The organism is Sorangium sp. So ce131 (genome assembly GCF_051519095.1).
Taxonomy (GTDB): Bacteria; Myxococcota_A; Polyangia; order Polyangiales; family Polyangiaceae; genus Sorangium.
In genome coordinates, this window is sequence record NZ_CP150455.1 from 3,618,186 (window position 1) to 3,733,528 (window position 115,343).

Consider the following 115,343-nt stretch of genomic DNA (forward strand, 5'->3'; position numbering starts at 1 on the left):
GCCAGCAGCTGCCCCACGAACACGAACGACGTCAGCGCGCCCAGGATCTTGGTCGCGAGCAGGCTCCGCCCGTCGAGGATCCCTCTCACCTGCGCCGCGTAGGGGGCGGGCGCCGAGAACTGGGCGCCGCAGCGGATGCAGCGGTCGAAGTCGCTCCCGTTGAGGGCGCCGCAGCGCGGGCAGTGCAGCGCGCGCCCCCGCGCGCCGGGCGGTCTCGCGGTCACAGGAGGGTCCCGAGGCGGTGCCCGTCGCCGACGTGTGCGCGGGACATGGACGTTGTATCGAGGATCACGAGGCTCCTTGTCACGGCGGATGCGCGCCGTCGAGTCCAGCTCAATGTGGCGGCTTTTGTCCGTAAGGTCCAAGGCTTTGGCCCGTTGTCAGGGTGTGGATTCGGCAGCCCTCCCGCGCTCGACCCTGGCGACCCCGTGGCGCGCTCTGCCGTTCCACGCGCTCCTCGGCGTCGGCGCGCGCGCCCCTCGCGCCCGCGGCGCGCGCGCCCACGCCGCGCGCGCCGCGGGCGCGCGGTGGACATCGGTGCGATCCGCGCCTCGTCCAGGTATCGTCGCCGGCGTGACGGCGGTGGCGGCGGCGAGGCCCGATCTCGAGGCGGAGCGTCTGCAGTGCGAGCGCGCTGCCCAGGGCGATCGCGCCGCGCTCGGGCAGCTGCTCCGGAAGTACGGGCCCGCGCTGTACCGGTCGGTGCTGCTGCCGCGCCTCGGCTCCGACGCGGTCGCGCAGGACGCGCTGGCCGAGACGTACGCGCGCGTCGTCGAGCGGTTCTCGCAGTTCCAGTGGCAGAGCTGCGGCCTCTACCCGTGGCTGCGGGTGATCGCGCTGCGCATCGCGCTCGACATGCTCCGCGCGCGCCGCCGCGAGGCGCTCTTCGACCCCGACGATCTGCAGCGCGAGATCGACGCCGCGGAGACCGACCTCACCGCCCGCGGCGAGGTCGAGCTGTGCGAGAAGCGCGACCTCGCGGACGCGCGGGCGCGCGTCGAGGACGCGCTCGGCCGCCTCAACCCGCGTTACGCGGAGGCGATCCGGCTCCGGGTGCTCGAGGAGCGGCCCCGCGACGAGGTGGCCCACGCGCTCGGGGTCAGCGTGGCGACGTTCGACGTCGTCCTGCACCGCGCCATGACCGCGCTGAAGAAGGTGCTCGCCGCGGGGGTTGCCGGCCCGCGGGCCGAGCCCAAGGAAGGGGCGCGATGAAGCCGCGGCAGCCAGCGGATCCGCGCTCCTCGCCGGCCGGAGATGGGGCCGCGCCGCGCCGCGCCGGACCGGATCGCGATCGTCGGCTCGCGCTCGTCGCGCCCGGGTCGGAGCCCGCTGCGTCCGAGGCGGGGCCTGCCGCGCCCGAGGTGGATCCGTTCGCGCCCGCGTCGGACGACGAGCTCCGCGCCGCGCGCGCGCTCGCCGAGGCGCTGGAGCACGGCGAGGTCCCGCTCGCGGCCGCGCTCCGGGCCGCGGCCCGGCCGGCCGGGATCGACAAGGCGGATCACGAGGCGCTGCTCGCGCGCGCCCTCGGCGATGTGCGCGACGAGGACGCGCCGCCCACGAAGGCGGAGCGGCGCGCCGCGGATCGGCTGCGGGAGGCGCTCGAGCGCGGCGCCGCGGGTGAGGGCGCTCCGGGGCGGGGCGCCGGCGCGGGCGGCGAGGAGGACCTCGGCGCGCGCGACGAGCTCGCGGAGCTCGCCGGCGCGCTCCGGGCCGCGTGGCGCCCGGCGCCGCTCGCGGAGCTCCGGAGCCGCGCCCTCGTCGAGCGCGCCCTCCGCGCGCCGTCCGCGCAGCGCAGCCGGCGCATCGCGCCGATCACGATGGCGGCGCTCTCGACGCTCGCGGCCGCGGCCGCGGCCGCGGCGCTGATGTTCGGCGAGGTCGGAGACGAGCGCGCGTCCGTCGCGCGCGCGCCCGCCGCGCCTGCCGCGGCGCTCGCGCCGCTGCCCTCGCTCATCGAGGCGCGCTCGACCGCCGCGCTCTTCGATCCTGCGGCGCCGTTCCCCAGGGAGGGCGGGCAGACGGCGCGGATCGATCGCATCACCGCCGCGCGCGCGGCCGACCTGCGCCAGAACCGGTACGCGGCCTGGGGGGTGCGCTGATGCTGCGCGCGCGCTTCGCGGTCGTGTGCCTCGGGCTCATCGCGGCGGCGCACCTCGGGTGCTCCCGAAGCGAGGCGCCGGCGCCCGGCGCCGGGGCTCCTGCAGAGCCGGCGTGCGCGTGCGCGCCGGCGCAGGTCGTCGATCCGACGCTGCTCGCCTTCCTCTCGCGGGCGCGCGCCGCCCACCACGCCGCCGACGTGGCGCTCGACGCCGGCGACCGCGCCGCGGCGATCCGCGCGCTGGAGGGGATCATCGCCGCGCCGCGGCCGCCGGGGACGCCGCCGGAGGTCGCGGAGGTAACGGCGGACACCTACGCCCGGCTGGCGGAGCTCCGGGGCGAGGCCGGCGAGTTCGACGCCGCGGCGCGCGACGTCGAGGCGGGCCTCAAGCTGGCGCCTTCGCCCTCTCATTACGAGGGTCACCTCTACGAGGTGGCGGGCGTCGTCGAGGAGCGCCGCGCCAAGTCGCTGGAGGAGCGGGGCGATCGCGATGGGGCGGCCGGCGCCCGGAGGCGCGCGGTCGCGCTGCTGGAGCGGGCGATCTCGATCCAGGACCGGGTCATCACCGAGGCGCTGAAGGGCGCCCCGGAAACGCCGCGCTGAGGCGCGCGCCGTGGTCTCTCCGTCTCTCCTTGAGACGGGAATTGCGACGGGCGCGCGTTCCTCGTTAGACTCGGCCGGAGGGGGCCGCTGCCCGACCCGATGACGTTGCGCGTTCCAAGGCCGAAACCCGGGTGTGATCTCCGATCGCTCCCGCTGAAACCCGCCGAGGCGTTCCTCCTCTCTCGGATCGATGGCGTCCTGACCGATCGGGATCTGTCCTTGATCACCGGCATGTCGCAGGGCGACACGGTCCAGGCGCTGCGCCGGCTGCGCGAGCTCGGCGCGATCGTGCTGGACGGCGAGTCTTCGATCCCTCCGCCGCCGCGGGGCGCTCCCGACGGTGCGCGGCGCGCGGCCGCGCCGGACGCAGAACGGACGCTCTCGTCCGGGGGCGAGTCCATCCCGCTCGGGCGGGACGCACTGCAGCACGTGGAGTCCCCGCCGCTCTACGATCCTGCCGAGCTCGACGAGCCGGTCGAGCTCGCGCCCGACCGGAAGCGGCGGATCCTCGACCTCTACTACCGGCTCGAGGATCTCACGTACTACGAGCTGCTCGGGGTCCCGGACCAGGCTGACAAGAAGCAGATCAAGAGCGCCTACTACCTGCTCGCGCCGGAGTTCCACCCGGACACCTACTTCCGCAAGCAGCTCGGCTCGTACAAGCAGAAGATCGAGGCCGTCTTCACGCGCATCACGCTGGCGCACGACACGCTGACGTCGAAGCAGCGGCGCGCCGAGTACGACGCGTACCTCGAGCAGACGCACAAGAACCGGGCGATGGCGGCGCTGATCGAGCAGACGCCCCGCGACATCGCCATGATCGCCTCCGCCGTCGACGCCACGGTGCGCGCCGCCTTCGCCGAGCCGCGCGACTCCGTCCCGTCTCCGGGGCGTTACTCCGAGCGCGCGCTCGTCGCGCCCGCGGACGCGCGCCCGCCTGCGGAGACAACCGCGGCGGTCGCGCCCGCGCCGGCGGCCGCGCCCGCGCCGGCTGTCGCGCCAGCGGTTGCGCCCGCGCCCGCGCCGGCGGTCGCGCCAGCGCAGCCGTCGTACGAGCGCGGCGCGCCCGGAAACGGGATCTCGTCGCCGCGTCCCGCGCGGCCCGAGGCCCCCGCGGTCATCTATGCGCCGAGCGCGCCGAGCGCGCCGAGCGCTCGAGACCGGCGCGAGACGTTCGCGCGCAAGCTCACCGGGGGGCTCAAGCGCCCGCCCCCGGCGAGCGCGGCGACCGTCGCGAGCGCGCCTGCCGCGCCGCCCCCCACGCCCGTGCCCGTGGCAGCGGCGGCGCCGCCGCCGCCGCCGCCGCGAGCCCCGATCGGCACCCGCTCGCCCGAGTCGGCGAGGGCCGTCGAGGTGCTCAAGGCGCGGTACGACTCGGCGCGCAGCGAGGCGCTCCGGGGCCAGATCGCCCGGTACACCGACGCGGCCCGGGTCGCGCTGGAGCGCAAGGACTACGCCGGCGCGACCAACGCCTACCGGATCGCCGCGTCGCTCGCCCCGCAGGACGTCGAGCTCCAGAAGGCGTCGGCCGAGGTGCAGCGCCTCGCAGCGGCGGCGCTGGCCGACGGCTACCTCAAGCAGGCCCAGTACGAGGCGCAGAACGGGCGCTGGGTCGAGGCGGCGCTGAGCTATGCGAAGGTGTGCAACGGCCGGCCCGACGACGCCGCCGCGCACGAGCGGGTCGCCTACGCGGTGCTGCAGACCGGCGAGAACACCCGGCGGGCGGTGGAGTTCGCGCGGCGGGCGGTGGAGCTCACGCCGGCGTCGGTGGAGTACCGGCTGACGCTCGCGCTCGCGTACACCGCCGCGGGGCTCACGAAGAGCGCGGTCGGCGAGCTCGACCGCGCCGCCGAGCTCGCGGGGAATGATGCTCGGATGCGCAGCCTCGTCGCCCAGGCGCGCGAGCAGGCCAAGAAGACCGGGAAGCAAGTCTAGCGCCGCGCGGCCGCGGAGGTCCACTGCGGGCGGGGGGCGGCGCCTTCCGCAGGGGCTCCGCACGATTGCGCCGCTCGGATCCGCGAAACGTTCTAGCATCGTGACCTCGGCGGCCCTCGGGGCCGGAGACCACAAGAGGAGCAGCGGCATCGATGGAGCGTGTCATCGGCATTGACCTTGGCACCACGAACTCGTGCGTTGCCATCGTCGAGGAGGGCGTCCCGACCGTCATCCCGAATCGCGGTGGGTACAAGACGACGCCGTCCATGGTGGCGATCACCGAGGCCGGCAAGCGGCTCTGCGGGCACATCGCGAAGCGGCAGGCGATCACGAACGCCGAGAACACGGTCTACGCCGCGAAGCGGCTGATCGGCCGCAAGTGGTCGTCCCCCCAGGTGAAGAACGCGATCCTGACCGCCTCGTACAAGATCGTCGAGGGGCCGCACGGCGACGTCCGCATCCAGCTGCGGGACAAGACGTACTCGGTCCCCGAGATCAGCGCGATGGTCCTCCAGGAGATGAAGCTGTTCGCGGAGGACTACCTCAACGAGCCGATCACCAAGGCGGTGATCACCGTCCCCGCGTACTTCAACGACAACCAGCGGCAGGCGACGAAGGACGCGGGCCAGATCGCGGGGCTCGACGTGATCCGCATCGTCAACGAGCCGACGGCGGCGGCGCTCGCGTACGGGTTCGGCAAGAACGTCGAGAAGACGATCGCCGTCTTCGACCTCGGCGGCGGCACGTTCGACATCTCGGTGCTCGAGATCGGCGCGGGCGGCGTCTTCAAGGTCATCGCCACCGCGGGCGACACGTTCCTCGGCGGCGAGGACTTCGACGCGCGGGTCATCGACTGGCTGGTGCAGGGCTTCAAGGAGCAGCACGACGTCGACCTGCGGCAGGACCGGATGGCGCTCCAGCGGCTCAAGGACGCGGCCGAGAAGGCGAAGTGCGAGCTGTCGAGCGTGATCGAGACCGAGATCAACCTGCCGTTCATCATCTCCAGCGCGCGGAACGAGGCGCTCCACCTCCAGCGCACGCTCTCGCGGGCGACGCTCGAGGAGCTCTGCGAGGACCTCGTGGAGCGGTGCATCGAGATCTGCAGCCAGACGCTCGAGGACGCGCGGCTCGATCGCGACGAGATCGAGGACGTCGTGCTCGTCGGCGGCATGACGCGCATGCCGAGGGTGCAGGAGGCCGTGCGCGACTTCTTCGAGCGCGAGCCGTGCAAGGGGGTGCACCCCGACGAGGTCGTCGCGCTCGGCGCGGCGGTGCAGGGCGCGGCGCTCGTCGACGAGACGAAGCAGATGATCCTGCTCGACGTCACGCCGCACGCGCTCGGCATCATGACCTTCGGGTCGAATTTCGAGGAGCTCATCCCCCAGAACACGACCGTGCCCACGAGCCGGTCGAAGATCTTCACCACGAGCCGCGACAACCAGACCGCGGTGAAGATCCTGGTCATGCAGGGCGAGCACCAGAAGGCGACGGACAACGAGCTGCTCGGCGAGTTCATCCTCACAGGCCTGCGCCGCGCCCCGAAGGGGCAGGTCGAGATCGAGGTCACGTTCGAGATCAACAGCGACGGCATCGTCTCGGTCAGCGCGAAGGACCTGGAGACGGGCCAGCAGCAGTCGATCCAGGTCACCGCGTCGAGCGGCCTCACGAAGGAGGAGGTCGGCGAGATGATGGAGGCCGCGAAGGAGTACCTCGTCGATCGCCGCGCGAGCGATCAGTTCGAGGGCGTCCGGCAGGAGGCCGAGAAGCTCATCGCCGAGATCGAGCGGATGTTCCCGCAGGTCGAGCAGATCGTGGCGTCGAGCGACTTCGGCCGCGACGCGATCGGGAAGGCGCGCGGGATCGTGGATCGCTCGCGCCAGGCCATCGGCCGCCGCGACGCCGCGGCGGTCAAGGAGCAGATGGAGGCGCTCTCGCGCACCCACCGGATGTTCAAGGGTGTCGTAGCCAGGCCGCAGGGGTGACGTGTGGCCGCGATGAGGGAAGACAATGCGGTCCGTGCCGCCTGACTCCAAGACCCTGGACGCCTCCTGGGGGCTCGATGAGGCCGGCGAGCTCGACGACACGCAGCCGATCGTGTCGCAGGAGCTGCTCGGGCACCCTGGCTTCCCCCGCGAGGAGCCGAGCTCGCGCCGCGTCGACCGCGCGGACACGCCGCCTTCCGGCGCGCCCTATCCGCCGGACGACGAGGGCAAGATCACGCTCCCGCCGCCCATCCCCGTCAGCGACTACGTGGCCAAGATGATGACCCGCCGTCCTCACTCGAGCTCCGAGATGACCGCCCAGCGGGGTCGCCCGCCCGAGGGGCCCTCGGAGGTCTACCCGCCCGTGCCGCCGCGCAAGACGATCCCGTGGGAGCCGCCGCCCGGCGGATCCTTCCCGGGCAAACACGGCGCGTCCACCCGCGAGCCCCCGCAGCTCGGCCTGGAGTGCGACGAGCCGGGGGTCCCGTCGCGGCCCGGCGGGCGGCTGGGCTTCGGGGCGTTCGCCGAGCCGGAGTTCGACCTCGGCCCGGAGCTCGACGACGAGCTGATGCGCGACTCGAGCCCGACGTTCCCGCACCGCTTCGGCGAGCTCGACATCATGGACGGCCCGCCGGTCGAGCCGCGGGGCGCCCGCATCCCGCCGGCCCCGCGGGGGCGCGCCGGCGGCGCGGACGACGTCGAGGGGCCGGGCATCGACTTCCGGCTCGACCTCGGGCTGGGCTTCGAGGAGCCGGCGCTGCCCCCGGAGGACCAGCCGGTCACGCCGCCGCCGGGCACGCTTCGTTACGGCCTGATCGTCGAGGACGACGAGCCCGCCTTCCGCGGCGGGACGGGCGCGCTCGCCGGCTCGACCTCGTACCGGGTCTCGGGCGACGCGCAGGGCGCGCCGCGCGCGCCGCGGCCGCGCGACTCGGAGCGCGCCCCGGCGGCGTCCTACCGGGGAGAGCGGGGGATCCACGCCCGCGCGACCGAGCCTCAGCTGAGCGCCCAGGGGCCGCGGGAGCAGATGCAGCACCGGTTCGATCAGGGCGACTTCGGCGGTGCGCTCGTCCTCGCGGAGGGCCTGCTCGAGGAGAACCCGAAGGACTGGATGGCGCGGCAGTACGCCGACAGCTGCGTCGAGATGCTCCGCCAGATGTACCAGGCGCGCCTCGGCGACGGCTCGCGCGTGCTCCGCCTCGCGGTGCCTCCGGACCAGCTCCGCTCGCTGAACCTCGATCACCGCACCGGCTTCCTGCTCTCGTGCATCGACGGCTACAGCTCGATCGACGAGATCCTCGACGTGTCGGGCATGCAGATGCTCGAGGCCCTGCGCATCCTGTACGAGCTCGTGCAGGAGGGGATCGTCTGCAGCGCCTAGCCGCGGGTCGCTGAGAGGGGCGCTGTGGTCGCCCGCTGCGCCATCGCCGCGCCGGCGCTCCGCGCGCGGCTTTGCGCGGCGGCTCGGGCTCGCTAGGGTGCACGGGTGCGCACGGCTCTCCAGGCCGCTGTCGGTCTCCTGCTCGCGCTGCTCGCCGGCCGCGCCGGGGCGTCGCTCTTCGCGGCGATCGAGCTCGGCGCTCCGGCGCCGCCGCCCGCGCGGGTGGACGCGGGCGACGCCGCGAGCGCTGCGTTGATGCCCGCGAAGGCTCTGGACGCCGAGCTCGCGGCGCACGCCGACCCGGTCGCGAGCTACACCCTCCGGGCGCGCCTCGATCCGGCGCAGCACGCGCTGCGCGGGGAGGGGACGCTGGTCTTTCGGAACACGTCGCGCGCGCCGCAGCAGGAGCTCTTCGTCCACCTCTACCTGAACGCCTTCAAGAACGAGCGCACCGTGTTCCTCCGCTCGGGCGTCAGCGGCTTCCGCGGCGGAGAAATCCTCTATGATTTCGGTCACATCCAGGTGACGCGCTTCGCGGTGCGCGAGATGGGGGGCGAGGACGTGTGGCCCGAGGGGAAGCCCACGACGCCCGGCGATCCCGAGGACGAGACCGACATCCGCGTGGCGCTGCCGCGGCCGGTCGCGCCCGGCGACACGATCACCATCGAGCTCGCGTGGGAGGCGCACCTGCCGTCGCTCGCGCTCAGGACGGGCCACCACGGGAGCTTTCACATGGTGGGGCAGTGGTTCCCGAAGATCGCGCGCCTCGAGCCCGACGGGACCTGGGCGCATTTCCCCTTTCACCGGCTCTCGGAGTTCTACGCCGACTTCGGGGCGTACGACGTGACCGTCGACGTGCCCGACGGCTTCGAGGTCGGAGCGACCGGCCGGCTCGTGCAGGAGGAGCGGCGCGACGGGCGCGCGGTCCGCCGGTTCGTGCAGGAGGACGTGCACGACTTCGCGTTCGCCGCGTGGGATCACTTCCGCGAGACGCGCGCGACCACCGAGGACGGCGTCGCGATCCGGTGCCTCTTCCCCGCGGGGAGCGAGCGCGAGGCGGCGCTGGAGATCGACCTCGTCCGGTTCGGCCTCGCGCGCTTCGGCGCGGCGTTCGGCCGTTACCCGTACGGCACGCTGACGATCGTGCACCCGCCGGAGGGCGCCGAGGAGGCCGGCGGCATGGAGTACCCGACGCTCATCACGACCGGCGGCAGCTGGCTCTGGCAGGCGGCGGGCATGCGCTACGTCGAGGCGGTCACGCTGCACGAGCTGGCGCACCAGTGGTTCTACGGCCTGGTCGCGACGAACGAGCACCGCCACCCGTTCCTCGACGAGGGCCTCACCACGTACGCCGAGGCCGACGCGCTGCGCGCGCGTTACGGCCCGAGCTCGGCCGCGCGGCTGCTCGGCCTCGAGATCGGCATCCACACGCAGTACCGCGCCATGGCGATCGCGTCGGGCCACGACGGCGCCGTCGCGCAGCCGGCCCCGGAGTTCGTCGACGGGGCGGACTACGCCGGGCTCGCGTACGCGCGGCCCGCGGTGCTGCTCGAGACGCTCGCCCGCGTCTACGGCGAAGACCTCGTGCGCCGCGCCGTCGGCCGCTACGCGCGCGAGCACCGGTTCCGGCACCCCGGCCCCGAGGCGCTGATCGAGGCGATGCGGCGCGAGGTCGGCGAGGAGGCGGCCGAGGCGCTCCGCGCCGGGATCTTCGAGCGGGCGTGGGTCGACTACGCCGTCGCGTCGTTCCACGCGTGGCCCGCGGGCGGCCCCGCGCCCGGCCGCGCCGCGGGCGAGGAGGCGGCGGCCTACCGCGGGCAGGCCCTGGTCCGGCGCCGCGGCCCGCTGGCGCTCCCCGTCGACGTCGCGCTGCACGGCGCCGACGGCAGCGTGCAGCGGGCGCGGTGGCCGGCGCGCGAGGGCGCCGCCAGCATCCCCTACACCGGCGCCTCGCCGCTCGTCGCGGTGGTGATCGACCCCGAGCACCGGGTGCTGCTCGACGAGGACCTCACGAACAACGCGCGCCGGCAGGACCGGGGCGTGCTCGCGCCCGGCGTGCTCGCGCGCGCGAGCCTCGCCGCGGGGGCAGCGCTCACGCTCCTCGGCCCGTGAGCGCACCGGTGGAGGGCGGCGCGACACAGCCAGGCGCGACGGACGGCGCGGAGGTGGATCCGCCGCGCGCCGGGCCGGCTGCGCGCCGCCCCGCCGTCCACGAGCGGCCCGGCGCCGTCGCCGCCTACTTCGGCTACCGGGCGCTCGCCGCGCTGCTCCTCGCGACCCCGCTGTCCGTGCTCGCGGCGGAGGTCGCCGGCGGGTACCCGGACGGCGAGGCGGTCCTGTTCGCGCCCGGCGGGCTGATGCTGGTCGAGGTCCAGCGCCTCGCCGAGGTCGCCGCCGCGGCCATCGCGGCGCAGCTCGGCGTGGGCGCCCTGCTCGCCGCCGCGCTCGGGTTGATCCCGCTCGCCGCGCTCCTCGTCGCGCTGTCCAGGGGAGGGCCGCTCTCCGCGCCGGACGTGGGCGCCCGCGTCGCGCGCGCGCTCGGTCCGCTCGCGCTCCTCTGGGGCGTCGCGCTCGCGGCGGAGGTCGCGGCCGCCGCGCTCGTCCTGATGCCCGGGGTGTCGGTGTGCGCGCAGCTCGCGGTCGCGCCCCGCACCCGCGACCTCGCGGCGGCCGGCGTCGCCGCCGCCGCGCTGGTGCCGGTCGCGGCCATCGGCCTGCTCCACGACGTCGCGCGGGCCGCGGTCGTCGGCGAGCAGCGGGGCTTCTACGACGCCGTGGCGCGGGCCCTCGCCGCGCTCCGGGCCGCGCCCCTCGCCGCGGCCTGGGCTTACGCCTGGCGCGGGACCCTCACGCTCGCCGCGTTCGCCGGCGCGGCGTGGGGCGTGCACGTCGCCGGCGTCACCTCGGGGCCGCGCGTGGCCGCCGCGTTCGGCGCGCACCTCGCGGCGCTCGCCGTCGCGGCCGCGCTGCGTGCGTCGTGGCTCGCGGCCGCCCTGCGGCTGCTCGATCGCGCGCCGCCGTGTGTCGCCCAGGAGGGCGAGCCACCCGCCGACGCAACGTCGTCCGGCCGCGCCGACGCGGGCGCCTGAGCACCGAGGCCGCTGCGGCTCCCCGTTGTTTTTCGGGCGGACACACGTCGCGGTGAAGAAGTGCTTGACATGGGGCCAGGGCCGCGTAACGTAGCCCGCCCGTACCGAGCCCCGGCGCGAGTGCGGGGCAAGCAGCAGGCCCAGGTAGCTCAGTTGGTAGAGCAGAGGATTGAAAATCCTCGTGTGGGCGGTTCGATTCCGTCCCTGGGCACTACCGTCCTCTTTCGTTCCGGCGAGCAGGCGCCGCCGAGCTCTCCCCATGTCCTTGCGTGAGCGCTCCACCCATCGAGCGCTCCCCTGTGTTGCGGGATTGATGCCTATCCTGGCTCGCGGTCAAGTGACCGAGCGACCTCGCGACCGAACGGCCTCATCCGGTGTTTCAGCCGTCGCGTCGGATGTGCCCGTGATCCAGCGGGCGCGCGGCCCCCTGCCAAGGGTGCTTTCGCTGGTTTGCTTACATCTGGTGACAGTGGAACTTGGTTCCGGTGCGGTAGCGATCCTGGTAAGGTGACGGGGGGACTACTCGTTGAAACCTGACTACTCCGGAGGCGCTCCACGGAACTGCGCTTCCTCATGGAGGCTCCCTCATGGCCGATCGTCGTGTCGACTCCTCGCGAAAGAGCTCTCCGGGAACGGCCTCCGCTTCCGACTCGGCGCCGCGGAGCCGGCCGACCGCGCCAAGTACGTCGACCAGCGAGGCCACGCGGAAGAAGAAGATCCTGGTCGTGGACGACTCGTTGACTTCGCTGCTGTCCCAGCAGCTGACGCTCGGCGCCGACGACTATGACATCGTCATCGCGCGCAACGGCAAGGAGGCCATCGCGAAGGCGGTGGCGGAGCGCCCCGATCTCATCCTGATGGACGTCGTGATGCCCGCCATGGACGGCTTCCAGGCCTGCCGGTGGCTTCGCGCGTTCGACGCCACGAAGACCGTCCCGATCATCATGATGACGACGAGGAGCGATCAGACGAGCATCAAGGTCGGCTTCGCCAACGGGTGCACCGACTACCTCATCAAGCCGTTCGACAGCGATACGCTGCTCAAGGTCGTCCGCACCCACATCGGCGAATAGGCGCTCTCGCCCGTCTGGACGGGCCTCGGCTGCGCCGGCGAGCTCGGCCGACGAGCAACACCCCCGCGAGGGGCGACGTTCCGTGTCGCGGTAGGCGCCGCGTCACGTGGGGCGCGGGGGAGCCGCGCGGCACGCCGGAGCGCCGCGCGGCGCGCGCCCGGCGCTCAGAAGGCGGCCCAGAACATGATTCTGACGTCGAGGCCCGCGCAGCTGGCCAAGTTCTCCCCCTCTCGGCTGCACCCGTCGATGTCGACGTCGCCGCCGCGGCACTCGAACTCGCTCTCGACGCAGGCGATGGCCTCGTCGAACTGGTCCTCGCAGCCCTCTTCCACCGCGGCCCTCTCGGCATCTTCGAGGTTGTCGATGCAGTCATCCTCGTCGTCCGGGCTGCAGTCTCCAGTGCAATCGCACTTGTCCTCGCACAACCCCGAGATCGAGCTTCCACAGCCGGGAATTGCCGCGAGCGCGACGGCGAGCGTGAACGAATAGGCAAGCTTCAAGGGTGTCTCCTCCAGCCTTGTCGCGCAGCGCGCGAGTGCGATGACGCCGACCCTCCTATCGCGTCCGCGAAGGAGGTACAAGCCGCACGTGCGCTGCCCGGGGCGCCCTGCGCCGCCGGGCAGGCGCTCGCCGCCTCCGCCGCGCGAGCCGCGCGCGCGGCCCCGCGCCGCTTCCGGCCGCCTGCCTCAGTTCTGCTCGGCGTCGCCGCTCTGCGCAGGCCAGAGACGGCGGAAACCGACGCCGAGCAGGGTGCCGTCGTCGCGCTGGACCAGGCCGCCGAAGCGGCACTTCTCGACCAGCGTACCCTCGGAGAGAGCGCCGCCGTGCTGAAACCGGATGCGTTGACCCTCGATGAGCGCGCCGAAGACGCGCGCATCGGCAGCGACGGCGGCGAGCGACTCCGAGGTGGCCGTGCGCAGCGGCGCGACGTCATCGCGGTGCGCGCGGCGAACCACGCCCTGAGACGCGACAGAAAAAGGGGGTATATTTACGTTATGAACGGATGATGTTGTGTCAGGGGTGTCAACCCACACGTCGACCGCATCGCCCTTCCTGAACAGGACCACCCCGGCCAGCTCTGCTCCCCTCGCGGTCGTCAGCGTGACCAGCTCGCCTGCGCCGGGCTCGGTCGACGCGCGCCCGCCGAGGCGCTCTCGCACGACGTCCACGGTGGGCTTCGCCGGGCGGCGCGCTGCGGCGGGGATCAGCTGTTCCAGGTTGAGCAGGGGGAGCGAGAGCTTGCGCCGCATAGGTCCCCGCCATTCTACGCGAACCCGTGTCGGTACGCCGGCGCACGTTGGACCGGGACCGAGGATGACGCCGTGCGCAGCGGCGCCGAGGTCCGCCTGCCCGGCGCCATCAGCCCGGGTAACGCCGAGTCCCCGGGGGCGCCGCGCGGCCCGTCAGGGCAGAGCGTCAGTCGCTACAGCCCGATGGAGCCGCGGTACATCCACCCTGTCTTCCCTCGGTGCTCGACCTTGTACCAGTCGTTCTGCCGGCCAACGAGCTTGATGCGTGTCCCGCGGACGAGGCGCATGACCACCTCGCCTTCCTTGGGCTCCGCACGGACGAGCGCGGTATCCCAGCTGACAGTGGCCAGGCCGCTCGCCGCGGTCTCGCTCGTGGTCGTGCCTGCGCCGGGCTCCTGCTCTTCCTTGCCCGCCTCGCCCTTCGCGGCCGCCTCGGCGTCCGCGCCAGGGGGATAGAACGTCGCCGTGTAAACGAGGGAGTAACGGCGGTATTTGTGAGGGACCTCCTCGAGGGAGACGTTCGAGAACTCGCGCGCCGCGCACTGCAGGATGCCGCTGACCGTCGAGGAGGGCAGGCTGGTCTTCTTCGATTTGACCACCTGAACCTCCTTTTTCTCGAAGTTCAGCTCGAAGCCGATCGGGAGCTTGCCGTCGAGGCCGGCCGCTGCTGGGCAGCGGGCGAGCTCCTTCAGCCGAGGGAGCGCGACCGGATCGAACTGGAGCTCTCCGCAGTCCTCGACCTTCTTGCCCTTCTGGTCGGAGCAGCGCGTGATCCTGCCGGGGCCGACCACGACCCGCTGCTCGTTCTTCGCCGGGGCGTCCGGCGGCCTGGCCTCGGGCGCCGCGCTCCCAGGGGCCGCTGGCGCGGCGGGGGCCGCCGGCGCGGCGGAGGCCGCCGCGGTCTCGGCGGTGGCCTTGAGATCGCCAGGGACACTCGGGCCGATGCGCACGCCGGCGATCCGCGGCCACGCGATGCCGACGACGAACCCCACGAGCGCGATGACCCCGACCCGCGACCACACCGGCTGCTCCTCGCCGGGACGGGGGATCTCGACCGCCAGCGGGCGCTGCCGCTTCGCCATGTCCGCCTTCGCCATGTCCAGCACGTCGCCTAGCACAGGTGGGACGCCAGAACGAAATAGTCCGTCGCGCGGAGCCACTCCGTCAGTCATCAGTCGGCGGTCGGGAGGCCCGCCGCGGCGAGGAGCGGCCGCACCCGGGACTGCGCGATGGCGTAGACCGCGTCCACGCCGTCGCGCCGGGCATAGACGACGTTCGTGCCGCGGAAGGAGTCGCCCGCGCCGATCGCGATCGTGAAGGACCCGGATCGCGGGCCCGGTGGGCTCGCTCCCTCGGCGCCCGGCGCCGCCTCGGGCCGGGCAAGATCGACGGTGATCCGGAGCCGCGGCGGGCTCAGGCCGTGATGCTTCGCCGGCTTGCCCAGCGCGACGGCGCCCTCGGCGCGCAGGTCGGCGAGCGCGTCCCGGACGCTCGCCGCCGTCGCGGTCGCGGTCGCCTCGTCGGCCGCGCCGGGGACCGTGAAGCCGCCGGGCGAGGCCTCGATCACGAGCGGCGGCGCGCGCCCGTCGCCCCGCGCCAGCGCGACCCGCGCGATCTCCTGCGGCGGCACGAGGAACACGTCGCGGCGGAGGAGCAGGCGCCCCGCCGCGGCCTCGAGCGCCGGCGGCGCGATGAAGACGGCGGCGCCGTCGCCGCCCGCGCGCGGGAAGGCACCGTCGCCGGCGCGCGCGAAGGAGCCGTCGCCATCGCCGGCGCGCGCGCCGAGCTCGACCCGGACCGTGCGGGAGGCCGCCTCGCTCGCGGCGCCGCTCGACGCCGGCGCCGCGGCCAGCTCGGCCTGGATCACGAGCCGCGGCGCGCCGAGCCCGTAGCCCGCGCCGGGATCCGCCTCGACCCAGCGCTCGGCCTTGAGGCTGCCCAGCAGCTCGGCGAGCTCCTCCGCGAGGCCGCTGTCCGCCGCGAGGCCCTCGCCCCGCGGCTCGACGAGCTGCCAGGCGCCGCCCGCGGCGCGGCGGAGCCGCTGGACCAGGCCCGCGCGCTCGATGCGCAGCGCGTCCACCTGATCCGGCGCGAAATCCAGCACCTGCACGGGGCGCAGCGACACCTCGGTGGGGAGGAGCGCTCCGGCGCTCGCCGCGGGGAGCGCGGCGACGGCGCCGTCCTCGAGCCGGCGGACGTGCACCACGCCGCCCTGCTCGGCGCCGATCTCGAGGGTCTCGACGCGCTCCCGGGGCTCGCCCTCCCCGACCGCCGCCGGCGTCGAGAGGACGCGGAGCGTGGCCCGCGGCGGGGCGAGGCCGAGCGCCCCGAGGTCGCTCGCCGCCGGCAGGAGGCGCGCCGCGCGGACGTCGAGGATCGCCTGCACGAGGGCGCGGCCCGCCTCGGTCGGGACGGGCCGGTCCTCCGGGGCGCGCAGGTGCCACTCGCTGCCGGCGCGCGCGAGCTCCAGCGCGCGCGCGCCGGCGGAGAGCTTCACCTCGGCGACCTCGTCGAGCGGCGCGCCGACGAGGGCCAGGTCGACGAAGCGCGACGCCTCCTCGGTGAGCGGATCGAGCGCGCTCGCGGGCACACACGCGGCCGCGCGCGTGGGCTTACGCCGCACGGCGACCACGTGATCGGGCCTGCCCGGGCAGGGCCCGCCGAGGTCGATCACGCCGCGCTCCGCCGACGGGTCGCTCGGCAGGAGCGTCAGCGTGACGCGAGGGCCGCCGCCGGCCGCGGCCCGCTGCGCCTCGTCCTCGGAGAGGAACGCCTCGGCCTGCATGCGGCCGAGCGCCGAGAGCACGCGCTCGAGCGCCGGCGCGCTGACCCGGACGCCGCCCTCGGGGGAGCCCTCGGCGAAGCGGAAGCCGGCGCCGCGGCCGCCGCCCCAGGGGGCGCGCACGAACCGCCGCGGGCCGCCGTCGCCGGCGAGCTCGAGCCCGGAGAGCTCCGCCGCGGCGTAGGGGACGAAGCTCCGGGAACGGAAGCGATCGGGCGGCACCTCGAGCGCCGCGGCGAGCTGCTGCGTGATGACGAAGACGCCCCGGCCCGCGACCTCGGCGTAGACGGCGCCCGGCGGCGTCGGCGCGCCGCCGCCGAGCAGCAGCCGCTCGCGGCGCGCGCCCATCGCGATCGCGACCGTGAGCCGGGGCGCCGTCAGGCCGAGGGCCGCCGGGTCGCTCGCCTCCGCGGAGACGCGGCGCTCCGCCTTCGCGAACTCGAGCGTGCCGAGGTACTGGTCGACCGTGGGCTCGTCCGCGGGATGGCGCTGCCCGTCGATCTCGACGACCCAGGGGCGCTGGCCCGCGTCGTCGACCTCCCCGCGGGTGACGCGCGCCGTCTGCCGCGCGCCCGGCGGGGCGCCGGGCGGGGACATCGTCACGGTGAGCTCGGTGATCTCGTCGGGCCGCCAGGCCTCGAACAGGTTCTTCTTGCGGCGCTCGGCCTCGTCGGTGGGCACCGCGCGCCGGTCGAGCACGAGCAGCGCGATGGCCGCCGCGGCGGCGAGCACGACCAGGATCAGCGTCGTCGCGTGCCGGCGGAGCGCCCTCGTCACGGCGACCCTTCGCGATCGGGCCCGGCCGGCGCGCCCCGCCCGGCCGCCGCGCCGGGGCCGCCCTTCGCGCCGGGGCGGCGCTCCGAGCTGCGCCGCGAGAGGTGCACGGCCAGGCCGAAGAAGGCGGCGGCGAGCGGCATGTACACGACGACGTAGCGGAAGATCGACGCGAGCGAGTCCTCGCTGATCCGGAGGCCCGCCGTGAACGCCGGCTTGTCGGGGATGTCGAGCATGGCCGGGCTCGCGGCGAGCCACGAGAGCGCGCTCTCGACGAACACGGCGGTGCCCCGGAGCTCGGCGCTCTGCCAGTTCGCGCCGTAGAGCGCGCTCGGCGAGCTGATCACCACGACGCGCGGCCCGTGCGCGGCCGTGGCGCCCGGGGGCCTCGGCAGCTCCGCGGCGTAGGCGATCGTGAGCGGCCCCGGGTGATCGCCGTCCCGCGGCTTCGGCTCGGACGGGTCCCTCGCCCAGCCGAAGAAATCGACCATCCCGAACGCCTGGTCGCTCGTGACGAGCAGCGGCGACGGGGCCACCGGCCCGCTCGTCGTGGGCGAGAGCGAGCTCGCCACCGTGAGCACCGGGCCGAGGCCCTGATCGGCGGCCTTGAGGAGGCCCTCGGTGATCGGGTGCGGCCGCACGATCGGCGAGAACGTCTCGCCGAAGCCCTGCGTCGAGCGGAGCTTCGGATCGCGCTCGAACACGAAGTCGGACCGGATCTCGACGCCGGCCACGGCGAGCAGGCCCGAGAGCCCGAGGTCCACGTAGCGCTGATCGCCCTCGTCCGGCACCGGCCCGAGCGCGACGAGCGCGCTGCCGCCCCGCTCGACGAAGGCGCGGTAGCGGGCCACGTCGCCGGGCGGCACCGGCTGGCTCGGCTCGGCGAGCACGAGCACCCGGCACCCGGCGAGATCGACCACGGGCGCGGGCTCCTTCGGCGCGGCGCCGGCCCCCTCGTCGTCGCCGTGGTCGCCGTGGTCGCCGTGATCGTCGTGCTCGCCGCGGTCGCCGCCGAGCTGCACGACGTCGTAGTTGTTCTTGTTCAGCCGGTCCTTGAGCGCCGCGAGGCCGCTCTGGCCGCCGACGTCGATCGACTTCTCGCCGTGTCCGCCCGCGAAGCAGACCCGGGGCCGCTCGCCGCGGATCACGCTCCGGATCGCGCCCGTCAGCGCCTGCTCGAGCCGCGGGCGCGCCTGCATGTCGTCCTCGACCTCGACGAGATCGCTCGCGGTCAGGAAATGCGGCCGGTCCCCGCGCGCGACGATGATCGCCGCGTCGGTGACGATGCGCCCGTCCTCGGTCTTGCCCGCGACGACGCCGTAGCGCTGCTGCACGGCCAGGAACTCCGCGGGGCGACGGTCGGGATCGGTCACCTCGACCTCGATCCGCCCGGTCTCGGCCCGGTACGCGTCGAGCAGGTGCCGCACCGAGAGCGTCAGCGGGTCGTCCGCGGAGAGCAGGACGTAGACGCGGATCGGCTCCTCGAGCGAGCGCAGCGTGGCGAGCGTCGCGTCGCTCAGCGTGTACAGCCCGCCCTGCGTCCAGTCCCAGCGCCGGTAGTGGCGGGCCACGAGCAGGTTGACGAGCACCGCGAGCACCATGGCCGCGATGATCCCGACGCTGGCCGAGAGCTTCTCGCCGAGCGACGTCCCCGGCGGGGCCTCCGCCCGCGGCGGCTCGCCGCCGGTCATCAGCCCCACCTCCACGCCTCGACGGCGCGCACGGTCACGAACAGCGGCAGCGCGATCACCGTGCCGTCGAACACGAGCCGGCGCAGGTCGACGATGCCGCGGGAGAAGTCGTTCATCTGCGTCCACACCGAGACATAGGCGCAGAGGTCGTGCGCCGGGCCGTCCGGGAAGATGAACTCCCCGATGCCGAGGATGAACAGGCCGATCAGCGCCATCGCGCTGAGGATCGCGGCCATGAGCTGGCTCTTCGTGAGCGCGCTCGTCATGGTCCCGATCGCGAGGTACCCGGCGCCGACCGCGAAGATCGCGAGGTAGCTCGAGCCCACGACCCGCCAGTCGAGCTCCCCCGTCCTGCCGATGAGCACCATGTAGAGCACCGTCGGCGCCCACATGGCGGCGTACGTCACGAGCGCCGCCGCGTACTTCGCCAGCACGACGCCGGCGGCCCCGACGGGCGCCGTGAGCAGCGCCTCGATGGTGCCGCTCCTGCGCTCCTCCGCGAAGAGCCGCATCGTGAGCAGCGGGCACACGAAGAGCAGCGGCAGGTAGATCAGGATCGTCTGGCCGAAGAACATCTGCACCGGGCCCGCGTCGGCGGAGAGCTCCACCTCGCCGGCGAGCTGGGTCGCGATCAGGAAGAAATGCACGCCCTGCACCACGAGGAACGTGGTGATCAGCACCCACGCGAGCGGCGTCACGAAGAGCGAGAAGAGCTCGCGCTTGAAGATCGGCCAGAAGCCCCTCACCGCCGCTCCTTCGCCGCGCCCCGGCGCTCCGACCTGCTCTTCTTCCGCGAAGCCGGCGCGGGCGCGCCGCCGCCGTCGCCGCCGCCGCCGCCCTCCTCGCCCTCGCCGCCGGTCAGCTCGGAGAAGACCTGCTCCAGCGAGGGGGCGTGGGGGACGACCTCGCGCACCCCGAGGCCCGCCTCGACCAGGGCGCGCACGAGCCGCTCGGCGGCCTCGCCGGCGTCGGCGCCGGCGTCGAACTCGACCGTGAGCTGCGCCGCGTCGCCGGCCGCCTCCGCCTCGGCCGAGCGGACCGAGGCCGCGCCGCGCGCCGCGGCGAGCGCCGCGTCCGCCGCCCCGCGCACGGCGACGCGCACGCCGGACGAGCGGCGCATCGCGCGGATCTCGTCGATCGAGCCCTCCGCCACGAGCCTCCCGCGGGTGATCACGAGCGCGCGCGTGCAGGTCGCCTCGACCTCGGAGAGGATGTGCGTCGAGAGGAGCACGGTGCGGTCGCGCCCGAGCCGGCGCACGAGCGCGCGCACCTCGCGGATCTGGTTCGGGTCGAGCCCCGCCGTCGGCTCGTCGAGGATCAAGAGCGGCGGGTCGCCGACGAGCGCGTCCGCGAGGCCGACCCGCTGCCGGTAGCCCTTCGAGAGGTGGCCGATCATGACGCTCGCCACGTCCTCGACGCGCGCGTCGCGGAGGGCGCGCGCGACCGCCTCGCCCCGCGCGCGCCGCGGCACGAGCTTCAGCTCGGCGCGGAACGCGAGGTACTCCGCGACCCGCATCTCCGGGTAGAGGGGCGAGGTCTCGGGCATGTACCCGAGCGAGGCCCGCGCGCGCATCGGGTCCTCGGCGAGGTCGTACCCCGCGACGCGCACGCGGCCGGAGGTCGCGCCGAGGAACCCCGCGAGGATGCGGAGCGTCGTGCTCTTGCCCGCCCCGTTGGGCCCGAGGAAGCCGACGATCTCGCCCTGGCTCACCCGGAACGAGAGGTCGCTCACCGCCTGGTGGGGACCGTAGGACTTGGAGAGGTGCTCGACCTCGATCATCGTGGCATCGGCGACGCGGGGGGCCCTGGCGCCGGCGCGCCACACGCGCGCAGGCAGGACGCTCGCGCGGAACGCTTAGCGCACCGGGCGGGGCAGGGAAAGCGCGCACCTGGCATTCATCCACGCGGCGCGCGGCGCCCCCGCCCGCGGCGCGCCGCCGTTGAGTAGCCAGAGCCGCGCGTCTCTGGTAACCCTGCGCCGTAACCTTGCGCCGTCGCGCCCGGCGGCCGGGCGTGCAGGCTACAGGCCAGCTCTACCGAAGCGACCCGGTCGGTGCGCCGAGCACCGCTGCCCACACCACCGCTCCACGATGGACCAGACGCTCCTCCGGTCGTATTTCTCGACCATCTACGAGTTTCCCACGGCGGCGGGGACGCTGCGCGTCTCCCTGGACGGCGAGATCGTCCAGGATCAAGCCGGGCTCCCCGAGCTCCTGACGCGCAGGTTCGCCGTGCTCACCGCCTACAACCCGCGCTCGATGCTCATCCCCCGCCGGGTCAACGACCAGCGCCACCACGTCCTCCGCGATCTCCTGGTCCTCGGGTGTTACCGGGTGGAGCCGTGCGTCGGATCCGAGGCGGAGCCCGAGGGCATCTGGCGCGAGCCTGCGTGGCTCGTCCACGGGATGGATCGGGACGAGGCGATCGCGTTCGGCCGCGTCTTCCGTCAGAACACGATCGTCTTCGCGCAAGGCGGCCGGCCGGAGCTCATCATTACCGATCCCACAGCGGACGACATCGGCCGAACTTTCCAGGGCAACTGGCGGGTTCGGTCGTGACCACGGCGGCGCCCGCGGGCTGCCGATTCCATGTTGAAACATACCCGCAAAATGTGGGTTGATGCCTCGGCGATAGGGATGGGCGTACCGGCCTCGCTCCCCACACCAGGAGACACAGCAGAATGCGCATTCAGTTCACCCTCGCGGCGGCCCTTGTCGCTCTCGGGCTCGGCGCTGGCGGCTGCGGCCAGAACAAGATCGCGGAGTGCAATGCGCTCATCGAGGTCATCAACAAGGGCGTGCAGAGCATCGACAAGGGCTCGAAGGCCGGCGCCGACCAGGGTGGCTCCAGCGAGCTGAAGGCGATGGCCGACGCGATGGACAAGGTCGCGGCCGACGCGGCGCAGGTGAAGCTGACCACCCCGGAGCTGCAGAAGTTCTCGGGCGAGTACCAGGCCATGGCGAAGGACGTGGCCAAGGCGGCGCGCGATCTCGCGGCCGCGGCCGACGCGAACGATGCGGAGAAGACCAACACCGCCCAGGCCGCGATCGAGAAGGCGATCAAGCAGGAAGACCCCCTCGTCGACAACATCAACCAGTTCTGTCAGGGGAACTGAGCGCGCCGGCGAGCGGGCGAGGGGCCGCCCGCCGCTGGGCCGCCGGGACCGGCGGACCGCTCGCGCGGGGCCGAAGGTGGCAAGAGGGCCGGCGCAGCCCCGCGATGGACCGGCGTACGACCACGCTCGGTTGCGTATGCTTGATTGCGTATGCCCGGTTACGGGATGAGGCGGTAGCCGACCCCGCGGACCGTCAGGAGGTGGCGCGGTGAGGTCGGGTCGTCCTCCAGCTTGGTGCGGAGCTGGAGGATGAAGTTGTCGATGGTGCGCGGGGTGCCGTGGTGCGCCGGTCCCCACACCTTCGCCTGGATCTGCTCCCTGGAGAGGACCCGCCCCCCCGCCTCGGCCAGGCAGAGCAGCACGTCGAACTCGGTCGCCGTGAGATCGATGAGCGCCTCGCCGCGGCGGACCTCGCGTGTCGCCGCGTTGATCTCGATGTCGCCGGCGCGCAGCTGCGCCCCGTCCGCGCGCGCGATCGCGTCCCGCCGGAGCACCGCCTTCACGCGGGCGAGCAGCTCGGCCAGGCCGAACGGCTTCGTGATGTAGTCCTCGGCGCCGAGCTCGAGGCCCATCACCTTGTCCATCTCGGCGCCGCGCGCGGACAGCATGATCACCGGCAAGGTGCGGCGCTCGCTCCGGAGGATGCGCAGCAGCTCGAAGCCGTTCAGCCTGGGGAGCATCACGTCGATGATGATGAGGTCGAGCCCGCCGGCGCGCGCGAGCGAGAGGCCGCGCTCGCCGTCCTCGGCCACGAGGACGCGGTAGCCCTCGGCGGTCAGGTTCATCTCGAGACCCATCGCGATGCTGGGATCGTCCTCCACGAGGAGGACCGTCCGCGCCGGTGCTTGAGGGTTCCGGGTCATGCTGAGGACGTCCTCTACCATGTCCAAGTCCGGACCGGAGGGAGCCGCGCGCACGCCGCCACGGGCCGAACCGCGCGTGCGCGGGTCGCCCATGCGCGCCCACGTGCGCCCGCGCGCAGCGCGGCGATCACGTCCGCGCGCCCGCGCCGGCGTCGCGCTCCTCCGCCCGGGGCTCGTCCGCGCCGGCGTGCGGGGCGTGCGGGGCGTCGGCGCGCGGGGGCCGCGCGGGCCGCGGGGATGTGGCGCGCTGCTCGGCGGTCGTCCTGGACGCGCTCCGGAGCGGGACGACGAGCGTGAACGTGCTGCCCTTCCCGGGCTCGCTGTCGACGAGGATCTTGCCCCGGTGCGCCCGGATGACATGTTTGACGATCGACAGCCCGAGCCCGGAGCCGTCCTGCTGCCGGGCCAGGAGATCGTCGACCCGGTAGAACTTCTCGAAGATGCGCTTGTGCTCCTTGCGGGCGATGCCCTTGCCGTTGTCGCGGACCGTGATCAGCGCCGAGCGGCTCTGCGCGCAGGCGGAGACGCGGATCTTCCTCGGCTGGCCGCCGTACTTGTAGGCGTTCGAGAGGAGGTTCACGATCGCGTCGACGAGCGCGCTGCGGTCGCAGAGCACGGGCGGGAGCCCCGCGTCGACGGAGACCTCGAGCTCGACGTTGCGCTTCTCGCGGGTCGGCTCGAAGGCGTGGATCGCCTCCTCGACGACCTCGCCGAGGTGGTGCTCCGCGAGCTCGTAGACGCGCCGCCCGCTCTCCATGCGCCCCCAGTCGAGCAGCCGATCGATGAGCTGCTGGAGGCGGGCGCTCTCCTTGGTGAGCGCATCGATGCAGCGATCCTCGCTGACCCCGTCGCCGCGCCGGAGCTTGAGCGTCTCGGTGAACATGCGGATCGACGTGAGCGGCGTGCGGAGCTCGTGCGAGACCTTGGACACGAAATCGGCCTGCAGCTCGGAGAGGTTACGCTCGCGCCGGAGGAAGACCCACACGAGGATGACCCCGGTCGCGAGCGTCCCGCAGAACGTGAGCACCAGGATCCCCATGATGAGGTTGTACTGGGCCTCGCCGAGCACGAGCAGGAGGAAGCCGACGCCCGAGAGGAGCACGCCGGGCACGATGACCAGGTAGACGAGGAGCTGGATGATCCGCCGGTAGCCGAGCGTGGTGAGGTCGCGCCTCGGGGTCCGCATGGTGCGAGGAAGTCTAGTGGGGCGGCGCGCCGCCCGCGAGCGGCCTCGGGGGCGCCGCCCTTCAGAGGGCGATCCGCTCCAGCACGAGCGGGGGCGCGGCGGCCGGCTGCGGGCCGAGCTGGAAGGCGGCGCGGACGCGGCCGGCCGCGGCGCGCGCGTCCTCCGGCCGGCGCGCGTGGATGCGGGCGAGGGGCGCCCCGCGGCCGACGCGATCGCCGCGCGCGGCGGCGAGCTCGATGCCCACGGCGGGGTCCACGCGCTGGTCGGCGCGCGTGCGCCCGGCGCCGAGCGCGACGGCCGTGAGGCCGATCTCGAGCGGATCCACGGCGACGACGGCGCCCTCGTCCTCGGCCGCGACGTCGACGACGACGGGGGCGCGGGGGAGCCGGCCCGCGTCCTCGACCACGGCCGGATCGCCCTTCTGCGCGGCGATCATCCGCGCGAGGACCTCGGCCGCCGCGCCGCTCGCGATCGCGGCCTCGAGCTTCGCCCGCGCCGCCTCGGCGGTGTCGGCGGCGCCGCCGGCGATCAGCATCTCCTCCCCGAGGGCGAGCGTGCACGCGACGAGGTCCGCGGGGCCCCCGCCGCGCAGCACCTCGATCGCCTCGCGGGTCTCGAGGGCGTTGCCCACGGTGCGCCCGAGCGGGGCGCTCATGTCGGTGAGCAGGGCGGTGACGCGCTTGCCGGCCGCGGTGCCGACGCGCACGAGCGCGGTCGCGAGCGCGCGGGCGTCCTCGAGGGTCTTCATGAACGCGCCCCGCCCGACCTTGACGTCGAGCACGAGGGCGTCGATGCCCTCCGCGAGCTTCTTCGAGAGGATGCTGGCGACGATGAGCGGGATCGACTCGACCGTGGCGGTCACGTCGCGCAGCGCGTAGATGCGCTTGTCGGCGGGCGCGATCCGCTCGGTCTGCCCGATCATGCACGTCCCCACCTCGCGCACGATGCGCGCGAAGGCGCCGGCGTCGAGGGAGACGTCGAACCCCGGGATCGCCTCGAGCTTGTCGAGCGTGCCGCCCGTGTGGCCGAGGCCGCGGCCGGAGACCATCGGCACGGGGACGCCGCAGGCGGCGACGAGGGGGGCTAGGCAGAGCGAGACCTTGTCGCCGACGCCGCCGGTCGAGTGTTTGTCGACCTTGCGCCCGGGCACGCTCGACAGGTCGAGGACGTCGCCGGAGTGGAGCATCGCCCGGGTGAGGGCGACGGTCTCGGCGTCGTCCATGCCGCGGAAGAAGATCGCCATGAGCAGCGCGCTCATCTGGTAGTCGGCGAGCTCGCCGTCGCTGTGGGCGCGGACGAGCCGCGCGATCTCGTCGTCGGAGAGCCGCCCGCCGTCGCGCTTCCTGGCGACGAGCTCGACAAGGGTCTTCATCGCCGCGGAGCTTAGCCGGGTTCGACCCTATTTGTCCCGGGCCGGGGCATCCCTATGGTGTGCGTCGCGAGCGCGCGGGCCGGCCCGCTCGAGGGCGTCGAGAGCGGGCGCGGCGCGGGCGCTCCGAAAGGAGCCGCACGGGGCCTCATGAACAGCCTCCTTTATGCGAGGGCCCAGATGGGCCTATCGCTGGCGTTTCACATGATCTTCGCCGCCGCCGGGGTGGCGCTCCCGGTGATCATGGTTATCGCGGACGCGCTCTGGCAGCGCACGGGCGATCGCGACTACCTCGAGTTCTCGAAGCGGATGGCGAAGGGGACGGCGATCCTGTTCGCGGTGGGCGCCGTCTCGGGCACGGTGCTCTCCTTCGAGCTCGGCCTGCTCTGGCCGAGCTTCATGGGGACGTTCGGCGAGGTGGTCGGGCTCCCGTTCGCGCTCGAGGGGTTCGCGTTCTTCACCGAGGCGATCTTCCTCGGCATCTATCTCTACGGGCGCGACAAGCTCCCGCCGCGTCTGCACCTCGCGTCCGGCGCGCTGGTCGCGCTGAGCGGCGGCCTGTCGGCGTTCTTCGTGATCCTGGTGAACGCGTGCATGAACGATCCCGCCGGGTTCACGATGGTCGGGGGCCGCCCCGCGGACGTCGACCCGGTGGCGGCGATGTTCAGCCCGCCGTGGAAGCACGAGACCCTGCACGGCATCCTCGCGTGTTATCAGGCGACGGCGTTCGTGATGACGGGGATCCACGCGCTGGTCCTGCTCCGGCACCCGAGGAGCACGCTGTTCCGCAAGGCGTTCGCGGTGACGCTCGCCGTCGCCGGGGTGACGGCGGTGGCGCAGCCGTTCGTCGGGCATTTCGCGGCGGTGGAGGTCGGGGCCGGGCAGCCCGCGAAGCTCGCGGCGATGGAGGCGCATTTCGAGACGTCCGCCCGGGCGCCGTTGCTCGTCGGCGGGCTCCCCGACGTGGAGCGGGGCGAGGTCGACTACGCGATCGAGATCCCCGGAGGGCTGTCGATGCTCCTGCATTTCGATCCGGACGCGGTGGTGCCGGGCCTCGATCAGGTCCCGCGGGACGAGTGGCCGCCGGTCGCGGCGACGCACTTCTCGTTCCAGGTGATGGTCGGCGCGGGGGCGGCGATGGCGCTGCTCGCGGTGGTCGCGGCGGCGCTGGCGTGGCGCCGCCGGGGGATCCCGGATCAGCGGCCGTTCCTCTGGGCGACGATCCTGGCGAGCCCGCTCGGCATCGTGGCGATGGAGGCGGGCTGGCTGGTGACCGAGTTCGGCCGCCAGCCCTGGATCGTGCGGGGCGCGATGCGCACGCGCGACGCGGTGACGCCGTTCCCGCACCTCGCGGCGCCGTTCTGGATGTTCACGGCCGTCTATGTCTTCCTCGGCGTGGTGGTGACGTACCTGCTGGTCCGGCAGCTGCGCGCGGCGCCGCTCGGGGTGACGGGCGCGCGCGGCGAGCCCGGCGTGCTGGGGGGAGGCGCGGCCGATGCATCCTGAGTGGATCCTGGGCGGGGTGATGGTCGCGGCGCTCGTGCTGTACGCGCTGCTCGGCGGCGCTGATTTCGGCGGCGGCGTCTGGGACCTGCTCGCGTCCGGCCCGCGCAAGAAGGAGCAGCGGGAGCTCATCGAGAAGGTGATCGGCCCGATCTGGGAGGCCAACCACGTGTGGCTGATCCTGGTCGTGGTGCTGCTCTTCACCGCGTTCCCTCCGGCGTTCGCGGCGATCTCGATCGCGCTGCACGTCCCGATCACGCTGTTCTTGCTCGGGGTGGTGTTCCGCGGCTCCGCGTTCAGCTTCCGGAGCTACGACTCGCGCAAGGATCGGCGGCAGAAGCGCTGGGGGTTCGTGTTCTCGCTGGCGAGCGTGGTCGCGCCGGTGCTGCTCGGCATGATCGTGGGGGCGGTGGCGTCGGGCCGGATCCGGGTGGCGTCGGGGGTGGTCACGAGCGGCTTCTTCGCGCCGTGGCTCTCGCTCTTTCCGCTGATGCTGGGGCTGTTCGCGCTGGCGCTGTTCGCGTTCCTGGCGGCGGTCTATTTGACGAACGAGGCGACGGAGCCGGCGCTGGTGGACGATTTCCGTCGGCGCGCGCTCGTGTCGGGTGGTGTGGTGGCGGCGCTCGCGCTGGCGTCGTTTGCGGCGTCGTTCGAGGGCGCGCCGCTCATCCGGGAAGGCCTGACGGATCACCCGATCACGTGGCCGCTCCACCTCACGACGGGCGTCTCCGCGACGGCGGCGTTCTTCGGGCTGTGGACGCGCCGCTTCCGTCTGGCGCGCTTCGCGGCGGCCGCGCAGGTCACGTTGATCCTGATCGGCTGGGCGGCGTCGCAGTACCCGTTTCTGGTGGTTCCTGACGTGACGCTCGCGGGCGCGGCGGCGAACCCGAGGACGCTGCGATTGCTTGTCTGGATCCTCGGCGTCGGTTTCGTGCTGCTCTTTCCGTCGCTCTACGTGCTGTTCCGCGTCTTCGGCAGCGGCCGGGCGGGGGCGGCGTCGGACGGCGCCGGCGCTCATGAGCAGGAGTAGCGTGGAGGTGTGTGAACGTCGCAATCAGTCGTAAGCGGTCGCAAGCGGTCGTAAGCGGTCGCAATCGGCCGCGGTCGGTCGCAATGGGTCACAACCGCCCGCGACCGGCCGAACCAAGCGACCACCTCTTCCCACCCACCGGAGAGGCGTGAGGACGGCGCGGTGACAAGGACTCTGCGCGTCCGTCCGGGCGCTAGGCGGAGGCGGGGCGAAGTCCGGCGCGCATTGCATTCCTGAAATCCAGAAGCCTCTCTCATGAGGCCGCTGAAAAAACGCGAGCGCTTTCGCTGGCCTCCCCAGGGCGGGCGAACCGTGTTAGGCTCGCTGTCCAGGAGTTTCAGGATGCTGTGGGGGAAGGAGTCCTGTAGAGATGGCGAACATGGCTAGATACCGTAGGCACGCGACGGTCGTGCTTCTTGCAGCGACGGCCGGAGTGGCGGGCTCGTTCGTCGCGTGCTCGGATTCGTACCGCAACGACACGTCCGGCAGCGGCACGGGGCCTGGCGGGCCGGGCGGCGGCGGCGACGGCGGCGCCGGCGGCACCGGTTCGACCGGGGCCCTCGGCGAGGGGGGGCTCTGCGAATACACGTGCTCGAATGACCTGAAGCGCGTCATCAGCTGCAATGGCGCGACGATCGAGGAGTGCGGGCCGGAAGAGGGGTGCCTCAACGCGGCGTGCGAGCCGGGGCCGTGCAACGCGGCGGAACAATCGAAGAGCTCGTACGGGTGCGATTACTGGGCGCTCAAGCCGGCTCTCCTCACGGAGTCGAGCGGTGCCTGTTTTGCTGCGTTCGTCGCCAATACGTGGGAGAAGCCTGTTCACATCAAGGTGGAGAGGAACGGCGTCGAGCTCCCGGTCGAGACCTTCGCAGGCATTCCGTCCGGCCAGGGAGAGGTACAATTCGAGCCGTACAATGCGGAAGAGGGGCTTGGCGTCGGACAAATCGCCATGCTGTTCCTCTCGCGGCGCAACATCGCCGGTGCAGGCCTGCCCGCCTGTCCGCTGCCTCCCGCGTTCTCGGGGGTGACCGGAGAGACCGGCGTCAACGGAACAGGAATAGGCTCGGCGTTCCACATCACGACGGATTACCCGGTGGTCGCCTATCAGATCGTGCCCTACGGCGGCTCGGAGTCTGCCGTCACGTCCGCCTCGCTGCTCCTGCCGACGAGCGCCTGGGACAAGAATTACATCGCGGTGAATGCGTACAAGAGCTCGGAGCCGATCGTGCCGGGCGGGAACCCGTCGCTCGAGATTCTCGCGAATGAAGATGGTACCGAGGTCACGATCCTGCCCAAGGTCAACATCGTCGGGGGGAACGGCGTCGCGCAGGCTGCCGCCGACACGCCGGTGACCTACACGCTGGATGCGGGGCAGTTCCTTCAGATCGTGCAGCCGGAAGAGCTGACCGGGAGCCCGATCCTGTCCAACAAGCCAATCGGAGTATTCGGCGGCTCGCCGTGCATGACGGTGCCGAGCGATGAGCTGGACTGCGATTCCGCGCACCAGCAGCTCGCGCCCGTGAAGGCCCTAGGCAACGAGTACGCCGCGGTGCGGTACCGCAACAGGAGCGACGCCGAGGAGTCTCCCCCCTGGCGCCTCGTCGGCGCCGTGGATGACACCGCACTTGAATGGACTCCTGAGAAGCCCGAAGGCGCTCCGGACAAGATCAACCTTGGCGAGGTGATCGAGTTCAACAGCGCGGGCCCGTTCGTCGTCCGTAGCCAAGATGCGAATCATCCGTTCTACCTCGGCTCTTACATGACGGGCGGCTTCTCCTACGACAGGATCGGCGACCCCGACTGGGTCAACGTGATCCCGCCTTCGCAGTTCCTGAACTACTACGTGCTGTTTACCGATCCTACGTACCCCGAGACGAGCTTGGTCGTCATCCGCACGAAGTCGGGCGTCGATCAGAGCTTCGCCGACGTGACGCTCGACTGCCTCGGCGACTCTCCGGAAGGTGGACCGATCACCGGCTGGGAGCCGTTCGGTGACTACGAGTACGCTCGTGTCGATCTCGTGAAGGGCAGGTTCGAGAACCAGGGAAATTGCGCCAACGGCAGGCATGTCATGTCGAGCGCGCTGCCGTTCGGGGTGACCGTGTGGGGCTGGGGCGCGTATGATCCCCACCTCCAGGTCTCCTACGCGTATCCTGCCGGCGCCGGGTTCCAGCCGATCAACGAGGTGGTCGTGCCCCCCACGCCCCGCTGATTCGCTCCTGGTGGCGCTCCTCCCCCTGCGCTCGTGGGTCGCCGTGACCCGCGAGCGCCCCCCTGCCGGCGCCGGCGTCCAGCCGGTCAACGAGGCCGGCGCTCCGTACCCGCTTGGCTGAGCGCGACGTCCCGCGCGCAACGAAACCCGACGAAGACGTTCCTGTTGCGGGGATTCTCTGCCGACTGGGCGTCGGTCGTCACGTAGTGCTCGCTGGTCCAGGCAGTTCCCCCACGAACGACGCGGTTCTCCGTATTCCCTTGAAGTCGAGCGCAGTCATTGCATGGGAGCGGGAACCCCAGCTGATAAACATCCAGGACCAGCTCTCCTGCGTTGCCTGACATGTCGGCCATGTCCCATTTGGCATCCCCGTCCGGCGACTTCGAGCCCACCGGTAAGAAGTCGTTCATGCTGCATTCCTCCGCATCCTCGTCATCAGCGAGGCAGCCGTAGGCTGCTCTTGAGGGGGCGATAGACGACCCCCACGGGTACTCTCGCTGCTCTTCACCTCCAGCGGCCGCGTAGTTCCATTCCGCCTCGGTGGGTAGACGCCCGCCGTCCCATATACAGAACGCAAACGCCTCCAGCCATGTTACGCAGGTGATGGGGTAATCCTCTTGGAGCTCTGGGTAGTCAGTCCAGAATGCATCGGGGCACCTGAGCGCGACCTTGAAGGCCTCCTTGCTGGGCGTAAGATCACCGTTCCAGCCCGGTTCCCACCCGCTTCCCGGAAGCTTCGGGTGCGCGCCCGCTCCTTCCGGGGGTGGATCCGCTTGAGTGCCTTTCCCCGCCTCTACAAACGCGCGGAAGCGTCCCACCGTGACTTCGTAGATGTCTATCTCGAATTCGCTGATGCGTGCCGGATACGAAGGGTCGTTCGCTCGGTTGAACATCCCTCCCGTGATGCGGGCTGTGCCGCAGCAGTCCGCACCCGAGCTGAGGCCGCAGTTCAATCCCGCTCCTGGGCCAGCCTCCTGGCAGCTCGGAGCGACGCACGAGCCAGCCCGGCAGCCAGGAAGTGGATCTTTGCACGGCGCTTCGGCCGCCCAGACGCCGCTGACGCAAGCTCGCGGCGTCCGCCCCTCGCAGCTTCGCTCTCCCTCGACGCACTCCGTGCAGTATCCTTGTGAACATACCGGCTTATCTTCGCTGCACAATCTCTGCGTGACCCACTCTCCGGAGGCGCACTGTCGCGGCGCGTCGCCGACGCAGTCGCGGTCGCCGTCGTGGCAGGGGGCCTCCCCGGTTGACGAACTCGCCTCGCTCCCGGCGCCACCGGCGCCCGGAGCATCAACGAACTCGTCGAGCCCAAGAGCGAGCCCACATCCAACGGTGCCGAGAGTCAATCCAAGGGAGAGCAGCAACGGACGCATCGGCAGGTAGTGTACATTGAAACTGGACTGTGTCTGCCTGGTCCCATCCTGGAGACGTCCGGCTGGCGCAGGAGCCTACGCCGCTAGCGTATCCTCGGCAGCCTCTGCGAACGCAGCGGCCTTCTGCCGTCACGGCCCCACGCGTACTCCGCTAGCTCCTTCAGTTCTTCAGGCCGCGCTGCGGTTGTCGCTTACCCCCACGGCGTCACGGTGTACGTGACGCCGCCCCGTCCTTATCTCCTCCGATCTCCGCTCCGCGCGCGACCAGCCACGCCCGCCCCACCCCCGGGTAACCCCCCCGGCCCGCTCGCCCCGGACGCAGCGCCCGCGCCGGCGCCGCCCCTCCCGCGACGGCGGCGCTCGGCGCCCCTCATGTGCCCGCGGCGGTCCTCGCACCTCCTGGCTCGACCCAGGAGACTTCCTCCCCCGGGCCGAGTAGTCTCCCGCCCGGACGCCGGCCCGCATGCGGCGGAACGCTCGCGTCCACCTCGTTTTTCGAGCGTTGCTTGGAGGACAGCTCACCGTGATGGATCGAAGACACCTGCCGGGCGGGAAGACGCGACGCTGGTCGCGCCTTCGCGGCCCGCTGGCCGCCGCGGCCCCGCTGGCCGTAGCAGCCCTCGCCGGGCTTGCGCCCTCCGCCGCCCACGCGCAGGACCGGACCTTCTACCTCGACCGCCTCAGGATGGCCGGCGCACCCGAAGACGGCATCGGGGTCTGGCGCCCGCAACTCGGCGAGAAGACGCGCTTCTTCGGGCAGCTCGGGCTCGGCGTGTCGATCCACCCGCTCCGCAACGACAACTACGTTGACAACCTCGCGATCGAGGAGAAGCTCGAGGGGCAGGGGCCCGTCACCTCGCAGCTCATCACCTACCTGGACGCCGGCGTCGAGATCCTCGGGCGCGGCGCCCTCCAGGTCTCGTTCCCCATCATCCTCTTCCAGGACGGCAACCAGACCTACCACCGCGAGCTCGGCATCGAGGAGAGCGTCGACCTCAAGACCGCCGCCCCGATGGACCTCCGCCTCGACGCGCGCCTCGTCGCGCTCGAGCTCGACGAGCGGCGCTTCAAGCTCGGGGTCACCGGCGCCGTCTTCGTGCCCATCGGCAACAAGTACTCCTTCGGCGGCGACCGGAAGGTGAGCAGCTCGTTCGGCCTCGGCGCCGAGTACGACTTCCAGAAGTTCTTCGTCACCCTCAACGCCGGCGTCGCGATCCGGCCGCCGGTCCAGCTCCACGAGCTCCGCGTCGGCTCCGAGCTCACCTACGGCGTCGGCGGCTACGTCCCGCTGCGCGACGACACGATCCGCGTCGGGGCCGAGATCTTCGGATCCTTCGGCCTGCTCGACGAGACGCGCGGCGAGCTCGACGCCTCGCCGATCGAGTGGATGGCGAACGGGAAGATGTTCCTCACCAAGGACAAGGCGCTCTACGCCGGCGCCGGCGTCGGCACCCGGCTGAGCGGCGGCTACGCCCCCGATTTCCGCGGGGTCGCCGTCTTCGGCGGCTCGTTCCGCATCACCGACACCGACGCCCGCTCGCCCGGCTTCGACTACGTCATCGAGCAGGAGAAGGACGCCGACGGCGACGGCTACCCCGACGTCATCGACCTCTGCCCGGAGGACCCGGAGGACGGCAAGCAGCCCAAGCCGAGCGACGGCTGCCCGGACATGCCCGATCGCGACGGCGACGGCATCCCCGACGTCGTCGACAAGTGCCCGGACGACCCGGAGGACAAGGACGGCATCGACGACCGCGACGGCTGCCCCGAGGAGGACGCCGACCAGGACGGCATCCCCGATGCGGTCGACAAGTGCCCGAAGGAGCCGGGGCAGGTCGTCGTGGACGATCCGGAGAAGAACGGCTGCCCGTACTACATCCGCAGGATCACCGGCTCGGCCGAGATCGAGATCATGAAGCAGGTCGAGTTCGAGTTCGACAGCTCCAGGATCCTCCCGCAGAGCTATCCGATCCTCGACGAGGTCGTGCGGCTGCTCAAGGCGAACCCCGAGATCAAGCTCCTCAGCATCGAAGGGCACACCGACAACCAGGGCACCGCCGACTACAACGACAGGCTCGCCCAGGCCCGCGCCACCGCGGTGAGGTTCTACCTCATCAACAACGGCATTCAGAGCGAGCGGCTCACCTCCGCCGGCTTCGGCGCCCGCCGGCCGCTCGTCTCGAACGACACGCCGGAAGGCCGGCAGCGCAACCGTCGCGTCGAGTTCCACATCAAGCAGCAGACCATCGAAGGCCGGTAGGCCCCGGGCGGGGCTGCCCCCGCAGCCCCGCCGAGATCCAGCGACGTTTGCGCGCACGCCCCTCGCCGGCGTGCGCGCAAACGTCAGCCCTGCACACACCTGGACGGCGCGCGCGCAAACGTCACCCCGCACGCCGGCGAGCGCTCCCTGCGCGGCCGCCGGAGGGCAGGGGAGGGGCCGAGTGGCCCGCGCGCGACACCGCGCTTCTGCCGATCTGCCATCCTCCGCGTCGCGGGCGGGTTATCTTGTGATCTTGGCGATCGGGCACCTCCCCGGGTGCGCCGCCTCGCAGAGGGGAGCAGCTCGCCCATGTCGACCAGAATCTGCGCTGTCCGTCGCCGTCCGCCGGCCTGGACCGGAGGGTTGGTCGCCCTGGCCGGCCTCGCGCTCGCGACCGGGGCGGCCCCGTCGTGCGCCGGCGACGAGCCCCCGGGTGACGCCCACGGCGGAGGAGGGGAGGACGTCGCCGACTGCCCTACCGACTGCTCCACGGATCCGCGCGCTCCGCTGTGTGATCGCGCGACGGGCCGCTGCGTCGCGTGCCTGCCCGGCGCCGGCGCGTGCCCTGTCGGTCACACCTGCGCGCCCGACGTGATGGCCTGCGTGCCCGGATGTGAATCCCAGTCCGATTGCCCTGCTCCGCTCGTCTGTGATCTCGAGAAGCGCGCCTGCGTCGGCTGCACCACGGACACCGAGTGCCTCGCTGGGACCGTGTGCACGCCGGAGGGCGAGTGTGTTCAGGGCTGCTCGGCGGCGCGCCCGTGTCCGGGCGGCGCCGCGTGTTGCGAGGACCTCTGTCGGGATCTCCAGACAGACGTGTTGAGCTGCGGCGTCTGCGGTCGAGCCTGCCCGGAGCTGCCCCACGGCGAGAGCGCCTGTATCTCGGGCGCCTGCTTGCTCGGCGCCTGCGAGAGCGGGTTCGTCGACTGCAACAGGGACCCGGCGGACGGGTGCGAGCACGACGTCGCGGAGCGCGGGCCCTGCTCGTGTACGCCCGGCGAGACCAGGGAATGTTACCAGGGTGCGCCGGGCACGGAGGGGGTGGCCCCCTGCGCGCCGGGGGTCTCCACCTGCAGGCCGAGCGGCCTCGCGTGGGGGCCGTGCCTCGGCCAGGTGCTGCCGGAGCGGGACGCGTGTGACGACGGCATCGACAACGACTGTGACGGCGTGGTCGACAACGCCCCCGATCAGGACGAGGACGGGTGGACGATCTGCGAGGGCGACTGCTGCGACGCCACGTCGGACGGGTGCCCCACCCCGCTGCTCGTGAACCCCGGCGCCTTCGAGGTGCCGGGCAACAGGGTCGACGACGACTGCGACGGCGCGGTCGACAACGCCTCGACCTGCGACGCGGGGCTCGCGAGCAACTCGGCCGCTGCGCTCGATTACGCCAGGGCGATCGACCTCTGCGCCACCACGGCGGCGAGCCCGGCGTCGCCCGCGCAGCGCACGTGGGGGGTCATCTCCGCGAGCTTCCGCCGCGCCGACGGCTCCGGCGTGCCGGCGGCGGACCAGCGGTCGATCCGCCGGGGCTTCGGCTCGGGCATCGCGCCGCTCCGGGGCGTGCGCCTCGCCGCGCTCTCGACCGGCGTGGCCGCCGCGCAGGCGGCGCCGAACAACACGAGCCCGAGCTTCGCCGCGTTCCAGGGCGGCCGGGACATGGGGACGTCGAGCGGCGTGCCCGCGGACTGGCTCGACGCGAACGGCGGCGACTTCCCGAACGCGCCCGGGTGTCTGGAGCCGCTCGACGGCGCGACCGCCCACGATCCCGTGATGCTGCGGCTGCGCGTCCGGGTGCCGACGAACGCGAGCTCGTTCAGCGTCTCGGCGTTCTTCCTCGCGTCCGAGTACCCGGAGTGGGTGTGCAGCCGGTACAACGACTTCTTCCTGACGCTCCTCGACTCGGCGTTCGAGCCCGTCCCGGGCGAGACGCCGAATCCCGCGGACAAGAACCTCGCCTTCTACGATCCTCCGCCCGCCGGCGGGCCCGTCTACCCCGTCGGCGTGAACCTCGCTTTCGGCAACACGGGGCTCTTCACCCAGTGCGTGAACGGCCCGACGGGCTGCGGCACCGGCGCCCAGCCCGGCGCAACAAACACCTGCACTGGAATTGAACAGCTCCTCGGTACGGGCTTCGACATCGTGAGGCCGCCGGCCCAGTTCGACGGCGAGCCGGGGTGGTGCGGCGCGAGCGAGCGCGCGGGCGGGGGGACCGGGTGGCTGGTCATGAACGGCAATGTCACCCCGGGAGAGATCATGGAGCTTCGCTTCGTGCTCTGGGACACGGGCGATGCCTGGAACGATTCCGTTGTCCTCCTCGACAATTTCCAGTGGTCGACCTTTGCCTCGACGCCCGGCACACGCGCCGAGCTCTGATCGCCCCCGCGCGGCCGGGTGGGCGCGGCGTGCCGCCGGCGCCCGGGGGGCCGCGCGTCATGGCGTGCGGGTCGCACCTTGGGGGTGTCTCCGGCGCGGCGCCTGAGGAGCGCGCGAACGCAGCGGACGGACCGCGACCCGATTACACTGCGCGTCGAGCTGGGGACCGCGCCACGCATCCTTCGGCATCGCGCTCCAGGGAGCGCTTCCGTTACCACCCAAGGAGACTGCATGAGGAGAACGATCACGCCGCTCGCGCTGTTGCTCGCGAGCCTGTCTTTTGCCGCGCTCGGCTGCGACAGCAAGGGGAGCGAAGCGACCCCGGGGGCGGTGGCCGAGGGGAAGCCGGCCGACAGCGCCGCGCCGGCGGCCGTGCCCGCTGCCACGACGGTGGCCGCGCCGGCCGCGACGACCGCTGAGCCGGCCGCCTCCGCGCCGGCGGCTGCGGAGGCGCCCGCGGCGGCGGAGACGGCGGCGGCTGCGGCGGAGACGGCGGCCGCGGCGGCGCCGAAGGCGACGAGCTCCGCGGCGGCGGCGGCGACCGGCGCGGCGCAGGCGGGCGAGAAGAAGTTCGACTGCGGCGCGAAGGGCCAGAAGCCCTGTCCGATGCAGGCCTGGATGAAGAGCACGATGGCCTCGGCCACCTCGAGCGGCGACGGCGCGAAGATCGCGGCCGCGTTGACGTACGTCGCGGGCAAGCCGCCGCCCGGCATGGGCAGCTGGGTGTCGATCTCGAAGAACGGCGCGGCCAAGGCGAAGGCCGGCGACATCGACGGCGCCAAGGCGAGCTGCAAGCAGTGCCACGACCTCTACAAGGAGCAGTACAAGAAGACGATGCGCGATCGTCCCTGGTGAGCCGTTCCCGGAGGCGTCCGGCGTGCGGAGCGCATCGCGCGCCGGCCCGGGCGCGGGACAAACATCTTGGACGGGCGGGGTCGATGCGATAGAGCCCTGAGCCGATGGCTCGCGCTGCTCGCACAGGCCCCGGGGGTGCCCATGCGTCGGCCGCCTCGCCCGCCCGAGCGCGGGGCGCCGGCGGCTCGGGCGCGTCCGCGCGCGGGTCCGGCCGCTCGTTGTCCGATCCGTTCTCCAGCAGCGCGGTCCCGCCGGCGAAGCCGCGCTCGGCCGCGCCCCCGCGGCTCACCGGCGGCGCCGGGGTCGACACAAAGTCGAGCGCGCCGGTCTCCTCGTCGCCGAGCGTGCGCCCTCAAGCCCCTCCCGTGCGGACGGACTCGATCGTCCCTGCGTCTCCGTCGAAGCGGCCTCCCCCGCCGGAGGCGGACGACGACGGCCGGGGTGGTTCCCAGCGTGGCCGTCCGCGCGGCCCGTTCACGCAGCACCGCAGGCTCGACTCGCTGCGCAGCCTCCTTCAGAAGCACCCGGCGGGCCTGACGATCTACGAGCTCGCGCGCGAGCTCGACGTCACGCCGCGCTCGCTCCGGCGTTACCTGGTCGAGGTCAAGCGCGAGCTCGACATCGTCTCGGTCGCCACGCGCCCCGGCGGTCCTCGGCTCTGGCGGTTGTCTCCGAGCGAGGCCCCGCGCCGCGTGGAGGTGCGGCGCACGCAGGCGTACGCCTTGCTTGCCGCCCGCAGGTTGTTCGAGCCGATGCGCGGCTCGACGCTCTTCGAGGAGATCGATCTCGCCGCGCAGCGCCTGCTCGGCGTCGCGCGCCGTCCGGGGCGCGGCCCGAACGCCGGCGTCGCCGACGCGCGCCTCGAGGAGCGTTTCCTCTACCTCCCGTTCGCGCCGAAGGACTACGCCGCGCGCACCGAGGAGCTCGACGACCTGTTCCAGTCCGTCGCCGACCTGCGCCCGCTCCGCTGCCGTTATCGTCGCTCGCGGGATGGCCGTGAGGAGCGCGTGCTCATCCACCCGTACGCGCTGGTCCTCTACAAGGACGCGATCTACTGCGTCGGCCTGCATGTCAGCCGCGGCGAGGTGCGCACGTTCCTGCTCGACCGCATGCGCGACACCGAGTGCGCGGTGACCGAGCGTTTCGAGCTCCCCCCCGACTTCTCCATCGACGACTACTTCCAGGGCCAGTTCGGCATCTGGCGCGGCGGCGAGCCCCGCCGTGTCGTGATCGACTTCGACGAGCGCGTGACCGAGTTCGTGAGGACGCGCAAGGTGCACCCTTCGCAGGAGATCACCCCTCTCTCCGGCGGCGGCGTGCGGCTCACGATGCACATCGGCGACATGACGGAGCTCGCGACGTGGGTGCTCGGCTTCGGCGAGACCGCCCGCGTCGTCGAGCCCCCCGATCTCGTCGACCGCGTGAAGCGCGAGCTCTCCGGCGCCCTAGCGCGTTACAACGACGCCCCGCCCCCCGAAGGCTGACCCCCCGCTCGAGCTTCCCACCCGCAGCGCCGGAGGGGCCGCTGCGCGAGCCGATCGAGCACCAACCGAGGCGCCGCCCCGCTCGAGTTCCCACCCGTAGCGTCGGAGGGGGCGCTGCGCGGCAGGGCGCGGGGGGTGCGATCGAGCACCGACCGAGGCGCCATAAGCTCCCAGCCGGCTCCACGCCTCAGGCGCGCCTTGTGTGGCGCGCACCATAACGTCCCAGCCGGCATGGCCCGAAGGGAGCCATGCCGGGCGGTGTTCCCAGCGCAAGCTCCTTCGTCCCAGTCTTGCCGATTGGCGAGCGCCCCCCGCGCCCTGCCGCGCAGCGCCCCCTCCGGCGCGAGCCGTCCGGCGCTCCCTCTCTCTCGCTCTCGCTCTCGGCTTCAGCGCGAAGCCCGAAGCGCCTCGTCGATCATCTTCTGGTGCTCCGCCGGATCCGCCCACCGCGCCCGCCCCTCGGCCGGCAGCTGATCGATCGGATCGAAGTACGTGTACCGCTGCCCCGGCTTGACGCTCGGCGCCTCGAACACCGAGATCCCGGTCGTGCGATCGTAGTGCTCGAACGAGTGCGCGTCGCGTTTCCCTCCGCCCCCGGGCGCGTCGACCACGAACGTCGGCGTGTTGAACCCCGCCGTCGACCCGCGCACGTACTTCTCGATCATGAGCCCCGTCGCGAGCGTGGTCCGCAGGTCCTCCACCCCTCGGACGAGATCGTGGATGTAGACGTAGTAGGGGTGCACGTGGAGGTGCCCGAGCCGCTTCACGAGCAGCTTCATCGTCTCCGGCGTGTCGTTCACCCCGCGCTGCAGCACCGACTGGTTCCGGACCGTGATCCCCCGCTCGAACAGCTTGTTCATCGCGTCGCGGGTGATGCCCGTGATCTCGTTCGGGTGGTTGAAGTGGGTGTGGATCACGACCTCCTTGTGCAGCTTCCGCCCGAGCTCCACCGTGCGCGTGACCGCGTCGATCCACTCGTCGTCCGTGAGGATCTTCTGCGGCATCACGGCCGGCCCCTTGGTGGCGAGCCGGATGCGCTGGATGTTCGGCATCCTGAGGAGCGTCTCCCCGATCGCGCCGAGCTGCTCCGGCCGCAGGTTGTACGCGTCGCCCCCGGAGACGACGATGTCCTCCAGCTCGGGCCGCGACGCGATGTACGCGTACGCGCGCTTCCACCGCTCCTCGTCGACCTTGAAGTGGGTCTTCTCGACCTCCTCGGTGTCGATGCCCACCGCGTAGCTGCGCGTGCAGAAGCGGCAGTAGACGGGGCAGGTGTCGAGCGGGAGGAAGAGCGCCTTGTCGGCGTAGCGGTGGGTCAGCCCCGGGACGGGCGCGTCGGCGCGCTCGTGCAGCGAGTCGAGCCCGAGCTTCGGGTGGTCCGGCAGGAAGCGCGACGCCAGCGGGATGAACTGCGTCCGGAGCGGATCGTTGACCGGATCGTTCCAGTCGATCAGCGAGAGCAGGTACGGCGAGACGCGGACGCTCATCGGCGCGCGCGCGAAGCCTTCGGTCGCGTCGCGGATGAAGTCCTCGGACACGATCCCGCGCAGCGCGTCGAGCAGCTTGTCCGGGCGGGTGATCGACCGCTTCGCTTGCCAGCGGTGATCCATGAACTGCTCGTCGGTGACGTCGGCGTACGCGGGGATCCTCCGGAAGTCCGGCGTCTCGAGCAGCTGCGTGTGCTGGAGCGACGCCGGGTCCACCGGCGGCTTCAGGGGCGCGATGTCTTGGCTTCGTTTGGTGAGGTCGATCAGGCTCGAGGTGGTCGTCATGTCGTGGACCCTTGGCCGCGCAGAAAGAGGAGAGCGTCGGCGGATGACCGCCTGCCCGCGCCGGCGCTTCTCAGGGCCCGTCCGGCGAGGGGCAGACAGCTTCCGAGCGTAGCATCGCGCTCCCCCGCCGGGGACGGCGCGTGTAGGGTCACGTGGTCGTAGTGTAGCGGACGTCGCGGAGCGGGCGTGCTCTCCGGTGGCGCCGTCAGGGCTCGATCGAGGCCACCGTCGCGTCCCGGGTGCTGCGGTAGCGCGCGTAGTATGTCCGCACGCGGGTGACGTAGGCCTGGGTCTCTTCGTACGGAGGAATGCCGCCGTACCGCATGACCGCCCCTTCGCCCGCGTTGTACCCGGCGATGGTGAGATCGAGATCTCCGTTGAAGAGGTTGGCCAGGATGCGCAGGTAGCGCGTTCCCCCGAAGATGTTCTCCCGCGCGTCGAACGCGTCGCGCACCTGCATGCGCAGGGCGGTCTCGGGCATCAGCTGCATCAGCCCCTGCGCGCCGACGGGCGAGACGGCGCGCGGGTCGTAGTCGCTCTCGCACTTGATGACGGCGCGGACGAGCTCTTCCGGGATCTGGTAGAGCGCCGCCGCCTGCCGGATCCACGCGTCGTAGCGGCTGAAGCGCTCGAGGGATTTGTCGCTCGGCGCGACCGGGTTCACCCCCGCGCGCTTCGAGGCCCCGCCCTTCTCGTCGCCCTTGATGTACAGCTTGAAGCGCCCGTCGCCCGTCCGGCGGTTCGAGAAGTGCACCGTCCCGTCCGCGTCGGTGTACGTGAAGATGTCGGCGAGGGCGCTGCCGGGGTGCAGCGCGAGGGCGGCGAGGCCGAGCGCGGCGCCGAGGAGCCGCAGCGAGGCGCGAGGAGAGGGGCCGGAGGTCGCTTTCACGGGCATCGTTCCGCTCAGCATAGGTTGTGATCGCCTGCTCCGGCAAATCGCACCGTGGCGGCGGAAATGCACGCAATCAGACGTCAGGGAGCGTCAGGGAGCGTCGGAGAGCGCCACGGAGCGTCAGCGAACGTCGGAGGACGTCCTCGGACGCCGACGGATGTCATGGGACGTCGGGGAACGTCGAAGAACGCCGCGGGCCGGGCCGCCATTCCGCCGGCGTCATCGCGGGCCGCCCGGCGCGCCGCGACCTCCTTCCAGAAGCTCCATCTGGTGAGCACCTTCCGGGCGCTGTAGAAGGCGGGCGCCATGGAGATCGGCTGGCGGCACGTTCTCGCGGGGGTTGCGGCCCTCTTCATCCTGTTCCTGCTCGTCAAGATGCGCCCCGCCCGGCGGCGCCGGGACACCCTGAGCGCGGAGGTGCAGGCGGCGCGGGAGCGCGCGCGTCGCGCGGCGACCCCGCGCGAGCGGGCCGAGGCCCTGTGCGACGCGGGCGCGCACGCCCTGCGCGGCAGCCGCCGCGTCACGGCGGCCGTCGGCTTCTTCGTGCGGGCGATGCGCGCCGATCCCACCTCGGCCCGGACCATCGAGCTCACCACCGGCGCGCTGGCGAAGCGCCGGCCCCGGCTCCTGGAGAAGATCCTCTGGCGGAGGCTCGCGGTGCTCCCCTGGGACGGCGACCACCGCGAGGCCGCGCGCGCCGCGGCGATCGGGCTGCGGGATCTCTACCGGCGCGAGATCCGGGACCGGAACCGGGCCGAGATCATGCGCAAGCTGGCCGACTCGTTCGGCTGACGCGGCGCGCGGCCGCCCCGGGCCCCCGCCGCGTCCCCCCGCGGGCTCGCGTCACGTCCCCCAGAACGAGCGCGGCAGCGCGCCCCGGTTCGACAGCGCGACGATGTCCATGAGCAGCGCGATCGTCACGTGGACCAGGAAGCCCGAGTAGATGCTCCTCGTCCGCATCGCGAGCGATCCCAGCGCGATCCCGGCGACCACGGCGCCGGCCGCCTCGAGGTACGGCTTGCCGAAGTGGATCATGCAGTAGGGGACGATCATGGCGAAGATCGCGCCGGAGCCGAGGGTGTGCCGCAGGCCGGCGAGCCAGAAGCCGCGGAAGAAGATCTCCAGGGCGAAGAACTGGGCGAAATACATCGCCTCCCAGGCGATGAGGTCGAACCAGGAGCGCGAGGACTGCTTGTAGAACGGATAGTAGGCGCCGAAATCGGGCGCGCTCGCGACGATGAACACCGCCGGGACCACGACCGCGAGGCAGAGCAGGTAGATCCACGCGTGCTGCGCGAGCCCGCGGACGCGCAGCCCCATGTCGAGCAGGCTGTCCTTCGGGAAGCAGAGCTTCCACGCGACCATCGGGATGGCCACGTAGCCGAAGACGCGGGTGAACGACCACCAGACGTAGCTGTAGAGCTCGTCGTAGCGGCGGAGCGACACCGGCACCGCGGGCGCGCCCTGGGCGAGCGCCTGCGCGAGCTCGATCTCGCGCAGCCACGGGCGGATGTGCTCGTCGTAGACGGTCCGGCCGCCGTAGTACTGCTGGAGCATGAGCACGACCGCCGTGATCGTGAACAGGACGGCGGGCCGCCGGTCGTAGCCGCCGGCGGCGAGCGTGCGCCGCTGGTGCTCGTGGGCCTCGACGTCGAGCTCCCGCCAGGTGCGCCGGAAGAAGAGCCAGAGGAGGGGCGCGAGCGCGACGAACGCGGCGACGGGGAACAGCGCCCTGAGGAGCGTGCTCGCCAGGGCGGACGAGGACGCCTCGACGGCGCGGGGCCGCGCCTCTGCGAGCGGCCGGACCCGGTCGACGTGCGCCACGAGCCAGCTGCCGAGGTTGAACATCGGCGCGCCCTCTACCATGATCCGCGGCCCACCACAGCGGCCGCGCGCGGCGCCGGCCGGCAGCCCGCGCGCAGCGCCGTGGCCGCGCGCAGCTCGCCCGAAGCGCGGCCTTGCGGTGACCCGGGCCGCTCTGCTAGATCGCGGTCCCAATTCATGCCGCGCGAGTCATCTCGCGCATTGCCGGTGCAGGCACGCCTGCCCGCGGGAGTTTGAGCAATGGCTAGCAAGAATCCGCTCGCGATCGTGAAGGAGCGCTTCGGCGACAAGGCGAAGCTCGTCGAGGCCGTGAAGGCGTTTGCGAACGAGGACCTCTGGCTCGGGCGCGTCAGCTCGGATCGGGGCGGTTCGAAGGGGCTGGATCACGTCTCCAACACCAAGCTCCTCCGCCTCCACGCGACCTTCAGCGAGGTGAAGGAGAAGTTCGGGACCCGGGCGAAGCTCATCGACGAGACCCTGACGGTCCTGAACCGGACGAAGGATCAGGGCTACAAGAAGCGCCTCGAGGCGTACCCCGTCCCGCGCCTCTACGATCTCTACAAGTCGGCCTCGAAGCGGGCGAAGGCGGCGACGAAGTCCCAGGCCTAGGCGCCTCGCCTCGCGAGCGCGCGCGTGCGCGTTGATCGACGTCGATGACAATGTCGGGCCTGCCCGGGCTGCCTGCCCTTGAAGGTCCGGCTCTCCTATCGTAATTGAGCCGCGTCGCCAGCGCGCGGCGTCCAGCCGTCCAGCGTCGGACCGACGATCTGACGTCCCTCTGATGAGCCAGAAGCCCCTCGTGGGCCCTCCCCGTATGTCGGGGTTCGCCCCGCGCGAGCCCCGACAAGGAGAACGACTGTGAGCAGCGCGCCCGAGACGAACACCGACGACTGGACCACGGAAGACGCGAAGTCGCTGTACATGATCGACCGCTGGGGTCGCGGGTACTTCGACGTCAGCGCGGACGGCAACCTCACGGTGGCGCCCCTCCAGGAGCGCGGCCGCAAGATCGCGATCCGCGACGTCGTGGACGCGGCGCTCGAGCAGGGGCTCCGGACGCCGCTCCTGATCCGCTTCCAGGACCTGCTCCACCACCGGGTCCGGGCGCTCAACGAGGCCTTCAACAAGGCGATCGCCGAGAGCAAGTTCCGCGGCACGTACCGCGGCGTGTTCCCGATCAAGGTGAACCAGCTCCGCGAGGTCGTGGAGGAGATCCTCGACGCGGGCAGGACGTACCACTACGGCGTCGAGGTCGGCTCGAAGCCCGAGGTCTTCGCCGGCCTCTCGGTCCACTCGGACGCCGAGTCGCTGATCGTCTGCAACGGCTACAAGGACGAGAACTTCATCCGCACGGCGCTCATCGGGCGCAAGCTCGGCAAGAAGGTGATCCTCATCGCGGAGAAGCTCTCCGAGGTGCGGATGATCACCCGCGTCGCGAAGGACATGAACGTCGAGCCCATGATCGGCCTGCGGGTGCGGCTGCTCACCGAGGGCGCGGGCAAATGGAAGACCTCGGGCGGCGAGAACGCGAAGTTCGGGCTCTCCACCGCCGAGATCCTCGCCGCGATCAGGATCATGGACGAGGCCGGGATGAGCGCCTCGTTCAAGCTCCTGCACTTCCACATCGGCTCGCAGGTGCCGGACATCCTGATCATCAAGCGCGCCGTGCGCGAGGCGACGCGCTACTACGCGAAGCTCCGCAAGATGGGGCAGCGCATCGAGTACATCGACGTCGGCGGCGGGCTCGCCATCGACTACGACGGCTCGCGCTCGACGTTCCACTCGTCGATGAACTACTCGGTCGAGGAGTACGCGCGCGACATCGTGCACAACATCGCCGACATCTGCGACGAGGAGCGGGTGCCGCACCCGAACATCGTCTCGGAGTCCGGCCGCGCGATCGTCGCGCACCACTCGGTGCTGGTCGTCCAGGCGTTCGGCTCGATCGAGAAGACGCCGATGTCGCCGATCGACATCCAGACCGAGGAGCACAAGCTCATCCAGAACCTCCTCTACATCAAGGAGAACATCTCGGGGCCGAACCTCGGTGAGTCGTGGCACGACCTGCTCCAGATCAAGGAGGAGGCGCAGAAGATGTTCGAGCTCGGCCTGCTCAACCTCGACGTGAAGGCGCGGGTCGAGATCCTCTTCTGGGAGATCGCCGAGAGCATGCAGAAGATCGCGTCCGAGCTCGATCCCGAGGAGGTGCCCGACGATCTCGGCGAGCTCCGCAAGCAGCTCGCCGATCAGTACATCTGCAACTTCTCCGTGTTCCAGTCGCTCCTCGACCACTGGGCGCTCGGCGCGCTCTTCCCGATCGTGCCGATCCACCGCCTGAACGAGCGCCCGGCGGCGGACAGCACGCTCGTCGACATCACGTGCGACTCCGACGGCAAGGTCAGCAAGTTCATCGACCTGAACGACGTGAAGGACACGCTGCCGCTGCACCCGATCTCCGGCGACGCGCCCTACTACGTCGGCATCTTCCTGACCGGCGCGTACCAGGACATCATGGGCGACATCCACAACCTCTTCGGCCGGGTCAACGAGGTGCACGTGTTCCTCGATGACGACGAGGAGAGCGGGTACTACATTGAGGAGACGATCGCCGGGAACAAGATCCACGAGGTGCTGGCGCTGACCCAGTACGACAACCGCGATCTCGTGGGGAAGGTGAAGGCGCAGGTCGACGGCGCGATCAAGCAGGACCTCCTCAAGCCCACGGAGGGCATGAGGCTGCTCGCCGACTACGAGCGCGGGCTCAAGGATCAGACGTACCTGAGCCTCTGAGCCGCCCCGTGCCCTCCGCGCAGCCGACCACGGCGCCCGGGACCCGCGCGGCGCCTCGCCGGCGCGGCGCGCCCGGCTGGGCGAGCCAGGCGCTGCTCGTCGCCAGGAAGGACCTCGCGATCGAGCTCGCCACCGGCGAGATCGTCACGACGAGCGGGTTCTTCGCGGTGCTCGTCGCGGTGATCGCGTCGCTCGCGTTCCACGCGGGGCAGGACGCGACCGAGCGGGTCGCGCCCGGCGTCATCTGGGTGAGCGTGGCGTTCGCGTCGGTGCTCGCGCTGAGCCGCACGTGGCAGCGGGAGCGCGAGGACGGCGCGCTCGCGGGCCTGCTCGTCCTGCCGATCGCGAGGAGCGCCCTCTTCGCCGGCAAGGCGCTCGGGCTCTGCCTGTTCGTGACCGCGGTGGAGCTCATCATCATCCCGGTCGCGGCGCTCCTCTTCGCGGTGGATCTGGCGGAGGCGGGCTTGGGGCTCGCGCTCTTCTGCCTCGCCGCCACGCCGGGCATCGCCGCGAGCGGCACCCTGTTCGGCGCGATGACCGTGCGCACGCGCGCCCGCGACCTCGTGCTCGCGAGCGTGCTCTTCCCGCTGCTCGCGCCCACGCTGCTCGCCGCGGTGGCGGGGACACGCGAGCTCTTCGGCGGCGCGGCCGTCGGCGAGCTCACCGACTACATGGCGCTCATGGCCGTGTTCGACGTCGTGTTCATCGCGGGCGGGATCGGCCTGTTCGATCTGATGATCGAGGGCTGACCTGCCGCAAGTGCCGCAAGGCCGCGCGCCTCACGCCGAGGCGCCGCGCGCTCAGGCGGCCGCGCCCCGCTGCGCCAGCACGTCGTCCGCGACGGCCGCGGCCGCGCGCTCGATGCCGGCGAGATCGAGCGCGGCGCCCGTGCACTCGCCGAGCGCCCACACGCCGTCGCCGGCCCGGCCGCGCGCGTCGACGCTCACGGCGTACCCCGCGCGCGGGTCGTACCGGACCCGCGCGCCGGCCTGCGCCGCGACCTCGAACGACGGCGCCGCCGGCGCGTCCACCGCGACCGCGACGACCTTCAGGTCGCGGACCTGGCCCTCCTCGTCGAGCGGCGTGTCGCGCAGGGTCACGCTCTTCACCTGCGAGATCCCGTTCACCGCGACGAGCGCGGCGAGCGGGACGCGCGCCGCGAGCCGGTCGCCGAGGGCGCCGGCGAGCTCATCGGCCCAGAAGCCCTCGCCCGCGAGCGCGACGGGGCCGGTCGGCTCGACGCCGTGGGCCAGCAGCCGGCAGAGCGCGCGCGCGGAGAAGACGCCGGGCAGGTCGTTGTTCGGGACCGCGACGACGCCGTCGTGCGCTCCGGTCGCGAAGACCTTCGCGGGCGCGCGGACGACGAGCGCGCCGGCGTCGCCCGCGACCAGGATCTCGCCGAGGTACACGCCGGCGGCCACGTGCCGGGAGAACACGCGGACGCCGTCGAGCCGGTGCCGCGCGAGCAGCGCCGCGGCGCGGCGCGGCGCGGCGGCGAGCGAGCCCGCGGGGGCGAGCCCGTCGTCGACGAGCGCGACGCGGAGGCCTCGCGCCGCGAGCGCCGAGGCCGCCGCCACCCCCGCGGGCCCGGCGCCGATCACCGCCGCGTCCACGTCGAGCCGCGCGGCAGGCTCGACCGGGAGCGCCGCGCTCGGAAGCCGACCGAGGCCGGCGAGCTTGCGCGCGATCGACTGCACGACCCCGGACAGCCCGGGGACGCCGGCCATCAGGTGGTGGTGATCGATCCCCTGCGGGAAGAACCAGTCCGTCACCCGGAGCAGGTCGGCCTGCCGTGAGCCCACCACGTTCTGCGACTCGATGCGCTCGCCGCCCGCGGCCGGGCGCAGGCAGGTCATCACGTTGGGCACCCCGTCGACCCGCGCGAGGCAGCCGTCGCAGCCGCCGCGCAGGCAGGTCGGCGCCCTCGGGCGGTGCAGCTTCGGGCTCCGCGCGAGCGTCACGCGCCCGGAGGCGACCAGCGCCACGGCGAGCGGCTCCCCTCGCTCCGCCGGGACGGCCTCTCCGTCGAGGGTGATGGTGACCGGGTCCTCCAGCGCGCGACCTCGCCGAAACATGCGCGGACGCTAGCAGACGCGCGCGCGATCGTCCTACCGCGCGCCACGCGCCCCGCAGCAGGCGGGCCGCGCGGCCGCGGGAGCCCAGCCGAGAAGCTGTCCGCCGCTTCGCGCGGTGATCTATGCTGTGGCCGATGCGCCTCGGCGTCCTCGGCCCTGCACAGGGTGACCTGCCCGCGCTCGCTCGCGGCGCGCAGCACCTGCTCGACGAAGGGCACGCCGAGCGGGTCATTTACGTGGCCGACGACGACGCCCTCGACCGCGTCGTCGAGGGCTGGGCGCTGAGCCTGGTCGGCTCGAACCCCACCGCGGGCGCGCTGTTCGGCCGGGCCATCCGGTGCGCGACCGCCACGCCCGACGAGATCGACGCCTTCGTGGCGTCCGAGCAGGCGCGGCTGCGCCTCCAGGTGCTGATGAGCCTCCCGCCCGGCCAGCGCACGATCGAGATCCTGGACGGGCGCGTCGCGCTCTTCGTCTTCGACAAGGCGGCGCTCGACGAGGAGGACATCGTGGCGGCGTCCCTCCTCGTCTTCGGCAAGAGCCCTGAGCCGCTCATCAAGAAGGTCGGCACGCGGACGTTCTTCTCCCCGGGGCCGATCGGCTCCGAGGGCGGCACCGCGCTCCTCGACGACGGACAGGGCGGCGTCCGGATCGAGGTGATGAACTCGAGCGGCGCGGTGACCGCGCGCGAGATCGTGGGGCCGTCCGCCTCGGTCTCCAGGATGAGGGTGCAAGGTGGCTCTCAAGGCTGAGGAACCCGCGGGCGCTCCCGGCGACGCCCGCGCGCGCGCGCCGTCGGGAGCGCGCCGCGTCGCCGTCTTCGGGGGCAGCTTCAACCCGCCCCACGTCGCGCACGTGCTCGCGGCGACGTACGCGCTCTCCGTCGCGCCGATCGACGAGGTGCTCGTCGTCCCCGTCTTTCGCCACCCCTTCTCCAAGGAGCTCGCGCCGTTCGAGCATCGCCTCGCCATGTGCGAGCTGGCCCTCGGCTGGCTGCCGCGCGTGTCGGTGTCGGCGGTCGAGCGGGATCTCGGCGGCGAGAGCCTCACCCTGCGCACGCTGGAGCACCTCGCCGCGGCGCACCCGGACTGGGCGATGCGGCTGCTCGTCGGCGCCGACGTGCTCCCCGATCTCCCGAGGTGGCACCGCTTCGATCGCATCGAGCAGCTCGCGCCGCCGATCGTCCTCGGCCGCTCGGGCTTCGCCGCGTCGCCCGCGGATCACCCGGGCGAGGCCGCGGGCGGCCCCCGCTCGCCCCTGTGCCCCGCGGAGGTGCTGCTCCCGCAGATCTCGAGCACCGAGATACGCCGCGCGTTCGCCGCCGGCGATCTGGACGCCGTGCGCCAGCGCGTCCCGGCCGCGGTGATCACCTACGCCCGCGCGCACGGCCTCTACGGGAGCGCCCCGTGAGCGCGGCTCCGGTGCGCGACGGAGAGGGCGCGGGCGCTCCGCGACCGCCCCACGAGGGCGAGGCGGGGCCGGACATGACCGTCTTCATCTACGGCGGCGGCAAGGTAGGCCGCGGGCTCGCGCGCGCGATCCGCGCCGCCGGGCTCCCCGTCACCCTCAGGGCGGCGCGGGACGGGCTCCCGGCGGATCGCATCGACGCGGACCTCGTGATCGTCGCCGTGCGCGATCGCGACATCGCGCCGTGCGCCGCGGCGCTGCGCGCGCGGGGGCTCGTCGGCCACAGGGACGTCGCGGTGGTGCACTGCGCCGGCGCGCTCGGCCCGGAGGCGCTCGCGGGGGCGCGCGGCGGCCGCGTCGCGGTCGCGCAGATGCACCCGATGATCTCCTTCGCCTCGCCCGAGTTCGCGCCCGCCCTGGCCCGCGGCCACCTGCTCGTCGACGGCGACGCGCGCGCCGCGCTCGTCGCGCGCGCTCTCGGCGAGCGCCTCGGGATGACCCCGCGCGTGTTCCCCGATCTCGATCGCGTCGCCTACCACGCCGCGGCGGGCCTCGTCGCCAACGGCGCCGCCGCGCTGGCCGCCGCCGGCGTCGACCTGCTCGAGCGCGCGGGCGTCGATCGGACGACCGCCGCGGCGATGCTCGGCCCGCTGCTCCGCACGGTCGCGGACAACGTCGAGGCGCTCGGCGTACCCGAGGCGCTCACCGGGCCCGTGCGGCGCGGCGATGCGGCCGGCGTCGCGCGGCACCTCGAGACGCTCCGCCGGCTCGCGCCGCACCTCGTGCCGCTCTACCTCGCCGCCGGCGCCACGCAGCTCCCGCTCGCGCGCGCCCTGGACGAAGCGCCGCCGGCCGCGTTCGACGCCATCCAGCAGGTCCTGGACGGAACGTAGCAGCCGAGCTGAAATTTTCTGTTGATGCGGCACGGGTGACCGTGCAACACCCGGCGGCCAGACGGCGGGATCCGTTGATGTGCGGTCCAGCGTGGGGGTACGCTTGTGGTGCTTTGGGATCCGTCGCCGCAGCCTGCGCTTCTTCTGCCACAACGAGCGAGGCCGGAGGCTTCCGGACGCTCGATGAGCGCGTTCGTGACGCCGCGTCGCGTGGAGTCCTCCACGTCCATGGACGCCGGTCGGTCCTGGACGCCGTTTGCGCCCACCTCGCGCGTCGCGCGCGCGGCGCGGGGCGCTCGCTGATCTCGGCCGCGCACGCCGCGGATCGGGATCCCTGGCGCGACCTCGCGCTGCGCTGCGGGGTCACCTCCACGGACCCCGCGGAGGCCGCGCAGGGGATCAGCGCCGCCGCGCAGGGCGCGGTCCTGCTGCTCTCCGAGGGGGAGCCGACGAGCTGGGGCGGCCTCGTGCTCGAGGAGCTGTCCCGCCTCGTCGCGGAAGGGTCGAGCGCCACGCTGGTCATCGTGTGCAGCGACGCCGCGATGCGGCCGTGGACGAGCGCGATCACCGTCGACGCCGTCGCCTCGCCGGACGATCTGCACCGCTTCTGGGAGGCGGTCGCCGAGGACGCGGAGCGCCGGATCGTGTCCAAGATCGAGCGGCTCGACGCGCTCGAGGGCTGGTGCTCCGCCGCGCTGGCCACGCCCCCGGAGCAGCGCCGCGCGCGGCCGACGCCGAGCGGCGCGGCCAGGCGGCTGCTCGATCGGCTCGCGCTGAGCCAGCGGCCGTGGCCCTCCGCGCAGCTCGGCCTCCTCGGGGCCCGGCGGCCGGATGGCGAGCCCGGCGCCGCCGGGCGGGCCGGCGCCGCCGAGGAGCTCTCCGCCCTCGGGCTGATCGACGTCGACGAGCGCGGGTGGGTGGCGGCGCGGGACGCGGCGATCGACCCGGCCGGCGCAGATCCCGACGACGTGCTCGCGGTCGCGGAGGCGCTCGAGGCGCTCGCGGCCGATCCGTGGAGCCTCGCGCGCGCGAGCGAGCTGTTCGCGTGGCTCGGCCGCGAGGAGCGCGCGGAGGCGGCGGCGATGCTGGCGATCTCCTCGGCCGGCGAGCCGTCGGCGCGCGCCGATTTCTGGCAGCGCTGGTCCCGGTCGATGCGGGCGCTCGCCGGGACGAAGCGCGCCGGCGCCGAGGGCGCGCCCCCGTCGCCCGAGGGCGACCGGCTGCTGCGCGCCGCGGAGCTCGCGCTGCGGCTCGGCGACGTGGAGTTCGCGATCGACTTCTCGTCGGCGGCGCTGCGGGAGCGCGAGTCGTTCGACGCGCTGCTCGTGCACGGCCGGGCGACGAGCGCGCGCGGCGATCTGATGACCGCCTCGATGGTGCTCGCGCGCGCGCTCGCGCGCGCGGCCACGCCCGCGGAGCGCTCGCGCGGCGCCGTGGAGATGGCGGAGCTCTGCTGCAAGACGGGCGACCTCGCGGCGGCCAAGGGCCACGCCGAGGAGGGGCTCGCCGGCGCGGGCGAGCTCGCGACGCGGCTCCAGGCGCGCAACATCCTCGGCAAGCTGCTCCTCGCGCAGCAGGCCTTCGCGGAGGCGGAGCGGCACTTCGCGGCCGACGCGTGGGAGGCGGCGTGCGGCGGCGAGCCCGTCAGCGAGCTGCGCGCCCGGCTGAACCGCGCGATCGCGCTGCTCTCCAGCGGCCGGCTCGACGAGGCGCGCTCGATGCTCACCAAGGTGCTCGAGGACGGGGAGCGGCGCGGCGAGCGCCTGGCGACGGCCTACGCGCTCACGAACCTCGCGGTGATCGCGCACCTGAAGCACGAGTACCCCGAGGCCTTGCGGCTCCTCGAGCGCTCGATCGACATCTTCCGCAAGATCGGCGACAAGGTCGCCCTCGTCAACCTCATCGCGAACCTCGCGGAGATCCGGCTCCAGCTCGGGCTGATCGAGGAGGCCGAGCAGGCGCTCGCGTTCGCGCGGAAGGTCTGCGGCGCCGTGATCCCCGGCGTGTGGATCACGCACGTGGCCTGCGTCGCGGCGCAGATCCACCTGGAGTGCGGTCGCTCCCTGGACGCCTGGTCCGAGCTCAGCCCGGCGTTCACGTACGGCGCCGGCCCGAAGCTCGGCGAGTGTTACGTCATCGCCGGGCGCATCGCGCTGGAGGACGGCGACCTCCTCCAGGCCGCGCAGATGCTCGCGAAGGCGCGCCCGGAGGCGAGGTCCGACCGGCTCCGCGTCGAGGTCGCCCTGCTCGACGCGGTGCGCGCGCGCGCCGCCGGCGAGCCCTACGGGCAGATCGCCGCCGAGGCGCTCGCGCTCGCGCGCCAGGCGCACACCCGCGAGCGCGCCCTGGAGGCGCACGTGCTGCTCCACCTCGCGTCGGTGTCCGGGGATCGGTCGTCCCACGCGCCCGAGGACGATCCGGCGGCCGCGCGCTCGCACCTCGAGGCGGCGATCGCGCTGCGCGACCGCATCGCCGAGTCGCTCCCGCCCGAGATCGCGCGCAAGTTCCTGGCGCGCCGCAGCTTCGCGGAGCTCGCGCGGCTCGAGGCCTGCGCGCGCAGCGCCGCCGAGGCGGAGTCGAGGGGCGGCTGCGAGCTCTGCGGATCGAGCGCGTGCGCCGGGTGCGCGCGTGCGTCCGTCCGCGCGCTGAAGCCGCCGAGCGCGGCGCCGGCGATCAAGCGCATGGCGGGCACGACGCCCGCGCTGCTCAGCCTCATCCACCAGATCGAGAAGGTCGGCGCGAGCGACGCGACCGTGCTGATCCACGGCGAGAGCGGCACCGGGAAGGAGCTCGTCGCCGAGGCCATCCACGAGGTGAGCGCGCGGCGGATGGGCCCGCTGGTCAAGGTCAACTGCGCCGCCCTGGTCGAGACGCTGCTGCTCTCGGAGCTGTTCGGGCACGAGAAGGGGTCGTTCACCGGCGCCGCGTCGCGCCGTCGCGGGCGGTTCGAGCTCGCGGAGGGGGGGACGCTCTTCCTGGACGAGATCGGCGACATCTCGCCGCGCACCCAGGTCGCGCTGCTCCGCGTCCTGCAGGACAAGACCTTCGAGCGGGTCGGGGGTGTCACCCCACTGCGCGCCAACGTCCGCATCCTCTGCGCAACGCACCGCGACCTGCGCGCCATGGTCTCGCGCGGCGAGTTCCGGGAGGACCTCTATTATCGCCTCCGGCAGGTCGTCCTGGAGGTCCCCGCGCTCCGGCAGCGGCCGCGGGATCTGCCGGTGATCGCGGCCGCGATCCTGGAGCGGATCGCCGGCGAGCGCGGCACGGCGCCGAAGCGCCTCTCCAGCAGGGCCGTCTCGGCGCTGTCGCGGCACTCGTGGCCGGGCAACGTGCGCGAGCTCGAGAACGCGCTGCGCGCCGCGGCCATCTTCGCGGACGGCGACGTGATCGATCTCGAGGACTTCACGGCGAACGTGGAGGGGCTGCAGGCCCTCGGCGCCGTGGAGCCGCTGAGCGCTCCGATGACATCGCGGGCTGGCATGCAGCCTGCAAGCTCTGCGAGCGCCAGCGAGCCCCCCAGCGCGCCGCGCTCGTCGGCGCCCGAGCGGGCCGAGGGCGAGCCTGACCACGCTTCGGCGCCCGTCGACCGCACGCCGCTGGAGCTCGCGTACGCGCACGTCCGAGGAGGGGTGAGCCTGAGCGACATGAAGCGCGAGATCGAGCGCGAGTGCATCGCCCGGGCGCTCGACGAGAGCCGCGGGAATATCACGCGCGCGGCCGTGCTCTTGGGTATGAAGAGGCCACGCCTCTCGCAGCTTGTGAAACAGTATGGCTTTGGTGGGACGTCGGAGGAGTGAAGTGATGCGAGGTTGCAGGACGACATGGCTGTTCGGAGGCCTCGCGCTCGCGCTGTCGGCGCCCGCGCTGCTGGCCGGGTGTGCGATCGCGCCCGGAGAGCGCGACGAAGACGGCGACGCGTGGGGCGAGCTCGATCCGGCGACCTCCGAGGAGGCGTCCGGGTTGAGCGATGATGGGGCCGGCGTCGACGCCGACCACGTCGTCGGCGTCCCCCTGCGCGAGGGCGCGCGTCCGGCGACGCTCCTGCAGCGCGCCGCCGGGAAGGCGCCGGGCACCGAGGGCCCCCTCGGCACGACGACCTACGTGCGGTCGGGGGACTCGCACCTGCCCGAGCCGCTCCCCTGGCACGGCCAGGACGGCACGAACGGCCGCGACCACGCCTCGCCGGAGAGCGACGGGACGCGCTGAGCCGCGCCGCTGATCCGGGGCGACCACGTCGCCCCGGGCGGGTTTTGGCGCTGCGCCACGGCTCACCGCGGTAGCCTTCGGGCGTGGCGCCGCTCGGGATCGATCTCCGCACACGGACGACCCTTGTCTGCGGGGCCCTGGCCCTCGCCATCGCGGCCTCGACGTTGCTCCGAGGCCGCGTCCGCCGCGTTCACCTCTTCTTCGCCGCGTTCGCCGCCGACGTCGGGCTCTGGTACCTGTCCCAGTCGCTCTTCGGCTTCTTCCAGGCCTCGATCTGGGAGCGCTTCACCGCGATCCTCGCCGTGCTGCTCCCGCAGTTCGCGCTGCAGCTCTTCGAGGCGATGATCCCGCACGACGGGCACCGCCGCTCGCGGCTGCTCCGGTTCGCGGGGGTGCTCGTCATCCCGCTCTTCATCCTCGTGCTGGTGAGCCGCGAGCCGGGCTCCTGGCTCGACTGGCTCACGCGCGGCTGCATCTTCACCTACGTCTTCGCGCTGCTCACGGCGGGGCTGTACACGCTCGGCCAGCGCGGCAAGCAGAGCTCGTCGCGCGCGACGCAGCGGCGCGTGCGGTTCCTCGTGGTGATCGGCGCGCTCGCCGGCCTGGCCAGCGTCGCCGACTTCGCGTGGTTCCTCGGCGCGGAGCCGCCGCCGGTCGGCGCGGCGCTCTCGATCGTGTTCCTGTTCGTGCTCGCCCAGGCGCTCCGGCACGAGCGGCTCCTCGACGCGTACGAGATGCTCGCGCGCCTGCTCGTCGCCACCGCCGTCGCGTTCCTGATCGCGCTCATCTTCTACCTCCTGCTCACGTTCATCGGCGGCTTCAACACGATGTACCTGAACGCGGTGCTCGCCGCGATCGTGGTCATCGTGCTGTTCGATCCGCTCCGGGAGCGCGTCGAGGAGCAGATCCAGCGCCTGTTCTTGCGGGAGCGCTTCGATCTCGATCGCTCGCTCGCCGACGCCCGGCGGCGCCTCGTGCACACGCTGGAGGTCGAGGAGATGGGCTCGATCGTGATGAGCGCGCTCGAGCAGTCGCGCCGGGTGACCGCGGCGGCGCTGTACCTGCGCGATCAGGACGGGACCGGCTTCGACCGGCTCGCCTCGCTCGGGCCCCGGGTCCCCGAGCGGATCGAGGTGGCGACCGCGAGGGCGCTGCTCGAGCGCCTCGATCGGGGGCCGCTCGCGATGGAGGAGCTCGAGCGCGAGGCCCGCGAGCGGCGCGCGCGCCTGAGCCACAGCGACGCGGTCGACAACGGCAACTTCGCGAGGCGGACGGAGGTGCGCCCCCAGGTCCCGGAGGACGCGGTGCTCGCCGCGGCCGAGGTGCTCGGCAGCCTGTGCTCGGGCGTCGTGCTCTGCGCGCGCGACGAGCAGGGCGATCCGATCGGGCTGCTCGTGGTGGCGGACACGCGCGTGCGCGACGCGTTCTCGCCCGAGGAGCTGACGCTGCTCGAGACGCTCGCCGCGCAGATCGGCGTCGTCGTGGAGAACTCCCGCCTCTACGCGCAGATGAAGGAGCGGGACCGGCTCGCGCTCCTCGGCCAGATGGCGGCCGGGCTCGCGCACGAGATCCGGAACCCCCTCGGCGCGATCAAGGGGGCGGCGCAGCTGCTCGCCGATCCGGTGCCGGAGGCGCAGATCGATCCGGCGTCGCGCGAGTTCATCGGGATCATCCTCGAGGAGGTCGACCGGCTCGACCGCGTCGTGGGGTCGGTGCTCGATCTCGCGCGGCCGGCGCAGGGCTCGGTCGTCCCGACGGACGTGAACGCGATCGTGCGCCGCACGCTGCAGGTGCTCTCGATCGAGCGCCGGAGCGATCAGCTCGAGGTCGAGGTCACGCTGGACCCCGATCTCCCCCGGGTCGCCATCGATCCCGAGCAGCTCCGGCAGGTCTTGATGAACCTGTTCCGCAACGCCGTCCAGGCGATGAAGGGCCGGGGCAAGGTGGTGATCTCCACGCGCGTCCGCTTCGGCCGCGGGACGCGGCCGGGCTCCGGCTCGGACGAGCCGTTCGTCGAGCTCAACGTCGCCGACAACGGCCCCGGCATCTCCCAGAAGGTGCTCGCGAACATCTTCCTGCCCTTCTTCACCACGAAGGAGAAAGGGACGGGGCTCGGGCTGTCGATCAGCCAGCGCATCGCGCAGAGCGCCGGCGGCCGCATCGAGGTCCGCTCCTACGAGGGCAAGGGGAGCAACTTCGCCGTGATCCTCCCCGCCTCGGTCGACAAGCTGGGCGCGCCGGCCCCGGCCCCGACCCCGGCGCGGCCGACGGCGGAGCCGGCGCCGCTCGAGCGGCCTGGCTGACGCGGGCGACGCGCCTCGCCGCGATCAGCCGTAGCGCGACGAGAGGAGCTGCGCGAGCGCGGGGCTCTCGCGCACGAGCGCGAGCGTGTGCTCGGCGTGGCCGTGCGCGTAGCCGTTGCCGATGTAGAGGTCGATGTCCTTGCCGATCCCCTCGGCCCCGAGGGCGGCGGCGGTGAAGCTCGTGCTCATCGCGAAGAAGTACGCCTTGCCGCGGTCGCGCGTGGCGACGATCGCGCTGAGCTCCACGCCGGGGACGTTGACGCACGAGAGCGTGAGGTCTGCGCCCGCGTCGCCCGTGAGCGGCAGCACCACGTCGCGCACCGCGATGGGGTCGCGCGCGTCCGCGACCGCGACGTGATCGCAGATCCCGAGCGCGCGCAGGTCGGCGGCGAACTCCGGGGACGCCTCGATCCCGATCACGCGCCCGGATCGGCCGACGCAGCGCCGCGCCTCGGCCGCGCAGAGCAGGCCCGATTTCCCGCCCGCGCCGAGCACGACCACGGTGTCGCGGGAACCGGCGAAGCGCGCCACCTGGGGCGCCGCGCCGGCGACGTCGAGCAGCGCGAGCGCGAGCCGCTCGGGCATGTCGTCCGGCATCCGGGCGAGCGGCGCCGAGGCGAAGACGATCGCGGCGCCCTCGACGTCGATCTGCGCGGACGCGGGGCGCACGGCGACGATCCGCCGCAGCGAGAGCGGCGTGAGCGAAAGCGACGCGAGCGTCGCGATGCGGTCGCCCACGGCGAAGCCGCGGTGCTCGGCCAGCGCGCCGACCCTGCGCACCACGCCGAGCAGCATTCCGCCCGAGCCGGTCACCGGGTTGTGCTGCTTGCCCCGCCGCGCCACCGTCTCGAGGACGAGCCGCGCCACCCCTTCCGGGTCGCCGCCCGACGCCTCCTCCATCTGGCGGAAGCTCGCGGCGTCGATGTTCAGCGTCTCCACGTCGACGACGATCTCGGTCTCGAAGTGGCGCGAGGTGTCGGCGCAGAGGCGCTCCGCGGGTTGCGGGAGCGCCCCCGGTGGATCGAGCACGCGGTGCGTGCCCAGCGGATCGCCTGCGGAGAGGGTGCGTTGCGTCGCTTCAGAGCTCACATCGAGCCCGTTGAACATGCCGGCCCCGAAAGCAAGAGCAATGAGCCGGGGAAGGCGCAAGGATCCTGGCCGGGGGCGCCCGGCGCGCTTCCGACGGGGCCTGCTCGCCCGCCGGACCCGGGGCGAAGACCCGCGATTTCTCCCGATGATTTCGCGTATTTGCCGCCGCCGGAGGGCGAGCCCAGACCCCCCGGCAGGGGGGCGCGGCGGCGCGCCGCGTCGAAGGGAGCGGGCCGCCTCGATCGAAAGAACGGAGCGGATCGCTTGACCACCTTTGCTCGGTGAAACTAAGCTTTGCCCCCTGCTGGCGCTCGCGTAGCGCAACGAAGGTTTTTACTCCCTGCGATGGACAACCACGCTCCCAAGGTGTCGGCAACGCGGCAACTAGCGTTGCGCTTCATCTCCGGGAAGTACCAAGGCGGCGAATTCCCCCTCGGGGAGCAGCAGGAGATCGTCGTAGGGCGCTCCAGCGACCTCGACATGGTCCTCGTCGAGGATATGGTCTCCCGGCGCCACGCCCGCATTGCATGTACCGATCAACAGATCGTCATCGAGGATCTCGGCTCGACGAACGGCACGTTCGTCAACGGCGAGAAGATCAAGAAGACGACCCTGAAGGAGGGTGACCGTGTGCTCATCGGTACCAGCATCCTCAAGGTCGTCTCCACCGACCCCGGCGCGCCCCCGGCGCGCCGGCGGATGGATGAGCCCTCGTTGAGGAGCGGTCAGACCCGGTCGATGTCCGGGTCGATCGACGAGATCCCGCTCCCGGATCTGCTTCAGCTCTTCGGTACATCGAAGAAGAGCGGAGTCCTCGTCGTCCGCTCCGACGACGACGTCGGCAAGATCTACCTGCGCAAGGGCATCGTGACCTTTGCGACGATCAACGATCTCACCGACGTCCCGCCGCTCAAGAGCGTCTACCGCATCCTCACGTGGGTGGGCGGGACGTTCGATCTGGAGCCGGCCGAGGAGCGGGTCATGACCGGCGAGATCAGCGCGACGGTGCAGGAGCTCCTCATGGAGGGGCTCCGGCAGATCGACGAGCTGAACAACATCCGCCATCAGCTCCCGGATCTGTCGGCGCGCCTGATCATCCCCCAGCCGCTCAAGCCGGCGCTCCGCGACCTCACGCCCGTCGATCTGGACGTGCTCCAGATCGCCTTCAACCACGGGCACCTCGCGATGGTCCTCAACAAGAGCCCCGCGACGGATCTCGAGACCGCGCAGTCCGTGCTGAAGCTGATCCACGCAGGGTACCTGCGCGCCGAGTGAGCCGATCGGTGGCGCCGGGCGCCACGAGGCCGCGCCGCGTCCGGCGCTGAGCCTGCGGCGCCGCCGCGCGTCCGCGGTGGCGCGCACGCGCTGAGCTCGCGGCGTCGCTGCGATTCCGCGGTGGCGCGCACGCGCTGAGCTCGCGGCGTCGCTGCGGTTCCGTGCTGGCGGGCAGGCGGTGAGCCCGCGGCGTCGCTGCCGCGCTCGGGCCTGCAGCGGGCCGCAAGGCAGGAAGATCGTTGCCTTTTCTCCCTGCCTCGCCGGCGATGTCGATCGCGTCGAGGTGCCGCCGCTCCGCTGTCCCGGCGGCGAGGCGGCCTCAGGCCTTCGACGGGTCGCGCCCCAGGGCCGAGAGGCGCAGCGTCACGGCGCGGGAGTGCGCCTGCAGGCCCTCGGCCAGCGCGAGCTTCTCGATGACCGGCCCCTGCGCCCGCAGCGCCCCGGCGGTGTACCGGATGAGGCTCGCGCGGGTCACGAAGTCGTAGACGCCGAGCGGCGACCCGAAGCGGGCCGAGCCCCCGGTCGGCAGCACGTGCGACGGCCCCGCGAGGTAGTCGCCGGCGGCGACCGGCGTGAGGCTGCCGAGCAGGGCCGCGCCGAGCGTGCCGATCTCGGCGAGCAGCGCCTCGGCGTCCTCGACGTGGAAGGCGACGTGCTCGACCGCGAGCTGATCGGCGACCTCGGCGAGGCGAGCGCGCGAGCCGACGACCAGCGCCGCCGCGTGCGTCGAGAGCGACGCCTCCACGATCGAGCGCCGCGTGAGCTCGGGGAGCGCGGCGTCGAGCTCGCGCGCGACCGCCTCCGCCAGCTTGGCCGACGTGGTCGCGAGCAGCGCGTAGGACACCTCGTCGTGCTCGGCCTGCGAGAGCATGTCGGCCGCGACGAGCCGCGGATCCGCGGAGTCGTCGGCGATCGCCAGGATCTCGCTCGGCCCCGCGATGCCGTCGATCGACACGTCGCCGAAGACGAGCCGCTTCGCGCAGGCCACGTAGGCGTTGCCGGGGCCCACGATCTTGTCGACCGGCGCGAGCTCCGGGAGGCCGTAGGCCATCGCGGCGATCGCCTGCGCGCCGCCCGCGTCGAGCAGGGTCGTCACGCCGGAGAGGTGCGCCGCGGCGAGCGTGGCGTCGTCGGCCGACGGGCTCGCCAGCACGATCTCCCGCACGCCCGCGACGCGCGCGGGGATGGCCGACATCAGCACGCTCGACGGGTAACGGGCCTTGCCGCCGGGCGCGTAGACGCCCACGCGGCGCAGGGGGCGCACGCGCATGCCGAGGAGGACGCCCTCCTCCTCGTAGCTGAAGCCGGCCTGCAGCGGGGGCCCGCCCGGCGCGACGTCCGCGGGGCCGAGATCGCCCGCGTCGCGCTGCCGCTCATGGTACCGCGCGATCCTCGCGGCCGCGACCTCGATCCCGGCGCGGACCTCCGGCGCGAGCCGCGCGAGCGCCTCGGCCCCGCCGAAGCCGCCCTGCGACTCGGGGCCGGCGTGGCGGACCAGCGCCTTCGGCGTCCGCCGCTCGAACTTCTCGATGTAGCCGAGCACGGCGGACGTGCCCCCGCGGCGCACGTTGTCGATGATCTCGGTCACCGCAGGCGTGACGTTCGCGAGATCGCCCGTGCCGCGGGCGCGCAGGGCAGACAGGGTGGACTCGAACTCAGGCGAACCTTCGATGTAGATGGGGAGCATGGCTTGCGTCGGACCGGCGCGGCAGAGACGCGCGCGCGGGGCGACACCCCGTACCACAGCGCCCCGGCCGGCGGTACGTGGTGGTTCCGCGCATGCGCCCGCGCGCGCGCCGTCGACCGACATCGTCCCCGCCCGTCGCCGCCGGCGGACGCGCGGCGGCCGGCGAGTTTCCCGGCCCGAGCGGATGGAGTAGGGTCGGCCCATGCGGCCCGGTTCGTTCGGACTCACCTCCTCCGCGCTCGCGCTCGGGCTCGTCGCGCTCGCGCCCGCGGTGCTCGTCGGGTGCCCCGAGAACTCCTGCTTCCTCAAGATCTGCCAGGGCGCGAGCTGCCGCTGCTCGATCTCGTCGTGCAGCGACGGCGCCGCCTTCGACACCACGCAGAACCGCTGCCGGTGCCTGAAAGGGTACCTCTCGGTCGCGGGCCAGTGCCTCACGCCCCAGGCGGCGAACGCCTACTGCGGCGTGGGTCGCCATTGGGAGAACGGCGGGTGTGCCGCCGACCGGTGCCGGCCCGGCGACGAGATCGATCAGAGCACCGGTTACTGCGTGTCGCGCGAGCAGGTGGCGACCAACATCGGGGTCGCCGTCGGCGCCGGGCAGCAGCTCGGCTGCCCGCCCGGCCAGCAGCTCATCGTCGACGGCCCCACCGCCGCCTGCGTCCCGCTCGCGCAGACGTGCGCGCGCGACGAGGTCTGGACCGGTCAGGCGTGCGCCAAGGTGGGGCAGTGCCCGACGGGCTCGATCTGGGACCCAGCGCTCGCCCAGTGCGTGCAGTACGCGCAGGGCTCGGGCGAGAGCGGCCTCAGGGTCAACGTGGCGCAGTGGGCGTCCGCGAACTACGGGCCGGACGGCGGCATGGGCACGAGCGGCTTCTGCGGCGCATTCGCCAAGAAGCCGTACAGCTTCGGGATCGTCGAGGGGGCGTCGGCGTACGTCCGGATCAACGTCATGATGTCCTTCCCGGAGACCGAGATCGCCCGCGGCGTGGTGCAGGCCGTGACGGTGTTCGACGCGAGCGGGAACCCGGTCCCGCCGCGCGGCGCCGCGGAGGTCGACGCGGCGGCGCGCAACATCTTCAGCACGCTCGTCCTCGGGGGCGGGCGGGCCAGCGCGCCGACGTCCTCGACCACCGTCCGGTGCGCGATCGTCCACGCCGGCAAACCCCAGCCGGTGCCCGCCGTCGGCGGGCTCTGACCCCGGCGCTCACGGCCGCGTCAGCGTGCTCACGACGCGCGTGGCCGGCAGCGCGCTCAGGCCGACGCAGCTGACGACCCGGTTGCGCTCCATCACGAAGTTGCGCGCGGACGGCTCGATCTTCGCGAACTCGACGCTCAGGCGGGCGCCGTCGAAGCTCGCGCGCAGGGGGCGGTCGTCCACGGCGCTGCGGACGTCCTGGCAGGTGCCGCGCGAGCGCGCCGGATCGAATTTGCCCCCCTCGGGCGCGATGAAGCGGATCCGGTCCTCCACGGCGAACACCCCGGCCTCGCCGGGGATCTCGCGGAGCGAGAAGCGGGCTTCGCCCTCCTCGTACTCCTGCGGCGCGAACTGCTCCGGGCGGCGCACCCGGAACTCGAGCGCCTCGCCGGCGAGCACGGCCTCGAGCTCGCGCCCGTTGCCGACCCACAGCCCGGCCAGGGCGGCGAGCGGCGACGGCGGCTCGCTCGCGCCGGCGTCCGCGGCGGCGCCGCTCGCGCTCGCCGCCGGCGGCGACAGCTGCGGCGCGGCGCCCTGCCTGCGGCCGTCGCGCTGCCCGTCGAGCACGCCGAGCGCGCGCAGCGCGGCGGCGCCGCCGGCGATCGCGAGGACCCCGGCGCCGATCGCGAGCCAGGGGCGGCGCGCCCGCGGCGACCTCGAGGGCTTGTTCCCGAGGGCCGCGCCCGGCGACAGCGCGGCGTCGCGCGCCTCGTCGACCGTCGTGGCCGCGGGCGGCGGGCGGCTCGATCCGGCGAGCGGCGGCGACGACGGCACGGGCCGCGTGGGGCGGGCGATCGTGTCGAGCGCGGCGAGCATCTCCTCGCAGCTGGCGAAGCGGTCGGCCCTGTCCTTCGCGCACGCCTTCTGGAGGAGGGCGTCGAGCTCCGGGGGCACGTCGCGCCGCGCGGCGCTGACGCTCGGGAGCGGCACCTCGGCGTGCAGCCGCATGATCTCGACGTCGCTCTCGGCGTCGAACGGCACGCGGCCGACCAGCATCTCGTAGAGGACGACGCCGAGCGCGTAGATGTCCACCCGCTTGTCGAGCGCGCGCTGCCCGAGGACCTGCTCCGGCGACATGTAATAGAGCGAGCCGATGATCCCCTTCGTGAGCCCGCGGCCCGCGAGCGCGTCCGCCTCGGCCTTCGCGATCCCGAAGTCGGTGACCTTCGCGACGCCGTCCTTCGCGCGGATGAGGACGTTCGCGGGCTTGAGGTCGCGGTGGATCACCCCCTCGTGATGCGCGGCCGAGATGCCGGAGGCGATCTGGCGGAAGATCGAGAGCGCCTCCGGCAGCGGCATCGGCCGGCGCTCCTCGGCGTAGCGGGAGAGCTTCTGCTCGAGGCTCTCCCCGTCGATGTACTGCATGACGAGCCAGAGCTCGTCCCGCTCCGCGACCACCGCCTTCAGGTGGACCACGTTCGGGTGATCGATCTGGGCGAGCGCCCGGCCCTCGGCGAGCGTCCGCGCGCGCACGTCGGGCCGGTGCCCGAGCTCCTGCCGCACCGCCTTCAGGACCACGTGCAGCCCCGTGTGGACGTCGCGCGCGAGGTAGACGACGCCCATGCCGCCCTCACCGAGGACGCGCTCGATCACGTACTTCTGATCGACGAGCGTCCCGGCGGGGAGGTGACCGCCGGGCACGCGCCGCGGGAGCGAGCCCGCCAGCGGCGCCGGCACCACCTGCGGCGCCGGGGCTCTGCGCGGCGCGTCAGCGCCCCCGACCTCGGGGGGCGGCTGGCTGGCGTGGTGCGCGTCGTCCTCGGACAGCAGCGCCTCGGGCAGCAGCGCCTCGGGCAGGGGCTGCCCAGGGACGGTCGCCGTCGGTCCGCCGGGCGCGGCGGAGGGCGAGCGCGTCGCGACGTCGGCGGCGCCCGGCGCGGCCAGCGGGGATCCGCAGGTCACGCAGAACCGGGCGGAGCCAGGGTTCTCTGCGTTGCAGGCCGGGCACCTCGGCATGGCACGATCCGCGAGCTCCACGGCGCGCCACGGAGGCGGCGCGCCGCGGACGCTACGTCACGTCCAGTGACCCGCGCGGAGCGCCGCGGAGTCGATCGTCTTGATCTTCGGCGCGAGCGCCTCGCGGAAGATGGCCTCGTCGTCGTCGTCGAGGCCGCTCTCTCCGAACCCGGAGGCGACTTCCATCGAGGTCGCGAGGATGCGGAGGAACTGCTGGAAGCTCGAGGCGCAGAGCTCGGGCTTGAGGGAGTCGGTCCCCGTCATACAGGTGAACACGGGACAGTCTCCCTCGGCGTCGAGCTTCGAGATGTCGAGAAAATAAGGATCTCCGAGCAGGGCGCTGCGCGCGATGAGGATCCAGCTTTTGCGCCAGCCTGGGAGGGAGCTCTCGCCGCCGTTCGCCTGCTGCTCGGCCGCGAGTTTGTCCGAGGGGATGAGCCGCACGCGCTCGACCGGGGTCACCGTCTCGACGTCGAGCGGGTCTGCCGCCTGCAAGAAGGCGCGGTACCTGGCGGGCACCCGCAGCGTTCTGCGCAGCTCTTCCACCACCGCTGGAGCCGCCTTTCCGAACCTCGCTGGGATGCCCCTTCGGGCAAAGGCATCCTTGAGCGCCGCAACCGACTCGGCAAGGTCGCTGTCCACCGAACGTCCCTTCCTTTGCAAGTCCACCGGGCGACCGCTGGGGCGGGCGCCCTCATCGCTTTGAAAACCGCTTCGCTCCCGGGGAGAGCACCGGCGCGCACCCGGAGGAATACCCCGCGCCGGGCCAGGTAGTGTAACAGAAAAACGATGGTCGACGTTGCGTACGCTGAGAGCCGATTCCGGGCCCCTGAAATCGCCCATCATTACGGGGCGGGCGTGCACCTTCTCGATGACCCGCTCGCATGGACATTGCTGGCCAGGGCCTGCTCCCCGGAGACGGTCCAGCCCGATGTCGGGCGCCTCATCGGCGTCCTCTACCAGATGCTCGCGCGCACCGTCTTCGCCGCCGAGCTGGGGCGCACGCGGGTGGACCTCCCGACGCGCATGATCACCTCCCATCAGGAGGCCGTCTACCGGGGCACCGCGCTGTCGCGCGCGACGAAGGCGGTCACCGTGGGCATCGCGCGCGCCGGGACGATGCCCTCGCAGGTCGTCTACGAGCTCTTGAACGAGATCCTCGACCCGACGCTGGTCCGGCAGGACCACCTGTTCATGAGCCGGCAGACGAACGAGCAGGGCGAGGTCATCGGCGCGACGTGGCACGACGCCAAGATCGGGCGCGACGTCGACGGCCGCCTCGTGCTCTTCCCCGATCCGATGGGGGCCACCGGCTCCTCCATGGTGAGCGCGCTCTCGTACTACAAGACCGCGCTCGAGGGCAGGCCCGCCAAGTGCATCGCCATGCACCTCATCGTCACGCCCGAGTACATCCGCCGGGTCACCGAGGCCCACCCGGACGTCATCATCTACGCGCTCCGGCTCGACCGCGGCCTCTCGCCGACGCGCGTCCTCAAGACGGTGCCGGGCACGCACTGGGACGAGGAGCGCGGGCTGAACAGCATCCAGTACATCGTGCCCGGCGCCGGCGGCGTGGGCGAGATCCTCAACAACGCCTGGCTGTAGCGCCCGTCAGCGGCGTTTCGCGCGCCGGTTGTGGCCGGCGGCGAGGGCGCGGTAGTCGATGGCCGCGTGCGGCCGGCTCGCGGCGGGGCGCAGATCGCCGGAGAGCCGCGTGAGCTCGGCGATCATCGCGCCGAGATCGCTCGCGCCCGCGGCCCGGCGCTGCGCGAGATCGCCGTAGGCGGCCTCGAGCGCGGGGATGCCCCTGCCGGAGACGTGCCCGCGGCGCGAGAGATCGACGTAGCTCCGCGCGAGCGCGGCGCTGTCGAAGTTGTGCGCGACGACCAGGTCCTGGGCGACGCGGAGCACGGCGTGCGCGCTGATCCGGTCGTCCTCGTGGAGCACGAACGCCGCCTGCAGGTAGTTGTAGAAGGGGACCACCCGGTCGCCGAAGATCCGGAAATCCGAGGGGGACGACTGCCGATCGAGGTGGATCAGGATCCGCTCGACGACGGGGCCCTTCTCGACGTAGCTGGCGAACCGGATCGCGTCGAGGATCGTGTCCTCGTAGGCGTGCCCGAGCCGCATCACCTCGCCGAGCGCGAGCGGGGTGACGCGCCCCTCGCAGACGTCGGCGTAGAGCGAGTAGACGAAGGCGTCGGCCTCGGCGTCGTCCCCGAGGAGCACCTCGCGGATCAGCGCCCCGCTCGCGTCGCGCTGGGTCGGCAGCTCGCAGCGCCGCTGGAGCAGCGCGGGCAGCTTGTAGCCGAGCTGGCCGCGCAGCGCGCGGAAGCGCAGCCGGAGGATGTTCTGCAGGTTCGGCTTCAGCGTGAGCGACGCCCACCGCGCGCCGTCGAGCCGGAGCTTCTGCTCGATGCGCGAGCGGAGCTGCTCCGGGCTGCCCGACAGGATGTGGGTCTCGACGCCGGCGCGGCCGAGCTCGCGCAGGAGCGATCCGGCGCCCGGCACCGTGCGCTTCTGATCGGGCCGCTCGATCGCGGTCCGCACGAGGTCGCGCAGCGTGTCGAAGTCCGTCCGGAGGTAGGTCTTATCGAGGTCCCAGCGCGCGATGAACGGGGCGCGCGGCGGCGTCGCCGGCGCGTTCACCGGAGGTCGGGGCCCTTGCGCTCGCTCCTCGCCGCTCACCGTCTCTCGCTCAGCGCGACGTCCACTCGCGCCGCATCTTGTCGAGCGACTGCACGACGTCGCTGTCGGCGCTCTGCCGGGCGAGGTCGAGCGCCTCCCGCAGGTACATCGAGGCCTCGCTCGTGCGCTCGCGCTGGTGCGCCACGTACGCCAGCGCGCCCAGCACGAGCGCGCGATCGGGGCCCCCGGGGCCGGCGAGGTCGAGCGCCTCGCGCAGCACGCCGTCGGCGTCGGTCAGATCGCCGGCGCGCGCCAGCGCCTCGCCGAGCTTGCGGCTGAAGATCAGGACGGCGCGCACGGGGTCGTCGAGCTCGCCGCGGAAGATCTCCCGCCGCGCGAGGTCGAGGCCGCGGCGCAGCGCGAGCACGCTGCCGGCGCTGTCGCCGCGCGCGGCGGAGCGATCGGCCGCCTGCTCGAGCAGCATGAGCGCGACGAACGCGTTCTGCGCGTGGTAGGCGTGGATCGCCTGCACCTCGAGCGGCAGGGCGAGCGGATCGCCCTCGCTGTCGAACGTCGCCTTCGCGTGCAGATCGCGCCGCACGCCGGCCGGGATCGTCGCGAGCGTCACGTCGCGGAGCAGCGGGTGCGTCGTGCGGATGCCGGTCGCGTGCTCCTCGATCATGCCGGCGATGAAGAGCTTGTTGAGCAGGTCGTCGAAGGCGCGGATGTCCGGGAGCAGCCGCTGCAGCGTGGCCCGGTCCGCCGCGTCCCCGATGACCGCGAGCGCCTGCAGCGTGCGGCGCGCGTCCTGCGGCAGCCGCTCGATCCGCGCGGCGACGAGATCGGCCATGCGCGCGGGCGGGTTGCTGCCCCCCTCCATGTTGAAGCGCACGAGCTGGTCGATGTAGAGCGGCGGCACCGTCGCGGCGTCGTCGGCGAGGACGCTCGCGGCCGCGGCGCCGGGCGGCAGGCCCAGCGCGGCGTGCTCGGCGCCGCCGTCGGCGTCGCGCCGCGGCGTGAACCGCGCGCCCCCGTTCGACGGGGGGCTCTTGTTGCGCGAGCCGCGGCTGTCCGCGTTCATCGTGCTCCGGAGCAGCGAGAGCGCGATGTCCTTCGGCAGGCCGCCGAGCGTGAGCACGGCGCCGCCCCAGTCCGGCTCGAAGCCCGGCGTGTGGCTGGCGACGATGAGCAGCGCCGCGAGCGGCGGCTCCGCGATCACGTCGGCGAAGGCGTTCCGGCTCGCGCCGTCGACGGCGTGCAGATCGTCGATCGCGAGCAGGACGCGCTGCGGGAAGGCGGCCTGGTGCGCGCGCGAGAGCGCCCAGCGCAGCGCCTCGGCGGCGATGAAGCGGCGGTCGTCGGGCGACAGGCTGCCCGCCGAGGGCTTGCTCCAGACGTGCCGGCGCACGTCGCTGCCGCGGTCGCCCTTGCCGAAGATCTCGAGCAGCCCGCGGCGCGCCTCCGGCGTCGCGCCGGTCCAGTGCGACGCGTTGCCGCCGTCGGGCGGGAGCTCGGCGAGCCCCGCGATCGCCCAGCGGAGCGCGTAGTAGCCGACCTCGGCGCCCCAGGGATCCGGGCCGGTCTGGATCACGACGTCGCCGCGGCTCGCGGCGACGTCGAGGAACTCGCGGAGCAGCCGGGTCTTGCCGACGCCGTGCTCGCCGACGATGCGCGCGGCGACGACCGAGCCCTGGACGTCGCCGAGGCAGGCGTCGAGCCACGCGAGGTCCTCCTCGCGCGCGGCGAACGGGAGCGGGAGCGGCGGGACCGCGGACGCGCGCTCGCGCCGCGCGCCCGCGCCGTCGCCGCGCGCCGCGCCGGCCGCCGCCCGCGGGGACGGCGTGGGCGCCTGCGGCTGCGCGACCCGGGCGCCGCACTCGCCGCAGAACTTCTGGCCGCGGGGCAGGATGGCGCGGCACGAGCCGCAGATGACCGTCGCCTCGGCGAACGAGAAGCGGCCCGACGGCGTGTCGAACGTCCCGACGGCGGAGCGCAGCGCGGACGCGAACTCGTCCGCGGACTGGAAGCGCCGCGCGGCGTCCTTCTCGAGCGCCTTCAGGGTGACCTCGACGAGCGGCTCGGGGATCTCGCGCTCGGGCGCGATCAGCGCCGGATCGGGCGGCGGCAGGGAGAGGTGCATCAGCACGACCTGCGTGGGCGACTCCGCCTCGAAGGGGAGCCGGCCCGTGAGCAGCTGGAACAGGATGACGCCGCACGCGTAGAGGTCGCTTCGCGCGTCGATCGGATCCCCGCGGCCCTGCTCCGGGGCCATGTAGTCGGGCGTCCCGCAGACGATGCCCGGGCTCGTGATGTTCGTCGTGACCTCCGCCTTCATCTTGGCGAGGCCGAAGTCGACGACCTTCACGAAGTCGCCGCCCGAGCGCATCGGCTCGAGCACGATGTTCTCCGGCTTGAGATCGCGGTGGATGATGCCGAGGTGGTGCGCCTCGGCGAGCGCGGCGAGCACCTGGCAGAGGATGTCGGCGATGCGGCGGAAGGGCAGCGGGCCGTCCTCGTAGACGACGCGGGCGAGGTCGCGCCCGCGCAGGAACTCCATGACGAGGTAGAGCTGCCCGCCGTTCTTGCCGAAGTCGATGACGCCGACGGAGTTCGGGTGGTTCAGGCGGCTCGCGGCGCGCGCCTCGGTGATGAACCGGACGGACGCGCTCTCGTCCCCGAGCAGGTGGGGATGGATGATCTTGACCGCGACGGTGCGCCCCAGGGCCTTCTGCTCGGCCCTGTACACGCGGCCCATCCCGCCCACCCCGACGAGCTCGAGGATGACGTAGTTGCCCGGGAGCGTCGTCCCGATCAGCGGATCGTCGGAGGTCCGGTTGAACTCCGAGATGGGGAAGCCGCACACCGGGCAAAATTTGTGCGCCTGCTCGCACGGATTCGCGCATTGCGGGCAGACCACTGTGGACACGCGCGGGACCTTACCACGTTCGGGATCGCGATTGGAGGCGAGGTCTTCCTTCCCCCCCGGAGCGCCGCCGGGAAGGGGGCGAAGAGGCTCGTCCAGCCGTCTGTTAGGTCCTGGATCCCACTTGGGGTAACCTCGGGCGCGATGGTTACGCCTCGCCTACGTCTCGGTCAGCTCCTGGTCGACGCGCGGATGATCACCCAAGAGGCCCTCGAGAGGACCCTGGAGCTGCAGCGCACGGACGGCCGGCGGCTGGGCACGCTCCTGGTCGAGCAGGGCCTCATCAATGAGACGCAGCTGACGCAGATCCTGTCGCACCAGCTCGCGGTGCCGTGGGTCTCGCTGCTGCACATCGAGTTCTCGCGGCAGCTGCTCAACCTCGTGCCCCACGACGTGGCCGAGCGGTACTGCCTCGTCCCGATCTACGTGCGCCACGTCCGAAACCAGGGCGAAACGCTCTACGTGGCGATGGACGATCCGACGAACGAGGACGGGATGAAGGAGTGCATGGCGTACTCCGGCCTGCCCGTGCGCGCGATGATCGCGCCGCCGAGCGACATCCGGAACGCGATCCGCGTCTACTACGGGGCGCGCGCGCGCTCGGCGCCGCCGCCGGCGCCCGCGCCGCGCGCGCAGCCGAGCGAGCCGGCGTCGCGAGGGCGGCCGCTCGATCCGCCGCCGCCGTCCTCCGAGCTCACCGGGGCCCCGGACACCGCCAGGCACGCGGAGGAGGTCACGTCGACGCCGGAGCCGCTGCTGCTGACGCGGCCCGCGGCCCGATCCGGGGCGCGCCCCGCCGAGGACACGGTGCCGGCGATCGAGGCCTCCGAGGTGGACGACGCCGAGAGGGCGAGCGTGCACGACGAGATCGAGGGGTGGGAGGCGCCGCGGCCGGCGCCGCCGCCCGTCGAGCGGGAGGTGCGCAGCCGCCCGGAGGAGCGGGTCATCCGGGGCCGCCCGGACGAGCGCGCGCGGCCGACGCTGAAGGTCGCGCCGTCGCCGGAGCTGCTCGCGGCCGCGCAGTCGGAGCGCCGGAAGACGCTGCGCCCCAGCGCCGCGCCGCCGCCGCTGCCGTCGTCTCCCGGCGAGGCCGCCCCGCCCGCGGACGCGACCCCGACGGCGAGCTCGCCGGCCGCGGCGCTGCTCGGCGCCGTGCTCGGGCGCGCCGCCGCCGCGCGCCGCGCCGCCGCGGAGGCCGCCGCGGAGCCCGCCCCGGAGCCGGCCCCCGAGGAGCCCGTCGCGGGCTACCGGGACGAGCCCCCGAGCGAGCGCGAGGTGCGCAACATCCCCGCGCCGCAGGGCCGCGGCCGCCGGCGCATGGTCTCGCTCACGCTGCTCGACGGCACGACGATCACGCTGCCCGCGCGCGGGTCCAAGGCCCAGCAGGCGCAGCAGCGTCAGCCGTCGGCCCCGACCCCGTCGACCCGCGCCGTCGCCCAGTCCGAGCCGCCCCCGGCGGCCGCGGCGGACGACGGGGGCCTCACCGCGCGCGATCTCGTCTCCGCGCTGCGCGCCGTCTCCCACGGCGCCGACGCGAGCGAGATCCTCGGCAACAACGTGCGCTGGGAGGCGATGTTCGCCGCGCTCCTGTCGCTGCTGCTCAAGAAGCACCTCATCGCCGACTGGGAGTTCGTGGACGAGCTGAAGAAGATCTGATCCGCGCCGGCCGGCGCGGATCAGCGCGCCGCGCCGGCGCGGATCAGCGCGCCTCGCGCGCCGCGCCGGCGCGGAGCAGCGCGTCGACGTCGTCGTCCGAGAAGCCCGCGTCGCGGAGCACGGCGCGCGTGTGCTCGCCGGCGCGGGGCGCCGGCGCGAACGCGACGCCCCGCGGCGTGACGGGCGTCCGGAGCTGGGGGACGCGGCCGCGCGGCGAGGGGATGTCGAACAGGAGCTCGCGCGACGCGAGGTGGGGATCGGACGCGGCGGCGCGCGGATCGAGGACGGGCTCGAGGCAGCAGTCGCGCTCGCGGGCGATCGCCTCCCACTCGGCGCGTGTCCGCCCCCGGAAGACGGCGGCGAGCCGCTGCTTGAGCTCGACCTGGTGCGGCCCGGGGACGAGCGCGCGCAGGTCGGGCTCGATCCCGGCGCCCTCGCAGAACGAGATCCAGAACTTCGGCTCGAGCGCCGCGAGCGCCATCGCATGCCCGTCCTGCGAGAGGTACGTGTTGTAGGCCGCGAGCCCGCCGGTGAGCGGCTCCTCGCCGCCGCGCGGCGGCTCCTCGCCGCGCGGCTCGCCGGGCGTGGGTTCGCCGGCCGCGAGCGCCGCGGCGAGGGAGGGGAGGGCGAAGCCGAGCGCGCCGTCGGTCATGGCGATGTCGAGCACCGCGCCGCGCCCGGTGCGATCGCGCTCCCGCAGCGCCGCGAGGATCGCGATCGCGCACCACAGGCCGCCGCTCACGTCGGCGACCTGGAAGCCCGGGACCTGCGGCGGGCCCGCGGCGGGCCCCTGCGCGCCGAGGAGGCCCGCGCGCGCGACGTAGTTGAGGTCGTGGCCCGCGCGCGCGGCCAGGTCGCCGGTCTGGCCGTAGCCGGTCAGCGCGCACACGATGAGCCGCGGGTTGTCCGCGCGCAGCGACGCGTGGCCGAGACCGAGCCGATCGAGCACCCCCGGGCGGAACTGATCCAGGAGCACGTCGTACGTGGCGGCGAGCCGGCGGAAGGCGTCGCGCCCCTCGGGCCTCTTCAGGTCGAGCGCGGCGCTCCGCTTGCCGCGGTGGAGGAGCTGGAACGCGGCGGACTCGCCGGCGATCTGCGGGGGGACGTGACGCAGGGGGTCGCCGCCCGCGACGTCCTCGATCTTATCCACCGTCGCGCCGAGATCGGCGAGCACGAGGGACGCGAAGGGGCCGGGCAGGAGCCGCGACAGATCGAGGACGCGCGTGCCTAGGAGCGGGCGCATGGCGATGTCCTTGACCGCCGCGCGGCGCCCGCGCGAGAGCGAAAGACGGAGGGAGCGGCGCAGGAGGCGCTCGGCGAGCGCGTGGGCGTCGAGCCGTCGGGGCGGGAGGCGCGCCGGGCTGCGGCCAGCCGGACGCGCGCCGCGTGGGGTGTCGCGGGCGGGCGCGGTGGGGGCCCGCCGCGCGTCGGGATCAGGCGCCCTGGAGCTGGAACAGCTTCGGGAGCTTCATGGCGAGCATCTGGTTGCCGGCGACCTTCAGCTTGCCCTGGAAGTAGAGCTGCATGCTGTTGGCCTGCGGGTTCTCGTGCAGCTTCTGGAAGTCCTCGGCGGCCAGCGTGATCGTGACATCCGCGTTGCCGGGGTTGCCCTGCTCGACCTTGGGCCCGGAGTCGGACGCGTCGAGGAACCATTCGCCGCCTCCCTCGCCGGTCACGTTGATCTGGAACTTCCCGCCGATCTGCTTCGCCACGTCAGGGTGCTTCGCGAGGGTGCTGGGGATCTCCTCGTTGAACAGCTTCTGGATATCGACGGCCATGGATCGCCTCCGGATGTCGTGTGGGACGCAGCGACGTGAATCGCCCGAGCGCCGAGCCGGGGTGTACCCGCGCCCGAACACGGGCGTCAAGCGAAGCGCGACGCGCCCCCCGCGCCTCGCCGGCCTCAGGCGCGCGCGCGGTACACGTGCGCGGCGGGCCGCGGCGCCTTGTCCAGCGCGGAACGGATCGGGACCATCAGCAGGCGATCGACGGCGACGCGCTGTTCGGCGGGCGGCGGGTCCTCCGGCGTGCCCTGCATCAGCCGGAGGTCGCGGAGGGCGCCGCGATCGAGCGGGCCGTCCATCCCGTCGAGCGCCGGCGCGAGCGCGGGGAGCAAGCACACGAGGACGACCTCGCTCGCGCCCTGGCGCACCCACGTGCCCTGGTACACCGCCGTGATCGTCTGCCCCAGCTCCTCCTGGAACACGAACGCGCGCCACTCGAGCGGCGCGGCCAGATCGAAGACGCGGCCGCCGGCGCGGAGCTCCCGGCCGTCCAGGCCGAGCGTCGCGCCGCGCGCGTCCGTCACGAGGAAGCGATCGAGGCACCCCGGCGCGCGCCGCGTGAGCTCGTCGAGCAGCGAGGCGAGCGCCGCAGGGCTGAGCGCGATCGGCTCGCCGTCCGGGCCGATCGCCTCTAGCCCGACCTCGTCCGAGCTCACGACCGACGCGCGGTCGAGCAGCGCGGCGAACGTGCGGCGCGACGGCCCGTCGAAGGCGGCGCCGATCGAGGCGATCCCGGCGGTGGAGCTGAGCAGGGCGACGACGCGATCGCGGCGCGGGGTCGCGAGCAGCGTCACCCCGAACCGCTCGCGCGCGGCGAGCAGCACGTGCGGCGCCCCGTCGCCCTTGCCGCGCAGGAGCAGCCGATCGCCGTCGAGGCTCAGCCCGCGCCGGCTCGCCTGCGCGGGCGGCAGCAGCTGCCGCCGCCCCCTCGCGAGCAGCGCCGCCGCCGCCGCCGCGAGGGCGAGCGGGACGACGGCGCGGACCACCGGGCCGCGCGCGGCCGCGGCCAGCACGAGCGCGGCGACGAGCAGCGGGATCGACCAGAGCCGGCGCGACCCCGCGCCCCCCGCGGGCGCCGTCTCGCGATCGAGCGCGTCGAACCACTGCGTCGCCGGGGCGAGCGTCACGGCCGCGTCGTCCGCGTCGCGCGCCGGCTCGTCCGCGCGCTGCGCGGCCGGCCAGCCTGTCTCGGGCGGAGGCTCCTTGGCGTGAGCCGCGAGCGGAGGGGGCTTTGCGACGGCCTCAAGAGGGTCCTTCTGGCCCTTCGCCTCGCGTCCCATCACACCTCCACCCCAGCCGAGAGTTCGGGTGCAAGATAGCATCGAGCGGGTCGAGCGCGACAGGAGACTTTGAACCGACGCGCTGCGTAGCTCGCGTCGCGTGTCGCGCATCCCGCATCGCGCACGTTGACGGGGCCGCCCGGGATGCGCGTGTTGTCTCTTGGGGTCTTTCTCGGGTGTCGCCGCCGCGTGGCTGCGCGCCATGTGCCGACGGCTGCGGTAGGACCTTACCTGAAGGTGCGGTGCTGGATCACCCAGGGCGAGAGCCGGGGAGCGCCCGGCTCGGGGGCGCCGCTGCGCGCGGGGCGCCGCTCCGCCCGGGCGGCCGCGACGGCGAGGGCGGCGGCGAGCGTGGCCTCTTCCTCGGCGGGGACCGCGGTGGGGCCGCAGAGCTCCGCGGTGTGCTCGGCGATGAAGCCCGTGTCGTAGCGGCCGGCCTGGAAGTCGGGGTGGGCCAGGAGGTTCTCGTGGAAGGAGAGGTTCGTCCTGATGCCCGTGATGGCGTACTCGGCGAGGGCGCGGCGCATGCGCGCGATGGCGGCGCGCCGATCCGGCGCCCAGACGGAGAGCTTCGAGATCAGCGGGTCGTAGTGGCTGGGGACCACGGCGCCCTCGTAGAAGCCGCTGTCGTCCCGCACCCACGGGCCGGCCGGGGGGCGGAGCGTCGCGAGGGTGCCGGGGCTCGGCAGGAAGCCGGAGCTCGGATCCTCCGCGTAGATGCGGCACTCGATCGACGCGCCGCGCCGCGAGACGGCGTGCTGCTGCAGCGAGAGCGGCTCGCCGGCGGCGATCTTCACCATCTCGGCGACCAGATCGACGCCGGTCGTCCACTCGGTGATGGGGTGCTCCACCTGGAGGCGCGTGTTCATCTCGAGGAAGTAGAAGGCGCCGTCCTCCGCCAGGAGGAACTCGAACGTGCCCGCCGAGTGGTAGCCGACCGCGAGCGCGCCGCGCACCGCGACCTCGCCCATGCGCTCCACGAGCTCGGGGGTGGCGACGGGGCAGGGCGACTCCTCGACCACCTTCTGGTGGCGCCGCTGGATCGAGCAGTCGCGCTCGAAGAGGTGCACGAGGTTGCCCTCGCGGTCGCCGAGCACCTGGATCTCCACGTGGCGCGGCCGGAGGATCGCCTTCTCCAGGTAGACCGTGGCGTTGCCGAACGCCCGCGCGGCCTCGCTCTGCGCCCGCTCGTACGCCGCCGGCAGGTCCTCCGGGCGGTGCACGAGCCGCATGCCCTTGCCGCCGCCCCCGAACGCCGCCTTGAGCATCACCGGGTAGCCGAGCCGCGCCGCGAGCTCCTGCGCCTCCGCGACGCTCGCGGGCTCGCCGCCGGGGACGATGGGGACGCCGGCCGCCGCCATCTTGGCGCGCGCCGCCGGCTTCGAGCCCATCGCCGCCATCGCGCTCGAGGGCGGGCCGATGAAGGTGATGCCAGCCCGCTCGCACGCTTCCGCGAACTCGCGGTTCTCCGACAGGAACCCGTAACCGGGGTGGATGGCGTCCGCCCCGGAGCGCCGGGCGACGTCGAGGATGCGGTCGATGCGGAGGTAGCTCTCGGCCGCAGGCGCGGGGCCGATGGGGTACGACTCGTCCGCGAGGCGGACATGGAGGCTGCCGCGGTCGACATCGCTGTACACGGCGACGCCCTGGATGCCGGCCTCATGCAGGGACCTGAGGATGCGGACGGCGATCTCGCCGCGGTTGGCGATGAGGACCTTACGGATCACGAGCGGGCCGTATCACACGGCGGCGCCCGCGCGAAAGGCCCCGTTGCGCGCCGCGCCTCGCCGTGCGCCCGTCCGTTGCGCGCCGCGCGGCCCGCCCGCGGGGCGGCCTGACGCGGGATCAGGCCCGAGAGAGTATTCCCCCAGGCCGAGCAAAAGGGTACGTGTGCCCTGTGCAGCGCCGCGATCTCCCGCCCGAGCTCTCGTTCGCGGCCATCCCCGCCGTCGAGCCGCGCGAGCTCACGAGCCCGCCGTCCCCGCGCCGCCCCCGGGGCGCCGAGCCCGAGGTCGTCTCGGTCGCGGAGCTGGACCGCCGCCTGAAGCGGATCCTCGAGGGGTCGACCGCGGACGTGCGCGTCGAGGGGGAGATCTCGGGCCTGCGCGTCGTGGGCAGCGGCCACGCCTACTTCACGCTCAAGGACGAGCGCGAGGAGGCGGCCATCGACTGCGTGATGTACCGGACCGCGGCGCCGCGCGCGCGCAAGCTGCTCGCGGACGGCGCGCGCGTCGTGCTCACGGGGCGCGCCACGGTGTACGTGCCGCGCGGCCGGCTCCAGTTCTGCGCGGACGACGCGCGCCTCGCCGGCCGCGGGGCGCTCCTCGAGGCGCTCTTCCGGCTCAAGGAGAAGCTCGCCGCGGAGGGGCTCTTCGCGCCCGAGCGCAAGCGCCGGCTGCCGGTCGATCCGCAGATCATCGGCGTCGTGACGAGCGGCGACGGCGCGGCGATCCACGACATCGTGACCGTCGCGTTCCGCCGCGGCGCCGCCCGGCTGATCCTCGCGCGCACGCCCGTGCAGGGCGCCGGCGCGGGGCAGCGGATCGTGCGCGCGATCGCGCTGCTCGAGGAGTTCCCGGGCATCGAGGTGATCATCGTGGGGCGCGGCGGCGGCTCGGCCGACGACCTCAGCGCGTTCAACGAGGAGATCGTCGTCCGGAAGGTCGCGTCCGCGCGCGTGCCGATCGTGAGCGCGGTCGGGCACGAGATCGACGTCGCGCTGACCGATCTCGCCGCCGACGCGCGCGCGGCCACGCCGTCGCAGGCTGCGGAGATGCTCGTCGCGGACGCGGCCGCGCGCCGCGCGGCGCTCGAGCACCTCGAGGCGCGCATGCGCCGGGCGATCGCCCACCGGCTCCGGGCCGCGCGGGCCGACGTCGACCGGCAGCGCGCGCGGCTCGGCTCGCCCGCGCAGATCCTGGCCGAGCCGCAGCAGCGGATCGACGACGCGGTGGCGAGGCTCCGGCGCCGCATGGAGCGGATCCTCGCCGAGGACCGCGGCGGGCTCCAGCGCCTCGAGCGCCGGCTCGCCGCGCGGCACCCGCGCGCCGTGATCGCCGGCGCCCGCGGGGCGCTCCGGCCGCTGTCGGTGCGCCTCGGCGCGGCCGCGCACCGCCACGTGGCCCTCTTGCGCGAGGGGTTCGCGCGCGACGTCGCGCGGCTCGAGGCGATGTCGCCGCTCCGCGTGCTCGCGCGCGGCTACGCCATCGCGACGGACGCGTCGGGGCGCGCCGTCCGCGACCACCGCGAGGTCGCGCCGGGGGATCCGATCGCGGTCCGCGTGCACCAGGGCTCGCTGCTCGCGCGGGTCGTGGCCACCGCGGCGCCGGGCGAGCCGCTCGTCGACCCCGGCCCGGCGGCGCCGGCCGCGCCTTCCATGGCCGCGCCGGCCGCGCCCGCCGCGTCGGCCGCGCCGGCCGCGCCGGGGTCGACGAGCGGCCCGCCCGCGCGGCAGGCCGGCGGGCCGCGCGCGGCCGGGTCGGGCCGCGCCCCGCGGCGCCGTGCGCAGGCGGGCGCGGCCGGGTGCGAGCAGCTCGGGCTCGGCTTCGCGGCGGAGGAGCGCGCCCCGACGTTCGGACTCGCGGGCGCCGCCGGGCAGGTCCCGGCGGGGCAGGGCGGAGCGGAGGCCGGCCCGGAGGAAAGGCACCATGTCGAACGCTGAGCGGCGAATGTTCGGTCTGGTCGGGCACCCGGTGGGCCACTCGGTCTCGCCGGCGATGCACTCGGCCGCGTTTCGGGCGCACCACCTGCCCCACATCTACAGCGCGTTCGACGTGCCCACCGGCTCGGAGCTGGCGCGCTTCGTCGGCGACATCCGCAGCGGCCTCATCGCGGGCGCGAACGTCACGATCCCGCACAAGCGCGCCGTCATGCCGCTCGTGGACGAGGTGGACGCGACCGCGGCGGAGGTCGGCGTCGCCAACGTCCTCTGCGCGGCGGAGCCGCGGCGCGTGACCGCGCACAACACCGACGTGCTCGCGCTCCGCGACGAGCTCGACCTGCTCCTCCGGTCCGGCGCGCCCCGCGGGGACGACGCGGCCGGGCCGCACAGCGCGGGCCCCCCGCGGCAGCGCGCGGTGATCATCGGGGCGGGCGGCGCGGCGTTCGCGGCGATCGCCGCGTGCAGGATGCTCGGCTACCACCTCATCAGCGTCACCACCCGGTCGTGGACGAGCACCGAGGCGATGCTCGAGTCGCCCGCGGGCGAGCGCGCGTCCGAGCTCGGCGCGCTCACCATGCCCTGGCCGATCCCGTCCGACCGCGCGGTCAGCAGCAAGTCCTCGGTCGCGCTGCGGCTCAACTGGACCGAGTTCGCGGTCGCCGCCGACCTGATCATCCAGGCGACGAGCGCCGGGATGCTCGGCGGGCCGCCGGGCGAGGAGGTCACGAGCATCATCCCGTGGGACTCGCTGTCCCCGGACGTGCGCCTCTACGACGTCGTCTACAACCCGCCGGTGACGCCCTTCCTGCGGATCGCGCGCGAGCGAGGGCTCCGCGCCTCCGATGGGCTCGGCATGCTGGTCGGGCAGGCCGCGCAGTCGTTCTCCCTCTGGACCGGCCTCCCGGCCCCGGTCGACGTGATGCGCGCAGCCGCCGAGGACTCGCTGAGGAAGGCCACCGGCAATCGATGAGCTCTGACGGATCCCGGAGGAACGGCTCGCCCCACGGCGACATCGCGCCCGCGCCCGCGCCGACGCGCCCCCAGGGCGCCGCGCCGGAGCACCCCTCGCCCTGGCCGCACGTCGAGGTGCGCGGCCAGCTCGCGATCGCGCGGCAGGAGTGGCTGCACACGAACGGGGCCGGCGCCTACGCGAGCTCGACGCTCGCGTGCATGCACACCCGCCGCTACCACGGCCTGCTCGTCGCCGCCCTCGACCCGCCGCGGCGCCGGCACGTCATGCTCTCGCACGTCGACATCAGCCTCCGCGCGATCGGGCAGGGCGGGCCCGCCGAGCGGCGATCCTGGCCGCGGTGGGACCTCGCCAAGCACCAGTTCCCGAGCATCGATCCGGAGGTGGGCCCCTTCTACCTCGAGCGCTTCGACCAGGATCCGCTCCCCCGCTGGACGTACACCGTGCCCGTCGGCCAGCTGGAGGTGACGCTCGGCCTCGTGCGCGGCGAGAACGCCGCGGTGCTGCGCTACGCCTTTCGCGGGCCCGATCCGGTGATGCTCACGCTGCGGCCGCTGCTCGCCGCCCGCCACATGCACCACCTGCTCCGCGAGAACGGCGGCATCTCCCAGAAGGTCGAGCTGCGCGCCGGCGCGCCCCGCGGCGAGCCCGGCTCGGGGCGGGAGCGCCCCTCGGCCGGCGAGGTCCGCGTGCAGCCGAACCGCAACCTGCCGCGGATCTGCTTCCGCTATCAGGGTACTTTTGTGGGCTCGCAGGACTGGTGGCGCCGCTTCGAGTACCTGGGCGAGCGCGACCGCGGGCTCGACTTCAACGAGGATCTCTGGACGCCCGGCCTGTTCGAGACGGTGATCAGCGACGAGCCGGTGCACCTGCTCGTGGCCGTGGGCGCGCTGCCCGACGAGGAGCCGGAGGTGCTGCTCGCCGCGGCGGCCGCCGCGATCCGCGCCGAGGATCCGGGGCCGCGGCGGCCGCTCCTGGAGCGGCGGCTGTGCATCGCGGCGGAGACGTTCCGCGCCGACGCGGCCGCGCGGCCGGGCGTCATCGCGGGCTACCCGTGGTTCGAGGTGTGGGGGCGCGACGCGCTCATCGCGCTGCCGGGCCTCTACCTCGTGCCGCGCAAGACCGAGGCGGCGATCCGCGTCGTCCGCGCGATGATCGAGGCGATGCAGGACGGCCTCGTGCCGAACCGGCTGCCCGACGCGGGCGAGCCCGCCGAGTTCCACACCGCGGACGCCACCCTGTGGCTGTTCGAGGCGGCGCGCCTGCTCGCCGACGAGCTCGGCGACACGCACCCGTTCGTCACGGGCGAGCTCCTCGGCGCGCTCCGCGACGCCTTCGAGGCGGCCTCGCGCGGGACCCGGAACGGGATCCACATCACGGCCGACGGCCTCTTCGCCGCGGGGCGCCCGGGCGAGGGCGGGATCGACGGGCTCACGTGGATGGACGCGCGCGTCGGGGGCCGCGCGGTCACCCCGCGCGCCGGGTGCCCGGTCGAGCTCACGGCGCTGTGGGCGAAGGGCTCGGAGACGCTCGCGCGCCTCGCGCGGGCCATCGGCGAGGACCTGCTCGCGCGGCGCGCGGAGGCGGCCGCGAGCGCGGCGCGCCGGGCCTTCGCCGCGCGCTTCTGGTGCGAGGAGACGAGCTACCCGTACGACGTGATCTCGGAGCAGGCCGAGGGGGCGGGGGCGTTCCGCGACGCGTCGATCCGCCCGAACGCGGTGATCGCCCTCGCCGTGGATCCCGGCTGCTTCACGCCGGAGCAGGCGTCGACGCTGCTCGAGCGGGCCCGCCTGGAGCTCGTGACCCCCGCCGGCCTGCGCACGCTCTCGCCGGCCGATCCGGCGTACGTGCCGCGCTACCACGGCGCGCCCGACGCGCGCGACGCCGCGTACCACCAGGGCACGGTCTGGCCGTTCTTGCTCGGCTTCTACGCGCGCGCGGCCCGGCGCTACTCGACGCTCGGCGAGCACGTCGTCCCGCTGCTCCACCGGCTCGTGGCCTCCGCGGCGGCGAACGAGATCGCGCTCGGCCACGTGCCCGAGGTCGCGTCCGGGGAGCCGCCGCACCACCCGGGCGGCTGCTTCGCGCAGGCCTTCAGCGTGGCGGAGCTCCTGCGCACGCTCGCCTGGGACCTGCCCCCGCAGGAGCCGGGCGGGGCGGCGGGCTCGCCGCAGCGCTGATCCGGCGGCCGCGCGGCGCCACGGCGATCCGGCGGCCGCGCGGCGCCACGGCCGCGCGGCGTGGACCCTGACTCGCTTCAGTCCGCGCGCTCGAGCGGCGACTCCTCGCGGACGGCCTTGCCGCCGTGGGCCGTGAAGCGCAGGAGCTTGCCCGGATCCTCGGCCTCCATCGCGAAGGCCTCGATCTCCTCGAACAGCGCCTCCACCTTGCGCGGCTCGCACGTGGGGAGGAACCTGCGGAGCACGCGCGGATCGTAGAAGCGGAAGTACTGCTGCTTGCCGGTCCCGCTCTCGACCAGCAAGAACCGGCGGAGGTGCTTCCGCACGTCGACGAACGGGCGGTTGCTCGTCAGGAAGACGCCCCAGCTGTCGCCCCAGCCGCAGTCGATCAGCGCGTCGAGCAGCCGGGAGCCGTGCGGGAGGTGCACGAGCGTGGGGCCGACGTCCGCGAGGATCTCGCCCTGGATGCCGGTGTAGAGCGAGGCGCTCTGCTCGCCCGCCTCGCCGAGGAGCAGCCGGATGCGGGGGTCGCGCGCGGCGTCGAGCACCGCGAAGAGCGGCGAGCGCTCCTGCTGGAGCCGCTGCCGCGCCGACGCGGCGAACGGCGCGCCGGACGCCGCGGGCGCGGTCCTGCGCGAGCGGCGCGAGGGCGGCGCGGGCTTGGTCGGCGCGCAGGCGAAGCTCGACGGGCGGCTCGACGCGCGGCGCGCGCCGCGCACCACCGAGAACACGGTGGCCCCGGCGCGGATCTCGTCGCCCTCGTGGAGCGGCGTCGTGCGGGCGCGCTCGCGGTTCACCTGCGTGCCGTTGCGGCTGCCGAGATCGCGCAGCAGGTAGCCGCCGTCGAGCTGCTCCACCGAGAAGTGCAGGGCCGAGAGCTCCCCGTCGCTCGCGACCGAGAGATCCGACTCCGGCGCGCGGCCGACGAGCAGCGGACGATCGGCCGGGATGCGCGCGGTCTGTCCAGCCAGGGGGCCCGAGGTGACCTGGAGGAGGAAGCCTGCTTCCTGGTCTTCGCTCATAGTCGTCTCCATCGCCAAAGCCGCCGACGAGCCCGGCGGGTAAGCGTAGAACAGCGGTCGACGCGAAATCCACCCGAAGGCGGGGACCACGAGAGGCGCGCTCGCATCATCCGTGGCGGCTGCGCAGCGGCTCGAGGCGGAGCCAGCGCGCGACGAACGCCCGGTCCTCGGGGGCGAGCACGCCGGTGAGCCACGCCGTGATGAGGTAGAGCGCCGCGTAGAGAGGGATGCCGACCGTGAGGCACAGCGCCGGGCGACGATCGACGGCGCCGGAGAGGAGGAGCGCGACGAGCGGCGCCGCGGCGGCGAGCGCGGTGGCCGCGACGCGCCCGTAGTAGGCCCACGGGAAGACGCCGCGCAGGCCGACGCCGGAGAAGCGCGCGATGCGGGCCACGAGCAGGACGACCACGACGACCTGCGTCAGCACGGCCGAGAGCGGCGCGCCGATCATCCCGAGCGTGGGCAGGAGCAGCAGGTTCGCTGCGGTGTTCACCACCATGGCCAGGACCTGGATGCGCAGGATGACCGACGTTTGCCCGAACGCCATCAGCATGATGCCGTACGCCGTCACGCGCAGCGGCAGCAGCGCCGAGTAAATGCGGAACGGGACGGCCGCGCCGGCGTAGGCGTCGCCGTAGATCGTGCGCATGAGCGGCTCGGCGAAGAGGAGGAGGAACGCCGCGATCGGGAGCATGATCAGCGTGGTCTTGCGGATCCCCGAGTGCCACAGGGCGATCGCCGCCCGCGCGCCCTCCGCGGGCGTCCGTCCCTTCTCGACGCAGGCGACGAGGTCGGGGAGCATCGTCGACGCGACGGCGTAGGCGAGCACGCTGACGAGCGGCAGCTCCTGCGAGCCGACGGCGAACTCGGCGTAGAGGCCCGCGCTGAAGAACAGGCCGATGACGAACTTGTCGAGCTTCTGGTTGAAGAGGCCGGCGAAGCGCGTCGCCGAGAGCGGGAGCGCGTACCGGAGCTGCGCCCTGACGCCGCCGGGGAACGCGGCGACGGGGACGCCCTGGAACAGCCGCGCGTAGAGCCGGTAGGAGAGCCAGAGCCGGAGGGCCTGCGCCGCGCACTGCGCGGCCACGATCACCACGATGGAGCACCCGAGCGCGGCGGGGACGATCGCGCCGGCGGCGTTCGAGACGGTGACGAGCAGCGCGACACCCGCGGACTTGCGGTGGTTGTTCGTGGCGATGAAGAGCGGGCTGAAGAGGCTCGCCGGGAAGGCGAACATGCTCATCAGGCCGATGAGCAGGAGGGGCGCGGTGATGCCCTCGCGGCCGTCGAGGAAGACGCTGGGGACGAGGGCGAAGGCGGAGAAGGCGAGCGCGGAGAGGGCGCCGAGGCCGAGCAGGAGGAGCAGGCTCTGCCGCACCAGACCCCTGAGCTCGGGGCGGCTCAGCTTGGGCGTGAAGTAGAGGAACGACTCCGGGAGGTAGAGCTGCGCGAGGTCGCGGCCCGTCGTGAACAGCATCGTCACGAACGCAAGCACGCCGTACTCCGTCTTGCCGAGGAGGCGCACCACCACGATGCCCTGCACGAGCAGGATGAGCGTGCTGACGACCTGCCCGCCCACGATCATCCCGATCCGGTCCGCGAGCGACGTGCCCTGCTCCTCGGCGTCGGGCGCCCCCTCCGCGGTCTCCGGCGCCCGCGGCGGCGCGTCCGGGTCGGCCGGCGTGGGCTGCTCGTCTCGCATGGCGGCTCGGTAGCACATGCGCAGGCGAATGCGGCCTCCGCCGCGCGGTGGACCGGCGGCGGCCGGCGGCGGCCGGCGGCGGGCGCGGCGGCCGCGGATCCGGCGCGTCGGGGCGGCGCGCGCGCCGCGGGAGGTGCTGCGTCCCGCGGCGGTTCGGTGTAGGCAGGGGTCGCGCCGTGTGCTCCGCGGGGTCCGCGAGGCCCCGGCGCCGCGCCGGCGGCGGGGCTCGCGCGCCCCGCGGAGGTGGACGAATGGCGGAAGGCGACGGATTCCAGCAGGAGATGGCGGCGATCAGCCGCTATTACACGGAGCGCTTCCTGCCCACGAGCCCCTGGGCCAGCCTGCTCAACGGCCACCCCTACCTCTGCGCGCGGCAGCGGCAGCGCCGCCTGCGCGAGGCGCTCATCGCGTGCGGCGTGCGCACGCCCGAGGCGCTGCGCGAGATGTCGGTGCTCGACGTGGGCTGCGGGTCGGGCTCCAACCTGGCCTGGCTCGTCGAGCTCGGCGCCGACCCGGCGCGCCTCACCGGCGTCGATCTCGTCGCGGACCGCATCGAGGTCGCGCGCTCGCGCTTCGCCAACATCCGCTTCGTCGCGGGCGATTTCCTGGCGTCCGACGTCGGCGGTCCGTTCGAGATGGTGATGATGTTCGCCGTGCTGTCGTCGGTGACGAACCCGGAGCTGAAGCGGCGCCTCATGGAGAAGGCGCTCGGCCTGCTCCGGCCGGGCGGCATCTTCTTCTTCTACGACGTCGTCTCGCGGCGGCCCGTGCCCGGCACCGCGGCGTACCAGCGCCTCACCTTCGCGGAGCTCGAGGGGTACTTCGCCCCCCGCAAGGTGCATTATCGCCGCAGGGACCTCCTGCGCCGCGGCGTCGCGGAGCGGCTGCTGCCGCGCTTCGGGGTGACCGTGGCCGAGCTCGTCCAGGCAACCCGGCTGTTCAACATCGACGGCACCTTCGCCTACGTGCGGGGGTAACGCCGTTGCCACGGGTGGGGCAAAAGACCCCATCGGGGTGAAAAGGGCCTGCGGACCGGCGCGCGGCGTCGATCGGTCATCGATGCAGCGCGCCGGATGGGCCGGTTCGCGCGGCCCGGCGCTGGCATGCTGGATGCCATGTGCTGGATCGCGCGGTCTACCGGCGTGTCCAGCGATGTTTCGACGGTGGGGCAAGGCCGGTGAGCGCAGCGCGCACAGCGCACAGACCGCTGCAGGAGAACCTCAATGTCCCAACGTGTGCTCCCCGCATCGGCCCCAACGGCGTGGCACAGCCTGTCCGCCAGCGACGCGCTCGCCAACGTGAAGAGCGTCGAGGCCGGCCTGTCGCAGGAGGAAGCTGCCCGCCGGCTCCAGGAGGTCGGGCCCAACGTCATCCAGCGCGCGAAGGGCGACAGCGCGCTGAAGCTGCTCTTCCGCCAGATCAACGACCCGCTCATCTACGTGCTGCTCGCGTCGGCGGCCCTCGCGGTGGCGATGGGAGAGGCGATCGACGGCGCGGTCGTGCTCGCGGTCGTGGTGCTCAACACCGCGATCGGGTTCGTGCAGGAGCTCCGCGCGAGCAGGGCGATCGAGGCGCTCTCGGGCATGGTGCCCCAGTCGGCGACGGTCGTGCGCGGCGGCGCGAGGAGCGCGATCCCGGCGGCCGACGTCGTGCCCGGGGACGTGGTGGTGCTCGAGGCGGGCGACAAGGTCCCCGCCGACGCGCGGCTCCTGTCGGTGAAGAACCTCGCCGTGGACGAATCGGCGCTCACCGGGGAGTCCGTCCCGTCCGACAAACACACCCAGCCGGTCGCCGAGGACGCCGGGGTCGGCGACCGGAAGAACCTCCTCTTCGGGGGGACGCTCGTGACGCGCGGCACCGCCACGGCCGTGGTCGTGGCGACCGGCGGCGCGACCGAGCTCGGGCGGATCTCGTCGATGCTCCACGAGGCGACCGAGATCGAGACGCCGCTCACGCGCTCGATGGCCAAGGTGGGCCGCGTGCTCACGATCGCGATCGTGGCGGTCGCGCTGCTCATCGTCGGGATCGCGCTGCTCCGGGGCTACCCGCCGGTGGACGCGATGCTCGCGGGGATCTCGCTCGCGGTCGCCGCGATCCCCGAGGGGCTGCCCGCGATCATCACGATCTCGCTCGCGATCGGCGTGCAGCGCATGGCGCGGCGCCGCGCGGTGATCCGGAAGCTGCCGGCGGTCGAGACGCTGGGCAGCACCGCGGTCATCTGCTCGGACAAGACGGGGACGCTCACGCGGAACGAGATGACGGTGCGCGCGTTGTGGACCCCCGCGACGCCCGCGACGCCCTCAACGCGTGATTCCGGGGGCGCCGCGGGCGCGGTGCTCGAGGTGACCGGCGTCGGCTACGCGCCCGAGGGCGAGCTCCGGCGAGACGGCGCGGCGGTGGGCGAGCTGCCCGAGGCGGCGCGCGCGCTGCTCCGCGCCGGGCTGCTCTGCAACGACGCGCGCATGACGCGCGAGGGCGACGCGCGCGGCATCGAGGGCGATCCCACGGAGGGGGCGCTCGTCGTCGCGGCGCAGAAGCTCGGGGTGGACGTGGAGGAGACACGCCGGGCGTACCCGCGCGTCGACGCCGTGCCGTTCTCGTCGGAGCGGCAGATGATGGCCACGCTGCACGAGGCGCCCGGCGGCGAGCGGGTGATCTTCATGAAGGGCGCGCCCGAGGCGGTGCTCGGCGCGGCGTCGATCGGCGAGGCGGAGCGGGCCGAGGTGATGGCGCAGGTGGAGCGCATGGCGGCGCAGGGCATGCGGGTGCTCGCGGTGGCGTCGCGCCCGTTCTCCGACGTCGCCGGCGCTGCCTCGCTCGACGAGGCGCACCTCACGGAGGGCTTCGCGCTGCTCGGGCTCGAGGGGATGATCGACCCGCCGCGGCCGGAGGCGATCGACGCGATCAAGGCGTGCCACGAGGCGGGGATCACGGTGAAGATGATCACCGGCGATCACCTGGCGACGGCGCGGGCGATCGGCGAGCAGCTCGGGCTGGTGCAGGGCGGCGCGCGGGCGATGAACGGCACGGAGCTGTCGCGGCTCTCGGACGAGGAGCTGCGCGGGGCCGCGGCGGGGACACACGTGTTCGCGCGCGTGGCGCCGGAGCACAAGCTGCGCCTCGTGAGGGCGCTGCAGGCGGAGGGGAAGGTCGTCGCGATGACGGGCGACGGCGTGAACGACGCGCCGGCGCTGAAGCAGGCCGACATCGGCGTGGCGATGGGGATCACGGGGACGGCGGTGTCGAAGGAGTCCGCCGACGTCGTGCTGACCGACGACAACTTCGCGAGCATCCGGGCGGCGGTGGAGGAGGGGCGCCGCGTCTACGACAACCTGGTGAAGGCGCTGGCGTTCGTGCTGCCGACGAACCTGGGCGAGGCGCTGATCCTGCTCGTGGCGGTGATGGTCTTCCCGATCGCCGGGGGCGTGCCGCTCATGCCGATCACCGCCGTCCAGATCCTCTGGGTGAACCTGGTGGCGACGGTGGCGCTGTCGCTGCCGCTCGCGTTCGAGGCGATGGAGAAGGACGTGATGGGCCGCCCGCCGCGCGATCCGCGCGAGCCGATCCTGAGCCGGTTCGTCCTCGTGCGCACGGCGATCGTCGCGGTGCTCATGACGGCGGGGGCGATCGCGGTGTTCCTGTACGAGTACTCCACCGAGGTGCGCGGCGGCGTCGTGTCGGACTTCGCGTACCGCGAGGCGCAGACGGCGGCGGTCACGACGGTCGTGCTGTTCCAGATCTTCTACGTGCTCAACTGCCGCTCGCTGCGCGACTCGATCCTGGCGATCGGGCTCTTCTCGAACCCGTGGATCTACGTGGGGATCGGCGGGCTGCTCGCGCTGCAGCTCTGCTTCGTCTACGCGCCGTTCATGCACACGCTGTTCGGCTCGGCGCCGCTCTCGCTCGACGCGTGGATCAAGTCGACGCTGGTGGCGATGTCGATCCTGCCGGTGATGAGCGTCGAGCGGTGGTGGCGGCTGCGCCGGTCGCGGCGCTCGGGCGAGGGGGAGCGCCAGGCCGCGGCGCCCGGGGTCGGGGGCGTGGCGGGGGTGATGGCGTCGCGCGGCGGCGCCTGACCCCGCGGCGGCGCCTGGCCCCGCGGCGGCGCCTGGCCCCGCGGCGGCGCCTCAGCCGCCGTCAGAACCCGAGCCGGCGGAGCGCGGCGCGCGCCGGCCCGGGCAGGCGCGCGGCCGCGACGATCTTCCAGAGCGTCCGGTCGCGCGAGAGCCCCCGCCGCATGGCCGACCGCGCGAGCTCCGCGGCGAGGGCCACGTCGCCCGCCGCGTAGTTCGCCTCCGCCGAGCGCTTCTCGCCGTGGGCCAGGAACAGCGACCGGCGCCGGGGATCCGCGAAGAAGCGGGGGTGGCGCGCGACGATGATCTCGTGCGTCTCGTGGTAGCGCCGCGCGTAGCTGCTCGAGACCTTGGTCGGGTGGCCGGTCCGGTAGAGGACGGCGACGCCGCCGCAGTGCACGCCGCGCACCCCGAGCTCGGCGAGCCCGATGTGAAAATCGTAGTCGCCGTTGCCGCGCGCGAGCTCCGTTGCGAACCCGCCGAGCCGCTCCCAGAGCGCCTTCTCGTAGACGCAGCCGGCCGGCAGGGCCTGCCTCGACACGAAGTCGTCCGGCGCGACGGCGGCGGGGTAACGCCAGAACCGGCGCTGCTTTCCGAAGAGCTCGTAATCGCCGTAGACGAGGCCGACGCCCGGGTGCCGCTCGAGGGCGCGGTTCGCCTTCGCGATCGCGTCGGGGGGGAGCTTGTCGTCGCCGTCGAGGTAGAAGTGGTAGGGCGTCTCGGTCAGCTCGAAGGCGCGGTTGCGCGTCGGGTAGGGGCCCATGTTCACGGGCATGCGGGCCTTCAGGAGCCGCGGGTGCTCGATCGACGCGAAGACCTCCTGGGTGCGGCGGTGCTCGGTCCCGTCCATGACGAGCACGGCCTCCCAGCGGTCGTCGGTCTGGGCGAGCAGGCTCTCCCAGCACTCGAGGAGCCAGTCGCCCTCGGCGTAGCAGGTGATGCCGACCGTGATGAGCGGCCTCGCCACGCGCCTACCCCCGCGAGAGCGCGATGGAGCACGCCATGGCGGCGCGGTAGAGCGCTTCGAACTGGTCGACGCAGCGCTGCCAGTCGGCGTGCTCGACCGCCCAGGCGCGCCCGCGCTCGGCGAGGCGCGGCGCGAGGTCGGGCTCGTCGATCAGGCGGTCGAGCGCCGCGACGAGCGCGCCGTGATCGCGGGGCGGCACGAGCAGCGCGCGCTCGTCGTGCTGGAGCACGCCCTCGTAGGCCGGCAGGTCGCTCGCGACGATCGGCACGCCGAGCGCGGCGAGCTCGCAGAACGTCGACGGGACGCCGTCGGCCTCGAGCAGCGAGACCGCGGCGTCCGCCATGGCGTAGAGGCCGCGGAGCTCGCCGTAGGGGCACGGGTCGGCGAACCTCACCGAGGCGCCGACGCCGAGCTCGCCGGCGAGCGCGCGCAGCGCCTCCTTGCACGGGATCTCCTCGGGCCGGCCGTGGATCTTGATCACGAGGACGCCCTCCTTGGCCCACCGGCTCGCGGCGAAGGCGCGGAGGATGCGGTCGGGGTGGTAATGGGGCTTGGTCTGCCGCGGGCTGAGGAGGACGCGCTGGCCGGGCTCGATCCCGAGCGCGCGGCGGAAGCGCGCGGCGCCCTCGAGCGATCTCTGCCGGTCGAAGGTCTCGAGGTCCACGCCCCAGAGCACGATCCGGGACGGGACGGAGGCGGCGCGCGCGCCCATGCGCGCCTTCGCCCGCGAGAGCAGCGGCACGCTGTCGGCCGAGACGGCGGAGGCGCGGGACAGCACGTGATCGAGCCGGCGGGCCGTCCTGCGCGTCTTCTGGAAGACGTCGTCGTTGATGTCGGTGCCCCACGCGGTCGCGAGGATGGGGGGGCCGCCGCGCATCGTCGACCAGAGGTCGTGCCACGGGCGCAGGAAGTTGAGGTGCACGACGTCGACGCCGAGCTCGCGGGCGCGCCGCCTCGCCCAGAGGCGGCGGAGGGGCTGCGGGATGGCGGCGACCGAGGAGAGCAGCGTGAGCTCCTCGCAGCGCTGGCCGTGTTCGCGGCGGATCGCGGCGGCGACGCCGGGGGCGTCGCAGAGGATGACGCGGTGGCCCCGGGACGCGAGGGCGGCGCCGAGGCGAGCCTGCTGGGGGGCCCTCGGGTCGCCGTGGAGGAGCACGGTCAGATGCACGGGGGGGCGTGTACAGGACGGGGGGGCGCGAGTAAATCGCGGGGCGCGCGGGGGCGGGGGCGGGAGTGCCGGGGGGCCGGCCGCCGGAGGGGGCGGGTGGTCGCGCGGCGCAGCGAAGGCCGAACTCGCCTGAGCCGTGTCTCCCCCCGCGGAGCCGGAGGAGATACGGCAAAAAAGGCTCAGACATCGGCCTTCGCTGCGCCGCGCGACCACCCGCCCCTCCAGCGGCCTGACGTCGTCGTGGCAAGTCCCTCCGGCGGCCTGACGTTCTCGTGGCAAGTCCCTCCGGCGGCCTGACGTTCTCGTGGCAAGTTCGCGAGACCTCCTCTGGATCGCGCGATGTTGGATGTCGTGCTCGCCAGAGGGAGCGTGTCGCTCCGAGCTGGCTTGTCGGCGGCTTGTCGGCGCAGACGGCTCTGTCCGCACTTCATGGCGCCATGCGCGAGGGCGCGCGGCGATCGCGACACAACGCGCTGGTAGCGCGCCGCGGAACCCGGCATGCTCCGCAATCCCATGATCTACCTCGTCGCCGCGACGCGCCCGAACTTCATGAAGCTCGCCCCCATCTGCCGCGCCCTCAAGGCGCGCGGCCTGCCGATGCGGCTCCTGCATACAGGACAGCACTTCGACCCGACGATGAGCGACGTCTTCTTCCGGGACCTCGGGCTGCCCACGCCCGATCACACGCTGAAGGCGGGCGGCGGGTCCCACGCCCAGCAGACGGCCGCCGTCCTCGTCGGCGCGGAGGCCGACCTCATCGAGCACCGGCCCAAGGTGGTTGTCGTCGTCGGGGACGTCACGAGCACCCTCGCCGGCGCGCTCGCGGCCTCGAAGCTCGGCATCCCCGTCGTCCACGTCGAGGCCGGGCTGCGCTCGCGCGACTGGACCATGCCGGAGGAGATCAACCGCGTGCTCACCGACCAGCTCTCGGACCTCCTGCTCACGCCCTCTCGCGACGCCCACCCCAACCTGCTCGCCGAGGGCATCCCCCCGGAGCGCGTCCGGTTCGTCGGCAACGTCATGATCGACTCGGTCCACTACGCCCTCAAGCGGCAGACCGACGCGCTCTCGCGCTTCAACCTCGAGCCGAAGAAGTACGCGATCGCCACGCTCCACCGGCCCGCCAACGTCGACAGCGCCGAGCGGCTCTCCGCGACGCTCGACGCGCTCACCGCCATCGCAGAGCGCCTGCCGACCGTGTTCCCCGTCCACCCGCGCACGGTCGCGCGCGCCGAGTCGTTCGGGCTCTCGGCGCGGCTCAAGGGGACGAAGGGGCTCAGGATCATGGAGCCGCTCGGGTACGACGACTTCGTGACCGTCATGGGCAATGCGCTGCTCGTCGCCACCGACTCCGGCGGCATCCAGGAAGAGACCACCGCGCTCGGGATCCCGTGCCTCACCATGCGCCAGGGCACCGAGCGGCCCGTCACCGTCACGGAGGGGACCAACACCGTGGTCGGGCTCGACGCCGCGCTCATCGCGCGCGAGGTCGACGCCATCCTCGACGGCAAAGGCAAGCGCGGCACCGTGCCCGAAGGGTGGGACGGCAAGACCGGCGAGCGCATCGCCGACGCGCTGGAGGCGTTCCTCGCCGGCGATCCGCCGCCCAAGACGGCCGGCCCGCGCGCCTGAGCGCGGCCTTCCCGCGCGTTTCCCGCGCGCCCGAGCCCAGCGCGCGGCCTTCTCGCGCGCCCGTGCCCAGCGGCGCACCTCCGCGGCTCCCCGCTCCCCACGTGCGCCTCCCGCAGGCCACGACCCGACGTCCCCCACACCCCCCGACCAAACGACGCGCGCGAGGGCGCGACGCCAGGTTTCCGATTGTTTATTGACGGATGGTCAGGTTATGAATGTACCGTGGTAAGGAATTTGCGAACTCTCGTCGATTGGGCATCTCGGGGGCGGCGCCAACGAGGGTTCTCCCTCGTCGAGGTGATGATCGCCGCAAGCATCGTGGCGGTCCTGGCCGCCATGGCCATCTACGGTGTGCGGAAATACGTCGTGTTCGCCAGGTCCGCCGAGGCCAAGCAGACCATCGGCGGCATCTCGAGGGCTGTCGTGATGTCGGTCGACCGCTTCCAGGAGCGCAACCAGGGAGGGCAGGTGCTCTGCGCCAGCTCGACCACCGTACCCGATGCGTTCTGGCCTGTTCGAGGGACTCGCTACCAGCCGAGCCCGACCGAGGGTGTGGACTACAACACCGGGAACACGACCGAGGGCTGGAGGTGCCTTGGATTCCGGGTCACCCAGCCGCAGTATTATCAGTATCGGTATCGGGTGAACGGTTCGCCGATCCCGGTCGCCGGCCGCTTCCCGTCGGATGTGCCGCTGGAACACCGGTGGGCCGCCTACGCGCGCGGCGACCTCGACGGGGACGGGCGGGACGCGTGGTTCGCGCTGGAGGGCTACGTGAAAAACGGCCAGACGGTGTTCGCGACGAAGATCGGCGCGCAGGATCCGGACGAGTAGCGAGGCGCCATGGATACCGCTGCGCTCAACAGGCTGTTCGGCGCCCTCGCCTCGCGGCGCGGCGGTGAAAGCACCGCGATCGAGCTCCCCGGCGCGGACCTCGAGGCCGCGCACCTGCTCGGCGCCGACCTCCAGGGCGCGAACCTCGCCGGCGCGCGGCTCGACGGGGCCAGGCTCGCGGGCGCGAACCTCGGGGGGGCGCGGCTCGACGCGGCGTCGCTCGCCGGCGCCGACCTCACCGGCGCGGACCTGCGCTGGGCCGATCTCTCCGGGGCGCTGCTCGGCGGGGCGCTGTTCACGGCCGCCGATCTGCGCGGGGCGAAGCTCCCGCGCTCGATCAGCGCGGCGAGCTCGATGTCGGGCGCGCACGTCGACGCGTCGGCCTGCACGCGCTCCGGCTTCGACGAGGAAGTCATCCTGGCGCTCGCGAGCGCCGGCGCGTCGTTCGACGACATCGCCTCGTTTCCCCCCCCGCTGCGAGACGCGCTCGTGAGCGCCGGCGCCGTGCCCGAGAGCGCGGAGTGGAGCCGCCGGCCGGGGGCGCCGGAGTCGCAGCGCATGGGGTCGGGGCCAGCCTCGCAGCGGCTCGGGGCAGCGCCGGAGTCGCAGCGGATGGGGTCGGGACCGTCGTCGCAGCGGCTCGGGGCAGCACCGGAGTCGCAGCGGATGGGGTCGGGACCGTCGTCGCAGCGGCTCGGGGCAGCGCCGGAGTCGCAGCGGCTCGGGGCAGCGCCGGAGTCGCAGCGGCTCGGGGCAGCGCCGGAGTCGCAGCGGATGGGGTCGGGGCCGTCGTCGCAGCGGCTCGGGGCGGCGCCGCGCCGCCCCGCGGAGCCCGAGGACCGCGTCGAGCCGCCGCCTGGCCGACGCCACGGTGCGCCGGCTCCGGCTCGCGCGGCCGTCGCCGTGGGCGCGCCACAGCAGGCGCCGCTCGTGCCCCGGCACGTCGAGCGGTACGTCGCGCTCGCCGGCGGGGCGCTCCTGATCGCGCTCGCGCTGGCGATCGCGCTCACGCCGGTCCCGGGCGCCGGGCTGCTCTGGGCGGCGCACGCCGGCGGCGCGCTCGGCGCCGCCCTCCTGACCTTCGCGCTGCCGCCCTTCAACGCCGAGCGCGGCGCCGCGCGCGCCCTCGGCGCCCGCCTCGGGCTCGCCGCCGTCGTCGGGATCCTCGCCCACAGCGTCGAGCCGTCTCGGCTCGTGGTCTTCCGGATGCGCGCCACGCTCGCGTCGGGCGACCCGAGCGCGCGGTCCGAGGCCGTGCGGCAGCTCGTGCGGCAAGGCCACCGCCAGCTCGACGGGCAGGATCTGTCGGCGCTCGATCTCTCCGGCGCCAACCTCACCGGGACGAGCTTCCGGAACACGAGCCTCGCGGGCGCGGACCTGTCGGGCGCCGCGCTCATGGAGGCCGTGCTCGAGGGGGCCGACCTGAGCGCCGCGAACCTCCGGGGCGCCGACCTCTCCAGCACGGACGCCGCGCGGGCGCGCGGCTGGGAGCACGCCGAGTGCGACGCGACGACGCTGCTTCCCGACGGCAGCGCGTGTGTGCTCGGCCACCCGACCGGCGCGCCGTCGCCGGAGCAGGACGCCACCGCGCGCTCCGCCCACGAGGGCGCGCCGCCCGCAGGGTCGCTGTAGCCCGCCGGCCTGCGCGGACCTCTGCCGTCAGCCCAGCGCCCGGGCCGCCGCGCTGGCGGCCCGGGCGGCCGCGGCGTCGTCCGCCGCGAGCGCCGCCTCGGCGGCGGCCGCGAGCGCCGCGAACGAGGTCGAGGCGAGCGCGTCCTCCACCGCGTCGAACGACGAGGCGCACATGCTGAGCCGGGTGACCCCGAGGCCGACCAGGAGCGGCGCGACGTCGGGATCACCCGCGGCCTCGCCGCACACCGCGACCGGGCGGCCCGCCGCGTGCCCCGCCTCGACCACCGCGCGCACCAGCCGCAGCACCGCGGGGTGCGCCGGATCGGCGAGCGCGTGCAGCCGCGGGTGACCGCGCTCGGCCGCCAGCGTGTGCTGCGTCAGATCGTTCGTCCCGATGCTGAAGAAATCGGCGTGCCGCGCGAGGCGCTCGGCCAGGAGCGCCGCCGACGGCACCTCGACCATGATGCCCGCCGGCGCGGGCCAGAGGTGCGGCTTGCCGGCCGCCTGGAGCGCCTCGTGCGCGCGCTCGAGCGCGGCGCGCACCGCGCTCACCTCGGCGACCGTCGAGACCATCGGGACCATGACGCGCACGTCGTGGCCGCGCCCGGCCACCAGGATCGCGCGGAGCTGCGCCTCGAGCAGGGCCGGGCGCTCCAGCGAGAGCCGGACGCCGCGGACGCCCAGGCTGGGGTTCGCCTCGGCCTCGAGCGCGAGGTACGGAAGCGACTTGTCGCCGCCCGCGTCGAGCGTGCGGACCACGATCGGCGCGCCGGCGAAGGTGTCGAAGATCTCCGCCAGGAGCGCCGCCTGCTCGCCCTCGCCGGGCGCGTCCACGCGGCCCAGGAACAGCATCTCCGTGCGCAGGAGCCCGATCCCGACGGCGCCGGCGTCGCGCGCGGCGCGCGCGTCCGCGGGCCCCGCCACGTTCGCCCAGAGCTCGATCCTCCGGCCGCAGGCGAGGCGCACGCGGCCGTCGCGGGCGCCCGGGGGCCGCCGCGACGCGCGGTAGGCCTCCTGCCGCCGCTCGATCTCGCGCGCCGTCGCGGGATCGGGATCGATCCAGACCTCGCCGGTCGCGCCGTCGAGGCCGGCGCGCGCGCCGCCCGCCTCCGGCACGAGGCCCGCGGCCCCGGCGACCGAGGGGATGCCGGCGCCGCGCAGCAGGATCGCCGCGTGCGAGGTGGGGCCGCCGCGCCGGTCGATCACGCCGAGCACGCGCTGCGCGTCGAGCCGCGCGGCCTCCGTCGCCGTGAGGTCGTCCACCACGACGACCGCCGGCGGCCCGTCCGGCAGCGCCGCCGCGGCCCCGCCGAGCAGCGCGCGCGTCATCGCGTCGCCCACGTCGCGGAGGTCCGCCTCGCGCGCCCGCAGGTACGGGTCGTCGAGCTGCCGGTAGACCGCGGCGGCGGCGTCGACCGCCCGGCGGAAGGCCCAGGCGGCGTTGCACCGGTCCCGCGCGATGTGCTCGAGCGCCCGGTCGACGAGGGCCGGGTCGCAGAGCAGCGCCGTCTCGGCGTCGAGGATGTCGCTGCCCGAGAGCGCGCTGGAGAGCTCCTCCGCCGCGAGCGCGAGCGCCCGCCGCAGCCGCTCCGCCTCGGCCTCCGGGTCGTCGACCGTGGTCTCGGGGATCGGCGGGAGCGCGCGCACGAGCCGCACCAGCGGGCCGATCGCGACGCCCGGCGCGACCGGGATCGCGCGATCCGAGGCGACCGCGGGCTCCTCGGGCGCGGCCCCCGGCGCCGCGCGCGCGAGGAGCTCGGCGAGCGCCGCGACCGCCTCGGGCGCCTGCCGCCCGACCGCGCGCAGGCGCAGCACGTCGCCCCGGCGCGCCCCGAGCGAGGCGAGCGCGATCAGGCTCGAGGCCGGCACCGGGCCGCGGCCGGCGGTCACGTTCTCGAGGGTGACCGTCGCGTCGAAGCCCGCCGCGCGCACCACGAGGTGCGCCGCCGGGCGGGCGTGCAGGCCGGCCGGATCGGCGATCGGCGCGTCGGCCGTCGCCGCCGCGATCGGCGCGTCGGCGGCGGCCGCCGCGATCGCCGCGTCGGCGGCGGCCGCGGCGATCGCCACGTCGGCGGCCGCCGCCGCGATCGCGAGGTCGGCGGCCGCCGCCGCGAGCGCCGCGGTCGCCGCCGCGGCGGTCGGCGCGGCCGCCGCGGCGGCCGCCACGACGGCGGGGCGCTCGGCCTCGTCGAGCTGCGCGGCCTTGCTCGCGAGCGCCTGCCGCGCGTCGTCCGCGACCTCGTCGAGCGTGCCGCCCGACGCCGCCCGGACCGCGGCGAGCACCGCGCCCTCCACGATCGGCGCACCGGTGAGGCGCGTCCGCGACCGCAGCGCCGGATCGACGAGCTCGAGCGCCACCCCGGCGCTGAGGATCGCGCCGTTCAGGTCCATCAGCACGACGGCGCCGGCCGGCCCGCAGACGCGCTCGATCGCCGCGGCCACGGCGACCGCGTCGGTCCCGAGCTCGGCGCCGCCCTCGCCCGCGCCCGCCGCGCAGGCGATGGCGATCGTGTCGCCGGTCATCTGGCGCACCAGCGCCTCGGTCGCCTCGGCGAGCGCGCGGCTGTGCGCGACCAGCACGAGCCCCACGCGGCTCGCCGCCGCGCTCATACCGCTGCCGTCGCGGCCAGGCTCCGCAGCAAGAGCCAGCACGACGTGGCGCCGGGGTCCTGGTGCCCAGCGCTGCGCTCGCCGAGGTAGCTCGCGCGGCCCTTGCGGGCGACGAGCGGCGCGGTCGCCTCGGCCCCGGTCCGCGCGGCGTCCGCGGCGCGCTCGAGCGCGCCCGCGAGCGGGCCGCCCCCGCCCTCGCCCGCGGCCGCCGGCGCGCGGAGCGCGGCCTTGAGCGCGTCGACCGCCGGGCCGAGCGCGTCGACCATGGTCTTGTCGCCGGGCGCCGCCTTGCCGCGCCGCTGGATGCCCTCGAGGCCCGCCTCGAGGCAGGCCGCGAGCGCCGCGAGGTCGAGCGCCGCGGCGCCGGCCGCCTTCTGGCCGGCCTCGCGGAACAGCGTGCCGTAGAGCGGTCCGCTCGCCCCGCCGACGGTCGACAGCAAGATCATCCCGACGCCCTTGAGGAGCGCGCCGACGTCGCCGCGATCGAGGCCGCCGAGCCGGTCGCGCACCGCGGTGAACCCGCGGGCCATGTTGATCCCGTGATCGCTGTCGCCGATCGCGGCGTCGAGCTCGGTCAGGAACATCTTCTCCCGCTCGATCACCTCGGCCGCGCGCTCGAGCCACGCCGCGATCTGGTCGCCGTTCAAGGTCTGCATGGCTCAGGCTCCCCAGCGGAGCGCCGGCGTGTGCACCGGCGCGTCCCACCAGCGGATCATCTCCCCGTCGAGCCGGAGGAGCGTCACGGACACGCCGGCCATCTCCAGCGACGTGATGTACGGGCCGACGAGGCTGCGCGCGACGTTGAGGCCGCGCTCGCGCGCGATCGCGTGCGCCTTGCGGTAGACGACGTAGAGCTCGATGAGCGGCGTCCCGCCCATGCCGTTCACGAACAGGAGCACGTCGTCGCCCGGCTTGAACGGCAGGTCGTCGAGGATCGGCTGCATCAGGAGCTCGGCCACGCGATCGGCGGGCTCGAGCCTCTCGCGCCGCCGGCCGGGCTCGCCGTGGATGCCGATGCCGACCTCCATCTCGTCGGGGCCGAGCTCGAACGAGGGCTTGCCGACGTGCGGCACCGCGCAGGCCGAGAGCGCGATCCCCATGCTGCGGCCCGCCGCGTTGACGCGCCGGCACAGCGCCGCGACCTCGTCGAGCGGCCGCCCCGCCTCCGCGGCGCCGCCGCAGATCTTCTCGGCGAGCACGGTCGTCCCCACGCCGCGCCGCCCGGCCGTGTAGAGGCTGTCCTCGACCGCCACATCGTCGTTCACGACCACGCCCTCGACCGCGATGCCCGCCTCGCGCGCCAGCTCGGCGGCCATCTCGAAGTTCATCACATCGCCGGTGTAGTTCTTGATGATGTGGAGCACGCCGGCGCCGCCGTCGACCGCCCGCGTCGCCTCGGCGATCTGATCCGGCGTCGGGCTCGTGAACACGGCGCCGGGGCAGGCGGCGTCGAGCATGCCGCGCCCGACGAAGCCGCCGTGCATCGGCTCGTGCCCGCTGCCGCCGCCCGAGACGAGGGCGACCTTGCCCCGGCCCTTCGCCTGCGCGCGAGCGACGAAGGGCGGCGCGGTGTTCACCCGGAGGAGATCGGCGTGCGCCAGCGCCATGCCCTCGAGCGATTCGCCGACCAGATCGTCCGGCGCGTTGATGAGCTTCTTCATTCGGCCCTCCGCTCCGTCTCGCCTCCGCTTCGTCCGCCGCTGCGCGCAGGATATCCCCATGCGGTCGCCCGCCGCGAGGGGGGATCTTTTCGCGGCCGTGCCTTACGCTGGGGCCGCCGTGGACCGACTCGCTCCCTTGTTTCGCCCCGCGGGGCGCCCCGCGGGCTTCCAGCGCTGGCGACAGCTGCTCTTCCTCCACTGGGAGACGCCGCTCCCGGCCCTGCGGGCCGTGGTGCCGGCCGAGCTCGAACTCGACACCTTCGAGGGCAGGGCCTATGTCGGCGTCGTCGCCTTCACCATGCGCGACGTCAGCCCGTGGTGGTCGCCGAGCGTGCCGGGGATCTCGAACTTCCACGAGCTCAACGTCCGCACCTACGTGCACGCGGGCGGCCGGGATCCGGGGGTGTGGTTCTTCAGCCTGGACGCGGCGAAGGCCCTCGCGGTCCTCGTGGCCCGGGCCGGCTGGCACCTGCCCTACCACTACGCCTCGATGGACATCGAGGCGGGGGGCGGCGAGGTCCGCTACCGCAGCGAGCGGCGCTGGCCCGGCCCCGTGCCCGCGCGGTTTCAGGCGCGTTACCGCGTCGGCGCGCCCCTCGGCGCCGCGGCGCCCGGGACCTTCGAGCATTTCCTGGCCGAGCGGTACCTGCTCTTCGCCGCGAGCCCGCGCGGCCTTCAGGTCGGGCAGGTGCACCACGTGCCGTATCCGCTCCACCGGGCCGAGGTGCTCGAGGTGGAGGAGACCGTCGTGGCCGCGGCCGGCTTGCCGGCGCCCGAGGGCGCGCCGCACGTGCTGTACAGCCCGGGGGTGGACGTCGACGTTTATTCTCTCCGGTCCGCTGCCGCGGCCGGGGGGTCTCTCCGGTCCGCTGCCGCGGCCGGGGGGGCTCTCCAGTCCGTCAGTGCCGACCGAGCCAGTGGATGACCTGGGACTCCAGGCCTGGCACGGTCCCGAACCCGAGGCTCAGCGTCTGCGGGAACCCCACGTGCCCGCCGCGCCGGAGCCACTGGACCTCGAGCAGCGGCGAGCGCGGGTGGGCCTCGAGCGCGGGCAGCACCGTGTCGAGCGGCACCATCGGGTCGGCCTCCGCCGCGACGAGCAGCGACGGGACCGCCAGATCGCGCAGGCGCGGGGCGGCGCTCTCGCGGGCGTAGTACACCTCCGCGCTCTCGTAGCCGAACCAGCGCGTCATGATGCGGCGGTCCCACTCGCGGATCGTGCGGATCGCGAGCGCCTCGCGCAGGGGCAGCGGCACGGCCCGGCGCGACGCGACGGCGCTGTACATCTCCTTGAGCCCCGACATCACGTGCCTTCGGTACACCCAGCGCTCGGGCCGGTCGATGGCGGTGACCGTCCGCTCGAGATCGAGCGGCGGGCAGATCGCGGCCACGGCGCGGACGCGCGCGTCGATCGCGCCGGAGGCGGCGTACCGGAGGGCGATGTGCCCGCCGAGCGAGTAGCCGAGCACGACCACGCGCTCGTACCGATCGAGCTCGGGGGAGGTGATGGCGGCGTGCAGATCGGAGTACAGGCCTGCGTGGTAGATGCCGGCCCCGTCGCCCCCGGCGCCGCGCAGGTTGAGGCGCAGGCACGCGAGCCCGGTGCGCTCGGCCCGCGCGGCGGCCTCCATCACATAATGGCTCTCGACCGTCCCGCCGAGGCCATGGACGACGACGAGGATCGAGCGCGTGTCGTCCCGGTGACGGATCTTGCCGAGCAGCCGGACGGGCCCGTCCGCGGCGTCATCGACGTGGACCGAGAAGGGGGACGACGGGGGGAGCTGCGGGGCGAGGAGCTGATGCTTGACCCAGGGAGCGATCGTCCAGAAATGGCCGTGGAGGATGCGCTGCATCGCGTCGTACCTACCACGAGCAGCGCTCCTTTTCTATTTGCCCCGCGCGCTCACGGGCACGTGATGTCGCGCTCGCCGGCGCAGTCGATCGGGCACTCGTCGCAGTACATGCACGTTTCGAGCGCGCCGAAGAGCGCGGCGCCGGCCGGGTTGCGCGTCGAGCAGCCCTGCCGGCAGGCGTCCGTCTCGCACACGACATAGCAGTCCACGTAGTTCACGCAGGCGTCGTCGTCCACGCAGGTGTCGAACTCGTCGCGGCAGTTGCCGTCGAGCGCGCACCCGAGGCACCCCGATCGGTCGTCACCGCAGGCGCCCGAGCCGTCGCACGTCAGCGGCGGGACGGCCCGCCGGACGTTGAGGGTGAACGCGCCCGACCTGGTCCCGGAGCCGTCGACCACGGCCACGACCGTCTGCCCCGCGGCGAGCGTCACCGTGACCTCCGACTGCTCGACCCGCGTGTCGTCGTTGCACGCGAGCTGCCGCCCGCCGCACGTCGCGTCGTGGATGTGGAGGACCGTGTCGAACGAGGAGCCGAGCGTGTCGAACACATAGTCGCCGGCGACCGGCGCCGTGAACGAGTACCCCGCGTCCGGCGCGGTGGACGACGACGGGCACTCCGTCGTCACCGTCGGCCGCACGCTGTTGGGCCGGCCGGCCGTGCTGCCGGTGATCGTCTGCGGCACCGAGGACGTGAGCTCGCCCGCGGGGCAGCTCGGCGCGCTGGCGCGCGTGATCTCCAGCTCGAAGGCGCCGGTCTCGCCGTCGGCGCCGTCGACGACGACGTACACGGTCTGGTTCGCCCCGAGGTCGCGGGTGACGCGCGCCGCGCCCGGATCGGCGTTGCAGGCGAGCTCGGAGCAGCCCGCCGCGTCGAGCAGCGCGACGACGGTGTTGTAGCCGGAGTTGCTGGTGTCGAAGGAGTAGACGCCCGCGGTGGCCGCCGTGAACGAGAAGATGCGCTCGTTCGCGCTCGTGGCCACGCAGGAGGGGGAGTACGTGCTCGGGGCGCCGATCGTCGAGCTGTTCACGAACTGGGGCACGGTGCTGCCGAGGTCCTGGCCCGGGCTCACGGTGCACGCGCACGCGCCGGCCTGGCAGACCTGCAGGGCGCCGCACGCCTCGTCGCAGGCGCCGCAGTGCTCCCCGTCCGTCTGGACGTCGACGCAGGCCTCGCCGCAGGCGGTGAGCCCGGGCTCGCAGCCGTCCTCGCACTCGCCGGCCTCGCAGGTCTGCCCCGCGGCGCACGCCTGGCCGCAGCCGCCGCAGTGCTGCTCGTCGACCGTGGTGTCGACGCACGCCCGGTCGCAGTTGGTGAGCCCCTCGGAGCACTCGCCGTCGTTGCAGGCGCCGGCCTCGCAGGTCTGGCCCTCGTCGCACGCGCGGTCGCACTCGCCGCAATGGTCGGGGTTCGAGGCGGTGCTCACGCACTCGCCGCCGCACTCGGCCTGGCCCTGGGGACAGCCGGCCGCCTGGCACTCTCCGGCCACACACGTCTCGCCGTCCTCGCAGGCGGCGTCACAGCTGCCGCAGTGCGCCTCCTCGGTGTCGAGGTCGACGCACTCGCCGCCGCACGCCGCCTGGCCGTCCTCGCAGCCCGCGACGCAGACGCCGGCGCTGCAGGTCTCTCCGCTCGAGCACGTCGTGCCGCACGCGCCGCAGTTGTTCGGGTCCACGCTCGCGTCGACGCAGACGCCGTCGCACTGTGTGCTCGGCGCTTCGCACGCGGGCGTGGTGGGGCCGCCGTCCGAGCACGATGGCGCGACGAGCGCCGCCGCGGCGAGCCAGAGCAGGGTGTACGACGGCGCGATCCTGAAGCGCGAACCTAGCTTTTCCATGAACCTTCCCTCGGCAGAGCAGCGCTGCCGGCGACGGGGATCGTAACGAGGAGCTACCGGTGAGGATACGCCGATGGCCTTCTACGCTGTCAATCCTCGCGGCGGCGGCGGCGGCGGCGCCGCCGCGCGCGCCGCGCCCGTCGCGACGCGCGCGCGCGTCAGGCTCGCGTCGCTGTCGTCCGCTCGCCTTACATCATGTCCTCGGCGCGCCGCGCCGCCGGCGACGCCGTGCCGTAGCGCGTCGAGGTCGGCAGGAACTGGAGCAGCGTGAGCGCCTCGGCGATGTCGTCCTGGCTGACGAGGCCCAGGTATCTCTCCCCGTCGTACACCGCGACCACCGGGGTATTCCTCTCGGACATGATCCGCAGCACCTCGTCGAGCGAGCGATCCGCGTCCACGCGGACGACCTCGCGCCGCATGACGCCGGCAACGTAGGCGCTCCCCCCACCTTCGGCGAGCGCGCGGACCACGTCGGCGCGCGTCACCACGCCGATCGGCGAGGCGTCGAGCAGGACCGCGAAGTCGGTCTGGTAGGTCGTGAGGATGTGCTCGGCGGCGTCGCTCACCCGATCGCAGGGCGACAGGACGATCGCGCGGCGGTTGTACGCGCGCCCGACGGGGACGCCGCCGAGGACCGAGGCCGCGCGCTCCGCCGTCCGCTCCTGCGTGGCGCCGAGGAACACGAACACCGAGATGAAGGCGAGCACGAGGTGGCCCGAGAGCACGGCGCCGGCGAACAGCAGGACGGCGATGGCCTGCCCGATCGAGGCGGCCGCGGCCGTGGCGCGCGCGGGGCCGATCGCCATGGCGAGCCCGGCCCGGAGCACGCGCCCGCCGTCGAGGGGCAGGGCGGGGATCATGTTGAACACCGCGAGCGCCACGTTGGCGCCGAGGAGCCAGGCGAGCGCCGTCGAGGGCGAGGGGGCCGCGTCCGCGCCGAGGGCGGGCGGCCCCGACAGGAGGCCGAGCGACGCGCCCACGGCGAGGAGCACGCCGGCCAGGACCACGTTCACCGCGGGGCCCGCGAGCGCGATCAAGAGCTCGTGGAGCGGCTTCTTCGGCCGGCCCGTGAGCATCGCGACGCCGCCGATGGGCAGGAGCACGATCTCGCGCACCGTGAGCCCGAAGCGCCTGGCCACGAGGCTGTGACCGAGCTCGTGCATCGCCACGCAGGCGAAGAGCGCCAGCGTCAGCGCGACGCCGAACAGCGCGCCCTGGCCGCCGTGGCGGCCGCTCCACTGCAGCGCCCCGAGCGCGACGATGAGGCCGAACGTCGCGTGCACGTTGACATCGATCCCGGCGACCCGGGCGACCCTGAATGACCACTTCATGGTGTCTCGCTCCTGGAGGCGCGCGAGCGGCGCTTCTGGAGCGGGAGATGCCGGCGACCCCGCGCGCCGGGCGCTTCTGCCCGGCTCGCTCGGTCGAGAGACCCCTCGATGCCTGCTCGACGATCCTCGATGTCCTGTCAAGCAACGCCTGTACCCGTTGATTCGCCGTCGCGGCGCGGGCGAGGGGGCGCGCCGCCGCGGCGTCGCGCCGCAGCGGGGCATTTCGCACCGGGCAAGTTGGGCCGCGGCGGCGCCGCGTGTGGGCGCGGCGACCGCAGGGAAATCAGCCGGAGCGGCGGCGATTGCCCGGGCCGCGGCGCCAGTCTACGACGCGCCGGGCGCGCGACCGAGGGCCTGCCATGACGCGAACCGCTGCGAGCACGAGCAAGTTCCCCCCGCAGATCAAGTACATCATCGGAAACGAGGCGTGCGAGCGCTTCAGCTTCTATGGCATGAAGAACATCTTAACGTTCTTCATGATCAATTACATGCTGCTTCACAAGCATGTGGCGAGCGCCAACTACCACCTGTTCGTGAGCGCCTGCTATCTGTTCCCGCTGCTCGGGGGGTTCCTGTCCGATCGCTTCTTCGGCAAGTACCGGACGATCCTCTGGCTCTCTCTCGTGTACTGCGCAGGGCACGCCTGCCTCGCGATCTTCGAGGAGCACCCGACCGGCTTCTACGTGGGGCTCGGGCTCATCGCCCTCGGCTCGGGCGGGATCAAGCCCTGCGTCTCGGCCCACGTCGGGGATCAGTTCACCGAGGAGAACAAGCACCTCGTCAAGCACGTCTTCGCGCTCTTCTACTGGATCATCAACTTCGGCTCGTTCTTCGCCTCGGCGCTGATCCCGAAGACGCTGGAGTGGTTCGGGCCGACGGTGGCGTTCGGGATCCCGGGCGCGCTCATGCTGATCGCGACGGTCGTGTTCTGGATGGGCCGCGACAGGTATGTCCACGTGCCGCCGACCGGCGAGAACCCCCACGCGTTCCTGCGCGTCCTGTGGGACGCGCTGCGGGGCCGTCGCGCCGGCGCGCCGCCTGCCGGGCGCGGGCACTTCCTCGACGCCGCGCGGGGGAGGCACCCGGAGGGCGCGATCGAGGGCGCCAAGGCCGTCCTGCGGCTGATGACGATCTTCGCCCCGGTCCCGGTGTTCTGGGCCCTGTTCGACCAGAAGGGGTCCACCTGGGTGGTCCAGGCGACCCGCATGGACCTCGAGGTGCTCGGCCGCACCCTCGCGCCCGCGCAGATCATGGCGCTGAACCCGCTCCTCGTGATGCTGATCATCCCCTTCAACACGATGATCCTCTACCCGGCGCTCGAGCGCCGCGGGGTCCGGCTCACGGCGCTCGGCCGCATGACCGCGGGCATGGCGATCGCCGGGCTCGCGTTCGTCGCCGTCGCCGCCATCGAGGCCGCGATGACCTCCGGCGGCCGGCTCAGCGTGCTCTGGCAGGCCGGGCCCTACGTGCTGATCACGCTCGCCGAGGTGCTGGTGTCCACGACCGGCCTCGAGTTCGCCTACTCCCAGGCCCCGCGCGAGATGAAGAGCACGATCATGAGCGTGTGGAACACGACGGTGGCGGTCGGCAACCTGATCACCGCCGGCGTCGCGGCGCTCAACGTCTTCACGGGCCCGATGCAGTTCCTCTTCTTCGCGGCGCTGATCATGATCGCCGCCCTCGTCTTCGGGCTCCTCGCGCGGCGCTACGTGGTCGTCGACTACTTCCAGCGGGCGCGCGGCGCTGCGCTGCCGTCCGGCGCGGCGCCCCCGCTCGCGGCCCCGTGACGCGCGGCCGCGCGGCGCCGTGACGCGGCGCGCGGCGCCTCGCTGCTGCCCGGCAGCCCCGGGCGCGCGGCTCAGGCCTGGCTGGGCGGCTCCTCGTCGCCCGGCTCCGCGGGGGGCGGTGGCGGCACGTGGATCCGCACGGCGCGGACCTGCCGCGGGCTCGCGTCGACGATGTGGATCTCGGCGCCGTCCGGCGTCGTCAGCACGTCGCCGGGCGCGGGGATGCGCCGCGCGAGCCCCATGCAGAGGCCGGCGACCGTGGACCAGCGGTCGTCGTCCGGCAGCGCGATGGCGAGCTGCCGGCTCACCTCGTGGACCGGCATGTCGCCCGGCACGAGCGCCGACCCGTCCGGATCGCGGCGGATCGTCGCCGCGGGCGGCGTCTCGTGCTCGGCGAAGATCTCGCCGACGAGCTCCTCGACGAGGTCCTCCATCGTGATGATGCCGATCATGCCGCCTTGCTCGTCGACGACGATGGCCAGCTGGAGCCGGCGCCGCTTCATCTCGTGCAGGAGGTCGACCGCCGGCATCGACCCGACCACGAAGTAGGCCGGCCGGAGGATGCTCTGGATCGAGAACTCCCCGCCGCCCCAGAGCAGCGAGAGCACGTCCTGCACCGTGACGTAGCCGATCACGTCGTCGATCGACCCCTCGTAGACCGGCAGCCGCGTGTGGCCGTGGTCCAGCACGGCGCGCTGGACCTCCTCGGCCGTCGCCGCGCGCGGGATCGCGACGACCCGGACGCGGGGGAGCATCACCTGGAGGGCGGTGAGCTCGGCGAAGTCGATGGCGCGGGAGGCGATCTCGCCGGCGCGTTTGTCGACCGAGCCGGCCTCGGCGGCCTCGTCGACGATCTGCTGGATCTCCTCGGGCGAGATGCGCGCCTCGACGAAGTTCGTGCGGTCGCCGAAGAGCCGCAGCACCAGGTTCGAGCTCGCCGTGAGCAGCCAGACGAGCGGGCGGGCGAGCGATGACAGCCCGCGGAGCGGCGGGGCGACGAGCAGCGCGTACCGCTCGGACGAGCGGAGCGCGAGCGACTTCGGGACGAGCTCGCCGAGGACGAGCGAGAGGAACGAGACGAGCACGACGACCGCGGCGAGCGCGAGCTCGTCGGCCGCGTCCTCGAGCCAGGGGACGGCGCGGAGCAGCGGCGCGATGTCCTGCGCCAGGGTCGACCCGCCGAAGGCGCTCGCCGTGGCGCCGACCACGGTGATGCCGATCTGCACGGTGGCGAGGAACCGCTCCGGGCTCTCCCGGAGCCGCTTGACCGCGCGCGCCCGGCGGCTGCCCGACTGCACGAGCTGCTCGAGCCGCGTCTTGCGGAGCGTGACGACCGCGATCTCGGCGCCCGAGAAGACGCCGTTCACGAGCACGAGCGCCAGGATGATGAGGATTTCCGAGAGAATGATCGATCCCTCCGGGGCTCCCGGCTGCATAGCGCATCGCCCGCCGGCACGGCAGGTGTGACGGCGGCGCGGCGCAGGATGGAGCGGGGCGCAGGGCGCGCGGGCTTTTCGTCCCGGGGGGAGCGCGCCCCTCGCTCAGGGCGGCGCGGCGGTCACGCGGCCTTGCTGGCCCGGCGGTCGCGCACGGCCTGCGCGAGCAGCTCGAGCACCGGCACGGTGTCGCTCCAGCCGAGGCACGCGTCCGTGATGCTCTGGCCGTAGACGGGGAGCTTGCCCGGCGCGAGGTCCTGCCGTCCGCCCACGAGGTGGCTCTCGATCATGACGCCGAGGATGTCGCGCGAGCCGGAGCGCAGCTGATCGGCGAGGCTCTCGGCGACGCCGCGCTGGCGCGACGGGTCCTTCTGGCTGTTGCCGTGGCTGCAGTCGACCATCAGCCGGCGGGGCAGGCCCGCCTTCGTCAGGCGCTCGGCCGCCTCCCGGACGTGCTCGGGCGCGTAGTTGGGGCCGCGCTGCGAGCCGCGCAGGATCACGTGGCACGCCGAGTTGCCGCGGGTCGCCACGATCGCGGAGATGCCCTGCTTGGTGACGGACAGGAAATGGTGCGCCTCGCGCGCGGCCCGGACCGCGTCGACAGCGACCTGGACGTCCCCCTCCGTGCTGTTCTTGAAGCCCACGGGGCACGAGAGCCCCGAGGCGAGCTCGCGGTGGACCTGGCTCTCCGTCGTGCGCGCGCCGATCGCCCCCCAGGCGATGAAGTCGGCGATGTACTGCGGCGTGATCGTGTCGAGGAACTCGGTCCCGCTCGCGAGGCCGAGCTCGGCGATGTCGCGGAGCAGGCCGCGGGCGACGCGGAGCCCCTTGTTGATGGAGAAGCTGCCGTCGAGGTTGGGATCGTTGATCAGCCCCTTCCAGCCGACCGTCGTGCGCGGCTTCTCGAAATACACGCGCATGATCACGTGCAGATCGTCGCTCAGGCGATCGCGCGCCTCCCGGAGCTGCGCCGCGTACTCCAGGGCAGCCTTGGGGTCGTGGATGGAACAGGGGCCCACCACCACGATAATCCGGTCGTCCTCGCCCGTGATCACGCGCTCAGCGGCCTTGCGGGCGAGCGCGACCGTCTCGGAGGCCTCGGGGCTGACCGGGATCTCCTCGATAAGGATGGCGGGGGGAATCAAGGGCCTCAGCCCTGCAATACGAAGGTCGTCGGTCGAGTAGTACATCGTTGGGACGGCCAGCATAGCGCGACGGGAGTTGCCCCGACCACCCGCCCGTAGAACGTCCCTGCTTTCCTCGTGCCGCTCCGGTCATCACGATCCGCCGATCGGGTTACGGTCACCCTGTAGATTTCGAGCGCGCGGCCGCGGTCGGGGGGCCTCGCACGCCGGCCTGTCGCCGCCGCTCACGGGCCGGCCGGCGGGTGGGCCGGCCCTGCGTCCATCCCCCGCCGTCGCGGCGCCCGGCCGGCCGGCGGGCGGCAGGGCGCCGCGATCCGCTCCGGGGCGGCGGGGCGCGCCGGCGGCGCCGCCGGCCGCGGGGCGGCCCGCTCCCGCGGATCGCGGCCGGGGGCGCGCGGCGGTCCCTTCCGCCTGCGCTCGGCGCGGGGCTCCTCGACGAGCGCGCGCAGCGCGCCGATCGCGCGCGCGCGCCACTTGTAGGCCGTCGAGAGCGGGATCCCGTGCTGCTCGGCGACCGTCGCCATCGGTACGCCGTCGATGTCGTGCTCGATGAGGATCCTCCGCACGTCGGCGTCCAGCGACGTGAGCCGCGAGAGGACGAGCGAGCGAGTCTGCTCCGCGTCGATCTGGTCCTCGGCGCTCGGGCGCTCGTCGGCGACGCGCGGCGGGCGGCCGGCGGACAGCTCCTCGCGCCGGTGGTGCGCCCGGTCCCGGTAATGTGCGGCCACGTGCACGGTGATCCGGTTGAGCCACCGCTCCGGCCGCGCGCGGAGCGGATCGTACGTGGGGAAGCTCTCGTATCCTGCGAGGAAGACGTCCTGAAGGATGTCTCGCCGGTCGCGGCGTGGGACGCCGAGCCGCCTGAGCCAGTTCCAGACGGAGTCGTAGGTCTTTCCCCGAAAGAGCCGGACGAAGGCGCGCTGCCTGTCCAGCGGCATCGACGGCGCGGAAGCGCGGTGCGGTTGTCCCATGCTCGCTTAATTAGGAGGAGCCGAGCTCCCATCTCAAAAAAAGCAGTCGGGTGATGAAGAACGATCGGCTGCTTCTGTTGCGCGCGCGATTGCCGTGATCCCTTCACCGGAGCGCCGTGGACGTGCGCGTGGCGCTGGCGCGGCCTGGAGGCGGCGGCCTGATCAGCGCGCGAGCCTGCCGCGGAGCACGCGCAGGGCCGCGTTGCGCTCGGCGGCGAGGCGGCCCGCGGGGAACCTCCGGGCGTGCTCGGCGAGGCGGCGGTTCGCCTCCGCGTGACGGCCGCTCGAGAGGGCCTCGATCGCGCCGTCGATGAGGGCGCGCTCCGCGGCGATCTCCCGGTCCTCCCCGGGCTTCGGGCGCCGCGCGGCGACGGCGGCGGGCGAGGGGCGCGCGGACGCGCCGAGGGCCGGACGTGCTGCGGCTCCGGACGCGGGGAGCGCGGCGCCCGAGGCCCGCGGGGTGAAGGCGCCGGCGGCGCCCGCTGCGCGATCGTCCCCCGGCACGGCGGCCGGTGCAGCGGCGCCCGGGAGCGGCGGTGCTGCTAGCGCGGGCGGCGGCGCTGCCGCAGCGGGCGGCGGCGCTGCTGGCGCGGGCGGCGGCGCTGCCGCAGCGGGCGGCAGCGCTGCTGGCGCGGGCTGTGGCGCGACGGCGGCCATGGCGAGCGCGGGCGTGGCCGCGCGCCCGCCCGACGTCGGCGGCGGCGCGGCGGACCGCGCGCTCAGCGCGATCGCGGCGGCGATCGCGACACCCGCCGCGGCCGCGGCGGCGTGCAGGGCGACGGCCGCGCGGGCGCGCCAGATCGCGTCGACGCGACAGGCGAGCCGGCGCAGCGAGAGCGCGTCGAGGGCGCGGCGGTACAGCCTCTCGAGCAACGCGCCCGCGGCCTCCCGCTCGGCGCGCGCCTCCTGCACGAGCGCGCCGGCGCTGAAGGGCAGCATCGCGAGCCCGCGGCCGCGCTGCCGCGCCTGCCACCGCCGCACCGACGCCTCGATGTCGCTCCAGGCGAGCCGGTGCCGGCTCCACGCGGTGCTCAGCGGGATCGCGAGCTGCGCTGCGATGTCGGCCATGTCGAGCTCCTCGATCTCGTGGGCGACGAACACGGTGCGGCGCTCGAACGGCATCTCCTCGAGCAGCTTGTCCAGCACACAGCGACGGTCCCTCGCGATGGCGCGCTGCTCGGAGTCCGGCGTGCCGTCGGGCAGCGCCGCGAGCTCGTCGAGCGGCCGGAGGCGCTCGCGCCGGCGGTGGGCCCGCCGGAAGTGGTTCGACGCCTGGTGCGTGGCGATGCCCATGAGCCACGACCGCACGCTGCCCCGGCTCGGATCGAAGCGCGGCAGCGCGCGGTAGGCGCCGGCCAGCACCTCCTGGGCGACGTCCTCGACGTCCTGCGCGCGGACGCCGAGGCGCGCGAGGTAGCGGGCGATGAACGCGAAGTGCTCGTCGGCGACGGCCGCCATGAAGGCGTGGGAAGGTTCCACGGACCTGCTCTTGCTCTTGCGTAACGGAGCTCCCATCTCTATTCCCCCCTCGAGCAAAACGACCTTGCGTCGCGAAGCTGGTCAGTGCGGCGCTGGCGCGCCCGGATCGCGAGGAGCGCGCGGCGCCGTCGCCCCGCGCGGCGCGGGGGAGAGATCGATGACCAGCGCGATCCCGGCGTGCCCGCCGAACGTGGACGAGCTCCAGAGGACCCTCGCCGCGGTCGAGAGGTCGAGCGGCGTCAGGCGAAGCGCGATGTCCCCGTGGAACTGGACGGCGAACCGCTCGGAGAGCGGCAGCTCGACGCCGGCGCGCGGGCCCACGGCGAGCCAGATCTGCGGGTTGGGGGAGCTGAGCGTCCGCTTGTCGTCCATCCGCGCCAGGGCCCCGAGCGACACGAGCGCGCAGCCGAACAGGTTCTCGTCGTGGATGCACGGCGCCGCGCTCGCCGTCGCGAACCACAACATGGCGACCTCCAACCTGTCGATGCGCAGCTCGACGGGCGCGTGGACGCTGCCCTCCAGGCCGAGCGAGAACGAGGGGTAACGGATCGCGCCGCTCAGCGAGAGCCCCGGGCTCACGGCCGGCAGCACCCCGATCGCCGCGCCCACCCCGAGCCCGAGGAGCATCCCGGGCCCCGCGGCGCGAGCGGGGGCCGCCGCCGGCGCCTCGGCCTCGGGCGCGGGGGAGGGGAGCGGGGTCGGGGCGGCGTGGGCTGGCTCGGGCTGCGCGCGCAGGCGCGGATCGACCGCGACGCGGAGCGCGAGGGCCATGTTCAGGACGAGCTCCCTGCAGTCGTCGTTGTAGGCGACCAGGTGACGCGACCAGGTGAGGAGCCCCGCCGCGTCGTAGACGTCCATGGTGGCGTGCAGCTCCGTGCCCGGCCCACGGAAGACGAGCGCCTTGGCTTGCATGGCGGCCTCGGGGTGCACCGGATCGTAGCCGAGCTGCCGCGCCATCTCCTCGCGGAGCAGGTCCTCGCGCGGGCAGCGCTCCGCCCCCGGGGCGCGCTGGTAATCGAGCTGCATCGCGGCCTTCGGGGGCGCGGCGCCGGCGCGCCACGGCGCGAGGACGGCCGCGGCCGCCGCGATGAGCAGGGCCGGCGCCCGGCCCGCCGAGGCCCTCGGCGTCCGGCGCGGCGCCCCGGTGTTTCTTGCTGACGTTCTCGACATGGTGCTCATTGCGGCGCGATGGCCGGCTCGCTCGTGCAGGCAGGGCAGCAGGGATCGGGGATCGAAGCGGCCGCGCTCCCTCCGGAGCGGCGGCCCGGGCGCCTCCGCTACAGGCGCCCGAGGGGGAGCACGAGCCCCACGCCGACGACCCCGGAGACCGGCGGGACCTGCCATACCTCCTTGTTGTTCACCCAGACCGACGGGCGGCTGTAGTGCGCGTGCAGCTCGGCGAACCCGCGCAGCGACACCCGCTCGGAGAAGCGCCAGTCCCCGCCGAGCCGCAGGCCGATCGAGCTGACCCAGGGCCTGCGCGACTGGATGACGATCCCCGGGTCGCTCGCGATCTGCAGCTCCCCGGCGTCGAAGACGGCGCACGCCGCAAGGGGCCCGCGGTGCCCGCACACGCTGAGCGCCGGCATCGCGAGGCTCGCGTGCACGAGCACGCCTTCGGCGAAGGTGTCGGCCAGCGAGGTGAACATGCGGGCCTCGAGGGCGATCGACAGGTCGGCCGCGCGGAACGTCGTGCCGAGCCCCGCGCCGCCGCCGAGCGCGGGCAAGAGGCCCACCGCGAGCAGCGGGGCCGCGAAGATCTCGCCGCGCATTGCGTCACCGTCCACAGGCGCCTTCCGTTGCGGTTCAGACCGAGGCGTATCCGCGCGCGCCGCGGAGGTCGCCAGGAGGACAACCAGCGTGGCGGCGCAACCGGCGCGTCGCATCGGCGCACCGTCTAAGGCGGCATCTCTGCCGCGTTGCGCGGAGCGAACGCCGCGACCCGAAGCGCCCCCCTGGCCACCGTCCGGCCGCCGTACCGAGTCATATGGCCCCTCCTCAGCATCCCGACACCCGCGGGATCATCCTGAGTCCCCCTCACCGCACCTCCGCCGTCCGGAGGACGGCGAGCACGACGTGATCATCAGCACGTCGTGCTCCTGTAGATACCGGCTTCGCGGCGCGCGTAAAGCTTTTTGTGCGTCCGATCCAGCGAGTGGACTGCATTGCGATTTCGTTCTTCAATTTCTCTTCCACAGGAGACTTTTGTCGGGCAAGGCTCATCCGCAGCAGTTGCGTGGTGTTGCGCGTAATCGTTCGAAACTTCACGTGATTTCACCGTGTATGCGCCCCCGAGCGTCCTCTGTTCTGACGGGGCCTGACATTGATTCAGGGTATGCCGGACCTGGGCGCTCAGGGCGATGCTGATGCTCTGTTTGCGGCGGTCACTCCTCCGGTGCGCCCGGGGCTGTCGCGCAGCAAAAGATGCTCCTCGCGGTCACGTCGAGCTCTCCTGTGGGCTCCCCGCCGCCCGGCTCGCAGCTGCCGGGGACGCTGGCGTGCCAGGTCGCCCTGATGCTCTGGGGGCCGGGCCCGGGCGCCGGCGTGATGCAGGCCGCGGCGTCCTGCGACGCCCGGCTGGCAGAGAGCAGGTCGTTGCACCCGTCGTCCCGATAGGTGCGCAGCTCCATGGCGCAATCGCTGCCTGTCGGAGGGCCGCAGGTGCACGGTGTGCAGCCGCGTTCGTCGAGCATCCTGCCGTAGAGCACCTGCTGAACCGGGAACTCCTGCGGGCAGGTCACCTCTCCGTCGCCGAGGTACAGCATGCACTGCGAAAAGAGCTCCGTCTTGTCGCCCGGCACGCAGGCGGCCGACGGATCGTGGCACGTGTACTCGCGGAGCACGCCCCCGCACCCCTTCCCGGCGCGCTCCCACGGCGAGAAGGTGATGGGCAGCACCGGAGGGGGCTCGACGAACGGCTCGCACGCGCCCACCTTGGGTGGGCTGACGAGGAGCGACTTCCGGTGCCTCGACAGCGCCTCGCCGGGCGGGGCGCAGGCGCCGCTCAGGATGTCCGGGGCGTCGTAGGGCGCGAGATCGTCGCCATCACAGGTCGACGAGCTGGTGATCTGCAGCTCGTCCGGCGGACCGCAGGTGGGCTCGGTACACGAGCACGGAAGGCAGTCGAACGGCACGTCAGGGTCGAGATAACCCAGGAAGACGGTGACAGGGGCCTCAGGAGGGCAGTCCGGCTCTTCGCGCGCCTCTCCGACCCAGAGCAGCGCGTGGCGGTCGAAGCCCTCCGGGGGCAGGGGAAGGCAGTCGCCGAGGCACCGGCCACACAGGGACACGCAGACGCCCGATTCCGTCGTGGTGTTGCATTGCTGCTCACACGCCCTTCGTGTGACGCTGTTGGGGAGCCCGCATCCACCGGTGCACGCGGCGAGCAACAGGGCAAGCGCGCGACGGATCGTCTCCATGACACCTCCTTCCTCTGCCAGAGCCGTCGGCCCATGGCCTTGCTCGGCAGCGTTATCGGCCAACGGCCTTACTACAGGTCCAGCTCCTCCAGGTGGAAACGACGCCGAAGGACGTCAGCAGAACACCTTCGGATCGCATTACGGATCATCGCGAAGAATTCTAAGTCCACGCGACGGTCTGCGTCTCTTGCCTGCGCGGCGGCGGGGCGGGCGCAGCGCGCGGCGTGGTGCGAAGCGAAGGCGGGTGGTGCTCCGTAATCAGCTCCACCTAGCCAGCACCACCACCCTCATCCTCGGCCGCCAGGGCGCGGCGCCGCGGTCGGCTCCGCTTGGCGCGCGCGGGTCGTGCGAGCGTGTGGGCGAGCCCCGGCCGCCGAGAAAGCGCTCGCAGGGCCCGCGCCCGGTGCGTTACGTTAAACCTGCCGATGAGTGGGGATCCAACCGCGACCGAGCCCGCGCCGCAGCCGTCAACATCCCGCCTTCAGGAAAACGGCTCGCCGGGCGCGGCGAGCGACACGCCGGTCGCCGCAGCGGTCGTCACCCTCTCGTCCGGGCGGCGCTACGAGATCGAGGCGGGCCCGTCGGGGGATCGGCTCATCGTCCGCGGCACGGGGGGTGGGACCGTCCTCCAGATGGAGATCACCGACGCTGGTCCGGTGCTGTCGTTCGCGGCGCCGGACGGCGATCGCGCGCCCTCGTCGCGCGGCGCCTGGGAGGCCGAGTCGTCCGTGCCGCCGGGGCGCGCGGTCGCGGCGCCCCGATCGGCGATCGTCCCCCTGCCGCGATCCGCGGGCAGCTCCTCCGAGAACGAGGCCGACGAGCCGGTCGAGGTGCCGCGGGCCATGCCGCTGCCCTCCATCAAGATGCCGCCGGAGGCCGAGCCGTTCCACCTCGACGGCGGCAGCGCGCGGTCGGGGGTCACGTCCCGGCGGCCTCCCGGCGAGGCCGGCGCCGCCCCCGCCGCGCGCGGGCCCTCGGACCTCGCGGCCGCAGGGCCGGCCTCGGAGCGGGACCTCACGGGAAAGCGGCGCAGGCTGCCCTCGCTCACCCTGGAGCAGTACGCGGCCCTCTGCGCCGAGTCCTCGCTCGGCGTGCCCTCCCTGTTCGACCGGGCGCTCCTGCGCCACGGCATCGCCGACCGGGACCTCTGGAAGGCGGTCGACCGCAGCTGGCAGGAGCGGCTCGAGCGCGAGCCGATCCTCACGCTGCGCTGGATGGAGCTCACGACGCGCTACCGCGAGCACCTGACGCGAAGGTAACGCCGCGCGGCGCCCCGCGTCGGCGGAGCTCGCCTTCCCGGGCCGCGCGGCCCGGGAATTCTGCTAGAGCAGCGCTCCGTTCACGCCGAGGCGAGCCCCTCGGAACCTGGAACCGAGGGCGGCGGAGCGAGACGCCTGTTACGCTTCCCGATCTCTCCGCCTTCCTGTGAACATCCTCATGAAGTGGTGCCGGTCGCCGGTCCAGAGAGCGCGCTCGCCGCGCCGCGGGCCCGGCGAGGGCGTCTGGAGTCGCCGTGCAGGGTCTTCTCGAAGCCATCCGCAAAGCCTGTCTTCCGGGCCTCTGGTCGCAGGGGGTGAAGCTCGCCCGCGAGGGCGCCGCCTTCGGCCGGGAGGACCGCGGCGAGGCCGTCCTGATCCGCGTCAAGGCGCCCGGCCAGCTCGTCGCGCCGAGCGTCACCCTCTACCCCGCGGACGCCGAGTGGACGTGCGATTGCGGCGGCAAGGTCGACCCTTGCGCGCACGTCGTCGCCGCGGCCATCGCGCTCTCGCAGGCGCCGGCGTCGAGCGCGTCGCCGGCGTCGAGCGCGTCGCCGGCGTCGAGCGTGTCGCCGGCGTCGAGCGCGTCGCCGGCGTCGGGCCAGCCGCCGGCGTCGGGCGCCGCGCCCGGGCCCGCCCCCGCCCGGCTGCGTTACCGGCTCCGGCGCAAGGGCCTCGTGCTCGCGCTCGAGCGGATGATCGTGCACGCGAGCGGCGCCGAGGAGCCGCTCCGGTTCTCGCTCGCCAGCCTCGGCGGGCGCGCCCTGCGGGGGCCCGCGTCCGAGGGCCGGCCCGGA

At 73.6% G+C, this 115,343-nt stretch carries 88 protein-coding genes and 1 tRNA gene (2 of these 89 cut by a window edge); 45 read left to right on the forward strand and 44 right to left on the reverse strand.

The features are described from left to right. Positions 1-224, reverse strand: partial view of a rhomboid family intramembrane serine protease gene (locus WMF43_RS13400; protein ID WP_437680376.1) — the start only. Its footprint begins 772 nt before the window's first position; 224 of the gene's 996 nt are visible here — the first part of the coding sequence; the start codon lies at positions 222-224; the stop codon falls past the left edge of the window. Between the two features lie 313 nt (positions 225-537). Between WMF43_RS13400 and WMF43_RS13405 the strand changes: the two genes are divergently transcribed. From WMF43_RS13405 to WMF43_RS13450, 10 genes are all read left to right on the forward strand, one after another. Beyond that, positions 538-1,212 (forward strand): RNA polymerase sigma factor, encoded by a 675-nt coding sequence (locus WMF43_RS13405; protein ID WP_437680377.1) that lies wholly within the window; start codon positions 538-540, stop codon positions 1,210-1,212. Continuing rightward, positions 1,209-2,099, forward strand: a complete 891-nt coding sequence (locus WMF43_RS13410) for a hypothetical protein (RefSeq protein WP_437680379.1) — start codon at positions 1,209-1,211, stop codon at positions 2,097-2,099. The genes WMF43_RS13405 and WMF43_RS13410 overlap by 4 nt, the downstream gene beginning before the upstream one ends. Further along, complete coding sequence (locus tag WMF43_RS13415; protein ID WP_437680381.1) at positions 2,099-2,701, forward strand: hypothetical protein; 603 nt, start codon at positions 2,099-2,101, stop codon at positions 2,699-2,701. Before WMF43_RS13410 ends, WMF43_RS13415 begins: the two co-directional genes overlap by 1 nt. A 231-nt stretch (positions 2,702-2,932) precedes the next feature. Beyond that, positions 2,933-4,636, forward strand: a complete 1,704-nt coding sequence (locus WMF43_RS13420; protein ID WP_437680382.1) for a J domain-containing protein — start codon at positions 2,933-2,935, stop codon at positions 4,634-4,636. Positions 4,637-4,788: 152 nt separating this feature from the next. Further along, positions 4,789-6,618 carry a molecular chaperone DnaK gene (gene dnaK, locus WMF43_RS13425; RefSeq protein WP_104979494.1) on the forward strand — a complete coding sequence of 610 codons (1,830 nt, stop codon included), beginning with the start codon at positions 4,789-4,791 and terminating at the stop codon, positions 6,616-6,618. A 34-nt stretch (positions 6,619-6,652) separates the two neighbouring features. Beyond that, positions 6,653-7,999: a hypothetical protein gene (locus tag WMF43_RS13430; RefSeq protein WP_437680384.1), complete on the forward strand. Its 1,347-nt coding sequence runs from the start codon at positions 6,653-6,655 to the stop codon at positions 7,997-7,999. Between the two features lie 105 nt (positions 8,000-8,104). Then, positions 8,105-10,111, forward strand: a complete 2,007-nt coding sequence (locus tag WMF43_RS13435) for a M1 family metallopeptidase (protein ID WP_437680386.1) — start codon at positions 8,105-8,107, stop codon at positions 10,109-10,111. After that, on the forward strand, positions 10,108-11,088 hold the full coding sequence (locus WMF43_RS13440) for a hypothetical protein (RefSeq protein WP_437680388.1): 981 nt from the start codon (positions 10,108-10,110) through the stop codon (positions 11,086-11,088). The genes WMF43_RS13435 and WMF43_RS13440 overlap by 4 nt, the downstream gene beginning before the upstream one ends. Positions 11,089-11,226: 138 nt before the next feature. Further along, positions 11,227-11,299: transfer RNA gene (locus WMF43_RS13445), tRNA-Phe, on the forward strand. A 376-nt stretch (positions 11,300-11,675) separates the two neighbouring features. Beyond that, positions 11,676-12,161, forward strand: a complete 486-nt coding sequence (locus WMF43_RS13450; RefSeq protein ID WP_437680390.1) for a response regulator — start codon at positions 11,676-11,678, stop codon at positions 12,159-12,161. Between the two features lie 164 nt (positions 12,162-12,325). Here WMF43_RS13450 and WMF43_RS13455 read toward each other — a convergent pair whose 3' ends face one another. The 7 genes from WMF43_RS13455 to WMF43_RS13485 form a co-directional block, all read right to left on the reverse strand. Then, positions 12,326-12,661, reverse strand: a complete 336-nt coding sequence (locus WMF43_RS13455; RefSeq protein ID WP_437680392.1) for a hypothetical protein — start codon at positions 12,659-12,661, stop codon at positions 12,326-12,328. Between the two features lie 186 nt (positions 12,662-12,847). Further along, positions 12,848-13,411, reverse strand: coding sequence for a hypothetical protein (locus WMF43_RS13460; RefSeq protein WP_437680393.1), 564 nt, complete (start codon positions 13,409-13,411; stop codon positions 12,848-12,850). A gap of 173 nt (positions 13,412-13,584) precedes the next feature. Continuing rightward, positions 13,585-14,508 carry an SH3 domain-containing protein gene (locus WMF43_RS13465; RefSeq protein WP_437680395.1) on the reverse strand — a complete coding sequence of 308 codons (924 nt, stop codon included), beginning with the start codon at positions 14,506-14,508 and terminating at the stop codon, positions 13,585-13,587. A gap of 74 nt (positions 14,509-14,582) precedes the next feature. Continuing rightward, positions 14,583-16,970 carry a DUF4340 domain-containing protein gene (locus WMF43_RS13470; RefSeq protein WP_437680397.1) on the reverse strand — a complete coding sequence of 796 codons (2,388 nt, stop codon included), beginning with the start codon at positions 16,968-16,970 and terminating at the stop codon, positions 14,583-14,585. Next, positions 16,967-18,658 (reverse strand): GldG family protein, encoded by a 1,692-nt coding sequence (locus WMF43_RS13475; RefSeq protein ID WP_437680399.1) that lies wholly within the window; start codon positions 18,656-18,658, stop codon positions 16,967-16,969. The genes WMF43_RS13470 and WMF43_RS13475 overlap by 4 nt, the downstream gene beginning before the upstream one ends. Then, positions 18,658-19,404: an ABC transporter permease gene (locus WMF43_RS13480; RefSeq protein ID WP_437680401.1), complete on the reverse strand. Its 747-nt coding sequence runs from the start codon at positions 19,402-19,404 to the stop codon at positions 18,658-18,660. The genes WMF43_RS13475 and WMF43_RS13480 overlap by 1 nt, the downstream gene beginning before the upstream one ends. Beyond that, positions 19,401-20,438, reverse strand: coding sequence for an ABC transporter ATP-binding protein (locus WMF43_RS13485; protein ID WP_437680403.1), 1,038 nt, complete (start codon positions 20,436-20,438; stop codon positions 19,401-19,403). Before WMF43_RS13485 ends, WMF43_RS13480 begins: the two co-directional genes overlap by 4 nt. Before the next feature lie 310 nt (positions 20,439-20,748). On the opposite strand from WMF43_RS13485, the gene WMF43_RS13490 reads away from it, so the two are divergent. Both WMF43_RS13490 and WMF43_RS13495 read left to right on the forward strand, forming a co-directional pair. Beyond that, a complete protein-coding gene (locus tag WMF43_RS13490) occupies positions 20,749-21,216 on the forward strand; it encodes a DUF3293 domain-containing protein (protein ID WP_104979524.1) in 468 nt (155 codons plus the stop codon). Between the two features lie 122 nt (positions 21,217-21,338). After that, complete coding sequence (locus WMF43_RS13495) at positions 21,339-21,773, forward strand: hypothetical protein (protein WP_437680405.1); 435 nt, start codon at positions 21,339-21,341, stop codon at positions 21,771-21,773. 158 nt (positions 21,774-21,931) lie between these two features. Here the strand turns inward: WMF43_RS13495 and WMF43_RS13500 are convergent, their stop codons facing one another. The 3 genes from WMF43_RS13500 to WMF43_RS13510 form a co-directional block, all read right to left on the reverse strand. Further along, positions 21,932-22,636, reverse strand: a complete 705-nt coding sequence (locus WMF43_RS13500; protein ID WP_437680407.1) for a response regulator transcription factor — start codon at positions 22,634-22,636, stop codon at positions 21,932-21,934. A gap of 127 nt (positions 22,637-22,763) precedes the next feature. Further along, positions 22,764-23,822 (reverse strand): sensor histidine kinase, encoded by a 1,059-nt coding sequence (locus WMF43_RS13505; protein WP_437680408.1) that lies wholly within the window; start codon positions 23,820-23,822, stop codon positions 22,764-22,766. A 61-nt stretch (positions 23,823-23,883) separates the two neighbouring features. Continuing rightward, on the reverse strand, positions 23,884-25,194 hold the full coding sequence (locus WMF43_RS13510; protein WP_437680410.1) for a thymidine phosphorylase: 1,311 nt from the start codon (positions 25,192-25,194) through the stop codon (positions 23,884-23,886). 147 nt (positions 25,195-25,341) lie between these two features. On the opposite strand from WMF43_RS13510, the gene WMF43_RS13515 reads away from it, so the two are divergent. The 3 genes from WMF43_RS13515 to WMF43_RS13525 all read left to right on the forward strand — a co-directional run bounded on the left by WMF43_RS13515 (position 25,342) and on the right by WMF43_RS13525 (position 29,936). Next, entirely contained in the window at positions 25,342-26,697 is a 1,356-nt protein-coding gene (locus tag WMF43_RS13515; RefSeq protein ID WP_437680412.1) for a cytochrome ubiquinol oxidase subunit I, read from the forward strand. Continuing rightward, entirely contained in the window at positions 26,687-27,724 is a 1,038-nt protein-coding gene (locus WMF43_RS13520) for a cytochrome d ubiquinol oxidase subunit II (RefSeq protein WP_437680414.1), read from the forward strand. The genes WMF43_RS13515 and WMF43_RS13520 overlap by 11 nt, the downstream gene beginning before the upstream one ends. A 379-nt stretch (positions 27,725-28,103) precedes the next feature. Continuing rightward, positions 28,104-29,936: an IgGFc-binding protein gene (locus tag WMF43_RS13525; protein ID WP_437680416.1), complete on the forward strand. Its 1,833-nt coding sequence runs from the start codon at positions 28,104-28,106 to the stop codon at positions 29,934-29,936. An 86-nt stretch (positions 29,937-30,022) separates the two neighbouring features. On the opposite strand, the gene WMF43_RS13530 is transcribed toward WMF43_RS13525, so the two are convergent. Beyond that, positions 30,023-30,889, reverse strand: coding sequence for a formylglycine-generating enzyme family protein (locus tag WMF43_RS13530; protein WP_437680417.1), 867 nt, complete (start codon positions 30,887-30,889; stop codon positions 30,023-30,025). A gap of 946 nt (positions 30,890-31,835) precedes the next feature. Between WMF43_RS13530 and WMF43_RS13535 the strand changes: the two genes are divergently transcribed. From WMF43_RS13535 to WMF43_RS13550, 4 genes are all read left to right on the forward strand, one after another. Further along, positions 31,836-33,569 (forward strand): OmpA family protein, encoded by a 1,734-nt coding sequence (locus tag WMF43_RS13535; protein ID WP_437680419.1) that lies wholly within the window; start codon positions 31,836-31,838, stop codon positions 33,567-33,569. Between the two features lie 309 nt (positions 33,570-33,878). Beyond that, positions 33,879-35,945, forward strand: a complete 2,067-nt coding sequence (locus WMF43_RS13540; RefSeq protein WP_437680421.1) for a MopE-related protein — start codon at positions 33,879-33,881, stop codon at positions 35,943-35,945. A 231-nt stretch (positions 35,946-36,176) separates the two neighbouring features. Then, on the forward strand, positions 36,177-36,800 hold the full coding sequence (locus WMF43_RS13545) for a hypothetical protein (protein WP_437680422.1): 624 nt from the start codon (positions 36,177-36,179) through the stop codon (positions 36,798-36,800). A gap of 218 nt (positions 36,801-37,018) precedes the next feature. Next, positions 37,019-38,284 (forward strand): helix-turn-helix transcriptional regulator, encoded by a 1,266-nt coding sequence (locus WMF43_RS13550; protein WP_437680424.1) that lies wholly within the window; start codon positions 37,019-37,021, stop codon positions 38,282-38,284. A gap of 386 nt (positions 38,285-38,670) precedes the next feature. On the opposite strand, the gene WMF43_RS13555 is transcribed toward WMF43_RS13550, so the two are convergent. Both WMF43_RS13555 and WMF43_RS13560 read right to left on the reverse strand, forming a co-directional pair. Beyond that, positions 38,671-40,056, reverse strand: coding sequence for a KamA family radical SAM protein (locus tag WMF43_RS13555; RefSeq protein WP_437680426.1), 1,386 nt, complete (start codon positions 40,054-40,056; stop codon positions 38,671-38,673). A 205-nt stretch (positions 40,057-40,261) separates the two neighbouring features. Continuing rightward, on the reverse strand, positions 40,262-40,951 hold the full coding sequence (locus WMF43_RS13560; protein ID WP_437680428.1) for a transglycosylase SLT domain-containing protein: 690 nt from the start codon (positions 40,949-40,951) through the stop codon (positions 40,262-40,264). Between the two features lie 303 nt (positions 40,952-41,254). On the opposite strand from WMF43_RS13560, the gene WMF43_RS13565 reads away from it, so the two are divergent. Next, positions 41,255-41,740 (forward strand): hypothetical protein, encoded by a 486-nt coding sequence (locus WMF43_RS13565; protein WP_437680430.1) that lies wholly within the window; start codon positions 41,255-41,257, stop codon positions 41,738-41,740. Between the two features lie 51 nt (positions 41,741-41,791). Here WMF43_RS13565 and WMF43_RS13570 read toward each other — a convergent pair whose 3' ends face one another. Next, complete coding sequence (locus tag WMF43_RS13570) at positions 41,792-42,814, reverse strand: CPBP family glutamic-type intramembrane protease (RefSeq protein ID WP_437680432.1); 1,023 nt, start codon at positions 42,812-42,814, stop codon at positions 41,792-41,794. Between the two features lie 198 nt (positions 42,815-43,012). Between WMF43_RS13570 and WMF43_RS13575 the strand changes: the two genes are divergently transcribed. The 3 genes from WMF43_RS13575 (at position 43,013) to WMF43_RS13585 (ending at position 46,311) form a co-directional block, all read left to right on the forward strand. Continuing rightward, on the forward strand, positions 43,013-43,381 hold the full coding sequence (locus WMF43_RS13575) for a hypothetical protein (RefSeq protein WP_437680434.1): 369 nt from the start codon (positions 43,013-43,015) through the stop codon (positions 43,379-43,381). Positions 43,382-43,630: 249 nt separating this feature from the next. Next, positions 43,631-45,562, forward strand: a complete 1,932-nt coding sequence (gene speA, locus WMF43_RS13580) for a biosynthetic arginine decarboxylase (RefSeq protein ID WP_437680437.1) — start codon at positions 43,631-43,633, stop codon at positions 45,560-45,562. 8 nt (positions 45,563-45,570) lie between these two features. Then, positions 45,571-46,311, forward strand: a complete 741-nt coding sequence (locus tag WMF43_RS13585) for a heme exporter protein CcmB (RefSeq protein ID WP_437680439.1) — start codon at positions 45,571-45,573, stop codon at positions 46,309-46,311. A 51-nt stretch (positions 46,312-46,362) separates the two neighbouring features. On the opposite strand, the gene WMF43_RS13590 is transcribed toward WMF43_RS13585, so the two are convergent. Continuing rightward, positions 46,363-47,637 (reverse strand): (2Fe-2S)-binding protein, encoded by a 1,275-nt coding sequence (locus WMF43_RS13590; protein ID WP_437680441.1) that lies wholly within the window; start codon positions 47,635-47,637, stop codon positions 46,363-46,365. Between the two features lie 134 nt (positions 47,638-47,771). Here WMF43_RS13590 and WMF43_RS13595 point away from each other — a divergent pair, with 134 nt between their 5' ends. From WMF43_RS13595 to WMF43_RS13620, 6 genes are all read left to right on the forward strand, one after another. Further along, on the forward strand, positions 47,772-48,389 hold the full coding sequence (locus tag WMF43_RS13595; protein ID WP_437680443.1) for a hypothetical protein: 618 nt from the start codon (positions 47,772-47,774) through the stop codon (positions 48,387-48,389). Then, positions 48,373-49,047 carry a nicotinate (nicotinamide) nucleotide adenylyltransferase gene (gene nadD / locus WMF43_RS13600; protein WP_437680444.1) on the forward strand — a complete coding sequence of 225 codons (675 nt, stop codon included), beginning with the start codon at positions 48,373-48,375 and terminating at the stop codon, positions 49,045-49,047. The genes WMF43_RS13595 and nadD overlap by 17 nt, the downstream gene beginning before the upstream one ends. 74 nt (positions 49,048-49,121) lie before the next feature. Next, on the forward strand, positions 49,122-49,937 hold the full coding sequence (locus WMF43_RS13605; protein WP_437680446.1) for a DUF2520 domain-containing protein: 816 nt from the start codon (positions 49,122-49,124) through the stop codon (positions 49,935-49,937). Between the two features lie 113 nt (positions 49,938-50,050). Beyond that, positions 50,051-53,737 carry a sigma 54-interacting transcriptional regulator gene (locus WMF43_RS13610; protein ID WP_437680448.1) on the forward strand — a complete coding sequence of 1,229 codons (3,687 nt, stop codon included), beginning with the start codon at positions 50,051-50,053 and terminating at the stop codon, positions 53,735-53,737. A 4-nt stretch (positions 53,738-53,741) separates the two neighbouring features. After that, positions 53,742-54,146 (forward strand): hypothetical protein, encoded by a 405-nt coding sequence (locus tag WMF43_RS13615; protein WP_437680450.1) that lies wholly within the window; start codon positions 53,742-53,744, stop codon positions 54,144-54,146. Between the two features lie 83 nt (positions 54,147-54,229). Beyond that, a complete protein-coding gene (locus WMF43_RS13620) occupies positions 54,230-56,449 on the forward strand; it encodes an ATP-binding protein (protein ID WP_437680451.1) in 2,220 nt (739 codons plus the stop codon). A 24-nt stretch (positions 56,450-56,473) separates the two neighbouring features. On the opposite strand, the gene WMF43_RS13625 is transcribed toward WMF43_RS13620, so the two are convergent. Continuing rightward, positions 56,474-57,538 (reverse strand): L-erythro-3,5-diaminohexanoate dehydrogenase, encoded by a 1,065-nt coding sequence (locus tag WMF43_RS13625; RefSeq protein WP_437680453.1) that lies wholly within the window; start codon positions 57,536-57,538, stop codon positions 56,474-56,476. 345 nt (positions 57,539-57,883) lie between these two features. On the opposite strand from WMF43_RS13625, the gene WMF43_RS13630 reads away from it, so the two are divergent. Continuing rightward, positions 57,884-58,813, forward strand: a complete 930-nt coding sequence (locus WMF43_RS13630) for a DUF4388 domain-containing protein (RefSeq protein ID WP_437680455.1) — start codon at positions 57,884-57,886, stop codon at positions 58,811-58,813. Between the two features lie 319 nt (positions 58,814-59,132). Here the strand turns inward: WMF43_RS13630 and hisD are convergent, their stop codons facing one another. Then, positions 59,133-60,500, reverse strand: a complete 1,368-nt coding sequence (gene hisD, locus WMF43_RS13635) for a histidinol dehydrogenase (protein ID WP_437680456.1) — start codon at positions 60,498-60,500, stop codon at positions 59,133-59,135. Between the two features lie 202 nt (positions 60,501-60,702). Between hisD and WMF43_RS13640 the strand changes: the two genes are divergently transcribed. Continuing rightward, positions 60,703-61,695: a hypothetical protein gene (locus tag WMF43_RS13640; RefSeq protein WP_437680458.1), complete on the forward strand. Its 993-nt coding sequence runs from the start codon at positions 60,703-60,705 to the stop codon at positions 61,693-61,695. 9 nt (positions 61,696-61,704) lie between these two features. On the opposite strand, the gene WMF43_RS13645 is transcribed toward WMF43_RS13640, so the two are convergent. Both WMF43_RS13645 and WMF43_RS13650 read right to left on the reverse strand, forming a co-directional pair. After that, positions 61,705-63,651 (reverse strand): serine/threonine-protein kinase, encoded by a 1,947-nt coding sequence (locus WMF43_RS13645; protein WP_437680460.1) that lies wholly within the window; start codon positions 63,649-63,651, stop codon positions 61,705-61,707. 57 nt (positions 63,652-63,708) lie between these two features. Further along, the gene (locus WMF43_RS13650) at positions 63,709-64,200 is read right to left on the reverse strand and encodes an SMI1/KNR4 family protein (protein ID WP_437680461.1); all 492 of its coding nucleotides are present in this window, start codon (positions 64,198-64,200) and stop codon (positions 63,709-63,711) included. A 240-nt stretch (positions 64,201-64,440) separates the two neighbouring features. On the opposite strand from WMF43_RS13650, the gene WMF43_RS13655 reads away from it, so the two are divergent. Continuing rightward, the gene (locus tag WMF43_RS13655; RefSeq protein WP_437680463.1) at positions 64,441-65,256 is read left to right on the forward strand and encodes a uracil phosphoribosyltransferase; all 816 of its coding nucleotides are present in this window, start codon (positions 64,441-64,443) and stop codon (positions 65,254-65,256) included. A gap of 6 nt (positions 65,257-65,262) precedes the next feature. Here the strand turns inward: WMF43_RS13655 and WMF43_RS13660 are convergent, their stop codons facing one another. Together WMF43_RS13660 and WMF43_RS13665 are read right to left on the reverse strand one after the other, a co-directional pair. Beyond that, a complete protein-coding gene (locus WMF43_RS13660; protein WP_437680465.1) occupies positions 65,263-66,300 on the reverse strand; it encodes a hypothetical protein in 1,038 nt (345 codons plus the stop codon). A 49-nt stretch (positions 66,301-66,349) separates the two neighbouring features. Next, positions 66,350-69,205, reverse strand: a complete 2,856-nt coding sequence (locus WMF43_RS13665; RefSeq protein WP_437680466.1) for a protein kinase domain-containing protein — start codon at positions 69,203-69,205, stop codon at positions 66,350-66,352. A 189-nt stretch (positions 69,206-69,394) separates the two neighbouring features. On the opposite strand from WMF43_RS13665, the gene WMF43_RS13670 reads away from it, so the two are divergent. Then, complete coding sequence (locus WMF43_RS13670) at positions 69,395-70,858, forward strand: hypothetical protein (protein WP_437680467.1); 1,464 nt, start codon at positions 69,395-69,397, stop codon at positions 70,856-70,858. A gap of 43 nt (positions 70,859-70,901) precedes the next feature. Here the strand turns inward: WMF43_RS13670 and WMF43_RS13675 are convergent, their stop codons facing one another. The 4 genes from WMF43_RS13675 to WMF43_RS13690 all read right to left on the reverse strand — a co-directional run bounded on the left by WMF43_RS13675 (position 70,902) and on the right by WMF43_RS13690 (position 75,649). Continuing rightward, positions 70,902-72,101 (reverse strand): CaiB/BaiF CoA transferase family protein, encoded by a 1,200-nt coding sequence (locus WMF43_RS13675; RefSeq protein WP_437680469.1) that lies wholly within the window; start codon positions 72,099-72,101, stop codon positions 70,902-70,904. Positions 72,102-72,291: 190 nt separating this feature from the next. Next, entirely contained in the window at positions 72,292-72,636 is a 345-nt protein-coding gene (locus WMF43_RS13680; RefSeq protein WP_437680471.1) for an SCP2 sterol-binding domain-containing protein, read from the reverse strand. A 125-nt stretch (positions 72,637-72,761) separates the two neighbouring features. Continuing rightward, positions 72,762-73,922 (reverse strand): IMP dehydrogenase, encoded by a 1,161-nt coding sequence (locus tag WMF43_RS13685; RefSeq protein WP_437680472.1) that lies wholly within the window; start codon positions 73,920-73,922, stop codon positions 72,762-72,764. Positions 73,923-74,149: 227 nt separating this feature from the next. Further along, a complete protein-coding gene (locus WMF43_RS13690) occupies positions 74,150-75,649 on the reverse strand; it encodes an acetyl-CoA carboxylase biotin carboxylase subunit (protein ID WP_437680474.1) in 1,500 nt (499 codons plus the stop codon). A 170-nt stretch (positions 75,650-75,819) separates the two neighbouring features. Between WMF43_RS13690 and xseA the strand changes: the two genes are divergently transcribed. Genes xseA through WMF43_RS13705 form a run of 3 tightly spaced genes read left to right on the forward strand, consistent with a single transcriptional unit; the run spans position 75,820 to position 80,733 of the window. Next, a complete protein-coding gene (xseA, locus tag WMF43_RS13695) occupies positions 75,820-77,583 on the forward strand; it encodes an exodeoxyribonuclease VII large subunit (protein WP_437680476.1) in 1,764 nt (587 codons plus the stop codon). Further along, positions 77,570-78,553 (forward strand): shikimate dehydrogenase family protein, encoded by a 984-nt coding sequence (locus WMF43_RS13700; RefSeq protein WP_437680478.1) that lies wholly within the window; start codon positions 77,570-77,572, stop codon positions 78,551-78,553. Before xseA ends, WMF43_RS13700 begins: the two co-directional genes overlap by 14 nt. Further along, on the forward strand, positions 78,550-80,733 hold the full coding sequence (locus WMF43_RS13705) for an amylo-alpha-1,6-glucosidase (protein ID WP_437680480.1): 2,184 nt from the start codon (positions 78,550-78,552) through the stop codon (positions 80,731-80,733). Before WMF43_RS13700 ends, WMF43_RS13705 begins: the two co-directional genes overlap by 4 nt. A gap of 77 nt (positions 80,734-80,810) precedes the next feature. On the opposite strand, the gene WMF43_RS13710 is transcribed toward WMF43_RS13705, so the two are convergent. Beyond that, on the reverse strand, positions 80,811-81,755 hold the full coding sequence (locus WMF43_RS13710) for a DUF4123 domain-containing protein (protein WP_437680481.1): 945 nt from the start codon (positions 81,753-81,755) through the stop codon (positions 80,811-80,813). 106 nt (positions 81,756-81,861) lie between these two features. Continuing rightward, positions 81,862-83,457, reverse strand: coding sequence for an oligosaccharide flippase family protein (locus tag WMF43_RS13715; RefSeq protein ID WP_437680483.1), 1,596 nt, complete (start codon positions 83,455-83,457; stop codon positions 81,862-81,864). Positions 83,458-83,708: 251 nt separating this feature from the next. On the opposite strand from WMF43_RS13715, the gene WMF43_RS13720 reads away from it, so the two are divergent. After that, positions 83,709-84,434, forward strand: coding sequence for a class I SAM-dependent methyltransferase (locus WMF43_RS13720; protein WP_437680485.1), 726 nt, complete (start codon positions 83,709-83,711; stop codon positions 84,432-84,434). Positions 84,435-84,680: 246 nt separating this feature from the next. Beyond that, positions 84,681-87,533, forward strand: a complete 2,853-nt coding sequence (locus WMF43_RS13725) for a cation-translocating P-type ATPase (RefSeq protein WP_437680487.1) — start codon at positions 84,681-84,683, stop codon at positions 87,531-87,533. A 61-nt stretch (positions 87,534-87,594) separates the two neighbouring features. On the opposite strand, the gene WMF43_RS13730 is transcribed toward WMF43_RS13725, so the two are convergent. Both WMF43_RS13730 and WMF43_RS13735 read right to left on the reverse strand, forming a co-directional pair. After that, on the reverse strand, positions 87,595-88,497 hold the full coding sequence (locus tag WMF43_RS13730) for a glycosyltransferase family A protein (RefSeq protein ID WP_437680489.1): 903 nt from the start codon (positions 88,495-88,497) through the stop codon (positions 87,595-87,597). A 4-nt stretch (positions 88,498-88,501) separates the two neighbouring features. Then, complete coding sequence (locus WMF43_RS13735) at positions 88,502-89,665, reverse strand: glycosyltransferase family 4 protein (RefSeq protein ID WP_437680491.1); 1,164 nt, start codon at positions 89,663-89,665, stop codon at positions 88,502-88,504. Positions 89,666-90,178: 513 nt separating this feature from the next. Between WMF43_RS13735 and wecB the strand changes: the two genes are divergently transcribed. The 3 genes from wecB to WMF43_RS13750 all read left to right on the forward strand — a co-directional run bounded on the left by wecB (position 90,179) and on the right by WMF43_RS13750 (position 93,763). Continuing rightward, on the forward strand, positions 90,179-91,297 hold the full coding sequence (wecB, locus tag WMF43_RS13740) for a non-hydrolyzing UDP-N-acetylglucosamine 2-epimerase (RefSeq protein WP_437684001.1): 1,119 nt from the start codon (positions 90,179-90,181) through the stop codon (positions 91,295-91,297). A 222-nt stretch (positions 91,298-91,519) separates the two neighbouring features. Continuing rightward, on the forward strand, positions 91,520-92,131 hold the full coding sequence (locus tag WMF43_RS13745; RefSeq protein WP_437680492.1) for a pilin: 612 nt from the start codon (positions 91,520-91,522) through the stop codon (positions 92,129-92,131). Between the two features lie 9 nt (positions 92,132-92,140). Next, positions 92,141-93,763 carry a pentapeptide repeat-containing protein gene (locus WMF43_RS13750; RefSeq protein WP_437680494.1) on the forward strand — a complete coding sequence of 541 codons (1,623 nt, stop codon included), beginning with the start codon at positions 92,141-92,143 and terminating at the stop codon, positions 93,761-93,763. 27 nt (positions 93,764-93,790) lie between these two features. On the opposite strand, the gene ptsP is transcribed toward WMF43_RS13750, so the two are convergent. From ptsP to dhaK, 3 genes are read right to left on the reverse strand one after another with little or no spacing between them, the layout of a single operon-like run. Further along, on the reverse strand, positions 93,791-96,373 hold the full coding sequence (gene ptsP / locus WMF43_RS13755; RefSeq protein WP_437680496.1) for a phosphoenolpyruvate--protein phosphotransferase: 2,583 nt from the start codon (positions 96,371-96,373) through the stop codon (positions 93,791-93,793). After that, complete coding sequence (gene dhaL / locus WMF43_RS13760) at positions 96,370-97,029, reverse strand: dihydroxyacetone kinase subunit DhaL (RefSeq protein ID WP_437680497.1); 660 nt, start codon at positions 97,027-97,029, stop codon at positions 96,370-96,372. Before dhaL ends, ptsP begins: the two co-directional genes overlap by 4 nt. 3 nt (positions 97,030-97,032) lie before the next feature. Beyond that, positions 97,033-98,034, reverse strand: coding sequence for a dihydroxyacetone kinase subunit DhaK (dhaK, locus tag WMF43_RS13765; protein ID WP_437680499.1), 1,002 nt, complete (start codon positions 98,032-98,034; stop codon positions 97,033-97,035). Positions 98,035-98,152: 118 nt separating this feature from the next. On the opposite strand from dhaK, the gene WMF43_RS13770 reads away from it, so the two are divergent. Then, entirely contained in the window at positions 98,153-98,959 is an 807-nt protein-coding gene (locus WMF43_RS13770) for a YqjF family protein (RefSeq protein ID WP_437680501.1), read from the forward strand. On the opposite strand, the gene WMF43_RS13775 is transcribed toward WMF43_RS13770, so the two are convergent. The 3 genes from WMF43_RS13775 to WMF43_RS13785 all read right to left on the reverse strand — a co-directional run bounded on the left by WMF43_RS13775 (position 98,934) and on the right by WMF43_RS13785 (position 103,053). Continuing rightward, on the reverse strand, positions 98,934-99,887 hold the full coding sequence (locus WMF43_RS13775) for a YheT family hydrolase (protein WP_437680503.1): 954 nt from the start codon (positions 99,885-99,887) through the stop codon (positions 98,934-98,936). The two genes, WMF43_RS13770 and WMF43_RS13775, sit on opposite strands and share 26 nt — an antisense overlap. 50 nt (positions 99,888-99,937) lie before the next feature. Then, complete coding sequence (locus WMF43_RS13780) at positions 99,938-101,722, reverse strand: MXAN_6577-like cysteine-rich protein (protein ID WP_437680505.1); 1,785 nt, start codon at positions 101,720-101,722, stop codon at positions 99,938-99,940. A 188-nt stretch (positions 101,723-101,910) separates the two neighbouring features. Next, positions 101,911-103,053: a site-2 protease family protein gene (locus tag WMF43_RS13785; protein WP_437680507.1), complete on the reverse strand. Its 1,143-nt coding sequence runs from the start codon at positions 103,051-103,053 to the stop codon at positions 101,911-101,913. 359 nt (positions 103,054-103,412) lie between these two features. Between WMF43_RS13785 and WMF43_RS13790 the strand changes: the two genes are divergently transcribed. Further along, entirely contained in the window at positions 103,413-104,840 is a 1,428-nt protein-coding gene (locus tag WMF43_RS13790) for a POT family MFS transporter (RefSeq protein ID WP_437680509.1), read from the forward strand. 71 nt (positions 104,841-104,911) lie between these two features. Here WMF43_RS13790 and WMF43_RS13795 read toward each other — a convergent pair whose 3' ends face one another. The 8 genes from WMF43_RS13795 to WMF43_RS13830 form a co-directional block, all read right to left on the reverse strand. Further along, positions 104,912-106,276 (reverse strand): hemolysin family protein, encoded by a 1,365-nt coding sequence (locus tag WMF43_RS13795; protein WP_437680511.1) that lies wholly within the window; start codon positions 106,274-106,276, stop codon positions 104,912-104,914. Positions 106,277-106,398: 122 nt separating this feature from the next. Next, a complete protein-coding gene (locus tag WMF43_RS13800) occupies positions 106,399-107,466 on the reverse strand; it encodes a 3-deoxy-7-phosphoheptulonate synthase (RefSeq protein WP_437680513.1) in 1,068 nt (355 codons plus the stop codon). 179 nt (positions 107,467-107,645) lie between these two features. Beyond that, a complete protein-coding gene (locus WMF43_RS13805; RefSeq protein ID WP_437680514.1) occupies positions 107,646-108,392 on the reverse strand; it encodes an RNA polymerase sigma factor in 747 nt (248 codons plus the stop codon). A 162-nt stretch (positions 108,393-108,554) separates the two neighbouring features. Continuing rightward, on the reverse strand, positions 108,555-109,871 hold the full coding sequence (locus WMF43_RS13810) for an RNA polymerase sigma factor (RefSeq protein WP_437680516.1): 1,317 nt from the start codon (positions 109,869-109,871) through the stop codon (positions 108,555-108,557). Positions 109,872-109,952: 81 nt separating this feature from the next. After that, positions 109,953-111,041 (reverse strand): hypothetical protein, encoded by a 1,089-nt coding sequence (locus WMF43_RS13815; protein ID WP_437680518.1) that lies wholly within the window; start codon positions 111,039-111,041, stop codon positions 109,953-109,955. Between the two features lie 107 nt (positions 111,042-111,148). Further along, positions 111,149-111,658 (reverse strand): hypothetical protein, encoded by a 510-nt coding sequence (locus WMF43_RS13820; RefSeq protein ID WP_437680520.1) that lies wholly within the window; start codon positions 111,656-111,658, stop codon positions 111,149-111,151. A 250-nt stretch (positions 111,659-111,908) separates the two neighbouring features. Further along, the gene (locus WMF43_RS13825) at positions 111,909-112,139 is read right to left on the reverse strand and encodes a hypothetical protein (RefSeq protein WP_437680521.1); all 231 of its coding nucleotides are present in this window, start codon (positions 112,137-112,139) and stop codon (positions 111,909-111,911) included. Between the two features lie 116 nt (positions 112,140-112,255). Next, positions 112,256-113,290, reverse strand: coding sequence for a hypothetical protein (locus WMF43_RS13830; RefSeq protein ID WP_437680523.1), 1,035 nt, complete (start codon positions 113,288-113,290; stop codon positions 112,256-112,258). A gap of 425 nt (positions 113,291-113,715) precedes the next feature. Here WMF43_RS13830 and WMF43_RS13835 point away from each other — a divergent pair, with 425 nt between their 5' ends. Then, positions 113,716-114,549: a hypothetical protein gene (locus WMF43_RS13835; protein ID WP_437680525.1), complete on the forward strand. Its 834-nt coding sequence runs from the start codon at positions 113,716-113,718 to the stop codon at positions 114,547-114,549. Positions 114,550-114,803: 254 nt separating this feature from the next. Next, positions 114,804-115,343, forward strand: the 5' end (the start) of a protein-coding gene (locus WMF43_RS13840; RefSeq protein WP_437680527.1) for a DEAD/DEAH box helicase. The gene runs 2,550 nt beyond the window's last position; the window shows 540 of its 3,090 coding nt (coding positions 1-540); its start codon is at positions 114,804-114,806; its stop codon lies off the right edge, out of view.

Bases quoted from the DNA above. Each gene is read 5' to 3' on its own strand.
- WMF43_RS13410 (WP_437680379.1), top strand. From the start codon at position 1,209: ATGAAGCCGCGGCAGCCAGCGGATCCGCGCTCCTCGCCGGCCGGAGAT.
- WMF43_RS13415 (WP_437680381.1), top strand. From the start codon at position 2,099: ATGCTGCGCGCGCGCTTCGCGGTCGTGTGCCTCGGGCTCATCGCGGCG.
- WMF43_RS13420 (WP_437680382.1), top strand. From the start codon at position 2,933: ATGTCGCAGGGCGACACGGTCCAGGCGCTGCGCCGGCTGCGCGAGCTC.
- dnaK (WP_104979494.1), top strand. From the start codon at position 4,789: ATGGAGCGTGTCATCGGCATTGACCTTGGCACCACGAACTCGTGCGTT.
- WMF43_RS13450 (WP_437680390.1), top strand. From the start codon at position 11,676: ATGGCCGATCGTCGTGTCGACTCCTCGCGAAAGAGCTCTCCGGGAACG.
- WMF43_RS13460 (WP_437680393.1), bottom strand. From the start codon at position 13,411: ATGCGGCGCAAGCTCTCGCTCCCCCTGCTCAACCTGGAACAGCTGATC.
- WMF43_RS13465 (WP_437680395.1), bottom strand. From the start codon at position 14,508: ATGGCGAAGGCGGACATGGCGAAGCGGCAGCGCCCGCTGGCGGTCGAG.
- WMF43_RS13475 (WP_437680399.1), bottom strand. From the start codon at position 18,658: ATGACCGGCGGCGAGCCGCCGCGGGCGGAGGCCCCGCCGGGGACGTCG.
- WMF43_RS13485 (WP_437680403.1), bottom strand. From the start codon at position 20,438: ATGATCGAGGTCGAGCACCTCTCCAAGTCCTACGGTCCCCACCAGGCG.
- WMF43_RS13490 (WP_104979524.1), top strand. From the start codon at position 20,749: ATGGACCAGACGCTCCTCCGGTCGTATTTCTCGACCATCTACGAGTTT.
- WMF43_RS13495 (WP_437680405.1), top strand. From the start codon at position 21,339: ATGCGCATTCAGTTCACCCTCGCGGCGGCCCTTGTCGCTCTCGGGCTC.
- WMF43_RS13500 (WP_437680407.1), bottom strand. From the start codon at position 22,636: ATGACCCGGAACCCTCAAGCACCGGCGCGGACGGTCCTCCTCGTGGAG.
- WMF43_RS13505 (WP_437680408.1), bottom strand. From the start codon at position 23,822: ATGCGGACCCCGAGGCGCGACCTCACCACGCTCGGCTACCGGCGGATC.
- WMF43_RS13510 (WP_437680410.1), bottom strand. From the start codon at position 25,194: ATGAAGACCCTTGTCGAGCTCGTCGCCAGGAAGCGCGACGGCGGGCGG.
- WMF43_RS13515 (WP_437680412.1), top strand. From the start codon at position 25,342: ATGAACAGCCTCCTTTATGCGAGGGCCCAGATGGGCCTATCGCTGGCG.
- WMF43_RS13520 (WP_437680414.1), top strand. From the start codon at position 26,687: ATGCATCCTGAGTGGATCCTGGGCGGGGTGATGGTCGCGGCGCTCGTG.
- WMF43_RS13525 (WP_437680416.1), top strand. From the start codon at position 28,104: ATGGCTAGATACCGTAGGCACGCGACGGTCGTGCTTCTTGCAGCGACG.
- WMF43_RS13535 (WP_437680419.1), top strand. From the start codon at position 31,836: ATGGATCGAAGACACCTGCCGGGCGGGAAGACGCGACGCTGGTCGCGC.
- WMF43_RS13540 (WP_437680421.1), top strand. From the start codon at position 33,879: ATGTCGACCAGAATCTGCGCTGTCCGTCGCCGTCCGCCGGCCTGGACC.
- WMF43_RS13545 (WP_437680422.1), top strand. From the start codon at position 36,177: ATGAGGAGAACGATCACGCCGCTCGCGCTGTTGCTCGCGAGCCTGTCT.
- WMF43_RS13555 (WP_437680426.1), bottom strand. From the start codon at position 40,056: ATGACGACCACCTCGAGCCTGATCGACCTCACCAAACGAAGCCAAGAC.
- WMF43_RS13560 (WP_437680428.1), bottom strand. From the start codon at position 40,951: ATGCCCGTGAAAGCGACCTCCGGCCCCTCTCCTCGCGCCTCGCTGCGG.
- WMF43_RS13565 (WP_437680430.1), top strand. From the start codon at position 41,255: ATGGAGATCGGCTGGCGGCACGTTCTCGCGGGGGTTGCGGCCCTCTTC.
- WMF43_RS13570 (WP_437680432.1), bottom strand. From the start codon at position 42,814: ATGGTAGAGGGCGCGCCGATGTTCAACCTCGGCAGCTGGCTCGTGGCG.
- WMF43_RS13575 (WP_437680434.1), top strand. From the start codon at position 43,013: ATGGCTAGCAAGAATCCGCTCGCGATCGTGAAGGAGCGCTTCGGCGAC.
- WMF43_RS13590 (WP_437680441.1), bottom strand. From the start codon at position 47,637: ATGTTTCGGCGAGGTCGCGCGCTGGAGGACCCGGTCACCATCACCCTC.
- WMF43_RS13595 (WP_437680443.1), top strand. From the start codon at position 47,772: ATGCGCCTCGGCGTCCTCGGCCCTGCACAGGGTGACCTGCCCGCGCTC.
- WMF43_RS13605 (WP_437680446.1), top strand. From the start codon at position 49,122: ATGACCGTCTTCATCTACGGCGGCGGCAAGGTAGGCCGCGGGCTCGCG.
- WMF43_RS13615 (WP_437680450.1), top strand. From the start codon at position 53,742: ATGCGAGGTTGCAGGACGACATGGCTGTTCGGAGGCCTCGCGCTCGCG.
- WMF43_RS13630 (WP_437680455.1), top strand. From the start codon at position 57,884: ATGGACAACCACGCTCCCAAGGTGTCGGCAACGCGGCAACTAGCGTTG.
- hisD (WP_437680456.1), bottom strand. From the start codon at position 60,500: ATGCTCCCCATCTACATCGAAGGTTCGCCTGAGTTCGAGTCCACCCTG.
- WMF43_RS13640 (WP_437680458.1), top strand. From the start codon at position 60,703: ATGCGGCCCGGTTCGTTCGGACTCACCTCCTCCGCGCTCGCGCTCGGG.
- WMF43_RS13645 (WP_437680460.1), bottom strand. From the start codon at position 63,651: ATGCCGAGGTGCCCGGCCTGCAACGCAGAGAACCCTGGCTCCGCCCGG.
- WMF43_RS13655 (WP_437680463.1), top strand. From the start codon at position 64,441: ATGGTCGACGTTGCGTACGCTGAGAGCCGATTCCGGGCCCCTGAAATC.
- WMF43_RS13670 (WP_437680467.1), top strand. From the start codon at position 69,395: ATGATCACCCAAGAGGCCCTCGAGAGGACCCTGGAGCTGCAGCGCACG.
- WMF43_RS13675 (WP_437680469.1), bottom strand. From the start codon at position 72,101: ATGCGCCCGCTCCTAGGCACGCGCGTCCTCGATCTGTCGCGGCTCCTG.
- WMF43_RS13680 (WP_437680471.1), bottom strand. From the start codon at position 72,636: ATGGCCGTCGATATCCAGAAGCTGTTCAACGAGGAGATCCCCAGCACC.
- WMF43_RS13685 (WP_437680472.1), bottom strand. From the start codon at position 73,922: ATGGGACGCGAGGCGAAGGGCCAGAAGGACCCTCTTGAGGCCGTCGCA.
- WMF43_RS13700 (WP_437680478.1), top strand. From the start codon at position 77,570: ATGTCGAACGCTGAGCGGCGAATGTTCGGTCTGGTCGGGCACCCGGTG.
- WMF43_RS13705 (WP_437680480.1), top strand. From the start codon at position 78,550: ATGAGCTCTGACGGATCCCGGAGGAACGGCTCGCCCCACGGCGACATC.
- WMF43_RS13710 (WP_437680481.1), bottom strand. From the start codon at position 81,755: ATGAGCGAAGACCAGGAAGCAGGCTTCCTCCTCCAGGTCACCTCGGGC.
- WMF43_RS13715 (WP_437680483.1), bottom strand. From the start codon at position 83,457: ATGCGAGACGAGCAGCCCACGCCGGCCGACCCGGACGCGCCGCCGCGG.
- WMF43_RS13720 (WP_437680485.1), top strand. From the start codon at position 83,709: ATGGCGGAAGGCGACGGATTCCAGCAGGAGATGGCGGCGATCAGCCGC.
- WMF43_RS13725 (WP_437680487.1), top strand. From the start codon at position 84,681: ATGTCCCAACGTGTGCTCCCCGCATCGGCCCCAACGGCGTGGCACAGC.
- wecB (WP_437684001.1), top strand. From the start codon at position 90,179: ATGATCTACCTCGTCGCCGCGACGCGCCCGAACTTCATGAAGCTCGCC.
- WMF43_RS13750 (WP_437680494.1), top strand. From the start codon at position 92,141: ATGGATACCGCTGCGCTCAACAGGCTGTTCGGCGCCCTCGCCTCGCGG.
- ptsP (WP_437680496.1), bottom strand. From the start codon at position 96,373: ATGAGCGCGGCGGCGAGCCGCGTGGGGCTCGTGCTGGTCGCGCACAGC.
- dhaL (WP_437680497.1), bottom strand. From the start codon at position 97,029: ATGCAGACCTTGAACGGCGACCAGATCGCGGCGTGGCTCGAGCGCGCG.
- dhaK (WP_437680499.1), bottom strand. From the start codon at position 98,034: ATGAAGAAGCTCATCAACGCGCCGGACGATCTGGTCGGCGAATCGCTC.
- WMF43_RS13775 (WP_437680503.1), bottom strand. From the start codon at position 99,887: ATGCAGCGCATCCTCCACGGCCATTTCTGGACGATCGCTCCCTGGGTC.
- WMF43_RS13780 (WP_437680505.1), bottom strand. From the start codon at position 101,722: ATGGAAAAGCTAGGTTCGCGCTTCAGGATCGCGCCGTCGTACACCCTG.
- WMF43_RS13785 (WP_437680507.1), bottom strand. From the start codon at position 103,053: ATGAAGTGGTCATTCAGGGTCGCCCGGGTCGCCGGGATCGATGTCAAC.
- WMF43_RS13790 (WP_437680509.1), top strand. From the start codon at position 103,413: ATGACGCGAACCGCTGCGAGCACGAGCAAGTTCCCCCCGCAGATCAAG.
- WMF43_RS13795 (WP_437680511.1), bottom strand. From the start codon at position 106,276: ATGCAGCCGGGAGCCCCGGAGGGATCGATCATTCTCTCGGAAATCCTC.
- WMF43_RS13800 (WP_437680513.1), bottom strand. From the start codon at position 107,466: ATGTACTACTCGACCGACGACCTTCGTATTGCAGGGCTGAGGCCCTTG.
- WMF43_RS13805 (WP_437680514.1), bottom strand. From the start codon at position 108,392: ATGGGACAACCGCACCGCGCTTCCGCGCCGTCGATGCCGCTGGACAGG.
- WMF43_RS13815 (WP_437680518.1), bottom strand. From the start codon at position 111,041: ATGTCGAGAACGTCAGCAAGAAACACCGGGGCGCCGCGCCGGACGCCG.
- WMF43_RS13830 (WP_437680523.1), bottom strand. From the start codon at position 113,290: ATGGAGACGATCCGTCGCGCGCTTGCCCTGTTGCTCGCCGCGTGCACC.
- WMF43_RS13835 (WP_437680525.1), top strand. From the start codon at position 113,716: ATGAGTGGGGATCCAACCGCGACCGAGCCCGCGCCGCAGCCGTCAACA.